The organism is Leptolyngbya sp. FACHB-541, from assembly GCF_014695875.1.
Taxonomy (GTDB): Bacteria; Cyanobacteriota; Cyanobacteriia; order Elainellales; family Elainellaceae; genus JAAUTN01.
Genome location: NZ_JACJPC010000141.1, coordinates 1 through 115,343, shown reverse-complemented (window position 1 = coordinate 115,343; position 115,343 = coordinate 1). Strand labels below are relative to the sequence as shown.

Annotated in this window: 89 protein-coding genes, 1 tRNA gene and 1 pseudogene; 37 read left to right on the top strand and 54 right to left on the bottom strand. The window is 50.1% G+C overall.

Going from position 1 to position 115,343, the window contains the following annotated elements; translation table 11 throughout:
- Positions 1-11: 11 nt before the first annotated feature.
- Positions 12-809 carry an EI24 domain-containing protein gene (locus H6G00_RS31345; RefSeq protein ID WP_190799714.1) on the top strand — a complete coding sequence of 266 codons (798 nt, stop codon included), beginning with the start codon at positions 12-14 and terminating at the stop codon, positions 807-809.
- A gap of 11 nt (positions 810-820) precedes the next feature.
- On the opposite strand, the gene H6G00_RS31340 is transcribed toward H6G00_RS31345, so the two are convergent.
- Positions 821-1,072 carry a hypothetical protein gene (locus tag H6G00_RS31340; RefSeq protein WP_190799713.1) on the bottom strand — a complete coding sequence of 84 codons (252 nt, stop codon included), beginning with the start codon at positions 1,070-1,072 and terminating at the stop codon, positions 821-823.
- A gap of 300 nt (positions 1,073-1,372) precedes the next feature.
- Between H6G00_RS31340 and H6G00_RS31335 the strand changes: the two genes are divergently transcribed.
- Both H6G00_RS31335 and H6G00_RS31330 read left to right on the top strand, forming a co-directional pair.
- On the top strand, positions 1,373-3,028 hold the full coding sequence (locus H6G00_RS31335; protein WP_190799712.1) for an ATP-binding protein: 1,656 nt from the start codon (positions 1,373-1,375) through the stop codon (positions 3,026-3,028).
- Between the two features lie 19 nt (positions 3,029-3,047).
- Entirely contained in the window at positions 3,048-3,656 is a 609-nt protein-coding gene (locus tag H6G00_RS31330; RefSeq protein ID WP_190643888.1) for a hypothetical protein, read from the top strand.
- 46 nt (positions 3,657-3,702) lie between these two features.
- Here H6G00_RS31330 and H6G00_RS31325 read toward each other — a convergent pair whose 3' ends face one another.
- Together H6G00_RS31325 and H6G00_RS31320 are read right to left on the bottom strand one after the other, a co-directional pair.
- Entirely contained in the window at positions 3,703-5,592 is a 1,890-nt protein-coding gene (locus H6G00_RS31325; protein ID WP_190799711.1) for a serine/threonine-protein kinase, read from the bottom strand.
- 139 nt (positions 5,593-5,731) lie between these two features.
- The gene (locus tag H6G00_RS31320; RefSeq protein ID WP_190799710.1) at positions 5,732-6,766 is read right to left on the bottom strand and encodes a 4-Cys prefix domain-containing protein; all 1,035 of its coding nucleotides are present in this window, start codon (positions 6,764-6,766) and stop codon (positions 5,732-5,734) included.
- Positions 6,767-6,796: 30 nt separating this feature from the next.
- Between H6G00_RS31320 and H6G00_RS31315 the strand changes: the two genes are divergently transcribed.
- Positions 6,797-7,897: a tocopherol cyclase family protein gene (locus H6G00_RS31315; protein ID WP_190799709.1), complete on the top strand. Its 1,101-nt coding sequence runs from the start codon at positions 6,797-6,799 to the stop codon at positions 7,895-7,897.
- Positions 7,898-7,919: 22 nt separating this feature from the next.
- Here the strand turns inward: H6G00_RS31315 and H6G00_RS31310 are convergent, their stop codons facing one another.
- Both H6G00_RS31310 and H6G00_RS36380 read right to left on the bottom strand, forming a co-directional pair.
- Positions 7,920-8,462: a transposase gene (locus H6G00_RS31310; protein ID WP_190799708.1), complete on the bottom strand. Its 543-nt coding sequence runs from the start codon at positions 8,460-8,462 to the stop codon at positions 7,920-7,922.
- Positions 8,407-8,538, bottom strand: a complete 132-nt coding sequence (locus tag H6G00_RS36380; protein ID WP_277882013.1) for a hypothetical protein — start codon at positions 8,536-8,538, stop codon at positions 8,407-8,409. Before H6G00_RS36380 ends, H6G00_RS31310 begins: the two co-directional genes overlap by 56 nt.
- A gap of 408 nt (positions 8,539-8,946) precedes the next feature.
- Here H6G00_RS36380 and treZ point away from each other — a divergent pair, with 408 nt between their 5' ends.
- Complete coding sequence (gene treZ / locus H6G00_RS31305; protein WP_190799707.1) at positions 8,947-10,770, top strand: malto-oligosyltrehalose trehalohydrolase; 1,824 nt, start codon at positions 8,947-8,949, stop codon at positions 10,768-10,770.
- A 119-nt stretch (positions 10,771-10,889) separates the two neighbouring features.
- A complete protein-coding gene (treY, locus tag H6G00_RS31300) occupies positions 10,890-13,682 on the top strand; it encodes a malto-oligosyltrehalose synthase (protein WP_190799706.1) in 2,793 nt (930 codons plus the stop codon).
- Between the two features lie 81 nt (positions 13,683-13,763).
- On the opposite strand, the gene H6G00_RS31295 is transcribed toward treY, so the two are convergent.
- The gene (locus H6G00_RS31295) at positions 13,764-16,346 is read right to left on the bottom strand and encodes an AAA-like domain-containing protein (RefSeq protein ID WP_190799705.1); all 2,583 of its coding nucleotides are present in this window, start codon (positions 16,344-16,346) and stop codon (positions 13,764-13,766) included.
- A 234-nt stretch (positions 16,347-16,580) separates the two neighbouring features.
- Here H6G00_RS31295 and H6G00_RS31290 point away from each other — a divergent pair, with 234 nt between their 5' ends.
- Complete coding sequence (locus H6G00_RS31290) at positions 16,581-17,498, top strand: alpha/beta hydrolase (RefSeq protein WP_190799704.1); 918 nt, start codon at positions 16,581-16,583, stop codon at positions 17,496-17,498.
- On the opposite strand, the gene H6G00_RS31285 is transcribed toward H6G00_RS31290, so the two are convergent.
- Positions 17,473-19,041 (bottom strand): AAA-like domain-containing protein, encoded by a 1,569-nt coding sequence (locus tag H6G00_RS31285; protein ID WP_190799703.1) that lies wholly within the window; start codon positions 19,039-19,041, stop codon positions 17,473-17,475. The two genes, H6G00_RS31290 and H6G00_RS31285, sit on opposite strands and share 26 nt — an antisense overlap.
- A 142-nt stretch (positions 19,042-19,183) precedes the next feature.
- Here H6G00_RS31285 and ilvD point away from each other — a divergent pair, with 142 nt between their 5' ends.
- A complete protein-coding gene (gene ilvD / locus H6G00_RS31280) occupies positions 19,184-21,028 on the top strand; it encodes a dihydroxy-acid dehydratase (RefSeq protein WP_190799702.1) in 1,845 nt (614 codons plus the stop codon).
- A gap of 261 nt (positions 21,029-21,289) precedes the next feature.
- A complete protein-coding gene (locus H6G00_RS31275) occupies positions 21,290-21,625 on the top strand; it encodes a hypothetical protein (protein WP_190799701.1) in 336 nt (111 codons plus the stop codon).
- Here H6G00_RS31275 and H6G00_RS31270 read toward each other — a convergent pair whose 3' ends face one another.
- From H6G00_RS31270 to H6G00_RS31255, 4 genes are all read right to left on the bottom strand, one after another.
- Complete coding sequence (locus tag H6G00_RS31270; RefSeq protein ID WP_190799700.1) at positions 21,626-22,408, bottom strand: peroxiredoxin-like family protein; 783 nt, start codon at positions 22,406-22,408, stop codon at positions 21,626-21,628.
- 34 nt (positions 22,409-22,442) lie between these two features.
- On the bottom strand, positions 22,443-23,534 hold the full coding sequence (locus tag H6G00_RS31265) for a phosphatase domain-containing protein (RefSeq protein ID WP_190799699.1): 1,092 nt from the start codon (positions 23,532-23,534) through the stop codon (positions 22,443-22,445).
- 101 nt (positions 23,535-23,635) lie between these two features.
- The gene (locus H6G00_RS31260) at positions 23,636-24,436 is read right to left on the bottom strand and encodes a DUF3891 family protein (RefSeq protein ID WP_199318821.1); all 801 of its coding nucleotides are present in this window, start codon (positions 24,434-24,436) and stop codon (positions 23,636-23,638) included.
- Between the two features lie 411 nt (positions 24,437-24,847).
- A tRNA-Met gene (locus H6G00_RS31255) sits at positions 24,848-24,921 on the bottom strand.
- Between the two features lie 73 nt (positions 24,922-24,994).
- Between H6G00_RS31255 and H6G00_RS31250 the strand changes: the two genes are divergently transcribed.
- Positions 24,995-25,183: a hypothetical protein gene (locus tag H6G00_RS31250; RefSeq protein ID WP_190799697.1), complete on the top strand. Its 189-nt coding sequence runs from the start codon at positions 24,995-24,997 to the stop codon at positions 25,181-25,183.
- Here the strand turns inward: H6G00_RS31250 and H6G00_RS31245 are convergent.
- On the bottom strand, positions 25,113-27,266 hold the full coding sequence (locus tag H6G00_RS31245; protein WP_190644225.1) for a polyribonucleotide nucleotidyltransferase: 2,154 nt from the start codon (positions 27,264-27,266) through the stop codon (positions 25,113-25,115). The genes H6G00_RS31250 and H6G00_RS31245 overlap by 71 nt on opposite strands.
- Before the next feature lie 84 nt (positions 27,267-27,350).
- A complete protein-coding gene (locus tag H6G00_RS31240; RefSeq protein ID WP_190799696.1) occupies positions 27,351-27,518 on the bottom strand; it encodes a hypothetical protein in 168 nt (55 codons plus the stop codon).
- Between the two features lie 518 nt (positions 27,519-28,036).
- On the opposite strand from H6G00_RS31240, the gene H6G00_RS31235 reads away from it, so the two are divergent.
- A complete protein-coding gene (locus H6G00_RS31235) occupies positions 28,037-31,444 on the top strand; it encodes a DEAD/DEAH box helicase (RefSeq protein WP_190799695.1) in 3,408 nt (1,135 codons plus the stop codon).
- 232 nt (positions 31,445-31,676) lie between these two features.
- Here H6G00_RS31235 and H6G00_RS31230 read toward each other — a convergent pair whose 3' ends face one another.
- The 3 genes from H6G00_RS31230 to H6G00_RS31220 all read right to left on the bottom strand — a co-directional run bounded on the left by H6G00_RS31230 (position 31,677) and on the right by H6G00_RS31220 (position 33,811).
- Positions 31,677-32,087 carry a hypothetical protein gene (locus H6G00_RS31230; protein ID WP_190799694.1) on the bottom strand — a complete coding sequence of 137 codons (411 nt, stop codon included), beginning with the start codon at positions 32,085-32,087 and terminating at the stop codon, positions 31,677-31,679.
- An 83-nt stretch (positions 32,088-32,170) separates the two neighbouring features.
- Positions 32,171-33,283, bottom strand: a complete 1,113-nt coding sequence (locus tag H6G00_RS31225) for a low specificity L-threonine aldolase (RefSeq protein ID WP_190799693.1) — start codon at positions 33,281-33,283, stop codon at positions 32,171-32,173.
- Positions 33,284-33,343: 60 nt separating this feature from the next.
- Positions 33,344-33,811: a GNAT family N-acetyltransferase gene (locus H6G00_RS31220; protein WP_190799692.1), complete on the bottom strand. Its 468-nt coding sequence runs from the start codon at positions 33,809-33,811 to the stop codon at positions 33,344-33,346.
- 294 nt (positions 33,812-34,105) lie between these two features.
- On the opposite strand from H6G00_RS31220, the gene H6G00_RS31215 reads away from it, so the two are divergent.
- Positions 34,106-35,050: a DUF4432 family protein gene (locus H6G00_RS31215; RefSeq protein ID WP_190799691.1), complete on the top strand. Its 945-nt coding sequence runs from the start codon at positions 34,106-34,108 to the stop codon at positions 35,048-35,050.
- Between the two features lie 123 nt (positions 35,051-35,173).
- Here the strand turns inward: H6G00_RS31215 and H6G00_RS31210 are convergent, their stop codons facing one another.
- From H6G00_RS31210 to H6G00_RS31185, 6 genes are all read right to left on the bottom strand, one after another.
- Positions 35,174-36,301 (bottom strand): class I SAM-dependent methyltransferase, encoded by a 1,128-nt coding sequence (locus H6G00_RS31210; RefSeq protein ID WP_190799690.1) that lies wholly within the window; start codon positions 36,299-36,301, stop codon positions 35,174-35,176.
- A 158-nt stretch (positions 36,302-36,459) separates the two neighbouring features.
- Positions 36,460-37,284, bottom strand: coding sequence for an alpha/beta hydrolase (locus tag H6G00_RS31205; RefSeq protein ID WP_190799689.1), 825 nt, complete (start codon positions 37,282-37,284; stop codon positions 36,460-36,462).
- A 134-nt stretch (positions 37,285-37,418) separates the two neighbouring features.
- Positions 37,419-38,174, bottom strand: coding sequence for an SDR family oxidoreductase (locus H6G00_RS31200; protein WP_190799688.1), 756 nt, complete (start codon positions 38,172-38,174; stop codon positions 37,419-37,421).
- Positions 38,175-38,212: 38 nt separating this feature from the next.
- Positions 38,213-39,016, bottom strand: coding sequence for an ABC transporter ATP-binding protein (locus tag H6G00_RS31195; RefSeq protein ID WP_190799687.1), 804 nt, complete (start codon positions 39,014-39,016; stop codon positions 38,213-38,215).
- Complete coding sequence (locus H6G00_RS31190; protein WP_190799686.1) at positions 39,009-39,887, bottom strand: ABC transporter permease; 879 nt, start codon at positions 39,885-39,887, stop codon at positions 39,009-39,011. The genes H6G00_RS31195 and H6G00_RS31190 overlap by 8 nt, the downstream gene beginning before the upstream one ends.
- A 3-nt stretch (positions 39,888-39,890) precedes the next feature.
- Positions 39,891-40,967 (bottom strand): ABC transporter substrate-binding protein, encoded by a 1,077-nt coding sequence (locus H6G00_RS31185; protein ID WP_199318820.1) that lies wholly within the window; start codon positions 40,965-40,967, stop codon positions 39,891-39,893.
- Between the two features lie 837 nt (positions 40,968-41,804).
- Between H6G00_RS31185 and H6G00_RS31180 the strand changes: the two genes are divergently transcribed.
- The 3 genes from H6G00_RS31180 to H6G00_RS31170 all read left to right on the top strand — a co-directional run bounded on the left by H6G00_RS31180 (position 41,805) and on the right by H6G00_RS31170 (position 45,010).
- Positions 41,805-42,428, top strand: coding sequence for a TetR/AcrR family transcriptional regulator (locus H6G00_RS31180; protein WP_190799685.1), 624 nt, complete (start codon positions 41,805-41,807; stop codon positions 42,426-42,428).
- Positions 42,429-42,705: 277 nt separating this feature from the next.
- Entirely contained in the window at positions 42,706-43,671 is a 966-nt protein-coding gene (locus H6G00_RS31175) for an acetamidase/formamidase family protein (RefSeq protein ID WP_190799684.1), read from the top strand.
- Between the two features lie 124 nt (positions 43,672-43,795).
- On the top strand, positions 43,796-45,010 hold the full coding sequence (locus H6G00_RS31170; protein ID WP_190799683.1) for an SfnB family sulfur acquisition oxidoreductase: 1,215 nt from the start codon (positions 43,796-43,798) through the stop codon (positions 45,008-45,010).
- Positions 45,011-45,069: 59 nt separating this feature from the next.
- Here the strand turns inward: H6G00_RS31170 and cobM are convergent, their stop codons facing one another.
- From cobM to H6G00_RS31145, 5 genes are all read right to left on the bottom strand, one after another.
- Positions 45,070-45,906 carry a precorrin-4 C(11)-methyltransferase gene (gene cobM, locus H6G00_RS31165; protein ID WP_190799682.1) on the bottom strand — a complete coding sequence of 279 codons (837 nt, stop codon included), beginning with the start codon at positions 45,904-45,906 and terminating at the stop codon, positions 45,070-45,072.
- Between the two features lie 701 nt (positions 45,907-46,607).
- Positions 46,608-47,204 (bottom strand): DUF4231 domain-containing protein, encoded by a 597-nt coding sequence (locus H6G00_RS31160; protein ID WP_190799681.1) that lies wholly within the window; start codon positions 47,202-47,204, stop codon positions 46,608-46,610.
- Positions 47,205-47,207: 3 nt separating this feature from the next.
- The gene (locus H6G00_RS31155; RefSeq protein WP_190799680.1) at positions 47,208-47,951 is read right to left on the bottom strand and encodes a hypothetical protein; all 744 of its coding nucleotides are present in this window, start codon (positions 47,949-47,951) and stop codon (positions 47,208-47,210) included.
- 171 nt (positions 47,952-48,122) lie between these two features.
- Positions 48,123-49,682 carry an NAD(P)H-hydrate dehydratase gene (locus H6G00_RS31150; protein WP_347278249.1) on the bottom strand — a complete coding sequence of 520 codons (1,560 nt, stop codon included), beginning with the start codon at positions 49,680-49,682 and terminating at the stop codon, positions 48,123-48,125.
- Between the two features lie 20 nt (positions 49,683-49,702).
- Positions 49,703-50,635 carry a hypothetical protein gene (locus H6G00_RS31145; protein ID WP_190799679.1) on the bottom strand — a complete coding sequence of 311 codons (933 nt, stop codon included), beginning with the start codon at positions 50,633-50,635 and terminating at the stop codon, positions 49,703-49,705.
- 351 nt (positions 50,636-50,986) lie between these two features.
- Between H6G00_RS31145 and H6G00_RS31140 the strand changes: the two genes are divergently transcribed.
- Positions 50,987-51,409, top strand: coding sequence for a DUF2294 domain-containing protein (locus H6G00_RS31140; RefSeq protein WP_242042611.1), 423 nt, complete (start codon positions 50,987-50,989; stop codon positions 51,407-51,409).
- On the opposite strand, the gene H6G00_RS31135 is transcribed toward H6G00_RS31140, so the two are convergent.
- Positions 51,375-51,797, bottom strand: coding sequence for a response regulator (locus H6G00_RS31135; RefSeq protein ID WP_190799678.1), 423 nt, complete (start codon positions 51,795-51,797; stop codon positions 51,375-51,377). The two genes, H6G00_RS31140 and H6G00_RS31135, sit on opposite strands and share 35 nt — an antisense overlap.
- 465 nt (positions 51,798-52,262) lie before the next feature.
- Between H6G00_RS31135 and mnmA the strand changes: the two genes are divergently transcribed.
- From mnmA to H6G00_RS31115, 4 genes are all read left to right on the top strand, one after another.
- Positions 52,263-53,342, top strand: a complete 1,080-nt coding sequence (gene mnmA / locus H6G00_RS31130; protein ID WP_190799677.1) for a tRNA 2-thiouridine(34) synthase MnmA — start codon at positions 52,263-52,265, stop codon at positions 53,340-53,342.
- Positions 53,343-53,423: 81 nt separating this feature from the next.
- Positions 53,424-54,602 (top strand): sulfate adenylyltransferase, encoded by a 1,179-nt coding sequence (gene sat, locus H6G00_RS31125; RefSeq protein ID WP_190799676.1) that lies wholly within the window; start codon positions 53,424-53,426, stop codon positions 54,600-54,602.
- Positions 54,603-54,650: 48 nt separating this feature from the next.
- Entirely contained in the window at positions 54,651-57,020 is a 2,370-nt protein-coding gene (locus H6G00_RS31120) for a caspase family protein (protein WP_190799675.1), read from the top strand.
- Positions 57,021-57,831: 811 nt separating this feature from the next.
- Positions 57,832-58,023, top strand: a complete 192-nt coding sequence (locus H6G00_RS31115) for a replication restart DNA helicase PriA (RefSeq protein WP_190644203.1) — start codon at positions 57,832-57,834, stop codon at positions 58,021-58,023.
- A gap of 121 nt (positions 58,024-58,144) precedes the next feature.
- Here H6G00_RS31115 and rlmN read toward each other — a convergent pair whose 3' ends face one another.
- Entirely contained in the window at positions 58,145-59,245 is a 1,101-nt protein-coding gene (gene rlmN / locus H6G00_RS31110; RefSeq protein WP_190799766.1) for a 23S rRNA (adenine(2503)-C(2))-methyltransferase RlmN, read from the bottom strand.
- A 152-nt stretch (positions 59,246-59,397) separates the two neighbouring features.
- Here rlmN and lgt point away from each other — a divergent pair, with 152 nt between their 5' ends.
- Positions 59,398-60,282, top strand: a complete 885-nt coding sequence (gene lgt / locus H6G00_RS31105) for a prolipoprotein diacylglyceryl transferase (protein WP_190688805.1) — start codon at positions 59,398-59,400, stop codon at positions 60,280-60,282.
- 257 nt (positions 60,283-60,539) lie between these two features.
- Here lgt and H6G00_RS31100 read toward each other — a convergent pair whose 3' ends face one another.
- Entirely contained in the window at positions 60,540-61,367 is an 828-nt protein-coding gene (locus H6G00_RS31100; protein ID WP_190799674.1) for a PHP domain-containing protein, read from the bottom strand.
- Between the two features lie 267 nt (positions 61,368-61,634).
- Here H6G00_RS31100 and H6G00_RS31095 point away from each other — a divergent pair, with 267 nt between their 5' ends.
- A complete protein-coding gene (locus H6G00_RS31095) occupies positions 61,635-62,420 on the top strand; it encodes an RNA polymerase sigma factor SigF (RefSeq protein ID WP_190799673.1) in 786 nt (261 codons plus the stop codon).
- A gap of 152 nt (positions 62,421-62,572) precedes the next feature.
- Here H6G00_RS31095 and H6G00_RS31090 read toward each other — a convergent pair whose 3' ends face one another.
- Both H6G00_RS31090 and trxA read right to left on the bottom strand, forming a co-directional pair.
- Positions 62,573-63,679, bottom strand: coding sequence for an N-ethylmaleimide reductase (locus tag H6G00_RS31090; RefSeq protein WP_190799672.1), 1,107 nt, complete (start codon positions 63,677-63,679; stop codon positions 62,573-62,575).
- Positions 63,680-63,765: 86 nt separating this feature from the next.
- Positions 63,766-64,161, bottom strand: coding sequence for a thioredoxin (trxA, locus tag H6G00_RS31085; protein ID WP_190644197.1), 396 nt, complete (start codon positions 64,159-64,161; stop codon positions 63,766-63,768).
- Positions 64,162-64,332: 171 nt separating this feature from the next.
- On the opposite strand from trxA, the gene H6G00_RS31080 reads away from it, so the two are divergent.
- Together H6G00_RS31080 and H6G00_RS31075 are read left to right on the top strand one after the other, a co-directional pair.
- Positions 64,333-64,647: a metalloregulator ArsR/SmtB family transcription factor gene (locus H6G00_RS31080; protein WP_190688814.1), complete on the top strand. Its 315-nt coding sequence runs from the start codon at positions 64,333-64,335 to the stop codon at positions 64,645-64,647.
- Between the two features lie 63 nt (positions 64,648-64,710).
- Positions 64,711-66,810: a prolyl oligopeptidase family serine peptidase gene (locus H6G00_RS31075; RefSeq protein ID WP_199318819.1), complete on the top strand. Its 2,100-nt coding sequence runs from the start codon at positions 64,711-64,713 to the stop codon at positions 66,808-66,810.
- A gap of 290 nt (positions 66,811-67,100) precedes the next feature.
- Here H6G00_RS31075 and H6G00_RS31070 read toward each other — a convergent pair whose 3' ends face one another.
- Together H6G00_RS31070 and egtD are read right to left on the bottom strand one after the other, a co-directional pair.
- The gene (locus H6G00_RS31070; protein WP_190799671.1) at positions 67,101-67,592 is read right to left on the bottom strand and encodes a hypothetical protein; all 492 of its coding nucleotides are present in this window, start codon (positions 67,590-67,592) and stop codon (positions 67,101-67,103) included.
- Positions 67,593-68,000: 408 nt separating this feature from the next.
- Positions 68,001-69,074 (bottom strand): L-histidine N(alpha)-methyltransferase, encoded by a 1,074-nt coding sequence (gene egtD, locus H6G00_RS31065; RefSeq protein ID WP_190799670.1) that lies wholly within the window; start codon positions 69,072-69,074, stop codon positions 68,001-68,003.
- Positions 69,075-69,321: 247 nt separating this feature from the next.
- Between egtD and era the strand changes: the two genes are divergently transcribed.
- On the top strand, positions 69,322-70,299 hold the full coding sequence (era, locus tag H6G00_RS31060) for a GTPase Era (RefSeq protein ID WP_190799669.1): 978 nt from the start codon (positions 69,322-69,324) through the stop codon (positions 70,297-70,299).
- A 25-nt stretch (positions 70,300-70,324) separates the two neighbouring features.
- Here era and hisC read toward each other — a convergent pair whose 3' ends face one another.
- A complete protein-coding gene (gene hisC / locus H6G00_RS31055; RefSeq protein ID WP_190799668.1) occupies positions 70,325-71,365 on the bottom strand; it encodes a histidinol-phosphate transaminase in 1,041 nt (346 codons plus the stop codon).
- Positions 71,366-71,420: 55 nt separating this feature from the next.
- The gene (gene aroB, locus H6G00_RS31050) at positions 71,421-72,515 is read right to left on the bottom strand and encodes a 3-dehydroquinate synthase (protein ID WP_190799667.1); all 1,095 of its coding nucleotides are present in this window, start codon (positions 72,513-72,515) and stop codon (positions 71,421-71,423) included.
- An 88-nt stretch (positions 72,516-72,603) separates the two neighbouring features.
- On the opposite strand from aroB, the gene H6G00_RS31045 reads away from it, so the two are divergent.
- Positions 72,604-72,699 carry a cytochrome b6-f complex subunit PetL gene (locus H6G00_RS31045; protein WP_190644190.1) on the top strand — a complete coding sequence of 32 codons (96 nt, stop codon included), beginning with the start codon at positions 72,604-72,606 and terminating at the stop codon, positions 72,697-72,699.
- A gap of 135 nt (positions 72,700-72,834) precedes the next feature.
- Here H6G00_RS31045 and H6G00_RS31040 read toward each other — a convergent pair whose 3' ends face one another.
- The 4 genes from H6G00_RS31040 to gyrB form a co-directional block, all read right to left on the bottom strand.
- Entirely contained in the window at positions 72,835-75,237 is a 2,403-nt protein-coding gene (locus tag H6G00_RS31040; protein WP_190799666.1) for a VIT domain-containing protein, read from the bottom strand.
- 148 nt (positions 75,238-75,385) lie between these two features.
- The gene (locus tag H6G00_RS31035) at positions 75,386-75,949 is read right to left on the bottom strand and encodes a thylakoid membrane photosystem I accumulation factor (protein WP_190799665.1); all 564 of its coding nucleotides are present in this window, start codon (positions 75,947-75,949) and stop codon (positions 75,386-75,388) included.
- A gap of 175 nt (positions 75,950-76,124) precedes the next feature.
- Positions 76,125-76,772 (bottom strand): hypothetical protein, encoded by a 648-nt coding sequence (locus H6G00_RS31030; protein ID WP_190799664.1) that lies wholly within the window; start codon positions 76,770-76,772, stop codon positions 76,125-76,127.
- 281 nt (positions 76,773-77,053) lie between these two features.
- The gene (gene gyrB, locus H6G00_RS31025; RefSeq protein ID WP_190799663.1) at positions 77,054-78,994 is read right to left on the bottom strand and encodes a DNA topoisomerase (ATP-hydrolyzing) subunit B; all 1,941 of its coding nucleotides are present in this window, start codon (positions 78,992-78,994) and stop codon (positions 77,054-77,056) included.
- A 229-nt stretch (positions 78,995-79,223) separates the two neighbouring features.
- On the opposite strand from gyrB, the gene miaA reads away from it, so the two are divergent.
- The gene (gene miaA, locus H6G00_RS31020) at positions 79,224-80,153 is read left to right on the top strand and encodes a tRNA (adenosine(37)-N6)-dimethylallyltransferase MiaA (protein ID WP_347278251.1); all 930 of its coding nucleotides are present in this window, start codon (positions 79,224-79,226) and stop codon (positions 80,151-80,153) included.
- Positions 80,154-80,196: 43 nt separating this feature from the next.
- Positions 80,197-80,772: a Uma2 family endonuclease gene (locus H6G00_RS31015; protein WP_190688843.1), complete on the top strand. Its 576-nt coding sequence runs from the start codon at positions 80,197-80,199 to the stop codon at positions 80,770-80,772.
- Between the two features lie 191 nt (positions 80,773-80,963).
- Here H6G00_RS31015 and H6G00_RS31010 read toward each other — a convergent pair whose 3' ends face one another.
- Positions 80,964-81,632, bottom strand: coding sequence for a hypothetical protein (locus H6G00_RS31010; protein ID WP_190799661.1), 669 nt, complete (start codon positions 81,630-81,632; stop codon positions 80,964-80,966).
- 149 nt (positions 81,633-81,781) lie between these two features.
- On the opposite strand from H6G00_RS31010, the gene H6G00_RS31005 reads away from it, so the two are divergent.
- The gene (locus tag H6G00_RS31005) at positions 81,782-83,329 is read left to right on the top strand and encodes a SagB/ThcOx family dehydrogenase (protein ID WP_190799660.1); all 1,548 of its coding nucleotides are present in this window, start codon (positions 81,782-81,784) and stop codon (positions 83,327-83,329) included.
- A gap of 42 nt (positions 83,330-83,371) precedes the next feature.
- On the top strand, positions 83,372-83,731 hold the full coding sequence (locus H6G00_RS31000) for a gamma-glutamyl-gamma-aminobutyrate hydrolase family protein (protein ID WP_190799659.1): 360 nt from the start codon (positions 83,372-83,374) through the stop codon (positions 83,729-83,731).
- On the opposite strand, the gene H6G00_RS30995 is transcribed toward H6G00_RS31000, so the two are convergent.
- From H6G00_RS30995 to psaA, 4 genes are all read right to left on the bottom strand, one after another.
- The gene (locus H6G00_RS30995) at positions 83,703-85,211 is read right to left on the bottom strand and encodes an alpha-amylase family protein (protein WP_190799658.1); all 1,509 of its coding nucleotides are present in this window, start codon (positions 85,209-85,211) and stop codon (positions 83,703-83,705) included. The two genes, H6G00_RS31000 and H6G00_RS30995, sit on opposite strands and share 29 nt — an antisense overlap.
- A gap of 112 nt (positions 85,212-85,323) precedes the next feature.
- Positions 85,324-85,947, bottom strand: coding sequence for a hypothetical protein (locus H6G00_RS30990; RefSeq protein WP_190799657.1), 624 nt, complete (start codon positions 85,945-85,947; stop codon positions 85,324-85,326).
- 122 nt (positions 85,948-86,069) lie between these two features.
- Complete coding sequence (gene psaB / locus H6G00_RS30985; protein WP_190799656.1) at positions 86,070-88,295, bottom strand: photosystem I core protein PsaB; 2,226 nt, start codon at positions 88,293-88,295, stop codon at positions 86,070-86,072.
- Positions 88,296-88,317: 22 nt separating this feature from the next.
- The gene (gene psaA, locus H6G00_RS30980) at positions 88,318-90,576 is read right to left on the bottom strand and encodes a photosystem I core protein PsaA (RefSeq protein ID WP_190641094.1); all 2,259 of its coding nucleotides are present in this window, start codon (positions 90,574-90,576) and stop codon (positions 88,318-88,320) included.
- A gap of 574 nt (positions 90,577-91,150) precedes the next feature.
- Between psaA and H6G00_RS30975 the strand changes: the two genes are divergently transcribed.
- Complete coding sequence (locus tag H6G00_RS30975) at positions 91,151-93,178, top strand: hypothetical protein (RefSeq protein ID WP_190799655.1); 2,028 nt, start codon at positions 91,151-91,153, stop codon at positions 93,176-93,178.
- Positions 93,179-93,415: 237 nt separating this feature from the next.
- Positions 93,416-96,175 (top strand): TIR domain-containing protein, encoded by a 2,760-nt coding sequence (locus H6G00_RS30970; protein ID WP_190799654.1) that lies wholly within the window; start codon positions 93,416-93,418, stop codon positions 96,173-96,175.
- A gap of 15 nt (positions 96,176-96,190) precedes the next feature.
- Here the strand turns inward: H6G00_RS30970 and H6G00_RS30965 are convergent, their stop codons facing one another.
- The 4 genes and pseudogenes from H6G00_RS30965 to H6G00_RS30950 form a co-directional block, all read right to left on the bottom strand.
- Positions 96,191-98,158: an ABC-F family ATP-binding cassette domain-containing protein gene (locus H6G00_RS30965; RefSeq protein WP_190799653.1), complete on the bottom strand. Its 1,968-nt coding sequence runs from the start codon at positions 98,156-98,158 to the stop codon at positions 96,191-96,193.
- A 222-nt stretch (positions 98,159-98,380) separates the two neighbouring features.
- Positions 98,381-98,968 (bottom strand): hypothetical protein, encoded by a 588-nt coding sequence (locus H6G00_RS30960; protein WP_190799652.1) that lies wholly within the window; start codon positions 98,966-98,968, stop codon positions 98,381-98,383.
- A 413-nt stretch (positions 98,969-99,381) separates the two neighbouring features.
- Positions 99,382-99,710 (bottom strand): annotated as a pseudogene (locus H6G00_RS30955) (DUF5615 family PIN-like protein).
- Positions 99,694-99,918 carry a DUF433 domain-containing protein gene (locus H6G00_RS30950; protein ID WP_190682862.1) on the bottom strand — a complete coding sequence of 75 codons (225 nt, stop codon included), beginning with the start codon at positions 99,916-99,918 and terminating at the stop codon, positions 99,694-99,696. Before H6G00_RS30950 ends, H6G00_RS30955 begins: the two are co-directional and overlap by 17 nt.
- A gap of 154 nt (positions 99,919-100,072) precedes the next feature.
- Between H6G00_RS30950 and H6G00_RS30945 the strand changes: the two genes are divergently transcribed.
- Positions 100,073-100,270 carry a hypothetical protein gene (locus H6G00_RS30945; RefSeq protein ID WP_190799651.1) on the top strand — a complete coding sequence of 66 codons (198 nt, stop codon included), beginning with the start codon at positions 100,073-100,075 and terminating at the stop codon, positions 100,268-100,270.
- Positions 100,271-100,446: 176 nt separating this feature from the next.
- Here the strand turns inward: H6G00_RS30945 and H6G00_RS30940 are convergent, their stop codons facing one another.
- Entirely contained in the window at positions 100,447-104,466 is a 4,020-nt protein-coding gene (locus tag H6G00_RS30940; protein ID WP_190799650.1) for a TIR domain-containing protein, read from the bottom strand.
- Between the two features lie 284 nt (positions 104,467-104,750).
- Here H6G00_RS30940 and H6G00_RS30935 point away from each other — a divergent pair, with 284 nt between their 5' ends.
- The 3 genes from H6G00_RS30935 (at position 104,751) to H6G00_RS30925 (ending at position 106,832) form a co-directional block, all read left to right on the top strand.
- Complete coding sequence (locus H6G00_RS30935; protein ID WP_190799649.1) at positions 104,751-105,443, top strand: MotA/TolQ/ExbB proton channel family protein; 693 nt, start codon at positions 104,751-104,753, stop codon at positions 105,441-105,443.
- Positions 105,444-105,607: 164 nt separating this feature from the next.
- The gene (locus H6G00_RS30930) at positions 105,608-106,225 is read left to right on the top strand and encodes a biopolymer transporter ExbD (RefSeq protein WP_190682851.1); all 618 of its coding nucleotides are present in this window, start codon (positions 105,608-105,610) and stop codon (positions 106,223-106,225) included.
- A gap of 229 nt (positions 106,226-106,454) precedes the next feature.
- Positions 106,455-106,832, top strand: a complete 378-nt coding sequence (locus H6G00_RS30925; RefSeq protein WP_190645851.1) for a phage holin family protein — start codon at positions 106,455-106,457, stop codon at positions 106,830-106,832.
- Between the two features lie 154 nt (positions 106,833-106,986).
- On the opposite strand, the gene H6G00_RS30920 is transcribed toward H6G00_RS30925, so the two are convergent.
- A complete protein-coding gene (locus tag H6G00_RS30920; RefSeq protein ID WP_190799648.1) occupies positions 106,987-108,804 on the bottom strand; it encodes an aspartate kinase in 1,818 nt (605 codons plus the stop codon).
- A gap of 141 nt (positions 108,805-108,945) precedes the next feature.
- The gene (locus H6G00_RS30915; protein ID WP_190799647.1) at positions 108,946-111,492 is read right to left on the bottom strand and encodes an endonuclease MutS2; all 2,547 of its coding nucleotides are present in this window, start codon (positions 111,490-111,492) and stop codon (positions 108,946-108,948) included.
- A gap of 124 nt (positions 111,493-111,616) precedes the next feature.
- On the opposite strand from H6G00_RS30915, the gene H6G00_RS30910 reads away from it, so the two are divergent.
- On the top strand, positions 111,617-112,744 hold the full coding sequence (locus tag H6G00_RS30910; protein ID WP_190799646.1) for a trypsin-like serine protease: 1,128 nt from the start codon (positions 111,617-111,619) through the stop codon (positions 112,742-112,744).
- Between the two features lie 332 nt (positions 112,745-113,076).
- Here H6G00_RS30910 and H6G00_RS30905 read toward each other — a convergent pair whose 3' ends face one another.
- Together H6G00_RS30905 and H6G00_RS30900 are read right to left on the bottom strand one after the other, a co-directional pair.
- A complete protein-coding gene (locus H6G00_RS30905; RefSeq protein ID WP_190799645.1) occupies positions 113,077-113,292 on the bottom strand; it encodes a hypothetical protein in 216 nt (71 codons plus the stop codon).
- A gap of 111 nt (positions 113,293-113,403) precedes the next feature.
- Positions 113,404-115,002, bottom strand: coding sequence for an adenylate/guanylate cyclase domain-containing protein (locus H6G00_RS30900; protein WP_242042607.1), 1,599 nt, complete (start codon positions 115,000-115,002; stop codon positions 113,404-113,406).
- Positions 115,003-115,343 lie beyond the last annotated feature (341 nt).

The window sequence follows — 115,343 nt, the reverse complement described above, 5'->3', positions numbered from 1 at the left end:
TCAAGCTAGTGATGGCAGCAAAATCTAAGCCAGGGTCAGATTCGCCGATTGTCCGAACTCCAGGTGGGCTGTTTGCAGGCGCAACTTATCCTTTTCGCGCCCTCTCACTCCTGGGAAAAACGCCAAAGCTGCGGGGCTATGTGTTGGTGCCAATTCTGGTAAACCTGATTGTAGGCGGCACTCTTTACGCCGGGCTGCTGTTTGCTGGCTTCCAGGGAATTGATGCTGCAATTCAGAATTTACCTGCGTGGGCCGCTTTCCTGGATGTCGTTTTACGGGTGTTGCTAACGATTCTGCTGTTTTTGCTCACCGGATTTGTGCTGCTTCAGTTTGGTGTGCTGCTGGGGTCGCCGTGGTACGGCAAATTGTCTGAAGAGCTAGAGCAGCTACGCACTGGGAAAACGGCAATTCCGCCGGGGGGCGTTGGAGGAATTTTTGTAGAGATTTGGCGGGCGATCGCCTTTGAAATCAAAAAACTGGCTCTAACAGCAGCGATCGCTCTACCGCTCCTGCTACTCAACTTTGCGCCCGGAGTGGGAACTGTAGTCGCTACCATTGGCGGCATTGCCCTAGCAGCCACAATTGTCTGTCTCGACTTTTTAGACCCAGCTTTGGAACGTCGACGATTTCGGTTTCGTACCAAGTTGGGCATTGTAGCCCGAAATCTTCCTGCCAGTGCCAGCTTTGGGCTGGTTTGCTTAGGACTAGTTAGCATTCCCCTCATTAACCTGCTGGCAATCCCGCTTTGTGTCACGGCTGGAACGCTATTTTTTTGCGATCGCGTTCTGCCTGGTCTGGGGGAGAAATAAGGGACTGGGGGTTATGAGTTGGATGCTAGGGACTTGCTATGAAAGCGAAACTTGAGCGAGGTGGGTTTTAGGAAGAGCCAGCTAATGAATAATGCAATGGCAGTAAATAGCTGTACCGAATCTAAAGGAGACAAATAGCCATCTGCAAAAGAGGCGATGCTGCGGTCAACGACCCCAAACAGCCAGCATGAAACGCCAAATAGCCAGAGTCCACTTCTGAGAGTTCCCAGGAAAAGGGTCGGTTCTGAAGAGTGGTTTTCCATACATTTAGATCCTCTATAACAGTGAAGGCTTAGTTCAATCCCTTCGAGTTGAGGTGAAGGCGATCGCGCTTATTTGCTCTGTATTGTCTCAAGGTTAAGAAATATTTACCTTGCTTGACATTGTACCAAAGACGTAGGGCAAACCTATTCACGATGTCTGAAGAGGGAATTGCGTAAAGGGCAGAGCGTGTTCCCAATGATCAGTGATGCCGAACGCCTTTTAGAGACTCGATCTTAGACGTGTGATCGCCATCTTCCGGGGAACTGGTCACAATAGAAGAGCGAACTGCGGGTATTTCCATGCCAATACAGGCAGAACGATTTGTTGACAATTGGGCTTACCTCAAGACCGAACTCCAGTGGCTCGACCGAGTGCTGATGCTAGCGGTAGCACGGCAACGGCAAGAAACAAAGGAGGTCGATCGCTTTTCTCAGTCTCGTGCCGACCGGGCAACAAGCCACTGGTGGAAGGGGATCATGTCCTTCAAGGAGAACATTGCCTATGACGAACATCGCCCACCAGCCCAGTCCACAGGCAAAACGTCTAGCCTGGGCTATCAGCAGCAGCTCGAACACCGGATTCAGGTCAGTCGAGAGCAGGGAATTTTTCTAGGCTTGCCGTCGTTGCGCGATCGCCTCAATCTCACCTTGTTTGAGAAAAACCTGGTTTTGCTGGGGCTAGCTCCCGAAATCAATCGCCGCTACGCCAAAATTTATCGTTACTTACAAGGGGACGATATCGCCTCAAAAACTGACTTGCCGACGGTTGACTTGGTGCTGCGACTGCTTTGCCGCAACGATGTGGAATGGCGGGTTGCCCGGATTCACCTCACCACTGCTTCGCCACTATTGCAGCACAATTTGCTGAAACTACTGGCTGCTCCTAACGATACGGTACTCAACTATCCGGTAAAGCTGGCTGATCCGCTGGTGGACTATTTGCTGGCAGAGCAGCCAACGACGCAAGCGCTGGATTGCCTGCTCAGTCAATTCATTACGCCTCCTCTGCCTGCCTTACTCTCTAGTCGTGAGGTCAACACGACTTGGACAGATTTGATTTTGCCGGAGCCGCTACACAACACGCTTCAGCTTCTGGGTCAGCAGGTGCAATATGCCAGGAATTCAAACCTGATCAAACCTGCTGATCGCGATCGCACTGGCACTCTGGCACTGTTGGTAGGAGCAACGGGAACAGGCAAAACCACAGCAGCAGAGGCGATCGCCCATTCCCTAGATTCGTCGCTATGGGAGGTAGACCTGTCGCGAATCGATCCAACTAACTCCCGCCAACTATTTGAGGAAATTGAGACGGAGACTCCGGAGGTGCTGCTGATTCGCTCGGCTCACCTCTGGCTGGGGCGTTCGTCATCCTTACCGCAGGCTGAAATTCACCGTTTCCTGGATCAGCGGCAACAGACTCCAGCAATCACTTTATTGACAGCACCTTTCCAGCAATCTGTGCGGTTGTCTTGGCAGCGACGTTTAGATCGGGTGCTGAAATTTTCGCTACCCAGTCAGGGCGATCGCCTTAAACTTTGGCAGCAGTTCCTCTCCACTCAAATTCCCCTGGATCGTCAGATCGACTGGGAACATCTGGCACAGTTGAAGCTAACCGGTGGGGAGATTGAGGCGATCGCCTACGCTGCAGCGCTTACCTTTGCTGCCTCGGATGACTCAACGCTGAGCATGAGTCATCTCATTCAAGCATTGAAGCAGTCCGGCAAATCGCTCACTCCTAAATCAACGAAGCGTCAACAGAACGCGAAACAGGTTCTCAAAAATGTTCCGAGGATTGCTGACCCGGTGAAGGATGAGCCAGTTATTCAGGATGAACCAATAACTCAGAGTCAGCCTGCTAAGCGCAAGTCGCCGCGCAAATCGTCTACTCGCGAATCAACTAATTCAGCTAATTCAACTAGGAAAAATTCCAAGCAAACGAAGGACAATATTGCTTAATCATGGTGCTGGAGCAAATATGCCTACCAAGCTGAAAAAAGTGGGTTACGGCTTTTGGTTTCAATGGGTGCTGGTGACAATGCTTGGTTTTATGGTTAGTTTGCACTGGATTGAGATTGGTACTCGACCGGAACTAGGCGCTTTAGAAGGCGCAGTCGGTGGGGCGATCGTCGGCGTCGCGCAATGTTTGGTGTTGCGTCAGCGAATTTCCTATTTTTGGGGCTGGAGCATTGCCTGTGTGCTGGGTTGGAGCCTGATTGGTGCTTTGGGAATTGGCGCTTTAGGTTGGGTTGCGCCCAGAAACATGGTTGATATCTTCCTCAGAGCAGTCTGGGGATTGATCGAGGGAATGAAGGTCGGAATCGTGATTGGGAGCTTGCAGTGGCTAGTGCTGCGAGGGCAAGTTCCTAATGCGTGGCGGTGGATTGTTGCCAGTATGCTGGGCTGGTCAGTCGGTCTGGGGGCTGGCTGGACGGTTGGGGCAATCTTGCGAATGAGGACAGGGCTGTTTTTGGGAGAAGTTTTGGGTCTGACTGTCACCTGGGTTGTGATGGCTGCGGTGACTGGAGTCTGCCTGATTGAATTGCTGCAGCGGGATGACCGAAAGACGTTGTTTCGGTTGCGGTAGAGGCTACTTTAAAGGTTAATTTTTCGTGCGTTTAGCGCACGAAAAATTAACCTTCATCAACTTTAGAATTAGGGGGCTTTTGGTCGATCGGTTTTTGGCGCTGCCAGATTTTGAGGGTGCGATCGCTGCTTCCACTAATCAACAGATGGCTGTCGGGGCTGAAGGCGATCGCGTTCACATCTCGCGTATGTCCGACGAGGGTGCGCTTTAGCCGACCCGTTTCCGTTTCCCAAATCTTTACGGTGTGATCGCCGCCGCCGCTGGCGATTAGCTCTCCGTCAGGGCTAATGGCGACTGCACGAATCCAGTCGAGGTGTCCGGTAAGGGTGTTGAGCAGTTGCCCCGTTCGCATTTCCCAGAGCCTTACTGTGTTGTCGCAGCCGCCGCTAATCAGGATGTTGCCGTTGGGGGCGATCGCAATCGAATTCACGTCTCGCGTATGCCCGACCAGCGTATGCAGCAGTTCTCCCGTGCCAAAATTCCACAGACGAATCGTGTTGTCGTTGCTGCTGCTAGCAAGAATCTGACCATCGGGACTGATCGCCACACTCGTCACCGCTCTGGGATGGGGCAGCGTGCGAAAGAGTCTACCTGTGGTCAACTGCCAGATTTTCACCGTGCAGTCATCGCTGCCGCTGACCAGTGCTTGCCCATCGGGACTGACCGCGACTGAGAGCGACAGCACCGAGTCCGCATGTTCGGTCAGGGTAGACAGCAGTTCTCCGTCCAGATTCCACAGCTTGATCGTGTCGTCTACACTGCCGCTGACCAGGGTTTCTCCGTCGGGGCTAAAGGCGACCGACAAAACAGGGGCAATGTGTCCCTTTAAGTTTTGCCTGAGTTCACCGTTCCAGTCCCACAGTTTTAGGGTTTTGTCAAAGGAGCCGGTGGCAATCAGTTGCCCGTCAGGACTGACCGCAACAGTTGCAACCGAGTTGACGTGCCCGTGCAGCGTGTGCAGGCATTTCCAGGTGGGTACTGGAGGTGCCGTTGCGGTGCGTGGGGTTGTCTGAAACGGGCTGAGGGTGAGCGGTACGGTCAAGCGAGCTAGAGAAATCGGTTGAGGGCTGAGGGCATGAAGGGCGATCGCCGCTGAAGCATAGCGCCGACTGATAGCTGGGTCGAGCATTCTATCCAGCACGTAGCCTAATGAGTCGCTCACCGGGCTCAGCAAATAGTCACGCCAGATCCAGACTCCATCACTGAAGGAATACAGGTCAAAGGGCGGCACGTCGGTCAGCAGGTGAATGCAGGTCACGCCCAGGCTGTAGAGGTCGCTGGCAAACACAGCCCTTCCTACAATCTGTTCGGGTGCCGCATAGCCCGCACTGCCAATCGACGTGCCCGTGCGATTGAGTGCCGTTCCCGTTGCCACCTTTGCTGCGCCAAAGTCTACCAGCACCAACTGCTCATCGTTTCGTCGTCGAATGACGTTGGCAGGTTTGATGTCGCGATGGATGACATGGCGATCGTGGATAAATTGCAGCACGGGCAATAGGTCATTCAACACTCCCCGAATCTGCTCTTCGCTAAAGGCTCCTGACAGGTCTAGCTCTTGCTCCAGGTTGGGCCCATCCACATAGGTTTGAATCAAGTATTGGTAAGGCGACTGGTCAAAGTGAGCCAGCAGTTTAGGAATTTGCGGATGCTGGTCAAGCTGCTCCATTCGCACAGCTTCCTGGTGAAATAGCTCCGTCGCCTTTTCTAGCTCCAGCACTCCCAGGTCCTTGGGAAAGAATTGCTTGATGACGCAGGTAGGTTTGGAGGGAATGTGTTCATCGACTGCTAGAAACGTTCTGCCGAAACCGCCTCGCCCAATCGGTCGCAGTGCTCGATAGCGATCGCACAACAGCAATCCTAAGCCGCAATTTTGGCAAAACCGTGCCTGCCCCAAGTTTTGGGGCTTTTCACAGACCGGATTGAGGCAGTAGCTCATACGAATGCAACCCAGCTTAATCGAGCATCATGATCATCTACACGATGTGGAACTCCCGCTTCGAGAAAGTTACACATTGCGACATTGAAGAACGGAGAAGAACGGAATTTGGATCAGAATTACCCCCAATCTAATGAAATCAGGAGGACAACTGCCAGATCTTGACTGCCTGATCCCAACCGCCGCTAACCAAGGTTTGCCCCTCTGCACTAAAGGCAAGGGAAAACACCCAGCCTTTGTGTCCTGATAGGGTATGAAGCAATTCTCCCGATTTTGTATCCCACAACCGGATAGTTTTATCTTTGCTGCTGCTCGCCAGAACATTGCTCTGAGGTTGAAAGGCAACCGCATCAACGCCATCCGTGTGGCCGCTGAGGGTATAAATCAGTTTGCCGTTAGACACCTGCCACAGTTTCACGGTCTGATCTTGACTGCCACTGGCTAGCAGTTGACCATCAGGGCTGAGGGCGATCGCCTCCACTGATTCTGCATGTCCCGTTAGCGTTGCGACCAGGTTTCCTTTGGGCAGACTCCACAGTTTCACCGTCGTATCCTGACTGCCGCTGGCTAACACCTGCCGTTCTCCGTGGTAAGCCACTGAAGTAACCCAGTGTTCATGCCCTGCTAGCGATCGCACGTCTGCCTGTCCCCCAATTCGCCAGAGCCGAATCGTCTGGTCGTGTCCGCCGCTGACCAGCACCTTGCCGCTGATAAACTGCACCGCCCGAATCCAGTCAGAATGTCCGGTGAGCGTTTCGATCAATTCGCCTTTGGCAGCATCCCAGAGTTTAATCGTCTTGTCGTTGCTGGCACTGGCAACAATGCGGCTGTCTGGGCTGATGGCGACCGCCCGCAACCAGGCAATATGTCCGCTTAACGTATGTAGCAGCTTGCCGCTTTCCAAGTGCCAGAGCTTCACTGTTTTGTCGCCGCTGCCGCTGGCTATGAACTGGGCATTAGGGGCAATCGCCACCGATCGCACCCAAGACTCATGACCCATAATCGTCTTCACACATCGCCAACTGGGTAGTGAGTTTGAGGACTGGGGCGACTGATTTGCGCCCAAGCCGTCAATTCCTTCTTCAGCCAGTAGCCGCGTTCCACAATTTTGGCAGAACCTGTTTTCATCAGGATTTGCCGGATTGGGGCAGTCAGGATTAGAGCAATATTTCATACTGGGGGCAGTATCGTTAGCTTGGATTCAATGGTAAGTCTTCTTCGCGGTTTTCCCTACGCTTTGCAAACGCCTCACAGCGGCTACCACTGGGATGGGAGCGATCGCCGCTTCTTTGAGGGATGGTATTACCGCGTCACCCTGCCCGAATGCGGTCAAACCTTCGCTTTCATGTATTCCATCGAAGACCCCACTGGTGGGAAGCCTCACAGCGGCGGCGCAGCTCAAATTCTAGGGCCAGACGACCAGTATCTTTGCCGCACTTTCCCAGATGTTGAGCGATTTTGGGCGTGGAAAGATGCCCTCGGTCTAGGACACTGGGGCACCACAGATTTAACCCAATCTCCTACCGAGCTTCACCCTGACCTGTTTGATCAACACATTCAGCAAGGCTACCAGGGAACTGCCACCTGGCACCAGGGTAAGCTGTCTGATCCGGGTTCCGGTCAAACGGCGCAGTGGCAGTACGAAATTCAGCCCGTCTATGGTTGGGGCGACACCGATCGTCCCCAGCAGTCCACCGCAGGCTGGCTCTCGCAGTTTCAAATCTTTGAACCGGGCTGGCAAATCCTTATGGCGCACGGTCTAGCTACGGGGTGGATCGAGTGGAATGGCGATCGCTACTCCTTTACCCAGGCACCCGCCTACAGCGAAAAAAACTGGGGCGGAGCCTTCCCGCAGCGCTGGTTTTGGCTCAACTGCAACGCCTTTGACAACCAGCCCGACCTGGCGCTGACCGCTGGTGGAGGACGACGGGGTGTCCTTTGGTGGATGGAATCTGTCGCGATGGTTGGCATTCACTACCAGGGCAAGTTTTACGAATTTGTCCCCTGGAACTCTGAGGTTCACTGGGAAATTCATCCCTGGGGCTACTGGCAAATGCAGGCGCAAAACGCCCAGTTTGAAGTTGAGCTAATCGGCACCACCACCCACCCTGGCACTCCCCTTCGCGCCCCCACTGAGCAAGGTTTAATCTTCGCCTGCCGAGACACCATGAAAGGCGAACTCACGCTGCGGCTCTGGGAGAATCGGCTGAGCGGCAAACAACTTCTTTTGGAAGCAACCAGTCATCTTTGTGGGTTGGAAGTGGGTGGACCGTGGGAGGGAGTGTGGCGATCGCAAGTGGAATAGTGAGGAGTGGAGGGCGATCGCCTTACCACCTAGAAGAATTGTCAGGATGCAACTGGTCTTGCTGCCAGGAAATAGGATTGTGGTGAATGTATTGGCGAATGTCATGCAAGGATTTTTCGTTGCGGATGATGTGTTCGTAATAGTTGCGTTGCCAAACCAGGGAACCAGATGTGGACTGAATCAAGTTAATCCGTTTCGTAGAAACAGTCTTAAATGCCCCAATCAAACGCCCCAAAGATTTACGTTTTGTAGCGTCTTCAGTAGGGGCGTTTCGCGAAACGCCCCTACGGGGATCACCGGTTAACACCAAAATACCGTGAAGGTGATTGGGCATGACAATCCATGCATCTAAATGAACGTAAGAATATTGCGTTGCTAACCAAAGATACACATCTGCCACAACTTGCCCCAATTCATTCAACCGCATTTCACCATCAACAATTTCGCCAAACAAACATTCTCGTTGGTGTGTACAAATGGTGATGAAATATGCACCAGTCAATGAATAGTCATACCCCTTCAACCGAAGCGATCGCCGATGATGTTTGTCCAGGTTGTATTGCACAAAATTCTGCCCCTAAAATCGATTGGTAGCAGAATTCCCAAATGCAGAAGGGCGATCGCGTTTGATAGTCAGACATTCACCAGCCAACCTCAACCCATCTCGTTTGATGCTGCAAGATTCAACGCTGAACCGCTACACATCACCTCTTGAACCTCAGACGTCCATGAATCTCAGAACATCACGGGTGAACTTTAGAGCATCACTGATGAACCTCAAAGCATCAAGCTTAATTCTCAGAACATTGCTGATGAACCTCAGAACATCAAGCCTGATTCCCAAAACATCGTTGATGAACTTCAGAACACCAAGCTTAATGTGTTGGGTTCCGCTCTGCTTCACCCAACCTACTAGAGCTTTCTAAATAGCAATGAGTAACTCAGCCTAACCCCTAGTCCCCTACTAAGAGATACATCCTACGACAGTTTTACCTTCGCTCAAAAGCATCTATTTTCAGGAGGACGCGTTCAGACAAGGGGGATCTGCGGTGAAGATTGGCGCTCGTTACCTGGATGGAAATCGTTGTGAATTCACACTTTGGGCACCTTTGCTAGACCAGGTAGCGGTAAAGCTGGTCGCCCCCACAGAAAAACTGTTGCCAATGCAGCCCGGTGAGCATGGCTATTGGCAGGTCACGGCTGAAGACGTTCAGCCCGGAACTCGTTACTTTTACGATTTAGGGGAATTCGATCGCCCCGATCCGGCTTCTCAGTTTCAGCCGGAAGGTGTACATGGCCCGACAGAAGTGGTTGACCATCAAGCGTTTAGCTGGACAGATCAAGATTGGTCAGGGATTCCGCTGGATGAAATGGTGATTTATGAACTGCACGTTGGCACGTTCACACCAGAGGGTACTTTTGAGGCGATCGCTTCTCGTCTTGGCGAACTGCGAGAGTTAGGCATCAATGCGATCGAGATTATGCCCGTTGCTCAGTTTCCCGGTAGCCGCAACTGGGGTTATGACGGCGTGTATCCCTTTGCAGTGCAAGACTCCTATGGTGGTCCAGACGGTCTAAAGCAGTTAATTAACACGTGTCACCAAGAAGGATTTGCCGTCATCTTGGACGTGGTTTACAACCACTTTGGCCCCGAAGGAAACTACACCAGTAGCTTTGCGCCATTCTTCACTGAAACCTACAAAACTCCCTGGGGCAGCGCGATTAACTTCGATGATGCGCGTAGCGAAGGGGTGAGAAATTACTTCATTGAGAATGCGCTTTACTGGTTTGAGCAATTTCATTTTGATGCGCTGCGGCTGGATGCGATTCACGCAATCTATGACTTAGGTGCAAAACATTTCCTCAAGGAATTAGCCGATGATGTAGCTGCTCTATCCAAACAAGTGGGGCGCAAGTTTTACCTGATTGCCGAAAGTGATTTGAATGATGTGCGCGTGATTCGCGAACCTGAAGTTGGTGGTCACGGCATGGATGCTCAGTGGAGCGATGACTTTCATCACTGTTTGCATACCTTGTTAACAGGAGAGCAAATCGGCTACTACCAGGACTTTGGCACTTGTGAACAGTTGGCAAAGGCATATAAAAACAGCTTTGTTTATGACTGGCAATATGCCGCTGAACGCAAGCGTTATCACGGCAGCGATGCAAGCGATCGCCCTGGCTGTCAGTTTGTAATTTGCACCCAAAATCATGACCAGGTTGGGAATCGGATGTTGGGCGATCGCCTCTCTACCCTGGTTTCCTTTGAAGCGTTAAAACTGGCGGCAGGTGCCCTATTGCTGTCCCCTAACATTCCGATGCTGTTTATGGGTGAAGAGTATGGCGAGGAATCTCCTTTTCTGTATTTTGTGAGTCACACTGATCCAGACCTGGTTGAGGCCGTCAGAGAAGGCAGAAAACGGGAATTCTCGGCATTTCATTTAGAAGGGGAATACTCCGATCCTCAAAGTCCTGAAACCTTTAAGCAATCTCAGTTGAAATGGGAGCAGCAAAAGGAAGGAAAGCACAAAGCATTACGGGATCTTTATCAACATCTAATTCATCTACGCCGCACTATTCCTGCGCTAAAGAACCTCGACAAGCAAAACTTAGAAGCTACGGTGCAAGAGGAAAACAAGCTACTGTTTTTACATCGCTGGCAGGATAGCAGCAAGCTATTTTGCATTCTGAACTTCAACAATGAAACGGTAGGTTTTAATACAGATTTACCCAATGGCAATTGGCAAAAAATCTTAGACTCTGCTGATCAAAAGTGGATGGGTTCGGGTGCGGCTTTGCCAGATAGTTTGGCATCTAAATCTGATTCATCGTTAAAGATTCCAGCTCAAAGTTTTGCCGTTTATCAGGCTTAAACAGATTGGGGTGAAGTGTCAGATCTGCGACTTTTTGAAGGAGTCGCAGATCTAAAATCCTAAGTCTATTGATGTTCAACCTAGCGTTAAGTTCAAACTTATCTCTTCCTAACCTAAAAATGAGAATTCCAGCCTCTACTTACCGAATTCAATTTCATGCAGGATTTCCCTTTGAGGCAGCAAAACAGATTGTTGCTTATCTAGCAGATCTTGGAATTTCTGACCTCTATGCTTCGCCTATTTTCAAAGCTAGAGCAGGCAGTACTCACGGTTACGATATTGTTGACCCAACGCAAATTAACCCCGAATTGGGTACACAGGAAGAATTTGAGACGCTAGTTGACGAACTTCAAAAGCATGAGATAGGTTGGCTTCAGGACATTGTGCCCAATCACATGGCCTACGACACTCAAAACAAGCTTTTGATGGATGTCCTGGAGAATGGTCCTGACTCTGAATCCTTTGATTTCTTTGATATCGAATGGAACCATTCCTACGAAGACATTCGAGGACGGGTACTTGCACCGCTTCTAGGAAACTTTTACGGGCGATGCTTGGAAAACGGTGAGATTCAGCTTGGCTATGATGAAACAGGTTTGACCGTTAATTATTACAGCTTAAAATTACCCGTTCGAGTTGAATCTTACGCTCGATTTATTACGCAAAATTTAGGTGGATTGGCGCGATCGCTGGGTAGACATCATCCTGATTTTGTCAAACTGCTTGGCATTCTCTACATTGTCAAAAATATTCCAACTGAAGCAAAAGGCAAAGAGCGTTACGACCAGGTTGAATTTGTCAAACGCTTACTCTGGGAACTCTACAATCAAAATCAGGACGTTAAAGAATTTGTAAATAGCAACGTAGAATTCTTTAATGGGCAAAAAGGAAATTCCGAAAGCTTCAATCCGCTCGATCATTTACTGTCTGAACAGTTTTATCGTCTTGCTTTTTGGAAAGTGGGCGCAGAAGAAATTAACTACCGCAGATTCTTTACCGTCAACGAGTTGATTTCTCTAAAAGTTGAAGAGCCCAAAGTGTTTCACAAGACCCATTCCCTGATTGGTCAATTAGTCGAAGAGGGAAAGATTACCGGACTCCGAATCGACCACATTGATGGACTGTACGATCCAGGTCAATATCTGGAGCGGCTCAGGGAAAAGATGGGTGATGTTTACATCACGGTCGAAAAAATTCTTGAACTTGAAGAAGATTTGTCTGACATCTGGCCGATTGAGGGAACCAGCGGTTATGACTTCATGAACTACGTCAATGGCGTGTTTTGTCGGTGTGAAACAGAGCAGCGATTGCAGAAAATCTATACTCGATTCACTGAATCCAATCAGCCCTACAAGCAACTCGTCGTCGACAAAAAGAAACTAATTATCGAGAGAAACTTGGCTGGAGATTTGGAGAATCTAGCGCTGAGTTTAAAGCGAGTTGCAGGTCAAACTCGGCAAGGCAGCGACTTTACCCTAAACGGATTGCAAAGGGCATTGGTAGAAGTGTTGGCACTGTTCCCGGTGTATCGAACTTATATTAATCCTCAAGGACTCACGGAGTCAGATCGAAAGCAGGTCAATCAGGTGATTGAAGCAGCCAAAGAAAATGTTCCTTTGTTGCCCAACGAACTGGACTTTATTAGAAAACTGTTGCTGTTGGAGTATGACGAATTTCTTACTCAAGCTCAGCAAGAAGAGTGGCTACATTTTGTCATGAGATTTCAGCAGTTAACTGGCCCACTCATGGCAAAAGGAGTTGAAGATACGCTGCTATATGTTTACAGCCGTTTGTTGTCCCTGAATGAAGTGGGCGGAAATCCGGGGCAGTTTGGTATTTCGCTACCTGCATTTCATGAGTTTAATCAACGCAGAAATGAGTACTGGAAGCATTCCATGAGTGCTACAGCGACTCATGATACAAAGCGGGGTGAAGATATGCGATCGCGCCTCAACATCATTTCTGAGATCCCCGAAGAGTGGGAACGACAGGCGATGCGCTGGAGTGAGATCAACCAGTCGAAGAAGCTGCAAACTGACGAGAGAGTGATTCCTAGTGCGAATGATGAGTACTTTCTCTATCAAACGCTGTTAGGAGCTTTTCCGTTTGATCAGAATAGCGATCGCTCTACCTTCGCAACTCGTATCAAAGATTATGTGATCAAAGCCGTGAGAGAAGCGAAAGTTCACACTGCCTGGTTGCGTCCTGACTCTGAGTACGAGGAAGGCTATCTAAAGTTTGTGGAACAAGTTTTAGATCCGGCTCAAGGAAATGACTTTTTGCAGGAATTTTTACCTTTCCAAAAGCGGATTGCAGATTACGGCATTTTCAATTCTCTTTCCCAAGTTTTGCTCAAAAACACGGCTCCTGGTGTGCCCGATCTATATCAGGGAACTGAATTTTGGGATTTGAGTTTAGTTGACCCAGACAACCGCCGTCCGGTTGACTATGACCAGCGAATTTCTTGCTTGCACGAGCTGAAAACTGGAATTGAAAAAGACATTGTGTCCCTCATCGGCAATTTGCTTGAGACGAGAGCAGACGGTCGGATCAAACTATTCCTAACCTTCAAGGTTTTGCAAGCCAGAAAGGTACATCGGACACTGTTTGAGCAAGGAGATTATCAGCCGCTAACCGTCACTGGTAAGTTCAAAGACCACGTCATCGCCTTTGCCCGCAGCTTTGAAGGGAAGACAGCGATCGCCATTGCCCCCCGTTTCCTCACTGGCTTGCTCGAAGCAGGTCAGTTGCCATTAGGCGAACAAATCTGGGCTGATACCGCAGTCGAGTTGCCTGCTGGACTAGCTTCCAGTTGGAAAGACGCAATCTCTGATCAGTCTCTCCAAACTCACGCAAGCTTACCGCTTGGGGAAGCCCTCAAACACTTCCCTGCGGCACTGATGATAGGCTAAACCTTTTTGGCACAGGTTCAAAGGATGAAGCAGGAATGGAGGCATTGGGGGAACTGGCGATCGCCCCCTCCCCTTCATCCCTCATCCCTCCTCACACACTTCCAACCGCTCCTCTGGATTTGCTCTAAAATATCCTTCCAGCCGCTCACACCCCTGCGTCAGCAAATCATTCAGACCGTTATCAATTGTCCAGAGGCGAATATAGCCATCACCGGAAACCGTCATCAGTCGCTGCCCATCCGGGCTGAAGCCAAGCGACAGGTTTCTATAGAGGTTTTGATCGAAGGTAGAACCTGTAAACTCAGCTAACAGCTTGCCTGACAGGTCGTAAACCTGACTGATATCCTCATTTTGCAAAGAAGTGACCAGGCGTTGCCCATCGTCGCTGAAGCCCTGGAAATATCCCTGGAAGCTGGCAAGCTCATTACCCGACAGGTCGTAGAGGCGAGAGATGCTGTCTTCATCGGAGTAGCTCACCAGGCGTTGCCCATCGTCGCTGAAGCCAAGGAACACTCCCTGGAAGCTGGCAAGCTCTGTGCCCGACAGGTCGTAGAGGCGAGAGGTGCTGTCTTCATTGGAGTAGCTCACCAGGCGTTGCCCATCGTCGCTGAAGCCACGGAACTCCCCCTGGAAGCTCCACTCCTCCAAGATACTATTGACAGCAGTTCTGAGTGCCAGCATGGGGCTAATGGCGGGGTAGCCCTCCAATAACAGCGCATTGGTAGCAACTGGGTTAGGGCTTGCCTGAATCAGATTCTTTAACTCCTGCCCCAGTTTCATCGCCTCCAGCAACGTCTCAACTTCAACAAACCTGACGGGCTGATATCGCAGCAGGGCAGTACCGCGTCGCTCTAGCTGTCCGGCAACGAGTGCTTGCTCTCGCTCTTGTTCGGCAGCGGCTTGCTCTGTAGCTTGCCGCTGTTCTGCTCTAGCGGCGGCTTCAGCAGTCTGGGCGGCTTCTTGCTGCTGTCTGGCGCTGGCTGCGGCGGCTTGGGCAGCGGTCTGCTCGGCTTCGGCTTGCTGAGCGGCTGTCTGGGCTAACCTCGTCAGTTGGTTGGCTAGGCGGGTGTTGCGTCTTGCCTCGGCGCTTTCTGCCCTAGCAGTTTGCTCTTCTTGGTTTGCCTGCTGCATTTCTTTGGCGGCAGCTTCAGCGGTAGCTTCGGCTTCTTGCTGCTGTCGTTTTGCCTGTTCAATTTCCACCCGTGCGGCTTGTGCCTCGGCGCTGGCGTTTCGCAGCGACACCCCTGCCCACACGACGATCGCCAGTGCCACTGCCGAGATCCCCGCCAGCCCAATCACCCCGCTTCGAATCGTTCGCTTTGCCCGTTGCTCTGCCTCTTTGAGAATCTGGTTGGCTTGCCGCTCTGCCACTAGCGCTCCCTCAACCTCCCGCATATCCCGTTCGCGGCTGGCGGTGAGAAAGAGGAAGTCTTGCTGGCTGAGGTTTTTGTCGGCGGCCCAGCGTTGGGCATCGACGAGCGCCTGTCCGCGCAGCAGGCGCGACTCGTCTTGCTGGCTGCTGGCGAGCCAAGCGGCGATCGCCTCCCCATAGGGTCGCAGATGCCCCAGTTCCTTTTCCGTCCAGCGCAAGTCAAACACGGTGGCGTAGATGCGGTTATAGACCTTGAGCTTGCCCTGGTGTTCATAGGCGATTCCAGTCAGGCGTAGCTCTAGCTGGTCGGGGCTGTCGTCTGCATCCAGTTCGCCCTGCTGCAGCAAAATTTGCTGGTGCAAACCCAACAGCCGACTAGCACGGCGTCGATCACGGAGAATGCGATCGCGAATCGTTCTTAAATGCTCCGGTTCGTCCTGCGATTCCCAGTTTTCCAGGACGTGCGATCGCACCAGCGCTTCTACCCAGGCAGACTCATTGCCAGGGGCGATCGGGTCAGGGCGATTCAGGGCAAACTTACACAGCTTTTGGGTGAGAAACGGCTGTCCGCCCGTCCAGTCGAGCATTGCACTGAGCAACGCTTCGGGATTGCTGGTCTTCTGCTCTAGCCCCCGAATCAGCGGCATTGCTTCTTTAAGCTGAAAACCGCAGAGGGCGATCGCCCGCCCAATGTTAAACGGTGTGCGGCTCTTGTCGCGAATCAGGTCAGAGGGAGTCGCCACACCCATCAGCGCAAACACTAGTCGTTTGTAAATTGGCTGATCGACCCGACGGTTATAGCAAGAGCGGATGAAGGCAAAGAAATCGTCAATCGGAAAATTCAGGCTAAGGACGCTATCAATCTCATCCACAAAAATCACAATCTGCTGCGGCACCTCCACCAGCAGCACTTCTTCTACAAATTCGCCCAACCGCTGCACAGGCGTAAGAAATTCGCGATCGCGCAGCCAGCTTCGCAAGTCCAGCTTTTCTGCCAAGTCAAAGCTTCTTACCAAGTTGCGAATTACGCCCGCATACCACTGATGCGGAGTCACCTGCTGCCCACCGATCGCCGTAATGTCAATCGCCGCACACGCTAGTCCATCCGTCTGGAGCCGCTTCATCGTCTGCACCCGCAGGCTCGACTTACCCATCTGTCGCGAGTTCAACACATAGCAAAACTCGCCAGCCTTTAAGCCGTCACACAAGTCTCGGTCTGCCTGTCGGGTGACATAGGTAGGTGCATCTGCGGGGAGACTGCCGCCAACTTGGTATTCGTAGGAGGGGAGCATAGGAATGAGGGATGAAGGATATAGAACGGTGAACGATCAAATCCTACAAGTTTGAGTTTGTACCATCATTTTCACGCCTCTTTCCTAAATTGAAACCGGCAACGGGTGTTTATTGCCGTTCTACGCGAACTGATTGACTCAATCTTCTGATGGGAGCGATCGCCCCTGGAGAAGTCGCTGTATTGCCCTTATGCTAGGGTTGAGCAGACTATGCTCAGTATGGGGTGTCGTGATATGGGACTCTTCCCACAAGCCTTTGATACTGTCAAAGTGCAAACGACTGGAGCGGAAATCAATCTAGTTCATGGTGGAACAGGCACTCCGCTGTTGCTGTTACATGGCTATCCTCAAACACACGTCATGTGGCACAACGTTGTACCTCATTTAGCCGAGCACTTCCACGTCATTTGCCCTGACTTACGTGGCTATGGAGACAGCTCCAAACCAACCACTACAGCCGATCACTTTCCCTATTCAAAGCGAGCAATGGCGCGCGACTTGGTCGAAGTAATGGCTTATTTTGACCATCCAACCTTTTTTGTCGCAGGTCACGATCGTGGAGCCAGAGTCACACATCGCTTGGCACTCGACTATCCTGAGAAGGTTTTAAGAGCTTGCGTGATGGACATTGTCCCGACATATCACATGTACGCGACTACAGACCAGCACTTTGCAAGCGGATACTATCATTGGTTTTTCCTAATTCAGCCCGATGGTTTGCCAGAGCGCTTGATCGGTGCTGACCCGGTTTACTACCTCACCGAAAAGTTAAAGCGGTGGAGTGCGCCAGGCACCGTGTTCGCCGATGAAGCAATGGCTGAGTATGTGCGCTGCTTTAGTCAACCCGATGCCATTCATGCCTCGTGTGAAGATTATCGTGCGGCTGCCAGCATTGACCTTGAGCATGACCGACAAGACTTGACCCAGCAGATCCAGTGTCCACTGCTGGTGTTGTGGGGCGCGAAGGGGTTTGTGCATCGCACTTATGATGTTCCTGAGGTATGGCGCAAGTACGCTCAACAGGTCGAGAGCAAGACATTGGACTGCGGACATTTCTTACCAGAAGAGGCTCCTGATGCAGTGACCGAGGAGCTACTCCGGTTTTTTGGCACCTCCCACCTCCCGCCTACTTCCTCCGCAGGCGATCGCTAAAGTACCGTCGATACAAATCACAGCGGGGCTGTACATCGTTCCCTTTAAGGTGAACTAAGCCCATGCTGTGTAGCTGGAAAGCTTGCACCGATTCTAGGCGAACGGGATCAGGAGAGGCGATCGCCACTTTCACCGCTTTAGCCAACTCCGGGTGCTGCTCCAGGTTCCACAGGTGTCGGCGCAGGTGATCGCCATAGAGTCCGGCTCCAGTGGGGGCAGACTGGAGTAGTTCGGTGAGGGAGGTTTCTCCGCGCGTGATTTGGTAGAGCGCAACGCGAACCAGGTAAGGGTGTCCGCCAACCATATTCATCAGTTGCTCAACCTGATCGAGGCTCCAGTTCAGTCCGTGTCGCTTTGCCAGATCAAGCACCTGCGCGGGCGTGAATTCGGGTAGCTCAATCGGTAAGCCAACGTTAAAGGGCGACTGGTTGATGTTGAGCGGAATGTAGACCTCGGTGGAATGCACCACTACCAGCCGCAGTTTCTTCCACAGGTCGCGGCTTTTGGAGTCTTCGTGCCAGGCTCGCAGCAGCCCAAAAAAGTCAGCGGCAATTTCAGGATGCTGAAACACGCAGTCCACTTCGTCTAACCCCAATGCTAGCGGACTGTTGATTTCAGTTAGCAGGTATTCCTCAAAGTAGGCGGTGCAGTTGTCTTTGCTGCCAAAGATCTCATCCCAGTAGTCGTTCAGTCGGTTAGGAAGTCGTAGTCTGCGTCCGATGCTGGCGCAAAACCAGCGCAAAAACTTATCCAAATCGGCAAAGACAGCGGTATCGGCAAGCTGAAAGCTGAGCGGCACGGTGAGGTAGTCCAGTTCTTTTGCCTGCTGCAAAATTCGTGACAGCAGGGAGGTCTTACCCATCTGGCGCGGTGCTTTGATCCGAATCAGGGCACCAGAGCGGGCGATCGCCTCGTAGCAGTCTGCCTCAATCGGCTCCCGTTCTACATAAAACACCGAAGCAAGATCAACCTGTCCACCAGGGAGTTCAGGTTCAGCAATGGGGAGGGGTGGAGAGTTAGGAGGGGGTAAGGGACAGGGGGTAAGGGGTTGGGAATCAGGTTCTTCAGGTTCAGCAAAGGCGGGAGATGGGGAAGAACCTGCTGCCAGGAGGGTGAGAATTTCTTGGAGAATTTTGGGGGTATCAGCTTCGGTTTTCCATTCACGCTGCTGGACGCGGTTGAGGTAGCCGCGCAGGTCGTAATTAAGCGGTGAGTCCCAGGGAAAGTTGACCCGGATGGGGAGAATTGCAGGTTTGTGTTGAGGATGGCGATCGCGCAATTCCTTTGCCCGTCTTACCTCTTCTATCACCATTTCACTCGTGGCGGACTTGGGCGACAGCAACAGCAAAAAGTAATCTGCCCGCTCCAGTTCTTCATCTACTCGCTGTGCCCAGTTTTCTCCGAGCCGAATACTTTCTCCTGCCATAAATGACTCATATCCCGCCGCATCCAGTGCTTCATAAAAGCGCTGGGCCAGGCTCATATCCGGGTCTTGGCTGCGATAGCTGATAAACAGCCGAATCGGTTTAGCAGTTGATGGCATGGGGGGCTGCTGTCTACTCGTAGTTGCACTGGAAATACAGCTAACTTTAGTACTAGTCCGCAGGAGTGCTTCTGTTTTTGCAAAAAGATTTAGGACTTAACCGTCTAGACTGTTTAAAAACCCTAGCTATATAGAATGCGCCATGCCGACCTATCGCTCCAAAACCACCACTCAGGGACGCAATATGGCCGGTGCCCGCGCGCTTTGGCGCGCCACCGGAATGCAAACTGAGGACTTCGAGAAGCCTATCATTGCAGTTGCCAATTCTTTTACCCAATTTGTGCCCGGACACGTTCACCTGAAGGATCTGGGTCAACTGGTGTGCCGTGAGATTGAAGCCGCTGGTGGTGTCGCCAAAGAATTCAACACGATCGCGGTGGATGATGGGATTGCGATGGGGCATGACGGAATGCTCTATAGTTTACCCTCACGCGAGATCATCGCTGATTCGGTCGAGTACATGGCCAATGCCCATTGTGCCGATGCTCTGGTTTGCATTTCCAACTGTGACAAGATCACTCCCGGTATGTTGATGGCAGCTTTGCGGCTCAACATTCCCGCTGTATTCGTCTCCGGTGGCCCAATGGAAGCGGGCAAAACCAAACTCTCGGAAAACAAGTTGGACTTGGTAGACGCGATGGTGATTGCCGCAAATGACAGCGTCAGTGACGAAGTGGTCGAGGAATACGAGCGTTCTGCCTGCCCAACCTGTGGCTCTTGTTCTGGAATGTTCACTGCCAACTCGATGAACTGTCTCACTGAGGCGATTGGGCTTTCCCTACCCGGCAATGGCACCACGTTGGCGACCCATTTTGACCGCAAGGATCTGTTTATTAATGCTGCCCGCACCATCGTTAGCATTACTCGTCGCTACTACGAGCAGAATGACGAATCGGTGCTGCCTCGCTCGATCGCTAGTCGCAAAGCCTTTGAAAACGCTGTGGCGTTAGATGTCGCAATGGGCGGATCGACCAACACGATTCTGCACCTGCTGGCTGCTGTCCACGAAGCAGGGGTCGATTTCACGATGGCAGATATCGATCGCCTCTCGCGCAAGATTCCTCAGCTTTGCAAGGTTGCTCCCAACACGCAAAAGTATCACATTGAGGATGTTCACCGGGCTGGTGGCATTCCTGGTATTCTCGGTGAGCTAGATCGGGCTGGGTTGCTCCACACAGATGTACCCACCGTTCACAGTCAGACGATGAAGGAAGCGCTCGATCGCTGGGATATCATGCGTACCGATGACGAAGCTATCCACACCTTCTTTAAGGCTGGTCCGGCAGGCATTCCCACGCAGCAAGCATTTAGCCAATCGACCCGCTGGCCCTCCCTCGACCCAGATCGGGAAAATGGCTGTATTCGCAGCATCGAGAACGCCTACAGCGCCGAGGGCGGACTCGCGGTGCTACACGGTAACTTGGCTGAGCGCGGCTGCATCGTCAAGACAGCAGGCGTAGACGAAAGCATTTTGGTCTTTGAAGGCAAGGCACGTATTTATGAAAGCCAGGATGCCGCCGTCAACGGAATTCTCCGGGATGAGGTGCAACCAGGCGATGTCGTGATTATTCGCTATGAAGGTCCGCGTGGTGGTCCGGGGATGCAGGAAATGCTCTATCCAACCAGCTACCTCAAATCGAAGGGGCTAGGCAAAGCTTGTGCCTTGTTGACCGATGGACGCTTTTCTGGGGGTACATCCGGACTCTCGATTGGTCATGCTTCTCCAGAAGCGGCAGCAGGCGGCAATATTGCGCTAGTGCAGGATGGCGATCGCATCCTCATCGACATTCCCAATCGCAGCATCAATGTAGATCTACCAGCGGAGGAATTAGCCAACCGTCGAGCGGCAATGGAAGCCAAAGGTAAGGATGCCTGGAAGCCTGAACAGCCCCGCAAACGGCGGGTCACAGCAGCGCTCAAAGCATATGCATTGCTGGCAACTAGCGCCGATCAAGGTGCGGTACGAAACCTGGAAATGCTTGAGTAAAGGGGATTGCCAGATCTGAGTCTGTTTTCAAGCGCGAAACCGAGAGCTCTCACGCTTGAAAACAGACCTCTTACAGCCATTTTCGGATAGGCGAACCATAACGTAGGGGCAGTTCGCGAACTGCCCCTACAGGGATTTGTAGTTTATCCAAGTGGAAATTGCTGTGAAAACATGCCTATTGAGCAGAGCGCTAAAATTGAGACAGAGATAATAAACTCACTATTATCCCCGATGGTTCTCTTTCGCTTCAGGAGTCGGGATATGTTTAACCTAACGATTCAACACAACTGGTTGGGAATGGCGATCGCCACTATCCTGATTCCTACGGCTCTGACGCAACCCAGTTTCGCCTCTCCAGACTTGACTCAAATTAATGCTGCACTCAACTACCCAACCGCAGCAGAACGGTTTTTCAATGAGGGACAGCAGCAGTTTGAGCAAGAAGTTCAGAGACTCAGTGAGCCTTCAAACACGACTGAAGCACTTCAGATTGATGAAAACTTGCCTGTCACTTCTGAACAACAGCGCTTACAGCTTGAACAACCTGAGGGGCGATCGCAAGATAGGAAGCCTTCCTCACCATTAGACGGTTTGTAACTACTTTGAATTTATCTCAGTCAAGAGAAACGACAGCGGATCACTCATGTTGGCAGCAAAACCTAGAATGCCTCGATCTCGATGTTCATAGAGCAAACTTCCATCGCGATCGAACAGAAACGTTCCTCCCCGTTGGGTCATATGAGCAGCATCGGGCACATAGGTTTTCCAATTTCCCAGAACCTCCGTCATGTTTCGCAATCGCAGAGTTGCCAACTCAAAAGGACGCTGAAACCCGGTTCCTCCAGCCAGTTTAAAAAATGAGCCTTTAAAGGTAGGTAACGGAGCCGCTTTCACCACTTCATCATCGTGAATCAGTTGGGGAGCGTTGCGATCGCCCCGATAACCCCGAAACACCTCTGCAAGTGTTCCAGGGCTGCCCACCCCGGCACACATCAGCATCAGGTTCAACCAGGCATTTTGGCTTGAGGAGAGCACAGGCAGTTTGAGCGATAGCCCGGAGTACAGACCGAGTTGACGATGCAGTTCGGCTGTGGGGTCAACAAACAGCCAGTCGGGAGAAAACCCGGTATAGGCACAGAACTTTTCCCCAGAGGGGCGATCGCCAATTCCAACCGCACGAATCGTTAGCTTTGCCTCCCGTAGCCTTTCTACATCACGCTGCAACCACCAGGCATACTCAAGGCTATCAAAATCGCCCAGTTGGGGCAGCGCTAAAAACAGCAGTCGATTAGCTGCATCACAACCATCCAGGATAGAGACTTTCTGACCATCACTGACCCGTTGCCGTTGAGTTTGCTTGAGAAGAGGATAAGGATTCATAACGGTAGAATGATACTGCCTATAGCGCTACATATTAATTGCAGCTAATCCAATGATGTGTGATGGCATGTTCCATCGCTACCTGGGTTTCAGGAAACACTACGAATTCACATCCTGTCTCTTTAACCTGATTGGCGATCGCCTCTAATTCACCTTGACGCTGGGAATCATTGGGGGTGACATCCCGAATATAGATAGCAAAGATGCGATCGGGGTGGTGTTTGACAAGTTGCTGATAGATCTCTGGATCTTTCTGTCCGCTATCGCCAATCAAAATAAAGGGTAAATGGGAGAAACAGTTTAGAATCGGCGTGATTTGCTCTATCTTGTGGCTCTCATGCTTAAACGACAGCAGGTTAGCAGGAGATAGTTCAATATCTCTCAACAAAATAGGTCCACGGGGAATGTGGTTAAAATCCATAAACTTCTCAAACAAGTCATACATATTCCAAGCACTGCTGGATACATAGAAAATAGGATTTCTGTGATCGTCGTTTTGTCCCTGTTGGAGAGCATGATAAAACTCCGCTACACCAGAAAACGGACGGCGGGTGTTTTCGTTACCGAGATAGGCAATACGGATCATTTTGAGCAGGTCGGTGGCTGCCGTTCGCATAATGGTGTCGTCGATGTCACTGATCACACCGAACCGGGCGCGTTCTGACACCACCATCACTTCACTGTCTACCTTGATTGGCGCTGAGTGCCGCGGGAGAGGTTCGAGCAGTTCTAGTGTGATAGGTTGCCAGAAGCGATCGGATTCAACCGGTTGATCGGATAACGCAAACGTGACTTGAAAGAAGCCTTCAGCATTAGTTAAAACGTCCTGTTGGGCTGCGCCAAAATAGGCTCGCACTCGCGCCTCCGCAACTTCGTCTGACTCAAATCGACGATACATATTGCGGAGATTTCTCCAGACTGATGCATTTTCTTCTCTCAGCTTAATGCCCTGATCTTGCAACACTCGTCCTCTTAGATGCAGGTTGTCGGGTGTGCCATATCCTCGATAAGGCATGATACATATTGGATCTTCTAACCCCAATGTGCCAGCAATCAGTCGCTTGGCTGCATTCATGAGTTTATCAAGACGACTCATTGCAGCGGAGATCAGGCGGATACCATGCATCACTGCCCTCTTCTAACAACCGTCACCCTAGCAGTATGGCATGAAAGCTCCTCTTTACTGATACCATTCCCTCTGGAGCTGCGTATTTAAAGCTCTATCCTTTATTCATCTGTATCACTACTTGGATAAAGGGTAGCGATAAGGGTAATCCAGGGAGCAGTTGTGAGGCGATCGCGCATCACTCGTTCATCCTGAAACTTTTCTTTGAGAATCCGTCCCTCAAATACAACAGTGACTTCCTCAGTCTGAAAACACCAGGGCTTAAGGCTCAAGCGAGTTGGATCGTTTTGGATGGGAGTCAACACCAGTGTGACTTCTCCAGTAGCAGAAGGAACTTGTTCAAACTGTTTTTCTTTCGTCACACCCATACAGATTCCGAGGGACAATGCATCCCACGTTGCTACCAGTTTTTGATTGCGGGTAATGACTTCTGGCGTAACATACGCTTGGTAAGCTGAGTCTTGTTTCAACCGATCAATCAGATGTTGCTGAAATTCCTTCTCATTTTGCAAAAACGCTTCGACAATTTGGGTGGATGTGGGTGACTGTTTCCAATGAGTAAAGCGTTCGTATAATCCAGTGCCATGTAGAGAGACCAAAAGTGCCGCGTAACGTCCCATCGGCAGGGCAAGTTGTTTTGCCCCTGCCCATAATTTTGTATGTACTTCTGGAGCAACTTCCATGAAACTATGGGGATATCCTGTTTCAGGATTCAGAGTAGGAGTTGACTCCCAGGGAATCCAGCCAATGTCGTGCTGTTCTGCCCCCAAACAGACCGCTGCGTGAGGGGCAAAGGAACCGATCGCTGCATTTCCCCATGCCTGAGCCAGTTGTCCCGCCACCCATGCATGAGTGGGCTGAGTAATGCAAATCCGGTTTGCGTTGATAGTACGATACAGCACGGCTGATCCTGCTTGAACAAGCTCTACTATCAACACCATAAAGCGGAGCAAGGGAAGATGCCTTCCTGCTCTAGATTGACATTCGATCTGATAAACAGTTCATGGCACCGCGCAGATGAAATAGTGATACCCATTTGATTTAAAGATGTTGCAGATATGGGTAAGGCGCAGTGCGCCCTTACAGAAATCGATGTGTCACGAAATTTGTTTAAATCGGTATTAAAAATTTCTGAATCGTTCTCAGTTTGTGCAATTCCCCATTGGCTTGAGCAAGTTTTCCTTCAATCCTTTTCCCTTGACTAAAATCTCGCCTAAAAATGGTGGTGTATTAGGGATGGTTTACAGAACGCAAAATCCCCGCATCCCTGTGAATTTTCTGGGATACGGGGATTAAGTTTTCATTGATAAAAATGGCTCAGGCGGGATTTGAACCTGCGACCTTGGGCTTATGAGTCCCCTGCTCTAACCTACTGAGCTACTGAGCCTGATGCTGAACGATCGCTACCTCAGTCTTAAAACTGGGCTGCAAACTCAGCTTTATAAAATTAACATATCGGCGTGACCGATCGCTACAGTCAGCGGCAAACATTTTTGGGCGATAAAAAATTTGGGGCGATCGCCACCCACTCAAAAGAAGGAAGCGATCGCCCCGAAATTAGCCCAGACAAACTAGGACTTAATCGGCGGCTGCGGTTTCACGAGCAGCAGCAGCTTCGTCTGGATGGATGCCCAGACGGGTCAGGTTGATCCGTCCGCGCCCGTCAATCTCGCGCACCTTAACAATCACCTCGTCGCCTAGAGCAACTTCATCTTCGACCTTGCCAACGCGGTAGTCAGCAAGCTGGGAGATGTGGATCATGCCTTCCTTGCCGGGAAGGAATTCGACAAATGCACCAATGGGGATGATGCGGGTGACGCGACCGACATACACATCGCCAGCACTGAGTTTGCGGGTCATGCCTTCGATGATGCTGCGAGCGTGTTTGGCCTTTTCGCCTGCGACTGCCGAGATGGTAATTGTGCCATCGTCTTCGATATCGATTTTGGCTCCAGTTTGCTCGGTGATGCCCTTGATGGTTTTGCCGCCGGGTCCAATGACCATGCCGATCATGTCGGGGTCGATCTTAATCGTCAGGAGTCTTGGTGCGTAAGGCGACAACTCAGGACGAGGTTGGTCGATGGTGGTCAGCATTTTTTCCAGGATATGCATTCGGGCAGGTTTTGCCTGGCGGATTGCATCTGCTATCACAGAAATGGGCAAACCGTTGATTTTCATATCCATTTGCAGGGCTGTGATGCCGCTGTCGGTTCCGGCGACTTTGAAGTCCATGTCGCCAAGGAAATCCTCAATGCCCTGGATGTCGGTAAGAATGCGAACTTCATCGCCTTCTTTAATCAGCCCCATTGCCGCTCCACTGACGGGTTTGGTAATGGGTACTCCGGCATCCATTAGCGCCAGGGTGGAACCGCAGACTGAACCCATTGAGGTGGAGCCGTTGGAGGAAAGCACCTCTGACACCACCCGGATGACGTAGGGAAACTTGTCTTTGTCCGGCAGGATGGGGACGATTGCCCGTTCTGCCAGTGCGCCATGCCCGACTTCACGCCGACCAGGCGACCGCATCGGCTTTGTCTCACCCACTGAATAAGGCGGGAAGTTGTAGTGATGCAAATAGCGCTTTTGCTCGTCAGGGTGCAGGTCGTCTAGCTCCTGAGCATCTCCAGGCGTGCCCAAGGTCGCAACTGACAACACTTGAGTCAGTCCACGCTGGAACAGTCCGCTGCCGTGAACCCGCGTTGGCAAAATACCCGTCCGGCAAGAGATCGGACGAACTTCGTCTAGCTTACGACCGTCTACCCGAACGCCGTCCTCAACAATTTGGCGACGCATAAACTTTTTGGTCAAACCCTTGAAGGTATTGCCCAAAGCTTTAGCGTCTGCCTGAGCTGCAACTCGGATGGGGTCTTCTTCGGGCATTTCAGCGATCGCCGCTGCTACTTCTTCTTTGACCTTGTCTAGCGCTGCGTCTCGCTCACTCTTGCTGTATTCAAAGTGAGTCAGGATTTCTTTGATAGAAGCTTCGGTGCGATCGCGAATAAAGTCTTCTAAGGTCGAATCCACTTCGGGAGGCTGTTCGGTCACGATCTCAATGCCCAGTTCTGCCATCAGGTCACGCTGTGCCTGAATCAGATCGCGAACGGCCTCGTAGCCAAAGTCAATTGCCTCAATCATGTCTTGCTCAGGCAACTGATTTGCCCCAGCTTCGACCATGATCACGCCTTCAGGTGAACCAGCAACCACCAAATCCAGGTCGCCTGCTTCAATCTCGCTGTAAGTCGGATTAATAATGAAATCATCCCCAATCAGCCCGACTCGCACGGCAGCCATAGGTCCATTAAAGGGAATGCCTGCTAGTAGCGTTGCAATTGATGCACCTGTTACGGCCAGCACATCGGGTGGGACTCGCTCATCCAGCGCCATTGTCGTTGCCACGATCTGAATATCATCCCGCAGCCAACTGGGAAACAGCGGACGCATCGGGCGGTCAATCAAACGGCTAATCAGAGTTGCTTTTTCGGGGGGGCGACCTTCTCGGCGCAGAAACCCACCGGGAATCCGTCCGGCGGCATACAATCTTTCTTCGTAATCAACGAGCAGCGGCAAAAAGTCGATTCCTTCTCTGCCAGCGGCGCGGGTTGCCGCTACAAAAACTGCCGTTTCTTCTGATTGAACCAACACGGAACCGCCTGCTTGCGGTGCAAGCAGACCTACCTTAAGCCGAATATCCCGTCCGTCGAAGGATATTGACTTATCTATTTCCTCTACCATGCGGCACTCTGTCCTTTTAGCCTTATTTTTTCTTCTGTGGCAATCGTAGCACTGATGCCCTTAGTCTGCTGTTGCAATGAGTTATTAGAAGAAACTGCCTGAATCAATTCTCAATCTATCTTCAAGATTGAGGTCGGTCGGTGAGATATCAGGCGATCGCTTCACCTTGACCGCGAGGGCTAAACCATCTCCCCAACTGGTTTCGCAATCAAAAAATGATGAACTTCGGAGTTGTTCGTAAGTTTGATTCAATCGTAGCGCACCACAATAATTTTTACGTTTCTTCAGGTAATCTATCGGGTTTCCGCTTATCAGCGATGCTAGACAATTTGCACGAGCTAAGTGCAAAAGACCGCTCCCAAAGTTGAACTCTAGTCAGGGAATTTCAACTTGAAACCACTTTCATACTGCCACTTGAGAGAAGCTCTGGCTAATTTTGAAAGATTGCCTCTAATAAGAGAAAGCTGGCAAGAATTGAACTGCAAACCTCCCGCAAACCACCTTAAGAATATGGTTGTACAATGAACCCAACATTGCAGATATAACTGCTCCATCCAGGGAAATTAGCTCTACACCAGGAAACTTCAAGCTTCTGGCGGCTGCTCTGGGTGTTGATGGCGGTGTGATGTTTTGCGATTACCCCAGAAGGGGAACTCTTCGCATCGCCTCCTCGATTAACCGCCAACGCTTTAGGAGGGTTTAAACCTCTCACGTAGATTCAGCAATGTTCAGTTCCGCGACGTTCATTGATCGCTAGTGACGCTTAGTGCATGGCAATTCTTCACGGTAGCTGGCTTCTCCAGCCTCAAACGTCTTCTTCTCAGTCTTCTGGGCTTCAGGCAAGTTGTTTCTTGATTTGGGGCGAAACCTGGCGCAGAGTTGAGTCACAGGCAGAAGAAGCGCAGCCTAATGCTGTGTTACCCCATCCGTTTGTGATGACTGCTGCGGAACTAGTTGATTGGCTGCGATCGCTGCATCAGTCCCGCCAAATCAACTGGGCTGTCTCAGATGTGCCACTAGTTGAAGCCGGACGCACTGCCCAGACAAAAGCGAAATCATCCCGGTCAAAATTGCAATCTGCGACTCAAGTGGAGGCGACAGCTTTATTGGAGTCCGCAGTGGCTCGCTTGCAGTCGGTGGCGTTTGCCCTGCCGACCTATCAAGTCAGGCTAGATGAGACGGAGGAGGCGATGCGAAGCAGTTCCCCCGTTGGGGTAATCGCTATCCCGCAGCACTCCGCTGCTCAATCCACTTCGCCCGACGAAAATGCAGTCCCTACGTCGCAGTTCTGGCAGGTACAGGGAATTTGCCTGAAGCCACTGGAAGCGATTCAATTCCTCCAATCCTTACCCCTCAGTTCTGTAAGTGAAGAATCCTGGCTGAGCGGAGATTTGCGCTTTTGGTCACACGTTGCCCGTTGGCACCTGGATTTGTTAGCCCGTTCCAAATTTCTGCCGATTCTAGAGCGCTCAGATGAAGTTGCCGTTGCCCGCTGGCAAGCCTTGTTAGACAGTGCTGCTGACCAGTCCCGGTTAGAGCATTTTTCACGACAAATGCCTGCTGCCTGTCGGGGTTACCAGCCGCTTGACTCCACCGAGTCCGTAGAAGCAGCCGTCTTCCCCGCAGCACAAACTCTGCTGCTTAATTTTCTGCACCAAACCATTGATGCTCAAATTCGGCTTGCTCTAACTAGCCATCCTTTGCCCACCGTGCCCCTGCCCAAAGATACGCCCGTGCGAGAGTGGCTCCAGGCACTAGGAGCGATCGCAGCCGACTCGCCTCATCCAGGAATGGTTTCCACAGAAGCCGAGAAGCTAGAGCGGCTAGAAGCAGTCCTGAACAACTGGATCGCCCCTATTCAGCAGCAGTTGACCCAGCAGGCGGCTTCCTTCCGCACTTGCTTTTATTTGCGAACGCCTGCCCCTGGCAAGACGGACTGGGCGCTAGAGTTTTATCTTCAGGCGGCTCACGATGCCGATTTTCTAGTCAGCGCCAAAACGATTTGGAACAACCCCGTAGAGCGGCTGGACTATTTGGGGCGTACCATTCACCATCCCCAGGAAACGCTCTTAGCTGGGTTGGGCTTTGCTTCCAGGCTTTATCCGGTGCTGGAGCCGAGCCTGCAAGTGCAGCAGCCACAAGCCTGTCCGCTCGGTCCGATGCAGGTTTACGACTTCATCAAGTCGTCAGCGTGGCAGCTCCAAGACAGTGGTTTTGGTGTGGTGTTGCCACCCAGTTTGGCCAACCACCAAGGCTTGGCTAATCGGTTGGGGCTGCAAGTCAGGGCAGAAGCCCCTTCGAAACGCAACAAACAGCGGCTAGGGTTGCAAAGCCTGCTCAACTTTAAGTGGGAACTGTCAATTGGCGGACAGCGGCTTTCTAAGGAAGAATTCGATCGGCTGGTGGCGCTGAATACGCCACTGGTTGAGATTAACGGGGAATGGGTGGAATTGCGTCCTCAAGATGTGCGGGCTGCGCAAAGCTTTTTTGAGAGCCGCAAAGACCAGATGGCGCTGTCGCTGGAAGATGCGCTGCGAATCAGCACGGGCGACACACAGATGATCGAAAAGCTGCCTGTAGTCAACTTTGAGGCATCGGGTTCGCTGCAAGAGCTAATCAACACGCTCACGACTGGCAATCAGAGTGTAGAGGCGATCGCCATCCCTGCGAGTTTTCAAGGCGAACTGCGTCCCTATCAGGTACGGGGAACCTCATGGCTAGCCTTTTTGGAACGCTGGGGTTTAGGGGCTTGCTTAGCTGATGATATGGGTCTGGGTAAGACGATTCAACTGATTGCCCTGCTGCTGCACCTAAAAGAACAGGATGCACTGGAAGCCCCAACGCTGCTGGTGTGTCCCACCTCAGTGCTGGGCAACTGGGAACGCGAGGTGAAGAAGTTTGGCCCAGATCTAAAAGTGCTGGTGCATCACGGTGATAAGCGATCGCAAGGCAAAGCATTTGCCAAAGCGGTCAAGGGCTATGACCTGGTGATCACTAGCTATGCACTGGTCTACCGAGATGCCAAAGATCTGCAAAGCGTTTCTTGGCAAGGTGTAGTGCTAGACGAGGCGCAGAACATCAAAAACCCAGAAGCAAAACAGTCTCAGGCAGTCCGCCAGCTTGAAACCCAGTTTCGCATTGCCCTCACCGGAACGCCCATCGAAAACCGCTTGTCGGAACTTTGGTCAATTCTGGATTTCCTCAACCCCGGTTATCTGGGACCGCGCAACTTCTTCCAGCGACGGTTTGCTGTGCCGATTGAGCGCTATGGCGATACGGCTTCATTGCAAACATTGCGATCGCTGGTTCAACCTTTCATCCTGCGGCGACTCAAGACCGACCGAACCATCATTCAAGACTTACCCGACAAGCAGGAGATGAGTGTGTTTTGTGGGCTGTCAGCCGAGCAAGCCGCCCTGTATCAAAAGCTGGTCGATCAGTCGCTAGTTGAAATTGAATCGGCTGAGGGCATTCAGCGGCACGGCATGATTTTGGCACTGCTGGTCAAGCTAAAACAGGTTTGCAACCATCCTGTACTGTTTAAGGAAGCAGCAGCCGCAAAAGATACCAAGAATACGAAAAACACCTCATCCCTCATCCCTTATCCTTCATCCTTCCGTTCCCTTTCCGGCAAACTTCAGCGGTTAGAGGAAATGCTGGATGAACTGTTGGCAGAGGGCGATCGCGCACTCATCTTCACTCAGTTTGCTGAGTGGGGCAAATTCCTTAAAGCTTACCTGGAGCAACAGTTCAACCGGGAAACGCTGTTTTTATATGGCGGCACGTCTAAGAAGCAACGAGAGGAAATGGTCGATCGCTTCCAGAACGACCCGCAGGGCCCACGAGTATTTATCCTTTCGCTCAAAGCAGGCGGCGTAGGACTCAACTTAACCAGAGCCAATCATGTGTTTCACTTCGATCGCTGGTGGAATCCTGCGGTGGAAAATCAGGCAACCGATCGCGTCTTTCGTATCGGGCAAACCCGCAACGTGCAGGTTCACAAGTTTGTCTGCACTGGCACCTTAGAAGAGCGCATTCATGAACTAATTGAAAGCAAAAAAACACTGTCTGAACAGGTGGTAGGCACAGGTGAAAACTGGTTAACCGAGTTTGACACCGACCAGCTTCGTAACCTGCTATTGCTCGATCGCACCGCCGTCATTGATGAGGGAAGCTGATATACCCCCATTCGCTTACTTTGCTCCAAAGAGCATAGGTAATACCGCTGATTAAAGCAAAATATCGCGCTGCCATAACCTAACTCCTTAACCCTTAAAGATACGGTTCCTCTCACCTTTTATACGCAAACCAGCGGAGAACCTCCTATCACAGGAAAGACCTTATGTTAAGTCAGCTTGTGCAGAACAACACAATCAGTACGATTGAGGTGGGCACCAGACAAAAAGACTACTAGATTTGCCGCTCATACAATGATTGAAGCCCAATTAGCTCAAGAATCATGAAACCCAACACAGCTACTGCACTTGAAATGATAAAAGCTATACCTATCCAGGAAAGTGTATTTCCAATCCAGGCTAACAATAATACGCTGCCAACTGTCCAAGCAATTTCGATTCCAATCACCAACCAAACTGCAATAGGTCTGATAGGTTTGGCGCAACCAACAACACAAACATACAGCCCAACTCCCAATACACTCCATCCTAGAATCCTCAGAGCGTCTGGTAAGGAATAGCCGAGTAAAGAGATAGGGTTGGTTGTAAATAGAGTAGAGAGTGAGTCTGCTGCAATCGTCAGCACTGCTCCATAAACAAAACAAACAATACTATCGACGAGAAGAGTAGTTCGTAGAGAGGGCATAAACAAACTCCTTTTGGCTTCTACTTGCTTGAACAAAGCAGTCCAATGGTTAGGATAAGTAGTAGTGCTCTTAAACTCAAAATTTAGGTTTTTGTTGCGTCTCCATCTGGGCTGTTGGATGGCGATCGCAATTTGAGGGAAGAACTTTGAAGGAGGGAACAAAAGTCACGAACGTGACTATCTTTGGTTGCAAAGGAAGTGACCAATCGAATCAGTATTTCATTTTTGTCAATCACAACATTTCGCGGCAAAGACTCACGATACCACTCATAAAACTCTGCCCCAGAAGATTGCAGATAATTTGCCACCTGCTTTGGCATCACTGCGAAGATCTCATTGGCTTGAGTCGGCCAAACAATACGGACACTAGGAATAGCAGACAATGCATTTGCAAGTTGGGCTGCTTGTCCGTTTGCATGATGGGCAAGTTCTAGCCAATGCTCATCCTTTAGCCAACCTATGATTTGGGCACTTAAAAACCGACCCTTTGACAACAAATGACCTGCTCGTTTTCGACGATGTACAAATTGTTCAGCAAGACCAGATTTGAAGATGATTACTGTTTCGGCTGCCAAACAACCATTCTTGGTAGCTCCCAAACACAGAATATCAACTCCTGACTTCCAGGTGAGATCTGCCGGTGTGCAACCTAATGCCGCTACCGCATTTGAAAAGCGCGCTCCATCCATGTGTACTGACAAGTGGTGTTGCCGAGCTACAGAGGTCACAGATGCAATTTCATCTGGCGTGTAAACCAGTCCTGATTCTGTTGCTTGGGTAAGGCTCAAGGCTCGAACTAGTGGATTGTGGGGAATATCAACGCCTGCGCCTTCAAAATAATCTAAAAGATGTTGGGCAGTGAGTTTTCCCTCTCCACGAGCAAGTCCGATCAGGCGAGCGCCATTCGTAAAAAACTCTGGTGCAGTTGATTCGTCCGTTATGATGTGCGCCTGAGCGTGGCAAAGGATAGCTTCCCAAGGTTGCACCAGACATGAGAGTGCCAAACTGTTGGCAGCAGTTCCGGTGGACACAAAAAACGCATTCAAATCGCATTGAAAGGTTTCTCTTAAAGCCTCTACTGCTCTTTTAGTCCAGATGTCATCTCCATATCCGTGGGTATATCCTGCATTAGCAGTCACTATCATCTCCAATACCTGAGGAGATGCCCCTGTTTGGTTATCGCTGCCGAATTGCATTGTTACTCCTGTAGATGTGCTTCCCTGGTTATGCCCTGAGAATACTCGTTAAAGCTCCTTTTAGTCAGCCAACATCTTGCGATAAACGATCTTGTCATCACCTGTCGTGTAGAAGTCACGGATACGTGCCTCTTCCTCATAACCACACTTTGCGTAAAAGGTTCGCGTACGCTCAAAGTCTGGCAATCCTGATGTTTCCACCACCAACATTCGCCCACCACGCGACGCTAGCATTTGTTCAACATAGCTTAATAGTGTCGCACCGCGTCCTTGTCCCTGGCGGTCAGGTCGGATAGCAATTAATTGCAGGTTCCACGTTTGATCGGTCATCCGTTCCGGTTCACAATAGGCAACCCCAACTGGTCCATTATCATCGTCGGTGATCCAGAAACAATCTGTATCGCGATCGCCTCCAAAGTAATCGGACAGCATTTCGTTCAGCGCCTCAAGCTCATTGGGCTGGAAGCCGATCGTTTTGGCTATATCAATTAACGCAATTGTGTCGTCGGGTAGGCTCGGTCGAATCATGGTGACTCCAATATGCAGATCTCGATATGATGCCGTGCGTATTACATTATGTAGTATACGACAGGCAGTTTGATTTAGTGCTGAATTCAAGATGAAAAGCTAATTAGAAAAAGCTGAGAAAAATTTAAGTGAGTTTTATCAAGAGAATATCCAAAAAGCGAGAAAGCTCTTGAAGCGAATAATCCCATAACAAGCTGTTTTTGAACCACAGGATATCCCTTTGGGCATAGTGAAGAATTCGAGGCTGCACTGTATCCTTTAATCACAGAAAAGAGAGTGAGGATCAGTGCAGGAATGACGCTGGAGACAGTAAAGCAAGCTCAAGTTTTGACGCTGGAGAATTCTGAAATTAGGCTTACTATTCGTCCTGATTTGGGCGGACGTATCGACCAATTAGAAGATTGTAAAACTGGGCATTCCTGGCTCTGGCATCCATCACACTACACTCCTGAAACAACGCGATCGCTTCCTGTTGGCGCTTCCTTTGACGAGCAGTGGACGGGAGGTTGGGATGAAGTTTTTCCCAATGATGCAGCCGGATTGTTTCAGGGAAGGACCTTGGCAGACCACGGAGAGTTATGGTCACAGCAATGGGAAATCCTGGAACGTTCACCCCTTAGCATCACATTAGGATACCAGTGTCAGACCGTCCCGATACGAGTAGAAAAGACTATTCAACTTGATCCAGACCGCCCAGAGGCTCGGCTAACTTACTGGTTCCAGAATCAGTCTGAGGCGCAAATTCCATTCCTGTTTAAGCATCATGCAGCGATCGCAATTGAAGCGGGAGACGAAATTCTGCTCCCCGACTGTTGGGTAGAACCTGCATTTTTGGAGTTCAGCAAAATTATTGGTCAACCTGGAAAAACCCGCTTTCCTGAGGCGATCGCCGTTAATGGGGAGTCTGTTGATCTGCGTATTATTCCACCACCCTCCTCTCAACTTCAAGAGTTTTATTACAGTTCTGATTTATCCAGTGGCTACTGTGGCATTCGTCATCAACGCACCCAGTCTGCTTTGCTCATGACGTTTGATACTGCTGATTTTCCTTATGTCTGGATGTTCCAAAGTTATGGCGGGTGGCGTGATCATTATGTGGTTGTAGTAGAACCCTGCACCAATATGCCCTCTGATTTGGAGGAAGCGCATCGTCTGAACACGGCTGCATTTCTGAATCCTCAGGAGAAACAACGTCGAACACTCACTTTGCAGTTACAGCGCGATCGCTCTTCCTATTAAACCGGCAATCATTGATCTTGCATTTTCTAGGCTGTAACCGTCGAAAACGCTAGATTCCCTTTTGGAACTTACATTGCCGGGTTAATAACTTCTTAAGAGCCAGCACAAACAGAATCAAATTAACTAGCGTTTGACTCCACAAAATGCCACCCAACTTGGATTAGCATTTCCCTTTTGAGACGCATAGTATCCCGGTGTGTAATGCACATGAAATGCCTCAGGTGCAAACCCTGCTTCTAAGGCGTAAGTGGGGAAATCGGCAAACTTTGACGAGGCAAGGTAGGGTTCTGAATTTGCCCAAACTTCAGTATCACGGAAATACCGAGCAGCTAGTGTGGGAGGCTGAAGAAATAATTTGCTCTCCAAATGCACCATCATTCCCCCTGGTTTTAGCAAGCGATAGCTTTCCGCAAACACTCGCTTTCTCGCCACCCCAGGAATTTCGTGCAGAAGGATATGACTTACCACTAAATCAAAAGACTGATCGGGAAATTCAGTATTTTCAGCATTCTGTTGAGAGAAATGCACCGTTTGGTTTAAGACTCTTGCACGAGCGATCGCATATCTCAACAGTGACGACCCCAAATCAATTCCCCAAACTTGGGCTTGAGGATAGGTCGATGCATAGGGTAATGTACTGTGACCCACAGAACACCCCAAATCCAAAATCATGTGAGGCTGAAAATCTGGGTAGTGCTGTGCCAAGACCTGATGAATCAAGGTTTGACCCAGTTCATCATTGAGAGGTCCAAACCACCCACGCCCATACAGAAAAACGCCGTGATCGTACAGCACTCCTGAACCAAAACTGTCCTCGGGCTCGTGGAGATAGCCCCCTGGCATTCGGTGGATGTTGGTTTTACGCTGGTGGATGGGAATGTCCAGATCTGGATTTAGTTCCAGTTCTCCTTTCCCTTCCAAATGACCTTGATAGACTGCTTCAAGGCGGTGTCGATCTTCGTCGATCGCTGTCAATACATTAGTCCACAAACGATCTTGGAATACACCGCGACGATAGTTAGTTTCTTTTACCTCAGGACACTCGTCTAAGATCTGGCGAACTCTAAAGTAGAGTTTATCCTGATCTTCTTCGTTAGGATAAGCAGAGGTAATTTCAGCTATCTTGCGCTGAAACAATTGAAACATAGAGTTCCAAAAGTCTTTAATTTCACTAGCAAGCTTCAATTCACCTTCAGGAGAATGAGCTTGGGGAATCAAGTCGTGCTGGTGTTGGGGACAAAGAAAAACCATAATGTTAATCAGAACTGCACTCATATTCAACGTAACCCATGTACCTTAAGCAAGAGCCAAAAAGTATAAAGTCGTAATAGTGGAGTGCTTCATTTAAAACTAATGAATAGCCTCTCGACAGTTAGTTTATTTAAGACTGTTATGCACTGCTGGTACACCTAAATCCTTCTCACTTCTGACATTGATGTCACCCTTTCTAAAAACCGCATTACAGCTTGGTTGAATGGTTCAGGAAACTCCATCCAACAGTTATGTCCGCCATGCTCTAATATCACTAACTCAGCTTTTGGAATCCCGGCAGCAAGTTCTTCTGAAAACTCCATAGGGATGAAGATCTCATCTCTGCCAATTAATACCAGAGTCGAAACTGAGATTTCGCTGATTTGCGATCGCGTGTCATGCTGCATTAGCGCAGCAACTTGCCCAGCGAAACCGTGAGTAGCTAGTGGGTAAGGATGATTGAGTGCCCGCTCGACCGAAGCCGCTACAGTTTCGTCATGTTCAAAAAACTCATTGGTATAAACCCACAAAAAACTATCCCTAATAGAGGTTTCTAAAGACACATTTTCGTTGAGCATCCTGAGCCAGATCTGCACTAAATGTTTTGCTCGGGCAGGAAATCGGGCAGCTGTTGCAGCTAGCAGCAGGCTTCTCACTAACTCAGGATATTTCAGCGCCATAGTCTGAGCAATCATACCCCCCATTGAAAAGCCCAAAATATGAGCGTTATCCACATTCAAAAACTTCATTAAGGCAGCAGCGTCATCTGCCATCATCTCGGTTGAGTAAGCCTCATTAGGAGCATCAGTTTGCCCAACACCACGATTATCGAACACGATGACTTGATATTTCTGCGAGAGAACAGGAATTTGGTTGAACCATGTGCTGCTATCCATGCTCAAGCCGTGAATCAAAACTACAGGTTCACCGCTGCCGTGAATCTCGTAATACATCTCGATATCACCAATCCTGGTTCTAGGCATTCTGCATTCCCATTGCGGCAACAATGTTCCTATTTTGCCTCAGCCTCTCTCGATTGAGAATGAATGATTTTGCTCAGGATTGCTGGCGATCGCCTCTCACCGTTCCTCTTCAAACTATGCCCTAACTAACTCTATCAAGTGAGATTCAGCCCCCCATCTGAAACTAAAATCTCTCCTGTCAGATAGTGACTTGAAACTAACATCGAAGCCACTTGCGCGATTTCCTCTGGTTGTGCGCCACGACCCATCGGAGATCGCTCCTCCCAAAGTCTTCGTGCTGCTGTCCAATCTTTGCTCATTGGGGTGTCAACTAAACCTGGCGCGATCGCATTCACACGAATCTGTGGTGCTAGACTCACCGCGAGCAACTTTGTCATGTGGTTCAGAGCAGCTTTACTAGCAGAATATGGAATTGAAGCTCCTTTGGGGCGAATACCCGCATGAGAGCTAATGTTGAGAATGCAGCTAGGACAGGCAGAACTTGATGACTGACGTAGGGCAGTTTCAGCCTCAGCAATGAGTGTCCAAGGTGCAATAACATTAACCTCATATAGATTGCGCCAGATCTCCGGTGAGGCTTCCTTGAGGGATTGATGTGGAATCGTCGCACTCACCCCTGCATTATTAACCAATACATCCAGCCGACCATGATGCGACAGAACCTCAGTAATCAAATTACGAGACTGGTTTTGGTCAGATAGATCTGCCTGAAAATAAGATGAACCAGGATGCGCTTCTGCTAAGGATTGTCCAACCTGCACCGAAGACTTGGAGTGAAAAGAAATAGCAAACCCATCTTTGATAAGGCGTTTGGCGATCGCTAGCCCTATCCCAGATGTCGAACCCGTGACAAGGGCAACTCTTTGTAATGAATACTTCTTTCTCACCATTGATTCACATGTTGCAAAAGTGAGTGAGACGTTGAGGGTTACAAGTCTGCGGTCATGCCTTCGCGACGCAGGGCTTCAAGTTCGGCGGTAGTGAATTCGCCCAAAGCAACTTCTTTTTCTAAATGGTGGCGTAGGTGAGTGCGAATTTCTTGAAGGCGGCTGTCTTCAGGTTGGCGAGGACGCTCGAGCGGAATGTGAATGGTTTCAACAATGCGTCCGGGGCTGCCAGAGAACAGCACAATTTGATCTGCCAGGGCGATCGCCTCATCCAGATCGTGAGTCACCATCACAACGGTTGCCTGGGCATGGTGCCACATTGCCAACAGATAGCGCTGCATTACCCGACGAGTTTGATAGTCGAGGGAAGAAAAAGGTTCGTCCATCAGGAGAACCTGTGGATTGAGCACCAAGGCACGGGCGATCGCTACTCGCTGACGCATTCCGCCGCTGAGTTCACGCGGTAGTTTGTGGGCATGGTCAATGAGCCCCACATCCGCGAGCAGCCTTCCGGCTCTGAGGCGGCGTTCGTGTCGAGAAATTCCTTGAGTGCGTAGCCCAAAGGCGACATTGTCCTGCACCGTCATCCACTCAAACAAGTTGTGGTGCTGAAACACAATTGCTGTTTCGGGTCCGGGTCGGGTGATCGGTCTGCCGCCCAGCAGTACGCGCCCGGTCGTCGCTGGAATCAGGGCAGCGGCAATTTCTAATAGCGTTGTTTTGCCACAGCCAGAGGGACCAATCAGCGCAGTGAATGAGCCTGAAGGTACAGTGAGATCGACATCCACCACAGCAGGATGCCCTGCATACACTTTGGAAACTTGCTCAAAGCAAAGTTCAGCCATTTGTCCTGCCTTTGCTCCGGGCTTCCCACCAGAGCAGCCGCCGCTGAATCAGCAAAATCAGGCGATCGATCGCAAACCCCAACACGCCAATCGTAATGATGCCCGTCATTACCAGTCGCATGTTGAACTGCTGCTGCCCCAAAATGATCAGCGCTCCCAGTCCAGAGTTGATTCCGGCCATTTCACCCGCCAAAACGGCCATCCAGGCTGCAAAAAAGTTGACTCTTACAATCGTTAGCAAACTGGGAGCTGTTGCAGGCAATACAACCCAGAGCCAGAGCTGATGCCCTCTCGCGCCGAGGCTTCTGGCGGTTTTAATCAGTTCTTGCGGCACGTTTTCGATCGCCGCTGCGGTTGCTAGCGTCATGACTGCAAACACGCCCATAAACACGACAAAAATAGCGGACTGGTCGCCAATTCCTAAAAGCGCGATCGCCACGGGCACCCAGGCAACTGGAGCGATCGGGGCGATCGTTTGAATCATTGGCAGAATCAGTTGTCGCACGGGGTTGACAACTGCTAGCACCGTTCCTAAGGGGATGGCCGCAATCAGTCCCAGAATCAGCCCAATCAAAACTCTAGCTAGAGTTTTGACGATCGCCTCCCCATACGTCACCTGCTGCGGCCCGATTCCTGCTGCGCCGGGTCCTTGCAGAATGTAAGGAATCACCACGCTGGGCGGCGGCAAAATTCGAGGATTGAGCACCTCGGTTGCTGCCCCAATTTCCCAACCTAGTGCCAAAATAATCCAGGCCAGCACAAAAGATAGCCCAGGCATCAAACGGCGCAACCGCCCTCGCGCAAAAGGAGCGATCGCCGGAGATGCCCAGGCAGGTAGACCAGAGGTGGATGGGGAGTCAGCGGGAGGCATGAATTAAGCTGTTTGCAGTGAAGTTTCCTGAACTGAGCCGTCAAAGATCTCGTCAATCAGGTTGGTCTGGTCAGGCTCTAAGTAACCCAAATCTGCCAGGAAGCCAATGCCACTGCGAAGACTCTCAACTCCGGCTTCATCCATAGTCGGTTGAGGCACCTGACGCTTCAGGGCGGGAGCTAGAATAGACGCTTCTGAGCCGTAGAGAGGTGCTAATTCGGCGATCGCCTCTTCGTAGTTTGCATTCAGGTCTTCTGCCGACTGCCGCAGCACCGCTAGATAGTCAGCCAACATATTTGGCTCTTTAGAAATGAAGCTATCAGTGGAGTTGATCACACAGTCTGAAGCCTCCGGACCCCAGGCTCCGTTAGAGTCGCCCAGATAAGTTCCATCTGCTTGAGACACCACCGTTTCGGCGTAGGGTTGCGCTAGCGAACACACATCCACACTTTCTTCAATCAGTGCCTCACCCATGCCTACCATGCTGGGGAAGAAAGTCATTTCATAACCAGAATAGTCTACGCCCAGCTTCTTCAAATGCCCATAGACCACTAATTCTAAAGTATCTAGTTGTAGTGTTCCAATTCTCAAACCCTGCCCCGATGCTTGCTTCAGCTCATCCAGGTTTTTTACAGAACCGTTGCGACCCACTAGCTCAATTCCGCCCTTACCCGAACCGCAGATAATCTTGAGGCTATCGGTTCCCTGGGCATAAGCGGCTACTGTATTCGTCCAAGGGTTGTGGATCACATCTTGAGAACCTGCGACCAGTGCCTGCAAATTTTCGCCCGGCCCGTTGAACTGGGTCAGTTGAACATTTAGCCCCGCGTCAGCAAACATGCCCCGCTGATTAGCTAGCAGCAAATGAGACACACAGCCCGCAGGCAAATGGCCAACTCGCAATACGGTACCGCTACCACTGCCTTCACTCGCTGCTGGAGATTCGGTCCCCCCTTCTGAAGCTCCGTTTCGTTGGGAGGCACAATTTGCAGTGATGAATGCCATAGACGCCAGACAGCAACTCCGAATAAATCCTCGTCGGTTGAGAGAACCAATGGGATGAAATAGATCGTTGCTCACTGCTGATCTCAAACCCTTTTTACCCAATCTCTTGCCCATTCCCATACCAGACCTCTCTTAATGACTAACTGTTCTGGCTGCTTGAGCCAATATTTGAAACTCTGAGAACTTGAGCTTTCTCCTACCAATTCAACTAATAAATTTAATTCGTTGAAGCATTCAGATCTGCCTCTCAGAGTTGAATGTACATGGGGAAACTCCTCAAAAAGCTGAAGTTTTAGCTAACAGGAAAATCTAAATTAAAAGACCTTAAAGGACGGAATTCCCTGTCATAGTTTTACGTACTCACTTCTACAAGTCCATTATTTTAAGCTTGTCTTAAGCGATCGCCCCAACCTCATTTCTCCTTATTTTCCAGATTGGAATGCAGTACTACTGAGTTACATTGAGAACTGAACCGTGCAGAGATTGGTAGCTACGCCCTGTAGAGAATCAAAGACATTCTAAGCATCTCACTTAGAACGCTGTGGACAGGAAAGGATTTGGCTCTGGCACTCAATATTCACCCGACTGTGTGAGTTGCTTTTGTACAAATAATGCTACAGCAAATAGTCTCTTTCAGTTGGCAAACGATGGAATTGTTACATGGAATACATCCGGTGCCATCTCAACAATTCGTTAATATTATGAATGAATTGTATGATCACCGTGAAAGTAGAGCAACTTAGCAGAGAATGTTTGTCTTGATTGGCATAAAGCCATTAGAATCTTGTCAACAAGATATGGTGACCAGTCTATAGCTTGGAATCTATAGCTTGAAACAATTCTTTCAATGTACACAGGGCTACAAACCAATTAATAGACCAGTCGTTATAGTATTATTTTCTTGTTCTCACCGTGAACCAACCCACTAACACCAAAACCCGAATGATTACCGCGACGGCTGAACTGCTTCAAGTTCAGGGCTATCATGCCACTGGGCTGAACCAGATCACCCAAGAGAGCAACACGCCAAAAGGCTCTCTCTACTTCCACTTTCCAGGAGGTAAGGAGGAATTGGCGATCGCTGCTATTGAGGCGGCAGGCGCAGAAGAAAGCCAGAAGATTGAAGCTGTGCTGAATTCACAGGAAGATATTGGAGACGCTGTTCAAGCCTTTACTCAGCTTTTGGCTGAGGGAATGCTCAATTCTGACTTCCGCAAGGGTTGCCCCGTTGCAACCGTGGCGATCGAAACTTCATCAACCCATGAATCTTTGCGCCGCGTTTGCGAACAGATCTACCTGCATTGGTTTGAGCTAATCGAGCAGCGGCTTTTGATGGCTGGCTTCAATCCGGCTGAAACCCGAACTTGGTCAACCTTGATTTTGGCATCGGTGGAAGGAGCACTGCTGCTGAGCCGCAATCAAAAAAGCGTTCAGCCACTAGAGATTATTGGTGAACACATCAAAACCTTGATCAACCAAGCAAAACCTCAGCATCAGCCCCAACAAAATTTTAGTCAGTTGAATTCAGTGAGTTGAGTTCGATTGTGAGTTTACTCCAATTGAGTTTCAATGGTGAGCTAAATTCACTCTGATTTTAACGATTCGGTCGTGTTTCCCTGTTGTAGTTTTTACGTTCTATGTATTGCCGTTAGCTTATAGTGAATAGCTCACAGCAAATGACAATTGACAAAGCTCAAACAAAGCTTAAAAGGTTGCCTTTGGGTTAATTAAGAACAGACAAAACCGCTTAACTCAGCAATAGAATCAGGCTGTCGCATCTTCATTTACCTCTTCGTTCCTTTGCCGCAAAGTTATGGTTCACCACGTCTTAAAGGCAACTTGTGACACTGTTCATTTAGGGGGTTTTTCTCCCAAGCTTAAGCCCGCTCTGGTCATTGATTCGGGTGATAGCATCGATGTTGAAACCTATACGGGCTATTACGTGTATGAGCAAGCCCCTGAAGAGTTTGTCAACGCCGAATTTTTAGAAATTTGTCATAACTTGCCTGCGGAACGCAAGATTGATGTCGGACCGCACTTAATGACTGGCCCTATTTTTGTTAATGATGCAGAGCCAGGAGACGTGCTGGAGGTGAGGCTCAATGCGATTAGCCCTCGGCTGCCTGTCGGGTTCAATGCGATTCGTCCGGGCTGGGGTGCTCTAGCAGAGCGGTTTACCGAAGCCAATCTCAAGTTTATTCGACTTGATCTAGAGAAGGGTGTAGCAGAGTATCCAGAAGGCAGTGGTATTCAGATCCCAATTCGGCCAATGTTTGGCATCTTGGGGGTGGCAACTCCAGAAGACTATAGCTCGATTCCACCAGGAGCTTATGGCGGCAATATCGATAATCCTGAACTGCAAGCAGGTTCTCGGCTGTTTCTGCCTACTTTTTTGCCTGGTGCGCTGTTTTCGATTGGGGATGGTCATTCGGCTCAAGGCGATGGGGAAGTTTGCGGCACTGCGATCGAAACATCGATGAATGGCAGCATCGAGCTAATCGTCCGCAAAGATCTGAAGCTAACCACACCGATGGCAGAAACCCCAACCGACATTATGACGACGGGCTTTGCTGAGACGCTAGATGCCGCCTTTGAGATGGCGCTAGAGAGCATGGTCAACTTTATTGCCGCATTTGCTAACATCTCAGCGCAGGAAGCCTATTGCCTGTGCAGCCTTGCCGCCAATTTTAGGGTGACTCAGGTGGTGAATAGTCCCCAGCGTGGCGTACACGGGCTACTGCCCAAGTCAATTTTTGCTAACCGTAGAATAAGTTTGTAAGTTTTAGCCTTAACTGATTAGTGCAGATCTAAATATCAGCCTGAATATCAGTTTTGAGTAATAGTTTCCCTGGGGCGATCGCTCTATTCCTGATCGCTCACTCTATCCTAAAGGTGGTTTATCCATGTCACTTGTCACTAATGGTTCTCAGCAGACCCGTGTGATTAAAAGCGATGAAGAAGCGATCGCTGTTGCTCAAGAGCTTGCCGACGAATTTGCGATCGGTGCTTCCAAGCGTGATCAGGAGCGAATTCTCCCCTACAACGAAGTTGAAAAGCTTTCCCAGAGTGGCTTGTTAGCAATCACCGTCCCCAAGGAGTATGGGGGGGCGTTCGTCTCTAATGTGACGCTCATGGAAGTGTTGACCATTCTCACGGCTGGAGATTCCAGCCTTGGTCAGCTACCGCAAAACCATCTTTACTCCGTTGAGGCTCTGCGGCTCGATGGCACCGAAACCCAAAAACAGTTTTTCTTTAGCCAGATTCTTAACGGAATGCGCTTTGGCAACGCCTTTTCAGAGCGAGGCACCAAGAATGTAGCTGACCTGAAAACTAAGCTAACCCGCTCTGGTGATGATTACCTCCTTAATGGTCAGAAGTTCTACTCTACCGGAGCGCTGTTTGCTCACTGGATTCCGGTACTGTGTGTGGACGAAGAAGCAGGCGAAGGCAGAACCTCGATCGCCCACATTCCCAAAGAGACCAAAGGAGTCACTGTCATTGATGACTGGTCTTGCTTTGGGCAAAAAGGGACAGGCAGCGGCACCACTATTTTTGAAAACGTCCCCGTCAAAGCAGAACATGTTTTACCCCACTATCTCGCTTTTGAGCGCCCGACCTGCATGGGCTCGTTTGCTCAAATTATGCACGCAGCAGTCGATGTGGGGATTGCCCGTGATGCCATGCGTGAGACGATTCAGTTTGTTCGCAAAAACCCACGTCCCTGGATTGACAGCGGCGTAGACTACAGCTACCAAGACCCGCTGCTAATTCACAAAATCGGTGAAATGGAGCTGAAACTTCACGCAGCCGAGGCGATCTTGCGACGAGCCGCAGAATTCATGGATCGCACCTTTGCTGATATGAATGAAGAAACAACGGCTGCAACTTCGATCGCTGTTGCTGAATCGAAAGCAATGGCTGAGGAAGCCGTCATCTTTATCACCAACGCCTTCTTTGAAGTCAGCGGCACCAAATCGACACTCCAGCAACTCAATCTCGATCGCCACTGGCGTAACGGCCGCGCCCACACGCTGCACGACCCTTCTCGCTGGAAATATCACGCGGTCGGCAACTACTATTTGAATGATGCAAAGCCACCTCGTCACGGCTGGATCTAAGTCCCCGTAGGGGCGTTTCGCGAAACGCCCTTACCCAACTGTTGCCCTACTTTAGGGGATTAAGGACGAAACAGGTGAGAATGCTCTGGGTTATAGAGGCGCGATCGCGCTTCTACACCTTCCCCCTGTCCATCTACCCCTCTTAATGCCGGACTGATTAAATACATCGTCGTCCGGATCAGCTTCTCCTGCTCGGTCACAGCTGCCATCTGGTCGAGCGGCACAATCCAAATTTTCTCGTCTGGCCAACCTATGCGAAAACATACCGCAACTGGAGTATCTGCTGGATAGTGCTGCAACAACTTTGCTTCAGCTGCTTGAATGTGTCGCGCACTGAGATACAGACACAGGCTTGCTTGATGAGTGGCTAAGGATGCCAATTCCTCTGCCTCTGGCACCTGAGTGCGTCCGCTAATCCGGGTCAGGATGATCGTTTGCACCAGTCCGGGCACAGTCAACTCAACCTTGAGCTTTGCCGCCGCTGCCTGAAATGCGCTGATGCCCGGAATCACCTCAAACGGAATTTCTGCCGCTGCTAGCGCCTGCATTTGCTCGTGAACGGCACCGTATAGCGTCGGGTCACCAGAGTGGAGACGAATGACGGATTTGTGCGATCGCACCCGTTCCACCATCAGCGGCAAAATCTCCTCCAGCGTCTTATCTGCCGTCCGCACGACCTCCGCATCAGGACGCACGATTTGCAGAATTTGCCTGGGCACCAGTGAATCCGCAAACACAACTACATCTGCCCGAGCCAGCAGCTTTTGAGCTTTCACCGTCAGCAGATCTGGATCACCCGGCCCAGCACCGACAATGTACACGCCTGGTATGAGAGGCACATGAGCATTCGGTGCATTTAGTTCATCGACATCTACAACAGCTTTAGCAACAGTCATTAAACCTACAGTCCTCAAATCCAGGTCGTTCAGCAATTCTACTTTAAAGCCAACGTGAACTTCTTCTAAGGAACCATAAACTGCATAAATGCTTCCGGATCAGAGTCGCCCAGTCGGTATAGAGGAATGGTAGATGCACCCTGATTAAAGCCCCGAAGTTAACTCTTCGGGGTTTTTCTTTTTAAAGAAACGTTATTACAAAGACCAGATAAATCTGTATAGAGCCTCCGGATTTGTCCCCTTCAATCGGTATAGAGGAATGGTAGATGCACCCTGATTAAAACCCCGAAGTTAACTCTTCGGGGTTTTTCTTTTTTGATGACAAAAACTTACTTTGATATCCCTCAAGATGGGGGAATACTGAGTACAGATCGGGAAATAAGATGCTTCCTAGATAATTTTATAAAGACCAGATAAATCTCATGGAGTCTCCGGATTTATCCTCTTCAATTCGTATAGAGGAATGGTAGATGCACCCTGATTAAAACCCCGAAGTTAACTCTTCGGGGTTTTTCTTTACTACTGCAAAACTGAAGTTTTTACTGCGATCGCTCAGTTGATTTTGGTTGTCCAGTTAACCCATACTCAATAATGGCGATCGCAATCGTGATGAGCGCCGCTACAACATTGGGAGAAATCGAGATTTCACCGAACGTAAGGGAAGCAATGCCATCTCCGTTAGTATCTGCTGTCGAGTTAACTTACGATGCTTCTTCTTCGTCTTTTAGCCCTTTCGGTTGAGTAATTTGTGTGGCGTAAATTTCTACATCTTGCTGAATAATTTGCTCGACCTGGCTGGCGAAGATGTTAAAAGCCTCTTCGTGGGTTTTGTAAGGTAGGTAGGGACCACTCAATTCAAAAAATTGCCAGCCTTGTGTTTTGAGGGATTCTACGCTACGTCTGTAGTTGCGCCAGCGATCGCCATAGTTAAAAAATTGTTCAGTTGCAGCACTGATCGCTACGACCTGACTCAGCACAAAAGCAGACCAGCTAATCGCATCTCGAATATAGATCGCTGAATTAGTTTCATTCGCTTCTGAGTTGCCAAGGTTGAGAATGCCCGCGCTGACGCTGCTTAAGCTAATTAACGCTGGAATGATGACACCGCCTACAATAGTGGTCAAGCGCAGTCTGTAATATAGGTCACGCGCTCGTCCAGCACGTCCTTCCATCCAGAGGATCTGGTCAAGCCAGCGCGATCGCAAATAGTGTTTTTGCCGATCCTTTAGCTCCAGATTTTGAAATAATTCACCAAAGTCTTTTTCTAAAAATTCTCGATAAGGATCTTTTTTAGCCACAGTTTACTCCTTAGCAAGAAAGGCTTGTTTAATCTTTTTGAATAATGTCCTAAAGTCTGTTGTCAAGTCTATCGCTTGCACTAGCCCAGATGATATCAGGTCTTCGGCTCGTTGATCGGTTGCTTTACCCCGTAAAACGGCAGCCAGTACGTCTGCTGTACGTCCACTACCCGCAATCACAACTACAGGTCGCCCTTCTTGAATATTTTGAGACGCGTCTTTCCAGGTCACCTCTCCCCCATTGATCAAGATGACTATTGAAGGTTGAGAGTCAGCTAAGGTTGAGGCAATTTTGGCAATCCAGGGAGATTCATCTCCCCAACTAGAGCCCGGAACTAAAGCAAAATGCGTATGGTTTGGCTCTAGCAGAGAGGCCTCATCGGATGCATTCGAAGCGTTAGGCAACGTCGCCAACCCAATCGGGGCAACACCAATCAAGGGAAACGAGGCGTTAATTTGGGTGCGGGCTTCTCCCATCAGTTTCATAATGCCTGCGTCGGTGCCACCATCAACCACAAAGGTTTTCATGTCCTTTGCTAGAGGAGCCAACACTTTCACAAACAATGCCTGCACTCGCCTGCGGTCTGCATCACTCAACTTACTCGCACCGCCGACTACCACCAAAACGGGACCTGGACCTTGCAAGCCGAGTTGGTTGAGCGCATCTGGTAAATCAGCATCTCGTTGGAGGTGAATTGCTTGTGCCGTTCGACCGTTTTCAAACGTTAGTTGAAAGCTTTGTTCCATGTAGAGGTGAAAAATAAAATACCCATTAGCTTATCGCTTTATCGCATTCTGATTGAATTTTTACATCCTGATTTTTGAAGTATGCCCTAAAGCAGATTGAAATAGTTAATTTTTGTGCGAACGGGGCACGAAAACTCAACGTTGACCAAGCAAATGTTGACCAAGCAGACTCTAGAGCCTCTCTAAGTGCGATCGCAAAGTCGGGATCAAAAATTGCGTTAACGTATGCGCGTCAACGCCGAATTCAGTTCGTTCTTGGGCAGCTTGAATGCCTGCTTGAGCGTGCCACCAAGTCGCAGTTTGAACGATCGCTTCTGCTGAGGTGGAATGAGCGATCGCCTGTGCTAGTAGACCACCCAGCAAGCCAGTCAAAACATCGCCACTGCCGCCACGGGCCAGGGCCGGAGTGCTTTCAGGGTTTACCCAGACGATGCCTTGAGAATTGGCGATCGCGACTCGTGCGCCTTTGAGCAGCACAACTGCCTTGCTTTGCTGGGCGGCTGAACGAACGGCCGTAATGCGATCGCCCAGTTGCTCACCCAGATTGGGAAAAAGCCGCTTAAATTCGCCGGGGTGAGGCGTGAGAATTGTAGGTGCCTGCCGCTGAGCAATTTGGGGCATCCGGGCTTGGTTTGCCAGAATGTTTAATCCATCTGCGTCTAAAACGAGTGGGCGATCGCTAGCGAGAACTTGCTCTACAACGGAGTCAGCATTTTGGGTCAGACCCGGACCACAGGCGATCACACTATATTTGCTCAGGTCGGTTTCGTCGGGCAGTTGGGCGATCGCACCCGATTCGTCTTCGACACAGCCCAGCGTCAAGGCATCGGGGAGTTGGGAAATCAAAATAGATTTGAGCGATTCGGGCACGGCAATGGAGAGCATCCCGACGCCACTGGCTCTTGCTGCCAGAGAAGTTAGAACGGCAGCACCCATATACTGACGGGAACCGCAGATCAGCAACAAATGCCCCTGCTTGTACTTGTGGGTAGTGGGCGATCGCGCAATCGAGAGGGGTGCGATCGCCGTTTTTGCCGTAATTCGATGTACCTCAGGGGTGCCCAGTATCGCTTGAATATCGGCAAGCGGCAGGTCAATGTCGATTAACTCAGCCGTTCCTATATATTTCAATGCTTGATCTTGCAGAAATGCAAGTTTCCACAAACCCAAGCAAAAGGTGCGATCGGCACGAACCGCAGTGCCTAAAGCCTCCCCGGTGTCGGTATGAATGCCAGAAGGTAGGTCAATGCTGAGAACGGGCTGAGTCCACTGATTGATATGGTTGATGGCGTCGGCGATCGCCCCTTCTAATGCTCGGGTTAGCCCATACCCAAACAGTCCATCGATCAACAAATCACAGGTTTCTAAAGCGGTGAACTGATCAGAGCAGGGAATGCCCAAACTAGCAGCATATTGGGCATGGTGGTCAGTCAATTGCTTGAGCTTGGTTAGCGGTTGGTAGAGCGTAACTTTATAGCCCCGAAAGTGAAGCTCACGGGCAATTACCAGCGCATCGCCGCCATTGTGTCCTGGGCCAACCAGAATGCCAATGTGAAGAGCTTGCGATCGCGGATAGAGCGCCTGAATCCGTTGGGCAAGGAGTCCGCCTACCTTTTCCATCAGCGCTGCCACGGGCATCCCCGCCGCAAACACCCGCGCCTCGATTTCTGCCATCTGGTTGGCGGTGACTGCAAAGTGCTGGATTTGCTCTAGCCGTAGGACGTTCAGCACGATTCAAAGCTCAAAACTTCCTAACGCCTATAGTAAACTCTGGCATCCATACCAAAGTCTCTAAAGTAGCGATTCCAGCGAGTGGCTGCACTGCGGTTGGCAAAGGGACCGACCAAGACGTGAGGTCCAAAAGGCTCTCGCCTACTTTCTGCAACTTGAGCCAGCCTTAAATTTCCACCCAGCCGCACCACTTGAGCATAAATAGCGGATATGTCGTCCGCATCTCCCGGAATGGCAACATAGTAGGAGTCATCCGGAATCGGCGTATTGGCTTGAGCAACTTCAGTGTCGCTAAAGTTAGACTGCTGTCCAGAAGCCTCTGGGTTAAACGTTGCTGCTGGCAGCAGTTCAGGGGAGGGCAGGCTAGATCCCCTTGAGGCGACTGTCTGGGTGTTTGAATTGGCTAACACCACACCTGGAACCCGGACCACCTCAGCCCCAATGCCTTGAGCAGCAAGCTCTGCAACCCGCCGTTCTGCGCTATCGGTTTGGTTAAACACGCCTGCCTGGATTACCTGCCGTCCATCATAGTTTTGGAAGAATGCGCCTGATTCCACCCGTCTCACCTGGTTTAGCAGAAGCGGGCTGTCTCCATTGACGTAAACCAGAAAGCGTTCTGAAGCATCAGTCGAGCCAGATTGCTCTAGATCAGCAGAGTCCGGAGCCGGATCATTGTACTGTTGTGGATACTGCTGGGGTTGAGTCGGTGCGACCGGAATTTCTTCCCCAAAAGTCACAGACGGCGGCGGTGGCAGACCATCCACAATCTGCTGTGCCATCAACACGTTTCTGGGTAACGGCTCTGCCCAAGCCGGAGCAATCATCCAACCGCTTCCTAGTAGCACGGAAATTGAGATGAAGCTGAGTAGCCCCGACTGTTGCAACCTAAAAGGATGACAAGATGTAGGCGATTTGTGGTGGAGGTTGCTCATGATGCGATCGCCCCTTTTCATAAGGCTATTGAGTCGTGTTTTTGGAATTCGGACTTACCAAACGATCTAACTTGTGGTAGCAAAATTTGCAGCAAGTTTAACACGACAGTGACCCGTAAAGCGCTCATTAGAGGTTTTTAGGTTAATTCCACAACGGCTGTATCTGCTGATAGACGACTTAAGGCTCATATAACCGCTAATCTGACGTAACCATTACATAGCACCCGTAGTCTCACCTACTTTTCTTTACCAGGTATTCAGCAAGAGCCGTTTGGACAACTCTGACACCTCTGGTGCTGTTTTTGCTTTAAGTCACCGTCTTTTGGTGGCATTTTAGACACCTCAAAGGCTCTGATGGAGGATAGCTCGCTCATGATGACATCCAGTAGTCCCACACGGGGGCAGATAGAACGTGCCTTGGCACAGCGTATCCAGGCCCTCTATCGAGAAAAATTGGGACATCGACTAGAAAAAGTTACCTGTCAATTTTTTGATGAAAAACTGGCAATCATTCTGGAAAAGTCTACGACCCACGCCGAGCAACTTTTGCTAGCCACAGAGCAAAAAGAACTTGCCGTTAAGCTGCGTTGGCAGATAGACATGGCCATCAAGCCTCAAATCAAGACCATGATTGAGGAGATCGCTGGAATTTCTGTGATTGCCTTGCTTAGCGATACGGCTTTAGAAAGTGGATTTTCTGGGCTACTCGCTGTTCTCAGCAGCCCTCCGCCGGTGCGCGACCCTGCATCAATTCCTAAAATCAGAAGAGAAAAGACACTTGAGGTAGATGAGTAGCCGCAACCGCCACTAACTCTTCAACTTCGTAAGGTTTTTTGATCAGTCCATTGCAGCCTGCCCTCACTGCTAGTTCCCCGTAAGGAGATTGACAAAGAGTTGTCACCGCAATGATGGGAGTGGCGATCGCTGTTTGCCGCAGCTGCTTTATCAGTTCAATGCCATCGATGTCGGTCAGCATGAGCTCACTCAAAATGAGATTAGGTTGCTTTTGCTGAACGACTTCTAATGCCTCTAACCCTTTTGTAGTTGATATTGACGAACAACCACATAAGCCCAAAATTTGACTAGCCAGCCATAAGCTATCTGCATTACTGTCAATCACGAGTACCAGGGATTTTTTCTCGGTTTCAGGCAAACCGCTACGAGCAAAGTGCTCCAAGTCCATCAAAAACTACTCTCAGCAGGCGTAGGGTTGAGCCACCGACTACAGGGCTCAATTAAAGTTGTGGTGACGTTGTGGACGGGGCACTTCTGAGATAGGTGCAGAGAATTGGCTCGTTGGAGGTTATCCAGTTTATTCCCTGGTGCTGGCTAGACCAAGGGACATCAGTAGACAATCCCTATATTCCTGCAAATGAGATAGTTAGAGGATAAATAATTCTTCTAAAAATGAAGAAATCTAAAGATTTTTATAGGATTTGAGAAATATTTAAGGACCTCCAGACCTGCTATGGGAAAGCTTTGTAACGATCATTTCCTTGCCCCAAGGAGTTCATTTAACCCATTGCCAAACGGTTTTGTCGCTAAATGTTAGCCTAAGTAAGGGAAAGTATGCTCAGTGTTAAACAGACCTAACCCAGCAAAAACCCAGAAAATAGGATTTTTAAAGTTAAAGTCGCCTCATCAGTTCATGGACAAAGTTGTAGTTGGGCTATCGGGTGGAGTTGACAGTTCAGTTGCGGCCGCAGCACTTCATCGTCAAGGCTATGAAGTCATTGGGCTGACCCTTTGGCTCATGAAAGGGAAAGGGCAGTGCTGCTCTGAAGGCATGGTGGATGCGGCTCAGCTTTGTGAGCAGTTAGAAATTCCGCACCACATTGTGGACAGTCGGGATGTTTTCCAGTCTAATATCGTAGATTATCTGGTCAGCGGTTACGGTGCTGGAATTACGCCGTTGCCCTGCTCTCAGTGCAACAAGGCGGTGAAGTTCGGGCCAATGTTGCGCTATGCCCAGGATGAATTGGGGATCGACCGGATCGCGACGGGACATTATGCTCGGATTAGCTATGATTCCCTGAGCGATCGCCACCAGCTTCGCCGCGCTGTCGATCGCAGTAAAGATCAGTCCTACTTCCTCTACGATTTGACGCAGGATCTACTGGCTCATTCCCAGTTTCCTCTAGGAGAGCAGACGAAGGTAGAAACCCGCAGACTAGCGGCTGAGTTTGGGCTACACACAGCAGACAAGCCCGAAAGCCAGGATCTTTGCCTGATCGAGGCTCACGGCTCAATGCAAACTTTTCTCGATAAGTACCTGGCACCCCAAAAGGGAGACATCGTTGACCAGTCAGGACGGGTGCTGGGGCAGCACGATGGTATTCATCACTACACGATCGGGCAGCGCAAGGGGCTGGGGATCGCAGCAGCACAACCTCTTTATGTCATCGGTATTGATGCAGGACGCAATCAGGTGATTGTGGGCGATCGCGACAGCACTCACCAAACTGAATGCACCGTTCAACAGGTGAATTGGGTCTCCATTGCAGCGCCAGACACACCGATCCAGGCTGAAGTTCAGGTACGCTACCGATCAGCAGCCGTTCCTGCCACCATCATTCCTCTGGAATCGTCGGAGAACGGCGCTACTCGCGTCAAGGTGATTTTTGACGAACCTCAGTTCAGCATTACCCCCGGACAGGCAGCCGTTTGGTATCGCGGCGATCTGTTGCTTGGCGGTGGGTTAATCGAACCCCACAGCACAGTACGATAGGGGTTGGTTTTGAACTGAACCGGGATCAGTGCTGCTTGCTCAGCCTGATCACATGCTGCTAACCTCTTTACCTCGACTTCAATGACTCAGCACGTAGACAACATCGCCCCGCACGGCGGGCATCTGATTAATCGGGTGGCGACTCCAGAGCAACGCCAGCAATTTTTAGTAGAGGCAGATGCTTTACCTAGAGTGCAGCTAGACGAACGCACCACGTCTGACCTGGTGATGATTGCGATCGGTGGGTTTAGCCCTTTGACCGGCTTTATGAACTCGTCGGACTATGAAGCCGTCGTCACGACAATGCACCTGGCTAATGGTTTGCCCTGGTCAATTCCGGTTACGCTCTCGGTGACGGAGGCGATCGCAGAACCCCTCAAAGAAGGCAGCAAAATTCGCCTGGATGATCCGAATGGTGAGTTTGTCGGCATCCTGGAATTAGAGCAAAAATATCGTTACGACAAGGTCAAAGAAGCCGTCAACGTTTATAAAACAGACGACGAAGCACATCCGGGTGTGAAAGTGGTCTATGAGCAAGGCCCAATCAATTTAGCGGGTGCAGTTTGGCTGTTGCAGCGTGATCCCCATCCTTTCTTTCCTGCCTATCAGATCGATCCGGTGGACTCGCGATCGCTATTTCGTGAAAAAGGCTGGAAAACTATTGTCGGGTTTCAAACGCGCAACCCGATTCACCGCGCCCATGAGTACATTCAAAAATGCGCTCTAGAAACTGTGGATGGGCTGTTTCTCCACCCGTTAGTTGGAGCCACCAAGAGTGACGACATTCCGGCTGACGTGCGAATGCGTTGCTATGAAATTATGCTGAAATACTATTTCCCCCAGGATCGCGTAACTCTGGCAATTAACCCAGCCGCAATGCGGTACGCTGGCCCCAGAGAAGCAATTTTTCACGCTCTAGTGCGGAAAAACTATGGCTGCACTCACTTTATCGTCGGCCGAGATCACGCTGGAGTAGGTGATTATTACGGCACTTACGATGCTCAATACATCTTCGACGAATTTGATCCCAAGGCGTTAGGGATCAGTCCGATGAAGTTTGAACACGCTTTTTACTGCACTCGCACCCAGTCGATGGCGACGACAAAAACTAGTCCCAGTACGCCTGACGAGCGAATTCACTTGTCTGGAACAAAGGTTCGTCAACTGCTGCGTCAAGGTGAGCTACCACCCCCTGAGTTTTCTCGCCCTGAAGTTGCAGCAGAGCTGGCACGGGCAATGAAGGTTGCGGCAGAAGTTTAGTCATTTGTCGGGTTAGCAACGCAGAAGTTTAGCAGCGTAGAGGATTCAGTGGGACTAAAGCGTCGAGCTTTCTTACAGCAAGCTGGTTTAACACTGTTTGCCCTGGGGAGCAGTGAGGCGGGATTGTCTCTAGTGGCAGACCGATACCAGCAAGCACTCGCTCAGCCAACGAATCGCAAGTTGGCCCTGTTGGTTGGCATTAACCAATATCCTGAGCAAGTTTCCGATCGCTCCACGTATGCCCTAAACGGTTGCATCACGGATGTTCAGCTTCAGCAAGAACTGCTGATTCACCGCTTTGGCTTTCAGCCCAGTGACATTCTGACACTGACCGATCAGCAAGCAACCCGTGAAGCGATCGAAGCCGCTTTTCTCGCGCATTTGACCGAGCAAGCTCGACCTGGCGATGTGGTGCTTTTTCACTTCAGCGGGTTTGGTAGTCAGGTCAAGTTGGGAGATAATGGCGAACTGATTCAGAATAGCCTGGTGCCAGTTGATGGCGTTTTGCCCACCGAGGAAAGTCCATATATTAATGATTTGCCGGAGGAGACACTAGGGTTACTACTGCGATCGCTCTCCACTGAGCAAGTCACTGCGGTGCTAGACACTAGCTATGCTGACCCCAATCGAGCTATCCAGGGCAACCTGCGGGTTCGCTCTCGTCCCACTACGCCTAATGGTTGGCTTGCCTCAGCGGAACTGGAATTTCAGGCACAGTTGCGCGGTCGGGTGAGAATTTCCCAAGAACAAAGCCAGTCCCAATGGCGAACGGGTCAGTTGCCCGGCATTGTCTTAATGGCAACGGGACCAAACCAAGTTGCAGCAGAAGGACAATGGAATGGGTTTAGCGCCGGATTGTTTACCTATGCACTGACGCAGCACCTCTGGGGTGCAACGCCTGCCAGTACGGTCCAGCTCACTCTGGGACTCACCGCTGGATCTGTCGAGCAACTGGTCGGCAAAGAACAACAGCCGTATGTCTTGGGGCAAAAGAGCCAGAATCCATCACTATCGCCTTACTACCTTAAGCCCGCTGCTACAACGACCGCTGATGGTGTGGTTACGGCAATCGAGGAAGACGGTAAAACAGTACGGCTGTGGCTGGCTGGACTTCCCGCAGCGGTACTAGAAAATTACGGACAAAATTCACTCTTGTCACTAGTTCCGTCGAATGCTCAGCCCGGTGAAAAGATTCAGCTGCTTGAGTCTGTTGTTGCGGACGTTGAAACGACCTCATCGGCAGACAAGCAACTACTTCAGATTCGCAGCCGTGAAGGTATATCAGTTAGAGCAAGAATTTCTGCTGCTTCTAGCACCATGCCACTGCAAGTGGGGCAGCTAGTCCAGGAATCGGTGCGAGTTTTGCCACGCAATATCAATTTGACTGTGGCGCTAGATTCTAGCCTGGAGCGAATTGAGCGGGTAGATGCGACAAGCGCTTTTGCGACAATCCCCAGGGTGACGGCGATCGCCGCTGGTGAGCAATCTGCAGATTATGTTTTTGGCAAAACTCAATTAGGTGCTCCAACCCTGGCTGCATCGTTGACCGCATCCTCGCTTGAAGCAGGAGACTTGGAGCCAAGACAGCCAGTGAATGGTGATTTACCTGCTCCTAAAAGCAGTTATGGCTTATTTCACCTGGGGCGGTCTGCTCTCCTAAACACGCTGTCCAAGGAAGAAGAAGCCGTCAAAACTGCGGTAAACCGAATTACCCCCCAACTTCACACTCTTTTGGCGGCAAAGCTACTTCGCCTGACCAGTAACGCAGAATCATCTCGTCTGGGTGTGCGCGCAACGCTGGAAATGACTGCCCCTCAAGAACGGATTGTGATGCAGCAGGAAACGCCTCGCGCTCCCTGGGCTGCCCCTGCCAGTCGATTAGCCGGGCTGTTCGTAGGCGATGGCAAATTGCCTACCTTACCGATTAATAGCCGCCTTCAGTATCGGCTGTGTAACTATAGCGATCGCCCTGTCTATTTCATTCTTTTAGGTTTAGATAGCAGTGGGAATGCGATCGCCCTCTTTCCTACACCCACATCTGAAAATAGTCTTGATTTCGAGGCTGCTCCCGCCGATAGTCTGCTCTCACCGGGAGAAATCTTGCTCATTCCCCAATCCACGCCGTCTGACTGGACACTACAAGGACCACCTGGCGTAGTCGAAAATTACGTGATCTTCAGTCATACCCCACTCACCCACACCTACTCTGCCTTGGAAATTTCTATGCGCTCTAAGGGAGATGCCAGACGGGTCAGCACCCTGGCAAATCCGCTAGAAGTTGCCCAAGCAACCTTGCGAGACTTGAATCAAGCTAGCCTGGTCGCCAACAGTAGGACAGACGTACCGCCTGACACCTACACCTTGAATTGCAACAACTGGGCAACCCTAAACTTTGTCTATCAGGTAGCAAAAGCCTAAGTCTTGGTGGAATACAAAGCACGTCATACAGCAGTGGCACGGTGCGCCACTGCTGTATGACGTGCAATTGAGAATTGCTATAGACGCAGTGGAGAACATCTGGGAAAAGCTCAGTAGTGCGCCTATACAGAACTCGTGGCACTTTCAACTTTTTGCCCCGAGGTCATGCCCTACAAGAGCATTTGCTCCTTTCAAAACTTCTCTTCTGAGGGGAAATATCTTTCTAGGACATTGTTTTAAGTACTCAAAGCTACCTTCCAAGAATGAATGTAGCCGAATTTTGCCTACTCTTTTTGCTGCCATCTAACCGAAGAAATAATTAATCAAATCTTAAGAAATAAAGATGAGGAGTATACCGAAATTAGATAGAAGCCTCACAAATTTCTCTCCAAACAGTGGAAATTTGGAGACTTGGTTAAAGATCTTTGAAGAAACTGTAAAGCTATGAAAAATATTGCAGTCTCATACCCAGGAAATAGTCATTCTGGCTCCATTGTTTTTCTGCTTTGCTCTCAGTTTAGTGGCTGGAAAAAGTCAACCATAACCGAGTTTCAATTCCTGGATGTAGCGGGGATCACGCTTTAGGCTTATGATCCCAGGTTAGATTTACGTTGCAACTTTTATTAAATGCTGACATAATAAAATTAAATGTTGGAAATTTTTTCTGCTTATTAACTATCTTTAAGTTAGTTAATCTAGATACATTTTTCGATCGAAGGAGTAAGAGAAACCTTACTTTTTACTCTAAAGCTCTAGGTTTGTTCAAGATTTACTTTTTTTCGAAAATTAGCTGAGTCGAGAGGGTTTTAAGATGCAAACGATACAGAAAATACCTACAATTCAAGCCGTTCGCTGCCCGAATTGTGGTAGCCCAGCCGAGCGACATCACCTCACCGCTAACCAGCTCACTCGGACACAGTGTCCTGCTTGCGATTACCTGATGGTCATGTGTTCGGAAACGGGTAATGTGATTGAGGCTTATGCTCCGGGCATTCCAGCCTGATTGGCTTTGAAGATTTTAAGCGTCCACTGTGAGGGCTAGAAGTTCAACTTCTAGCCCTCATGTTTTTTATGCCGAAGCATCTGTCCCAGACAAAAATCAAATTGGTACAGTATCCCGGTTGTTAGGCGATCGCCCCCACCTTAGAAGCCCGTAGCTGACCACAAGCCGCATCAGCTGCCAAACCCCTAGACTGGCGGACGCTGACCGCAATATGTCTAGCTTTTAGCGCTTCCACAAAAGTTTGAATACGCCTCGCGTCAGGACGCTGATAATCGACTTCTTGAATCGGGTTATAGGGAATCAGGTTGACGTGGCTCTGGAATCCACGTAGATGTTCAGCCAATTCAGTGGCATGTTCGGGGCGATCATTCAATCCACCCAGCAGGATGTATTCAAAAGAGACGCGACGACCCGTAATCTGTACATATTCGCGGCATTCTTCCAAAAGCGCTGTCAAGGGGTAGTGATGAGCGCTGGGAATTAACTGTTCTCGTAAAGCCTGATTAGAGGCGTGCAGACTCACCGCTAGCGTTACCTGAAGCTGATGCTGCGCCAGACGGCGAATGTGACCGGGAATGCCAACTGTAGAAATGGTAATCGATCGCTGCCCAACTCCCACATCTTCGTTGAGCGATCGCACGCTCGCCAGCACGCTGTCTGTATTTAACAGCGGCTCTCCCATGCCCATAAACACAATATTGCTAACCCGCCGCTGAAAATCTTCTTGCACAGTCAACACCTGATCAACAATTTCGTGCCGCCCCAAGTTGCGCGTAAAGCCGCCTTTACCCGTCGCACAAAAATCGCAAGCCATTGGACAACCCACCTGCGAGGAGACACACACCGTCAGTCGCTTGTCGGTAGGAATCCCCACAGTCTCAATAATTTGTCCATCAGCTAAACGCAGCAGAAACTTGACCGTGCCGTCTGGCGCTTCTGACCGATAATGCAGCGTCGATCGCCCCACAGGAACGTCCGCCAAATTTGCCCGCCACTGCTTTGGAAACACCGAAATATCTGCCAGCGATCGCCCCCCCTGTTGATATAGCCACTGGTGCAACTGCTTTCCTCGATAGGCGGGCTGCTGCTGCTGTTGTACCCAATCAGTTAGCTCCGCTAAAGAAGCCCCCAACAGAGGAGGGATAGGACTCACCGCTTGAGCAGGATTGAGGCGATCGCCCTCAGCAGATTGAACGGGGTCAATAGAATCGACAGCAGACATAAACAGCCCTGGAATGAGGAGGATCTCCATCTTAACGTGGAGGCGATCGCGCCATTTTCGACCGCATCCACCCAACTCAGGCATTATGGTTAGTGGTATTGTCCAACCTGACCAGAATTACAATCCAGTTTTTATTCAGTCCCACAATACACATGTTGTTGCACACGCTACCCCTAATTGCCAAATTTGCCTCGCCCGGCCCAATTCTCCTGGAGTGGGGCCCGCTCACTATCCGCTGGTATGGCTTGCTCATTGCATCCGCTGTCCTGATTGGCGTTAGCCTATCAACCTATCTGGCAAAACGTCGAAATGTGAATCCCGACCTGTTAGGAGATTTAGCAATTTGGCTGGTACTGGCTGCGATTCCCTGTGCGCGGCTGTATTACGTGCTGTTTCAATGGCAGGAATATGCTCAAAACCCAGCAGACATCATCGCTATCTGGAAAGGCGGTATCGCTATTCACGGCGCAGTTTTGGGCGGTATTGTCGCGTCTCTAATTTTTGCTCGTCTGAATAAAGTATCTTTCTGGCAATTGGCTGATCTGGTGTCACCCTCACTAATTTTGGGACAGGCGATCGGTCGCTGGGGAAACTTCTTCAACTCAGAAGCCTTTGGTCGTCCCACAGATGTACCCTGGAAGCTCTACATTCCCCCGGCTCAACGTCCTCCCGGCTACACTACAGCAGAATACTTCCACCCCACGTTCCTTTACGAGTCACTGTGGAATCTGGGAGTGTTTGCAATTCTGATTTTCCTCTTCTTTAGGGGGCTACAGAACCCAACAAAACTCAAAACTGGGACGCTATTTTTGGTGTACTGGGTTTGCTACAGCCTGGGGCGCTTTTGGATCGAAGGACTGCGAATGGATAGCCTCATGCTTGGGCCGTTAAGAATTGCCCAAATTGTCAGCCTGGTTGGAATCACAGTAGGACTAGCAGGCTTGATCTGGCTTTACGGTTTGAAGCGATCGCTCCCCGACGTGGTTTCAGAAGACGCATCTTCAGTACCAGCAAACACCAAGTCTAAGAATCATTAAACGGCATCCATTGGAAAAAGAAAAACCCCGGAGGGTTAACTCCAGGGTTTTAATCAGGGTGCATCTACCATACCCTTCTACTAATTAGATGGGATCGATCCGGAAACTCTGAGAAATTCTCCTTTTCCCACCGCAAGACATAGCGGTACGGTAGGGATGAAGCATTCGGCAGAAGGATTGTGATTAAGTTGCAGAGTTTGTGCCCGAATGCTTCGGCCCCACCCAAGGTATTGTCCTTTTACGAAACAGATTCTGGCTCAAGCCCTTAACCTTTCAGCTGCTTGCTTCACGGGTTCAAGCAGGTTGAGCGGCAAGTTCAGCAAGTTTAACGTAGTGATGTGTTTGTCTTTCGTACCAGGAATCGGACCGTGGTAATCGCTCCCCCCTGTCATCAGCAGTCCATACTGAGCGCAAAATGTTTCCAATTTTCTTGTCTCGGAAGGGGTATGACTGGGGTGATAAACTTCAACTCCCATCAACCCCGCAGCAACAAGTTCTTGCAACACCACTTCCACATCACCGCCGCGAAACAGATAGGGATGTGCCCAAACGGGTACTGCCCCTGATGAGCGCAGCAGCTCAATTCCTTCTACAATCGAAAACTTTTCGTAGTGAACGTAGGCAGGACAGCCATCTCCCAAAAAGCGATCAAAAGCTTCCCTTGCGGAGTGTACATAGCCAGCCCTGACCAATGCAGTCGCCAGGTGAGGACGACCCGGAGCCATGCCCTCCCCCAGGTTTGGTAGCTCAATTGGATAGTCCATCTCGGCCAAGTTTGCTGCCATTTGTTTGGCACGCCTTTTGCGTCCCTCCAGCCGAAGGGACAGCGGCTCACTCAATTTAGCGGCATCTGGGTAAAACCCCAGAATGTGTAGCGATCGCCCATTATGGACCGTACTTAATTCCACACCGGGGACAATTTCTAAACGCTGCTCTGCCGCTACAAAAGCCTCATTCCACCCGGAGACCGTGTCGTGGTCAGTGATGGCAAGTGCTTTGACTCCAGTGGCGATCGCTGCTTCAACCAATTCGCCCGGAGTTAGTGTGCCATCAGAATACGTCGTGTGACAGTGAAGTTCTAACATGTCCTGATTATAGTGATACCCACTCAAAAAATTGGGGTACGAAAATTGGGGTACAGAGAGGCAACCCCGTCGGGATTGCCTCTCTGTACCTTGTTTGGTCGAAACAGAGTAAGGCTGAACCTGAGCGATTTGAAGCAAACCGTTTCAGCAATCCGTAGTTTTGCTGAGACCTCTCAGGAGCGCTGTTCAAACACCCGTAAATTAACGATGGTTTGCTAAGGGTTCCACCGAGAGAATAAGCCTAAGTCTGACGTGAGGTCTTATCCGATGGTGGCTACTGAATCTTCTCTCCGCTCCGATAATGTGGAATTGCTGATGTCCTACCAGCACAATCCCACCGTCGCCCTTCGCAACAAACTTGTGCGTCTTAACGCAGGACTAGTCCGCAAAATCGCCCATCGAATTAGCCGCCAGTGCTGTGAACCTTACGAAGATTTGGAACAAATTGGTTATCTCGGATTAATTCGCGCCGTTGAGCGGTTTAACCCCAGCCAAGGATATGCCTTTAGCTCCTTTGCCGTTCCTTACATTCGGGGTGAAATGCTGCACTTTTTGCGCGATCGCAGCAGTTCCATCAAGATTCCCCGTCGTTGGCAAGATTTGCAAAAAGAAGGACAGCGGATTCGCGCCCAGCTTACCCAATCGCTCGGACATCAACCCTCTGATGCAGCGGTTGCTGAGCAACTAGGAATTTCCTTGAACGAATGGCGTGAAGTTAAGCTAGCCACTCAAAACCGTTCACCCCTCAGCCTCGACGCAACGGTGTCTCAACAAACCGATTCCTCAATGACATTGGGCGATTCTTTGACAGATCCTCAATATCAAAACCTTCAGGTTTTAGAAGAAGACCGCCAACAGCTTCAACTTGCCTTGAGCCAGCTAGAAGACAAAACTAGAGCCGCAATTGAGTTTGTCTTTTTCGGTGGACTTTCACGCAAGGAAGTAGCTGAAAGAATTGGAATCAGCCCTATGACTGTGACTCGCCGCATCCAGCGTGGTTTGGAGCAAATGACGACACTCATGCAAGCTCAAACGCTACGCACTGACCCATAAATCCTTACAGCAGTCCCAAAAAGCCGAGAGCGTTGCATCCTTGGATGTAACGCTCTCAGTTTTTTAGAGCATTTATTCTCGTCTCCAGTCTCACCTGGAGATCAGAATAAGAGGTATTTGAACTAACCTCTAGCTCCTACTCCTCAAACAACCTAAGCACTTTGTAGCTCAAGCGTAGGATAGTCAATATATCCCTGCTCAGTGCCACCATAGAAAGTTGAGCGATCGGGCGTATTCAGCGAAGCGTTAGCAGCAAATCGCTCTGGCAGATCTGGATTGGCGATGTAGAGTCTGCCGTAGGCAATCAGGTCGGCTGACCCTTCTGCCAACAGAGCATTACCTGAGTCGCGGTCATGCCCCCCCGCTGAGATAATCGTGCCATTAAAAATTGAGCGGAAATGGCTAGAGGGTAAGTCCGGGCGGTTCGGTTCCTCTAGACTCATGCCCGGAACCCGTGGCTCCACAAGGTGCAGATAGGCAAGCCCAAAGCGGTTTAACGCTCCGATCACGTAATCAAACAGCGTCTGTGGATCAGAATCTTGCATATCGTTGAAGGTGCCGCTGGGAGAAAGCCGAACACCGACGCGATCGCCTCCCCACACGCTTGTTACAGCCTCCGTCACCTCCAACAGAAAGCGGCTGCGATTCTCAACTGAACCGCCATACTCATCTGTGCGCTGATTTGCTCCATTCTGTAGAAACTGATCGAGCAGATAGCCATTGGCACCGTGAATTTCCACACCGTCAAACCCAGCTTCTAACGCATTTTGGGCAGCCCGACGGTAATCTTCAACAATGCCAGGAATTTCTGTGATTTCTAGAGCGCGTGGGGTGACAAACGGCTTTTGTCCTTCATAGGTTGAAGCTTCGCCAGCAGGGGCGATCGGCGAAGGTGCAACTGGGAGCGCTCCATCAGGCTGTAACGACGGGTGAGAGATCCGTCCGACATGCCAAAGCTGGAGAAAAATTTTGCCGCCCCGCTCATGTACCGCATCCGTCACCAGCTTCCAGCCTTCAACCTGCTCTTGAGAGTGAATGCCTGGAGTCGCCGGATAGCCTACACCTTGAGGAGAAATCTGCGTTGCCTCACTGATGATTAGCCCTGCCGATGAACGTTGTGCATAGTAAGTTGCGTTCAAAGATTGAGGCACATTCCCTGCACTAGCACGGTTGCGAGTCAGCGGAGCCATTACAATCCGGTTGGGCAGTTCATACGCGCCAACTTTAACTGGCGAAAGCAAATGAACATTAGAACTCACAAATTTATCTCCTTTAAAAACAAGAATGGGGATCGGAACTTAGGCATTCACTCTTTTGCCGTTGTTTGCCGTTGGTCTCAGCTAGCTCAAGCTGCCTGCTCTGAGTGAGCTGCTTCTATCAAAGCTTCTAGCTTTGCAGCAAAGACTCGCTTGGGAGCTACACCCACCACCTGATCAACGACTTTCCCCGATTGAAACAGCAGTAGCGTCGGGACAGCACTAATCTGATAGCGACTCGCAATGTGACTATAGTCATCAATGTTGAGCTTGGCAATCTTGGCTTGACCTGCAAAATCAGCAGCTAACTCTTCGACGATGGGGGTGATCATACGACAGGGACCACACCAGGCAGCCCAAAAATCAACTAGCACCGGTAACGAACTGTCGAGGACTTCTGCCTGGAAGTTGTCTTCCGTTAGCGTAATGTATCGAGATGAACTGGAAGCCTCTGAAGAAGTCTTTGTCTGAGATGTACTGGACATAATGCTAATCTCCTTTAGTCCATGAAGCGGACTAGTTAAGTGGTTAAACAACCGCTTAACTACGATAATATTGAAAAGTAACTCAATAGTCAAGTGGTTGTTTAAGTGCTTCAATAAGCCTGTTCGAGTTTTATTTGAAAACCCAATTTATTCTGCTGCCTGTATCTAAACATGGACAATCAACCGTCACCTGTGTCACCGTTGCTTGAGAAAACTGAAAATGACTGTCGCGCCAAAATTTTTGCGGCGTTGTCTGACCCCACCCGTTTGCGTATCGTAGAGCTACTGGTTCGCGAGAATGAGCTAAGCGGCTCTGAAATTGCTCAGAAACTTAACATCAGCCTCGCTCTGTTTTGTCACCACTCTAGGACACTGGCAGAAGCTGGGTTGATCACAACCCGTCGGGACGGGCAAACCAAGTACAATGCCCTGAATCGCGATGTTTTAACTGCCTGTCTCAAAAGCTTTTCTGGGTTGATGGATTAACCATCATCTTCCAAAAAATTAGGGTTCCGATACATTGAAAGAAGTCGTTCAAAGTTCTTCGCAATGTCTCAAGCCGATATGCAAGCTGATGTCAATCAAGCCAACAAGTCCCTGGTTTATCCCCCCAGTCCTAAAGTCGATCAGGTGGATAATTATCATGGTGTGCAGGTCTCTGACCCTTACCGTTGGTTAGAAGATCCCGATTCAGACGAGAGCCGTCAGTGGATCGAAGCGCAAAACCAGGTGACGTTTACCTACCTGAATGATATTCCTGCCCGTGAAAGCCTGAAACAGCGGTTGACCCAGCTTTGGAACTACGAGAAATACGGCATTCCGTTTAAGCGGGAAAACCGTTATTTCTACTTTAAGAATGATGGTTTGCAGAATCAGAGCGTTCTCTACACACTGCCCGAACTAGATGCAGAACCGAGAGTTTTGCTTGACCCTAATACGCTTTCTGAAGATGGCACGGTGGCACTCTCGGGATTGGCAATTAGCGAAGATGCCAAACTGATGGCGTATGGGCTATCTACATCTGGTTCCGATTGGCAGGAGTGGAAAGTACGAGATGTAGAAACGGGTGAGGACTTGCCTGACCATCTAAAGTGGATTAAGTTTTCGGGCGCAGACTGGACACTTGATGGCAAGGGCTTTTTCTACTCGCGCTATGATGAACCAAATGAAGCAACAAAATTAGAAGACATTAACTATTATCAGAAGCTTTACTTTCACCAACTCGGTACGTCTCAAGCCGAAGATGTCCTGATTTATGAGCGCCCTGACGAAAAGAATTGGATGTTTGGTGGCGAAGTCACTGAAGATGGCAATTATCTAGTAATTTTGGTGAGTCAAGGAACAGACCCTAGGAATCTAGTGTTTTGGAAGGATTTGAGAAATCCAGAAACCCCTGTAGTTGAGTTAATTAACTCCTTTGAGGCAAAGTTTAGCCTGATTGACAGTGAGGGCACGGTGTTCTGGTTTGAGACTGATCTGGATGCGCCACGCAGTCGAGTAATTGCGATTGATATTGCCAATCCAGCGCGAGAAAATTGGCAAGAGGTGATTCCCCAAGCGGATGAGACACTGATGGGTGCGAATATCCTAAATCACCAGTTTGTCGCTTTCTACCTCAAAGATGCCTACACCCAGGTAAAAGTATTTGACTTGAACGGAACGTTTATACGAGAGGTTGAGCTGCCGGGAATCGGCTCGGCAGGAGGTTTTGGCGGTAAGCGCCATGATACAGAAACATTCTACAGTTTCACCAGTTTCACTACGCCAACAACTATTTATCGTTATGACATGGTGAGTGGAGAAAGTAGTGTGTTTCGGCAACCAACGGTAGATTTCAATCCTGATGAGTATGAGACAAAGCAGGTGTTTTATGCCAGTAAGGACGGTACTCGCGTTCCGATGTTCATCACTCACAAAAAGGGATTAGAACTGAATGGGAATAACCCTACTTACCTGTATGGATACGGAGGGTTCAACATCTCACTCACGCCGTCCTTTTCACCCAGCAATATTGTCTGGTTAGAGCTGGGTGGTGTGTTTGCGGTACCAAATTTACGCGGCGGTGGTGAGTATGGTGAGGAGTGGCATCAGACGGGTACAAAGCTAAATAAGCAAAATGTATTTGATGATTTTATTGCAGCAGCAGAGTGGCTGATTGAGCATCAATATACATCACCAAAGAAGCTGGCGATCGCCGGAGGCAGCAACGGCGGCTTACTGGTCGGAGCCTGCATGACCCAGCGACCCGATTTATTTGGAGCGGCTTTACCCGCGGTGGGTGTAATGGATATGCTGCGTTTCCACAAGTTCACTATCGGTTGGGCCTGGTGCTCTGACTACGGTTCACCAGAAAACTTAGAAGAATTTCAGGCACTCTACGCCTATTCTCCATTGCACAATCTGAAACCTGAAACGGGTTATCCTGCAACTCTGATCACAACGGCTGATCATGACGATCGGGTAGTGCCTGCCCACAGCTTTAAGTTTGCGGCCGCATTGCAGGAAGCTCATGTAGGAAATAATCCGGTGTTGATCCGGATTGAGACTAAAGCAGGGCACGGAGCCGGAAAGCCGACGGCTAAAGTGATTGAGGAGCTCTCCGATCGCTGGGCATTTTTGGTGCGATCGCTAGATATACAGTCCCCTTGAACCCACATTTTTGCCGAAAAGGTAGAAGGTTTTTTGGGGTTCTCCAGAATTTGAGAACTGTGTATGACACGGAATCCGTCTCGTAAAGAAGCACTATTTGGTGTACGGGCGAAGCATTCAGCAAAAGAATTGTGCTTTAGTTGCAAGGATTGTAACCGGATGCTTCACCCCTACCGCTACCGCTACTCTACAGATGGATTTGGTATGAAAAGCTCCGGCTTCCTACAAGTGGAAGCTGGAGCTTTTAAACTGGTATTTATTAATTTGGTAGAGCCAACTCAATGAGGTAATTAGCCGAGCACTTCAAGCTCGATGACATCAAAAGAACTGCCGCGCAGAACCGATTCCACCTGCTTACCCCGCAACCGCCGTCCTGTGACTTGCTCCATCACACCCTGAATCGCTCCTAATGTGAAAGTTAGCTTGCGGTCAGAGCCTTGAAGTTCACCCGCAGAGCAAATTGTTTCCCGACAGTAAACCAGGATTTTTTCTCCATCTGCGACAACGTTATCAATAATGCAGAGCCGCGTGCCGTCCTTGCCCAATGCTGCCTGGAGCAGCGAAACAATCTTCTCAGAGTTAATTCCTGCTCCTGTCAAACCAAGCTGTTCTGCAAGTTGCTTGCCTCGCTGACGACCCGCAGCAATCAGAGCGATCGCTGCTGCCTTTTCACCGAGCGCATCTTCAGTCCCAGTCACGATTGCTCTAAAACAAATAATGCTGCTAAAGTCACCTAACTCGGTACGCAGTTGATTGACAGCAGGAATTGCAACACTAGACATAACAAACACCTCAAAGATTTTCAGGACGGACTGTTGAAAGCAACTATTTTTTGCTTTCATCTGTGTTGCTTGAATTGCATCAAGCAACATACTTGTACTGTTAAAGTACCCATATTGAAAGCAATTATTCTGCTTTCATCTGTGTTGCTTGAATTGCATCAAACAACATACTTGCACCGTTAGAGTATCGCTACAGTCCTTATGGGAATTAGCTTTTGTCACCTTTATCAAAGCTATATATACCAACCCTAAATCGTCTGTAGATGAGTAGGTTGCACAATCAGCAACTTACCCTAATGAATGCCTTTCAAGGCTTATTTAGGATTGCTATACAAGGGAAAATGCAACTCCGTAACCTATTGATGTCAACTAACTAGATAAATGTCAAACAATCCGGACTGGAGATAATTAAGAATTACATCGCTGGCAAAGCAACAGTCCAAACCATTGATTTGGATCAGTCCAAGTTTGGATAGGCTGAAGTCCTTTGGACTCAAGCTCTTGCTGAATTTGAGCTAAGTTAAACTTACGCGAAATTTCACTGAGGATAGTTTCTCCTGATTGAAAGGCGATCGCCACTCCTAAATCTCGCAATTCAACAGTTTGCGCCTTCAGGCTGCGTAAGTGCATTTCGATTTGTTGCAGCGATTCGTTATAAAAAGACCAGTGTTCAAATTGAGTCAGGTCAAAGTTTCCGTCAAATCGCTGGTTTAAATGGCTGAGCATATTCAAATTAAAGGCAGCGGTGACACCTTGGCTGTCGTTATAAGCCGCTTCTAGCAGTTCCTTTGGCTTTTGTAGGTCGATGCCTAACAGAAAATATTCACCAGTCTGCAATGCCTGCGTCACCTGTGAGAAGAATACGTCACATTCTTGCGGATTCAGGTTGCCCAGAGTGCTGCCAATGAAGCAAATCATCCGGGTGGGCAATGGGGCTGGGCTGAGCCGTTCTAGCGCTAGCTCATAGGTGCTAACCAACCCGTGAATTTTGAGGCTGGAATAGTCCGTTAACAAGGTGCGAGCGCTGCTTTCGAGAATGCCTGCACTAACGTCAATTGGTAGGTAGCGTAAGGGATATCCCTGCTGCTGGTAGGCATCTAGCAAGAGGCGAGTTTTGCTGCTGCTGCCGCTGCCCAGTTCGACAATTTCACAGGCTCCAGTCAGTTGGGCGATCGCCCCTGCGTATGCCTGAAAAATGGCGGCTTCTGTGCGAGTCAGGTAATATTCTGGCAAATCGCAAATTTGCTCGAACAATTGAGAGCCGTAATCGTCATAAAAGTAGCGCGGCGGCAAAGATTTTGGCGTTTTGCTCAAGCCATCAATCACATCCTGCGCTGACTCCAGATCGGTCTGAGCATTGACTGGATCAATCAAATACTCAATCTGTAGACGATCCTCTAAGGCATATTGAGAAGAAGAGAGGCGATCGCCAATTTTGCTTTGAGAAAAACCCGTTGAGCCAGAAGATTTAGGAAATTGCATGAAGCTTTCATAGAATCCATCAGCGGGTAGACCAAGAGCCACACCCGCCCTGCATTTTCCCATCCAATAATGAGAATTGGCTTAGCCTTTAGGATCATTTGTTGCCAAAACCTTCTACATTAGCTCAACCGATCTGCGCTATAAATTTGACCTGCAGGATACGATAGCGATAGTAAGAGCTTAGGCTACGGCAGTTCCCTGGAGTCTTGTTAAGCTGCTGAGTCAAAGAATTAAGCAAACAGTAACGATGACCGATGTAGATTTTGAACTCGATAATCAGGCTGATGCGCTGCCACTTTTGTCGGACGTGGCTTTGATCCCACAGGCTCCCGAAGGCTTTAAGTCGGGCTTTGTGGGCATCGTGGGACGGCCGAATGTGGGCAAATCTACCCTGATGAACGAATTGGTGGGGCAAAAGATTGCGATTACGTCGCCAGTGGCACAGACGACGCGCAATCGCCTCAGAGGAATTTTGACGACCCCTGAGGTGCAAATTATTTTTGTTGATACGCCAGGGATTCACAAGCCCCATCATCAGCTTGGGGAAGTGCTGGTGAGAAATGCCCGAATTGCGATCGATTCAGTAGATGTACTGCTATTTGTGGTAGACGGAACGGTGGAGGCGGGGGGAGGCGATCGCTTTGTCGTAGATTTGCTCAGCCAATCTAAAACGCCTGTGATCTTGGGGATCAACAAGGCAGACCAGCAGTCTGCTGATGCTGAATCAATCGACCATAGCTACATTCAATTAGCAGAAGCAAACGGTTGGGCAGTGGCAAAATTTTCTGCCCTCACAGGAGACGGGTTGGAAGCTTTGCAAAGTTTGTTGAATGAGCGACTGGAGTTGGGCCCGTACTACTATCCCCCCGATTTAGTCACTGACCAGCCAGAGCGTTTCATCATGGCTGAATTGATTCGGGAGCAAATTCTGCTGCTGACTCGTGAAGAAGTGCCGCATTCAGTGGCGATCGCCATCGACCGCGTAGACGAAGAGCCCGAAATCACCCACATTCTCGCCACGATCAACGTTGAGCGGCAGTCGCAAAAGGGGATTGTGATCGGCAAGGGTGCCAGTATGTTGAAGGCGATTGGGACGGCGGCCCGTCAGCAAATTCAAAAGCTGGTAATGGGAAAGGTCTACCTGGAGCTATTTGTGCGGGTGCAACCAAAATGGCGACAGTCCCGCACACGACTTGCAGAATTTGGCTATCGGGTTGAAGAGTAATATCCTCAAGAGCCAGAAGGACTGCCTACTGGCTGAGTAACTGCACCAATTTCTGATTTTGCACGTCAGTGCCAACCGTGATCCGCAGCTTGTCCTGGAGTTGGGGTTGGTTAAAGTAGCGGACCAGGATGCCCTGCTCTTTTAACTTCAGATAAATTTCCTCGGCATTGCCGTGAGGTGGACGCACTAGCAGGAAGTTGGCTTGGGAAGGTCCGATCTGGAAGCCTAGCTGTTTCAAGTCTTCTGCCAATTTTGCGCGGGATGCTTTAACTTTTTCAGCATTGGCGATTTTGTGAGGCTGGTCGGCGATCGCCGCTGCACCCACTGCACAGGCGATCGCGTCAACGTTATAGCTATCCTTAACCTTCATCAGCCCATTTAGTAGAGCGGGGTTGCCAATCCCAAAACCCAATCGCAGACCTGCGAGGGAATATCCCTTGGAAAGGGTTCTGAGAACAATGACGTTATCGTATTTTTCAACCAGTTCCAGTGCGTCTGACTCAGCAAAATCGACGTAGGCTTCATCAATCACCAGTAAGCCAGAAAGCCCTGCTGCTAACTTTTCCAACAGTGCATTAGGAACCAGCGTTCCAGAAGGGCTGTTGGGGGACGCGATGAAGGTAACGGCTCCGTTGGCAGCAATCAACTCCTCAACGGGCAGATCGTACTCCTCGCCATAGGGCAATTCGACAAACTCGGCATCTTGAATTTGAGTCAGGGTGCGGTACAAAACGTAGGTAGGGGCAGGATAAACGACGCGCCGTCCTGGTTCCGCGCAAGCCCGCAAAATCATCGTTAGCAGGTCATCACTACCATTGCCAACCAAGATCCAGTCGGCAGGAATGCCCAATGCTTTACTCGCTGCTTCCCGAAATGGTTTCGCAGTCGGATCAGGGTAGCGGCGCAGCAACTCGCCACTCAGATCTTGCAACACCTGAAGTGCCGCAGGTGAAGGCGGGTAGGGATTCTCATTCGTGTTGAGCTTGATGATGTTTGATCCCGGTGGCGGCTGTTCTCCCGGTTTGTAGCCCTGCATCGCGTTGATGCGATCGCGGAAAAATTGCATGAGATCTCCCTTGATTGAATGAATTGATTGAATGAATTGAATGATTGAAATTGAATTATTGGAGTTGGCGTAATACCTGTCGAACGGTTTCTGACGGTACTTGATCAGTGACTTTGACGGTTCCAATTTGAGTGGGGAGGACAAAGCGAACCCGTCCGGCTTCAACCTTTTTGTCGGTTTGCAGGGTATCTACGATCGCTTCAACATCTAGCTCAGCCGGGATTTGAGTAGGCAGTCCAGTTTTTTGGATTAGGGCGTGTTGGCGATCGCTCTCTGCTTGCGTCCACAGCCCCAATTCCACAGCAATCTGTCCGGCTGCGACCATGCCGATCGCAACAGCTTCTCCGTGATTCACTAGACGATATCCAGTCAAGCTTTCGACCGCATGTCCGATCGTGTGACCATAATTCAAAATCGCTCGTAGTCCTGCTTCTTTCTCGTCTTTGCTGACAACGTGTGCCTTTGCCTCACAGGAACGGGTCAAAATCATTTGCAAGAGTTCTAGATCGAGATAGCGCTGTTGATCTAGTCGGGAAGCTTGCTCTAGCTGTTCAAACAACTGAGCGTCCCAAATGATGCCATATTTGATTACCTCTGCCATGCCTGCCCGAAATTCTCTTGCAGGTAGCGTATTCAGCACTTGCGGGTCGATGAGTACCAGGCGCGGCTGATAAAATGCGCCGATCAGGTTTTTGCCCTGGGGATGATTTACACCCGTCTTGCCGCCGATTGAGGCATCAATCATTGCTAGCAAAGAAGTTGGAACCTGGACAAAGTTAATCCCCCTCAGCCAGGTTGCTGCTGCAAAGCCTGCCATATCCCCAACCACTCCACCACTCAACGCCACGATAGTCGAGGAGCGCTCTAGGCGATTTGCTAGAGCCGTGTCATAAATTTTTTGAATTGAGGCGAGAGTTTTGTAGCGTTCGCCTGCTGGAATCGTATGCTGGACGACCTCAAAACCCGCCTGTTCTAAAGAGGCGATCGCCCGTTCTCCATAGCTACGAAAAATGCCGGGATTAGAAATCAGCAGCACCTTTTTTCCTAGCTTCAGCGGCTGCATCCAACTGCCCAAATGGTCTAGCCCACCTGAAACGACGGCAACTTCATACGACCGCTGCGGTAACTCAACTGTGACAACAGATTTCATTGGCTTACCAACCCATAACCCTCGTGCGCTGTATTCTACTCCAGGAAGTGGTTCAATAGTTTTATGAAGCTTTTAAAGGAAAGGTTAAATGTCTGGAGTACTTGCTTACATTCTGCTTTACGGGGCTGCCTTTGGGGCGGCGATCGCGCTGTATTTCGGGCTGCGTGCGGTTAAGTTGATTTAGGTTGAATGGATCCGCTCAACAGCCTGGAGATTTAACAGCCTTGAGCTGAAATTCAGCTCAAAGCCCAAACCCCAGGTTAATTTCGCCTGTAGGGGCGGTTCACGAACCGCCCCTACGCAATTTATGCTAATTGCTCTAAACCCGCAGCGTTAGCCGAACGGTTCCAGTTTGTTGAGTGGGAGATGTCCAGGTTTGTAGCGATCGCCTCACGGGATCAACGACCTCAGCCGCTTCTATCGTCGATTCCTGCTCATTCAGCAGCACTCGCTCGACACGACCATTCCGCAGGCGCAGCTCTAAAACCAGATCTCCGGTAAAACCAGAAGGCAAATTGACAGACTGCAAGTGCTGCTCCAGTGAAGCTAGCTCTGCCTCATCTAATCCTTCTGTATCAACGATTTGAATTTGGGAGGCTGTTGGTGTAGGAATAGGAGACATTGGGCGGAGCGTGAGTGGAGCGGGTGCCATTTCATAAGCATCTTGCTGTCCAACTGAAGCCATTGAGCGACTGGGAGCCATTGCACCACCCGGAGCAGAATTGCTCATGGCTGCATCAGCACCGCCAAAAATTCCTTCGTAGCTTACTCCTTCCGGTAGCTCGACGGGAACCTGTACTCGACGGCGTGTGCCGTCTGGGTCTACTCGCACCTCTTCACTAATGGCGACAAAGGCAGTGTATTGCGACAGCAGCCGATACTCTAGGGCTGTATTGGTGACCGCTTCAACGCCTGTTGTGGTTTCGCCGCCAAACATTTGGTTCATCAGATCTTTGATGCGGAATCTGCCCCAGAGTTGGGCGATCGCCTCATTCCCTTCCTCCTCAAAGTTGACCGGGATTGTCTGCTCATAGCGCCGCCCACCTGCTGCCGTTCCAGTAATTTGCAGAGTGCCGCTGATGCCATCAGGCTTACGTCCAAATAGCACTAGCGGCTGCTCGGCAAATAGGTCAGGTGCCGCTAAGGGATAGATTTCTGGCGCTTCGCCGTCTCCCTGCCAGCGCACCTCAACGTTGGTCAACACCGGGTTGTTGATTTGTTGAAAAAACTGCTCTGCGACGGCTTCGGTTGGTTCATCCTGACGCACGACCTGCACCGTACCGCGACCAACCTCTGCCAATCGATTCAGCAGAAAACGGTTCACCGAACTGCCAACCCCAAAGCTATACAAGCGGTTGCCAGGACTGAGCCGCCGCTGCACTTCTGCAATCACCTCGTTTTCGTTGCCGATGTAGCCATCGGTCAGGAGTACAACGCTCCGTAACCGTCCTTCCTGGGCTGGGGGAAAGTTCATCACAGCTTGAATTCCGTTGAGCAATTCGGTGCCGCCGTTTGCGTCTAGCTGATTGATGTAAGCGATCGCCCTTGCCCGGTTCGCAGCAGTATTCGGTAAAGGGGTAGCGGAGAGTTGCGTAGTGGTATTCGCAAAGTCAATGATCGTAAACGTATCGTCTGGATTCAGTCCGTTGATCATGCGGCGCATTAGCTCTTGCGACTTTGCCAGAGGATCACCCTCCTGCGACCCAGAGGTATCCATCAAAAACACCACATCTTTGGGGACAATCTCATCTGCGTCATACTCCACTGCTGGGATCAAGTAAGCCGCAAAGTGTCCGCCCCGTTCATCTACTTGATTCAAGACAGTTGCTTGAGTGCGATCGCCCGCAACTCGATATCGCAAAACCAAATCTTTGTTCAGAATCGTATCTTCGCCATCAAGCGTCACCCGCACTGCCTGCCGATTGCGGCTGGTGCGAATTTGGTGAGACGTAGAATGTACGTCTTGAATTGGCACTCCTGCATCAATGTCTACTGTGACTCCGATGTCATGCCCGGAACGCACTTCGGGTGGCAGCACAGGTGGCGTAATCTGAGAAGCATCGGGCACCTGGTCAGTGTCACCGCTGGGAGCAATCGGCGTACCGGGAATGTAGCGCGGCCCAACCACCATCGGAAAGACAAATTCGTAATCGCCACCCTCAAACTTGAGGCTCTCAGTGTAGCGAATCGTTACATCAATCTGTTCACCAGGGCGAATGTTTGCCAATGACTGAGTGAAGATATTGTCTCGCTCTTGCTCCAGCAAGCCTGCTGTTTGTCCCTGCTCGATCGCCTGCTGATAAAGTTCCTGGGCTTCCTCCCGCCGCTTAATGTCGCTGCGAATGGTGCGATCGCCAATCTGAATCTCCATATCATCCACTGCCGCCTCGTCCGGCAGCGGAAACACGTACACCGCCTCCAGTGGCTCCTCAAACGGATTCTCAAACGTCTGCGTCATCTCAACCCGCGACACATTGCCGCTGACTTGAGCCTTCACCTCAGTGTGGCGCAACGGAAAAACCCGCTCCTGCCCATCCATCTGGACATACAATCCTCCTGTTACACCATCGGATGCAGCAGGGGACTCTCCTGTCCCTGAGCCGGAACTTGAGTTAGCCAGAGAGGGCGATCGCGCGGGCAATTGGGCGATCGCAAAGTGAACTAAACTACCCGCTACGCCAACCAGCAGAACCGTCAACGGCAAAACAAAGGAGAGTTTCATAGGAGGAGCTTAGGTGAACGAAGATAGCTCTCACCATGACATCCGTTGAATTGCCTTCCTTCAGGGTTGCGAAAACTGCAACAGAGGAGTGAGGGATAGGGAATGAAGAAATACCTTCTTGCCCTATCCCCTAAAACCCCTCTCATCCTTACTCTCTGACTAACTCCGTATTAATCTCGTTCACCTGTCGGCGCTTTAGCTCAACCGACTCAGAGCGGGGCAGCAGGTTAAATACTTCACGAAACTTGTCGTCGATCCGCTCAAAGGGAATCGTACCTGTCTCGTTCAGCACAACCTCACCCGCCTGATTAAATAACACCGTTTGGGGTACAAGTCCCTTGTAGTAGTAGCCCAAATCTGTTGGCTCGTAGTGTTCTTGAGGGGCGATCGCGTCCACAGTCATGGCAATAAAATCAGCCGCCCGACCGTAAAATGAATCAAGCTGGTTGACGACTGCAACAAACTCTTTGCAATCACTGCTGTCATCTACATAGAACACAACCAGCGTTGGCTTATCTCTTTTAAAAGACTCTGCCAGCGTCACTTTGGGCGGAACTAGAGAACCGTTGCCTGCATAGAGCGGAAAAATATTGCCATCAAAGCGATCATCCGTCAGACCTGCCCAGGCAGGATTACCTAGCAGTCCTAATAGTCCAAGCAGCAGAACCAGACTCAGCAACAGCCTGGAAAGCTTTCGACAAAAAGAATTCATCACAAAACGTCTTTGCAAAAAACCGTCCCAAACCAAAAACTTATCCCCTCAATGTTAAACCTTAGGGTGTGCTTTAAAACTGCTTTAGAAGTTCATTCGCTAGATGCTTCATGCCCAGTTAACCAACTTCTAAGACAGACGTGCCTTTGGCAGTTAGCCTTGCCAAGCCTTATTGCTACTGAGCAGGCGACGGAGCAGGCGATTCGGCAGGCGACTCAGTCGCAGCGGGTGCTTCAACTTCTTTAAAGCCTTGAATGACCTGCTGAAGTTCAGGTTTGTTACGCTCAAAGCTAGAGGGCAACGTCCAGGCCAAAATCTGGTGATACTTCGTTGGAGTTTCAACCGTGGTGTGTAAATATGCTACGTTAATTCCCTCGATGGTTCCCTGGATCTCGTACTGTACGGCTGGGTTACTTCCTACGGTCGTTACATCAGTCGGTCCAGTAATTTCAGGATCGGTTAAGCTCTCAACGAGTAACCCACGTGTAATTTCTGAATGCTGCTCAATGGTTAAATTCTCAAAATCTGCCTTGTTTTCGGATAAAACGATCACGTATTCTTCACTGCCTCGCTTAGAAGCTTGAATCTCGGCTGACTCATGAAGTTCCCGATCTTCTACCCAACCGTTGAGCAGGGTAAGTTGGCTCTGACCATCCAAACCAACAAGAACGTTACCCGCATCCTCAGGACTAGCAGCTTCAGTAGGTTCCGTCGGAACTGTAGCTCCCTCTGGATTAGCAGAATCGGTATTTGCGTTGGGAGTGCAGCCTCCCAAAACCAGGGCAGTAAGGAGTAAAACTGGGGTAAAGGTTTTAATAAACATAGGCACGTTAACCTTCTCGTGTCGAAGTCGATACTAAATGGCTTGCATTTCGCAACCGTTAAATCCGGATTGCATGGAAATAATGTTTGTGGATGAGATGTTTTCTAAACAGCCTAGTCATCCCTCACAAGCTTAGCCGCAGATAGGTTAAGTGGCACGAGAAATATGGCTATTCTCAATAGCTTAAAAAGCAGTTTTGAATCTTTTAGCTATCAGTCATTAGTCATTGGGGGATGATGACTCCCAATAACTAATGACTGATAACCAATTTAGGTATTTAATTAGATATCCAGATCAGTTAGGTTCAGCTTTGAGCCGTAGGTTTCGATGAATTCACGTCGGGGCGCAACGCGATCGCCCATCAGCACCGTGAAGATCCGATCTGCCTCAGCTGCATCCTCAATTTCGACTCGCTTTAACGTCCGGGTTTCAGGATTCATTGTGGTGTCCCAAAGCTGCTGGGGCATCATTTCTCCCAAACCTTTAAATCGCTGAATCGTGTAGTTAGCGTTAGCGGGAAACTGTGATGTGATCTGGTTGAGTTCGCGCTCGCTATAGCAGTACTGATGCTGCCGTCCCCGTTCTACTTTGTAAAGAGGAGGGCAGGCGATGTACACATAGCCCTGATCGACCATCGATCGCTGATAGCGGTAGAAGAAGGTCAATAGCAGCGTCCGAATGTGAGCGCCATCTACGTCAGCGTCAGTCATAACAACAATACGGTGATAGCGTAACTGTGATGGGTCAAACTCCTCACCTTTGATACCCAGACCTAATGCGGTAATCAGCGCCTGAATCTCGGTGTTTTTGTAGATCTTAGCATCGTCAGTTTTCTCGATGTTGAGGATTTTGCCTCGCAGCGGCAGGATTGCTTGGAAGCGGCGATCGCGTCCTTGCTTAGCGCTACCTCCCGCAGAGTCTCCCTCCACAATGAAGATTTCTGACTCTGCTGGGTCACGAGAGCTACAGTCTGCCAGCTTACCGGGCAGCGTTGACGACTCCAGTACAGATTTGCGGCGCACTAGTTCTCGCGCCCGTCGGGCAGCTTCTGCCGCGTTAAAGGCTTGAATCGCCTTTTCAAGGATCGCATCAGCAACGCTAGGACGAAACTCTAGATATTCGGTTAGTGCCTCACCCACTAGGGAATCTACGATTCCTCGAACTTCGGTGTTGCCGAGTTTAGTCTTGGTTTGTCCTTCAAATTCGGGATCAGGTACTTTAACCGAAATGACGCCCGTCAGCCCCTCACGGATGTTCTCCCCTGCCAGGTTAGAGTCGCTTTCCTTGAGCTTGTTACGCTTGCGGGCGATGGAGTTCATCGTCCGGGTTAGCACTGCCTTCAGTCCTTCCAGGTGAGTACCACCATCAATGGTGCGAATGTTGTTGGCAAAGCCCAGCAGGTTATCAGTGTAAGCATCTACACACCACTGAAGTGCCACCTCAACCTGCACGTTGTTGCGCTCACCCTGAACAAACACCACTTCATCATGCAAGGGCTGTTTGTCTTTGTTGATGTAGCTAATGTATTCACGAATACCACCAGCGTAGTGATATTTGTCAACACGCGGCTGGTCGCTCTTGAGCAGTGCCAGGCGATAGTCAGTAAAAGTAATCTCAACCCCAGCGTTTAAGTAAGCCAGCTCCCGCAGGCGACTTGCCAGCGTAGCGTAGTCAAACTCAATGCCCGTCGTTGTAAAGATCTGAGTATCTGGCTTGAAGGAAATCGAAGTTCCTGTCCGCTTCTCAGAGTTTGGCTGGATGGAGAGTTCGCCAATGGGTACACCCCGCTCAAACCGCTGGACATGTACCTTATTGTCTCGCCAAACGGTTGCTTCTACCCACTCTGACAGGGCATTGACGACTGAGATACCAACCCCGTGCAAACCACCCGAAACCTTGTAGCCGCCGCCACCAAACTTTCCACCTGCGTGTAGCACCGTCATGACGGTTTCTAAGGCAGACTTGCCCGTTCGGGGATGCACATCTGTAGGAATTCCTCGTCCGTCATCTGTAACTGTGACGGAGCCGTCTTCATTCAGGCTGACCTGAATGTAATTACAATAACCTGCTAAAGCTTCATCGACCGAGTTGTCAACAACTTCGTAAACTAGGTGATGGAGTCCACGCGGTCCTGTGCTGCCGATGTACATGCCTGGACGTTTACGGACAGGCTCCAACCCTTCAAGGACTTGGATTTGGTCAGCACCATAATTGGTTGTCATGTATGAAGCGCTCCCATAATTCGGTTTGAAGCCATCTATGCTTCAGAACACCAAAACCTATCAAAATTATAACACAAAAGGGTTTGAAGCGATTTTAGAGCGGTTTGAAGTGAAAAATAAGGCAGGGATCGATCGAGCCCAATTCCGACAGAATTTTGATGACATTCAGCAACCTGCAGATGTTGATAGTTTAGCCTGCAGAAATAGTAATTTTGTACTATCACCGGCTATTCCTATTCTAATTGTTATTTGTGGAGCAACGGCAACTGGAAAGTCGGGATTAGCGATCGCCCTCTCCCAACGGCTCCAGTCAGCGATTCTCAGCGCTGACTCGCGTCAGGTTTACCGTGAGTTTGACATTGGCACCGCAAAACCAACCTCCGCTGAGCAACAGCAAGCCCCCCATTATCTTATAAATATCTGCGACCCCACCGAAACGCTAACGCTAGCAGACTATCAGCAGCAGGCGCAGCAGATCATAGGTAAGTTTCACCAATTGGGCGATCGTTTCTCTATTCCACTGTTAGTTGGCGGAACCGGACTTTATATTCGTGCAATTACGCAAGGTTTGCAGATTCCTAGAGTACCCCCACAAGCGAAATTGCGATCGCAGCTTCAAGCACTAGGACAACCTCAGTGCTACGCCTTTCTAAAACAAATTGATCCCGTCTCTGCCCAAAAAATTCACTTAAATGATGCCGTCCGAACGCTGCGTGCTCTGGAAGTGTACTACACCACCGGAAAACCCATTTCTCAGCAGCAGGGAGAACATCCACCGAGTTACCCAATTCTGCAAATCGGGTTGGATTGTGTCACGTTGGATCGACTAGCTCAACGCATTGAGCAACGCACGCAGCAAATGCTTGACGCTGGCTTGATTGCTGAAGTCACACAGCTTTGTCAGAAGTATGGATATGACCTGCCTCTGCTCAACACATTGGGCTACCAAGAAGTAAAGCAGTATTTAACCGGAGACATTTCTCTACAAGCTGCAAAAGAGCAAATCGTTCTGCATACCCGCCAGTTTGCCAAACGCCAGCGCACCTGGTTTCATGGCGATCGCCAAATTGAATGGTTTGATGCTGACTCTCCCCACCTAGTTGATCAAGTGTGGGAAAGGATTCAGGCATTCCTCCAAACCTGCGAGGCAAGAACCTGAGCTTAATATACGCTTGAGTAAAAGGTGAGCTAATCCCAAAATTATGACTGCCTTAACTTTAAAGCTTGATTCTGTTGTGAGGCTTACTGATGAGCAGTTCTACCAACTCTGTCAGGACAACCCTGAACTGAGATTGGAACGCGCCGCAACCGGAGAACTGATCGTTACGTCCCCAACGGGAGGAGAAACAGGGAAACAAAACTTTGATCTTGTGATTGCGCTTGGAGTTTGGAATCGGCAAACCGGGCTTGGAGTTGGATTTGATTCATCAACGGGGTTTAGGCTGCCGAATGGAAGCGATCGCTCCCCCGATGTTGCCTGGATTCCCCAAGCCAAATGGGATGCTCTAACCTCAGCACAGCGAAAACGATTCCTGCCGCTCTGTCCAGACTTTTTGGTTGAGCTACTTTCTCCGTCAGATAGTTGGGAAGCCGGTGAAGCAAAGATGCAGGAATATCAGGACAACGGCAATCGGTTAGGCTGGTTGATTGACCCAGAATCACGCAAGGTTGCAATTTACCGTTTAGGGCAAGCCGTTGAAATCTTAGAGTCTCCAGATGCTTTATCAGGTGAAGATGTGCTGCCAGGATTTGTGCTAAATCTTCAAACCATCTGGTAGTTCCGTCCAAAAGCTTGTCCTTAAGTCTGCAAACCCATTCATTGAATTTCTTAACCCGTTTGTTGAATTCACATACTCGTTCATTGAATTTGCAAACCTGCTCATCGAATTCGTATACTTGCTTTCTGAATTTGCAAACGCGTTTGTTGAATTTGCACCCGCATTCAGAAAGTTTTGATGATAAATATCAACTACTCCTGAGAATTAACAGCATCAATCATCAGGCGAAGCGTCTCTACTCTCACTGAATCGCTTTGTTGCTCAAACAGTTCAGCAGCCTGCTCATAGTCTCTGCAAGACGCTTGACGGTCGCCCATGAGTCTAAAAATATTGCCACGTATAGCCCATGAGTCAGCCATGTCAGGGTATAGGTCGGTTGCTCTGGTAGCTTCAGCGATCGCCTCTGAATAACGTTTCTCCTGTGCGAAGGCAGCACTCCTTAGCAGAATCTGTTGAACTTCTGGCATATCTTCAAATGCAACCTCATCCTCATCAGGAGCCTGCTCTTGTAGATTTTTCTCAGCCAACGACTGCCTTTGCAGTCCTAAATAGAGTTTCTGCCGCTCATAAACTCCAGCCTGAACGGAATCACCTTGTGCTTGAAACGCTTCTTGAGCTTTTCCAGCACTTTCAATTGCTCCTTCCAAATCACCTAGCTGATCTTGAATATCTGCGCGAAGGGCATACGCTTCTGCATAGTGAGGAGCAAGTTGAATTGCCCGATTTAATTCAGCGAGAGCCGTTGTTAATCTATCTGGATGAGCAAGCCCTCTAACAACAGAGGATACTTTTGCACGTGCATCTAGATACAAATAGATCGCTTCGGCATTCCCTAAATTTTTTGATTCTGCTGATTCCATAGAACCTTGGAAATTTTAAGTTCTAGTCTAAAGCTAAGTACACAGCGCTCACCCTAAACTTAGCAACAAGCCTAACCCTGCAAAAGTTGGTCAATCTGAGTTGGGAGTGTCAAGATCAAAGAAGGACTTAGGATTGCTCTGAAACTTCTATGCCAGACCTTCAGGTTTCGATTGCTCAGCACTACCACGAGCGCACCAAGTACGACCCAGCGACGATTCAAGAGAAATCTCAAGGGTTGGACTGGGACAAACAGCCGATTCCGTTCAAGGAATATAAGATTGGGGCAACCTACGACCTCAAGCCTTACCTGACGGAAGTGGAAGCATCTCCTAGCGATTTTGCGGATAGCTGGGAGCGATTGTCTCGGCTGCTATTTTGCAGCTATGGGCTGACGCTAAAGATGATGACCCGCTATGGCGATCCGGTCTATCTCAGGGCTGCACCATCTGCCGGAGGGCTATATCCGGCTGAGGTCTATCTGATTTCACGCGGGACACCACTGCTGCCTGCGGGGCTTTACAGCTATCAGCCACAGTCTCATTCGCTGACTCGCTTTTGGGACAGTGAGGTTTGGGAAGATTTGCAGAAAGCCTGTTTCTGGCATCCGACTTTAGAAAATACGCAACTGGCACTGGTCGTCTCGGCGGTGTTTTTTCGTTCGGCATGGCGCTATCAGGATCGAGCCTATCGCCGAATTTTTCTCGATACTGGACACCTATTAGGCAATGTGGAATTGGCGGGAGCAATCAATGATTACCGTCCTCACCTGATTGGTGGCTTTGCCGATGAAGCAATCAATGAACTGCTTTACCTTGATCCAGAGCAGGAGGGGGCGATCGCCATCATTGCTTTAGCAGACCTGCTCGACGTACAGCAAAATCTACCGCTGGCGCAAGCTGCTCTACCCTCTGCAACGCAGATCAAATATCCCAAAATTCCAGATGGAGAACTGCTGAACTACTTCCATCGTGCTACCCAGATTGGTGTTGCTCAAAGTTCTCCTTTTCCCACTGGCACTAGACCTGAAGCGGAGTCCGTCCTAGTCGCTGAGCCTGCGGAAGACAAGTACAATTTTCCGTTTTGCCTGAAAGTTTCTACCGTTGCCCCTTCGATCTTTTGGGGCGAAAACTTGTCGGCACTGGAAAGCACCATTCTCAAGCGCCGTTCAACTCGCGCCTACAGCGGCGAACCACTGACTCTGGATGAACTCAAGGCGCTGCTCGACTTTACCTACCAGCCGCACCACTATATTGACCAAAGTTTAGATCGATCGCCTGACTACTTTGATCTGAATTTAATTGAAACCTTCATTGCCGTCTCCGGTGTTGAAGGGTTGGAGGAAGGCTGCTATTACTATGCTCCCAAGGCTCAAGAACTCAGGCAAATCCGCTTTAAGAATTTCCGACGAGAGCTACACTTCCTCTGTCTAGGTCAGAACCTGGGACGCGATGCCGGAGCAGTGCTGTTTCACACGGCTGATCTGAAGCAGGCTGTAGCAGCGTATGGCGATCGCGCCTACCGTTATCTGCACATGGATGCCGGACATCTGGGACAGCGGCTCAATTTGGCTGCCATTCACCTCAACCTGGGCGTGAGCGGCATTGGCGGTTTCTTTGATAACGAAGTAAACGAAGTTTTGGGCATCCCCACTGATGAAGCAGTTCTCTACATTACAACTTTGGGACGACCAGCATGAGAGGAGTAAGGGACATGAGTCCTTTCTAAATGCAACGGTGCCATGGAATTACTGCTAATTGGGGGCGATCGCATCACTCACCGTCTCGATCATCCTCGCCGTCCTTTCCAGCACGACGTTCACATCAAACCTAAAACTCACTTAGCAGATATCATCAAAGACCCTACCATTACTGTTGTTTCTTGGCATCATCAGGCAGTAAAAAACATTTCTCCAGCATGGCGAGTTTCAGCCCAAGCAGACGATGGACTGATCGAAGCAATAGAACACCAGGAACATCCCTGGATGTTAGGTGTGCAGTGGCACCCGGAAATGTCGCCGCAATGGGCACCCCATCCCCGACTGTTTCAAGCATTAGTGGATGCTGGACAGGCTAGGAAACCTTTGTACCAGCGTGTATAGCGATCGCCCCCATCCCATCTACAGAGAGAGTAATTTGCTTGTGACGATCAACAGTAACAGTTGCGTTTGCTCCTGTTGCAGTACAACCTGTTCCCTCTGCATTTAACTCACCTTCTATCACATTGCAATAGGTACCTGGAGCCATGTCAGTTTGAAAGGTATGATTTAACGGAGTGGACTCCCGATTAATTACAACAAATCCTTTATTTCCACGACTAAAAGCAATCTGATTTGCCCCATTGCTCCACCAGTGAGTGAGTGGCTCGGCTGAGGTGTGATTGCGGAAGCTCACCATGTTGGCGATCGCCTGCCAGCGATGTTCACACTGCCACTCCTCAAAACAACTCACTTCACCATTGTGATAAACACTGTGTGTATTGCCATCTGCATCAGCAGGCGGTCCCTGCTCGGAATTTGAGAACTTATAGCTCGACATCAAATCTGGGTAGCCATAGGGATGCGCCAGCATAAACACATTCGCTAGTTCATAAAGCTTGCCGTTCTTGTAAGTCAGGTAGGTGCCGCCGCCGCCATGTCCCCGCTGCTTGTCATGGTTATCAATAAATACGATCGCCTTATCGCTCGGTGCTAATCCCCACTCCTCACTCAAAGTGTCTAGTTGCGATAGGCTTTGTCCTTCCAATCCCAAAAACTTTGCGCCTACTAGACGACCATATTCAAACTCATACACATCGCCGTGACTATAATATTCAGACTTGCGAACTGCTTCAGTTCCCGGATCGATTACCTCTTGCAGAATGTAGGGTTGAGCAGTCACAGACTGTTGCACCAAGCTTAAAATTGCTCCTAACTCTTTGGTGTTGATGTGTTTGGCAGCATCAATCCGAAATCCAGCCACACCAAGATTCACCAAGTCAATCAGGTACTCAGCAATGCGGCTGCGAACATAGCTTGAGCTAGTCTTGAGATCTGGCAACCCAGAGAGTTCGCAGCTTGTCACCTGCTCGTGATTACGATAATCCTGAATGTTTTGCCGGCAAGAGTGGAAATCGCGAGATTCATACAGCCCTGGATAATGATATTTGGTAAAGATTGAACCTGCACTTCCCTTGCCGCTGAGTTCACCAGACATGTGATTGATCACCGCATCGGCGTATACATCCACTCCTGCGGCTCGGCAGCGTTCAACCATATTGGTGAATTGAGTGCGATCGCCACTGCGACTTTTAATCTGGTAACTGACAGGTTGATAGCGTTGCCACCAAGGATAGCTCTGCTTAGCAATCACTGCATGTTCATTGGGTGGTGAAATCTGAACGGCTGCGAACCCCTTTGGTCCTAAAAAACTCTCACATTCTTGCGCTACATCTTCCCATTTCCATTCAAACAGATGCACAAAGGCAGTTCGGGGTACTATAGCTTCCTCCACTGAATCTGTATCAATCCGCCAAACCGAGCCGATCAGTGGTATCACCAAAAAAATTAGAAACAGCAAGCCATAGACAAACTTCCGCAACATGATATGCACCCACGACCCTAGATAAGTCTCGTTCAAACTAAATTAACTTGTTCTGAGAATGCCCTTCACTCAAACAAAATGAACAAAGCCGCAGTTCTACTGAGGCGATCGCTTAGCATCCCTGCACACCAACTACAGGAATTTCAATTTCTTGTCCAGCCTGCTCAATGCGAACAATGCCATCTTCAATGGCGATCGCTTCCACATCTGCCCGTTGTTCTGCAAATCTGCCTTCTAACCCAACCTGAATCTCACCCTCCAGGCTCTCAAATGTTTGGTAAAACTGCGTGCCGGGTTGCTCCTGCGGATAAGCAGACAGTCCCTCAAACCGAACAATCTCCCCGTCAATCTTCATCCACATCGAAACAGGCTCCCCCAAAGTAGCCACCAGGATGAAGTTGGGTCGTTCGGGGCTGTCCGGCTTCCACACTGCTAGTCCACACCCATATATGTCATCGCTCTCCACTTCCTCCAAGGTGAATTCTTCAACTTTGGGGGTGATCGCTGCTGGAGATTCTGCCAGTGTTGTCTCAGGAGGATTGGTTGGAGAATCTGTAACCTGTGGCGCAGTACTACTCTCCGATTCAATTGAGGATTGAGAGTTACATGCTGTAGCTAGACCGAGCAGTAACAAGACATGAAGAAAATAAAGCACATTTTTCATAGCAAGAATTTGGGCGATCGCCTTTTCAACTATAAGCGGGCGATCGCTTCTCTTTTGATACTCATCATTCATTAGGCGGCGTTGCGTCGCCCTGTCTAATTGAGCAGTTCATAACACCCTCTATCTTCTCAACTCACAACGAAAAATCCCCTGCCACGGGCAGGGGATTTAGTTTATTCGCCTACAAGGAGTGGTTAACCAAACCTACTCGCGGTTGAGGCTATCAGGAAGGCAGCGTAGGTAAGTACGTAGCCGACCGTGAAGTGAGCCAGACCGACCAGACGACCTTGGACGATGGACATTGCAACGGGCTTGTCCTTCCAGCGAACCAGGTTAGCTAGAGGAGTGCGCTCGTGCGCCCAGACCAGGGTTTCGATCAGTTCTTGCCAGTAGCCTCTCCAGGAGATCAAGAACATGAAGCCGGTTGCCCAAACCAGGTGTCCAAAGAGGAACATCCAGGACCAGACCGCCAGGTTATTCATGCCGTAGGGGTTGTACCCGTTGATCAACTGAGCAGAGTTGAGCCAGAGGTAGTCGCGCAGCCAGCCCATGATCGTCACAGACGTATCGTTGAACTGAGCTACGTTGCCCTGCCAAACTGCGAGGTGCTTCCAGTGCCAGTAGAAGGTAACCCAACCAATGGTGTTGAGCATCCAGAACATGGCGAGGTAGAAAGAGTCCCAAGCAGAGATATCGCAGGTGCCGCCCCGACCAGGACCATCGCAAGGGAAGCTGTAGCCGAAGTCTTTCTTATCGGGCATCAGCTTCGAGCCGCGTGCATCCAACGCACCTTTGACCAAGATCAAGGTGGTGGTGTGCAGACCAAGGGCAATCGCATGGTGAACCAGGAAGTCGCCAGGTCCAATGGTCAAGAACAACGAGTTTGTACCTGAGTTGATTGCATCCAACCAGCCGGGTAGCCACACGTTGCCGTGATTGGGCCAAGCAGTGGTTGCAAGGCTGTCAGGGTTAGACAGAAGGGTATCGAAGCCATACAGCACCTTACCGTGAGAAGCCTGGATGAACTGTGCGAACACAGGCTCAATCAAGATTTGCTTCTCAGGAGTAGCGAAGGCTTGCATTACGTCGTTGTGAACGTAAATGCCAAGGGTATGGAAGCCCAGGAACAGAGACACCCAGCTTAGGTGAGAGATGATTGCCTCTTTGTGCTCCAGGACGCGAGCTAACACGTTGCCTTGGTTCTGAACTGGGTCATAGTCGCGCACCCAGAAGATCGCACCATGAGCAAACGCACCAACCATCAAGAAACCAGCAATGTACTGGTGATGGGTGTAGAGCGCTGCCTGAGTGGTGAAGTCCTTACCCATGAAAGCGTAAGGCGGCAACGAATACATGTGTTGCGCTACCAGAGAAGTGACAACACCTAAAGCTGCTAGGTGAATACCCAACTGGAAGTGCAGAGAGTTGTTGTAGGTATCGTACAAACCCTGGTGAGGCAGGTTAAACTGCCCTTCGGTCTTGGCGCCAAAGAAGCTCTTAGCATTCAACATCTCTTTGATGTTGTGACCAATCCCAAAGTTGGTGCGGTACATGTGACCCGCAATGATGAACAGCACAGCGATCGCCAAGTGGTGATGCGCCATGTCCGTCAACCACAGAGACTGAGTCTGAGGATGGAAACCGCCCAAGAAGGTCAGAATTGCATCTCCAGCGCCCTGAGAGGTGCTGAAAATGTGATCAGCCGTATCAGGGTTTTCTGCATACACACCCCAATTGCCCGTGAAAAATGGCTTTAGACCAGCGGGGTGGGGAGGAGTAGACAGGAAGTTGTCCCAGCCCACATGCTGTCCGCGAGACTCAGGGATGGCAACGTGGATCAAGTGACCTGCCCAAGCCAAGGAGCTAACCCCAAACAAACCAGCCAAGTGGTGGTTGAGCCGAGACTCAGCATTCTTAAACCAGGACAAGCTAGGACGGAACTTGGGCTGAAGGTGAAGCCAGCCTGCAAACAAGAAAACAGCAGCTAGCAACAACAGGAAGACGGCCCCGTTGTAAAGTTCGCCGTTAGTTCTCATGCCGATGGTGTACCACCAGTGGTAAACACCCGAGTAGGCAATGTTAACCGGGCCAGAAGCGCCACCTTGTGTGAACGCATCGACAGCAGGTTGACCAAAGTGAGGGTCCCAAATCGCATGGGCGATTGGTTTTACATTTAGCGGATCTTTGATCCACTGTTCGAAGTTGCCTTGCCAGGCGACGTGGAAGAGGCTGCCAGATGTCCAGAGGAAGATGATTGCCACGTGACCGAAGTGCGAGGCAAAAATCTTTTGGTAAAGATTCTCCTCGGTCATTCCGTCATGGCTTTCAAAGTCATGGGCGGTGGCAATCCCGTACCAGATCCGACGTGTAGTCGGATCTTGAGCCAAGTCCTGGCTAAATTTTGGGAATTTAGTTGCCATGTTTAACGAGTTCTCCTCGTGCTCATCCGCTTACTGCAATGATTCGAGCCAGGAAGAACGCCCACGTAGTGACGATTCCTCCCAGGAGGTAGTGAGCCACACCAACAGCACGACCCTGAATGATGCTCAGAGCGCGAGGCTGAATGGAGGGAGCTACTCTTAGCTTGTTGTGCGCCCAAACAATGGACTCGATCAATTCCTGCCAGTAGCCGCGACCGCTGAACAAGAACATGAGGCTGAACGCCCAAACAAAGTGAGCACCCAGGAACAGCAGACCGTAAGCCGAGAGCGCTGAACCGTAGGAACCGATTACCTGAGTAGCTTGTGCCCACAAGAAGTCACGCAGCCAACCATTAATGGTAATCGCACTTTGGGCAAAGTTACCGCCCGTGATGTGAGACACCGAGCCGTCGCCATTGACCGTTCCCCATACATCAGATTGCATCTTCCAACTGAAGTGGAATATTGCAATTGATAGGGAGTTGTACATCCAGAACAGACCGAGGAAGACATGATCCCAACCAGAAACCTGGCAGGTGCCGCCCCGACCAGGACCGTCGCAAGGGAAGCGGAAGCCCAGGTTTGCTTTGTCTGGAATCAGACGAGAGCTACGGGCAAACAGCACACCCTTGAGCAGAATCAGTACCGTCACGTGAATCGTGAAGGCGTGAATGTGGTGAACCATGAAGTCTGCCGTACCCAGAGCGATCGGCATCATGGCAACCTTGCCGCCCACTGCTACGATGCCACCACCAAACGCATAGCTAGCCGGAGCTAGAGCATTGGGAGCAGTCGCACCCGGAGCGAGGGTGTGGATATTTTGAATCCACTGAGCAAACACGGGCTGAAGCTGAATCGCCGTGTCAGAGAACATGTCTTGGGGACGACCCAAAGCACGCATCGTGTCGTTGTGAATGTACAGTCCAAAGCTGTGGAAGCCAAGGAAAATACAAACCCAGTTGAGGTGAGAGATGATGGCATCTCTGTGGCGAATTACCCGATCCAGCAGGTTGTTTTGATTCACTACTGGGTCGTAGTCACGCACCATAAAGATAGCTGCGTGTGCTCCGGCACCCACAATCAGGAAGCCACCGATCCACATGTGATGTGTGAAGATCGAAAGCTGCGTGGGATAGTCTGTCGCCAAGTAGGGATAAGGCGGCATGGAGTACATGTGCTGAGCCACGATGATGGTCAGCGAACCTAGCATTGCCAGGTTGACAGCCAACTGAGCGTGCCAGGAAGTGGTGAGGTTCTCATAGAGACCCTTGTGTCCTTCGCCAGTGAAGGGACCTTTGTGGTTCTCTAGGATTTCCTTGATGCTGTGACCGATGCCCCAGTTGGTGCGGTACATGTGACCGGCAATGATGAACAACACTGCGATCGCCAAGTGGTGATGCGCTGTGTCAGACAACCACAGACCGCCAGTAACAGGGTTTAGACCGCCCTTAAAGGTAAGGAAATCAGCGTATTCACCCCAGTTGAGGGTAAAGAAGGGAGTTAAGCCCTTAGCAAAACTGGGATATAGCTCAGCCATCAAGCCAGAATTCAAAATGAACTCTTGAGGCAAGGGGATGTCCGCAGGCGGAACCCCAGCATCTAACAGCTTATTAATGGGCAGCGCAACGTGAATTTGGTGTCCAGCCCAAGATAGGGAACCTAGACCGAGCAAACCAGCCAAGTGGTGGTTTAGCATCGACTCCACGTTCTGAAACCACTCCAGTTTGGGAGCGCGCTTGTGGTAATGGAACCAGCCTGCAAACAGCATCAGGGCAGCCATAACCAAGCCACCAATTGCTGTGCAGTAGAGCTGAAACTCACTGGTAATACCTGCGGCCCGCCATATCTGGAAGAAACCAGAGGTGATTTGAATCCCCTGGAAACCGCCGCCTACATCTGCATTCAAAATTTCTTGACCGACAATCGGCCAGACGACCTGAGCACTGGGCTTGATGCCAGTGGGGTCGGTCAGCCAAGCTTCATAATTTGAAAAGCGAGCGCCATGAAAATACATACCGCTCAGCCAGATAAACACAATGGCTAAGTGACCAAAGTGAGCGCTGAAGATCTTACGCGATATATCTTCTAAGTCGCTGGTATGACTATCAAAATCGTGAGCGTCAGCATGAAGGTTCCAAATCCAGGTGGTCGTCTTAGGACCTCTGGAAAGGGTGCGGTCGAAGTGACCGGGTTTGCCCCACTTCTCGAATGAAGTAGGAACCGGGTCTTTGTCAACCACAACCTTGACCTTTGCGTCTCGCTCCCGTGGGGTAGTTGTCATTAGAGACTCTCCTCTCTCTAGACAAGGAACGAGTAATCCCTAACCCCAAGCTTTTGTTAAATTCCCTTCTCATCAATCAGCGGCTAGCAGATGGATTGTATGACTAGGTTTATGAGACCCAGACTAAAGCGTCGTAACCGTTTCAAAGGTCGCGCTACTTAACTTTCAAGAGAAGAGAATGGTCGCGATCGCCGTTCTAAACTTTAAGCCAAGACAGCCAGTAAGCCAGAACAGCAATTTAGACGACTTGGGGGTGGGTTCTCTCGTGCATTATAGAGCGGCATTTGGCACGACTTTGAACGTGGTTAACAATAATTCAAAATGAGCAAATCAGGAGGGGGTGAGGCTTGCGACGAGTCATAACAGCAAAAGATGTGCTAAGGGTTGTCAATCGTTTACGAATTGAAACAACTTATATGGATCATAGAAAAACCAAAAAACATAAAGAACTTATTAAAGCTTAAAAAACTTAAATAAAATTCAATTTTCTCTTATTTATGTAGAGATAGATATTCTGCACAGGAAATCTGAGGTTCTATTCAATTCGTGATCCGATATAGTTCCCTATGGGCCAGTGTTGAACCTTGGGGCGACGATCGCCCAGGAGTGTGGTTGCGTGTTTGGGATTAATCGGCTGAGTAACATTAAAAGACTACTGACATCCTTATTATTGGTAGCAATTTTGAGCTGGGGCTTAGGGGGATGTGGCGATCGCTCCCGCACCGTCGAGCTGTCGCCTGATTCTGACAAACCCACTCGTCTAGCAGGCAGAGTTGCCGAAGTTTCTCCACCCGAAACGCTGCAAGAGCTACGTCAGTCACTTGAGCGTTACCAGCCGCAGGTAAAAATCCTCAGTCCACGTCCCGATCAGGTATTGCAAGACGATCGCGTCTCCGTTCGCCTTCAGGTTCAAGACCTGCCCATCTTTCAGAACGAAGAATTTAAACTGGGACCACACCTACACGTCATTCTCGATAACCAGCCCTATCAAGCGGTTTACGATACCCGTGAACCTTTAGTTTTAGAAGATCTAGCGCCCGGAACTCACACCCTACGCGTTTTTGCGTCTCGCCCCTGGCATGAGAGCTTTAAGAATGAGGGAGCCTACGCCCAGACAACGTTTCATCTATTTACTAAAACACCAGAGAATAACCCTGACCCAACTCAGCCGCTACTCACTTACAGCCGTCCAAAAGGCAGCTATGGGGCAGAGCCAATCATGCTCGACTTTTACCTCACCAATGCGCCGCTACATCTGATTGCCCAGGAAAATCCTGAAGATGAGATTTTAGATTGGCGAATTCGCTGCACGATTAATGGTGAGAGCTTCATTTTCGATCGCTGGCAACCAATCTACTTAAAGGGGTTGAAACCAGGCAAGAACTGGGTGCAGCTAGAGCTTTTGGATGAGAAAGGCGATCCTTTCCCGAACCCGTTTAACAACACGGTACGGCTGATCAATTACGAGCCAAACGGAAAAGACACCCTGTCTAAACTGGTGCGAGGTGAGCTCTCTGCCGATGCGGTTCGCAGCATTGTCGATCCAAGCTACGTTCCCGCACCTCCCGCGCCAGAGCCACTTCCAGAAACCACTCCGGCTCCAGAAACACCTCCAGCGCTTTCCATTCCTTCTAAAGTCGAAGAAGCACCTGAGCCTGAAGAAATTCCTGTAATAGAGGAAGTGCCCGCAGTTGAGGAAACTTCTCAAACAGAGGAGATCCCCGCTGTGAAGGAGCAACCCAGTAAACCTGAACCAACTATAGAGCGGGGTTTTGAAGACCTAGAAACTCCGGCACCCTCTGAGGTAGAACCCGAAGTTGAGCAGGCTCCAGTACCGATCCCTAGTGAGCCGCTGCAATCGCAACCTGCTTCCCCCAAAGGCTTCTTCGAGCGCTTCCGTCGTCGTGCCCCTGAGCCAGTTCCCGCCCCGATTACTCCACCCTCTCCGCCTTCTATCCCAGAGGCGCAAGAGGAACCCAGTACAGTTGATATCGCTCCTGAGGTTCTTGAGGTTCCTGAAGTGCCTGAAGAGGAGCCGCTGCCACAGTTGGAGGAACCCCCTCAGTTAGAAGAACCTACTGAGGTACGAGAGCCAGCGCGATCGCAACCTGCTTCACCCAAAAACTTTTTCGATCGCTTCCGTCGCGCCCCTGAGCCGATTCCAGCACCCGTTGTACCTTCTATTCCAGAGGTGCTGGAGGAACCGGATGCAGCCAATATTGTTCCGGAAGTAACAGAGCCACTGCCTCAGTTAGAAGCACCCGTTGAAGCACCAGCACTGATCGAACCAACGGTGGAACCGCTGCCCGAAGAAACTGGAGATATCCCAGAGGCGATCGCTCCTGCTTCCCCTGAACTCATTCAACCCGAACCAACTCAGCCCAAATCTAGCCCGCTAGGAGACTTTTTCGAGCGCTTCCGTCGTCGTTCAAGTCTCTCACCTACACCGCTGGAACCGGAAGAGACTTTACCTGAAATTATTGAAGCTCCTAAACCAAAAACCTCTGAATTAGAAGTAAGTGAGCCAGATTTGCCAGATATCATTCCAGAGGTTTCTCAACCCGCATCTCCATTAGAGGAGCAAACTCCGGCAGTTAATTGATAAAGCGTTGTGGAATTTGTTGGAAGTTGTTAGCGATCGCCTCAAATTGTTTGAGAAGGCGTGAATATGCCCTGTAAGGGTGTGGCATTTGGCAGACAGACATTGAATGAGATCGAGCATTCTGGTCTGAATGCCACGCTCTACAAATATTCTTTAAACAAACTCCGTATTTCTCCGTAATTCTCCTGTTAGGTTTTGATCCCTTAAACAGTAGGGTGGGCAATGCCCGGAGGCGAAATGTTTGTTGTTATCGCTCCTCATCTTGACTCTTCAACTGACCAAACTGACCAGGATGTTTTTATCTCCTATTCGCGGGTAGACAAAACCTTTGTCAAATCACTCTACGAAAAACTCAGCGCGACTGGACGCGGCGCTTGGGTTGACTGGGAAGACATTCCCGTTACTGCCGAATGGTGGAGAGAAATTGAAGCTGGCATTGAATCAACGAACACATTTGTCTTTATCATTAGTCCCGATTCGGTTCAATCGAAAGTTTGTCGGCAGGAGATTGATCACGCCGTTTTTAATCACAAACGATTATTACCAATTGTGTGGCGAGAGGGTTTTGAACAGGAGCAAGTTCATCCAGCACTGAGAAGACATAATTGGCTGTTCTTTCGGGAAAGTGATGATTTTGATCAAGCATTTCAATCTCTGGTTAAAGCCCTCGACACAGACTTAGAGCATGTTAAAACGCACACTCGCTTGTTGGTGAGAGCGAATGAATGGGTTTACAAAAGGCGTAACGAAAGCTTCTTGTTGCGAGGTAGTGATCTAGAAGAAGCAGAGCAATGGTTGACCAAAGGAACAGACAAAGAACCCTTTCCAGCTCAAGTGCAACGCGAATATATTATTCAAAGCCGTAGGGCTGAAACGGAGCGGCAAAAAACAGAAAATCGACGGCAAAAAATTGCACTGGTTAGTGTCAGTTTTGCTCTCTGTATTGCAGGCATACTTGGTCTAGTTGCTTTTTCTCAATGGCAGAAGGCAGAACGGCGGCAACTGACTGCGATCGCCACCACTTCAGAAGCTCTGTTTTCATCCAATCAAGTTTTTGATGCATTGATCGAAAGCTTGCGCGCTGGAACCACCCTGAATCCTTCGGCTTGGACTCGTGATGATCAGATTCATTCTGATATCATCACCTTGCTTCAGCAGTCAGTCTACTGGGTGAGAGAGCGCAACACCTTAGAAGGACATAGTGAGACGGTTTGGGGAGTGAGTTTTAGCCCCGATGGACAAACCCTTGGCACAGCAAGCTGGGATGGTACTGCCAGAATTTGGAGTGTCGATGGGCGAGAATCAGTTACCTTGCGGGGACATAGCGATCGCATCAACAACATCAGCTTTAGCCCCGATGGACAAAGAATTGCCACAGGTAGTTTTGACCAAACGATGAAACTTTGGTCACGCGACGGGCACTTACTGCACACCTTTCAGGGACATAGTCAGGGAGTTTGGGACGTTAGCTTTAGCCCCGATGGCAACATGTTAGCTACTACAAGCCGAGATGGTACTGCAAAACTTTGGCGCTCGGATGGCAAACTGTTGACCACACTCGAAGGACATACAGACGAGGTTCACAGCGTCAGTTTCAGCCCGGATGGACAAACCCTTGCAACGGCAAGTCGCGATAAAACGGTCAAAATTTGGACTTTGAAAGGGCAACTGATACGCACCATCTCCCACAACGCTGCCGTTTGGGATGTTAGCTTCAGTCCGGATGGTCGAACCCTTGTGACAGCTAGCCAGGACAAAACTGTCAAACTGTGGACGTTAGATGGCAGGCTGCTCAACACTTTTAATGGCGAAGATGCATTTTTGAGCGCCAGCTTTAGCCCAGATGGGCAAAGCGTTGCCGCTGTTGGCTATGAAAAAGTGGTGAGACGTTGGAATCTGAATGGCGACCTGATTGGCACATACACTCATGATGGCGATGGCGGTGGTGGAGTAGCCTTTAGCCCTGACGGTAAAACCCTTGCTGCGGCTAGTTTCGATCGCACCGTCAGGCTATGGCAAATTGAAGATACAGGGCTAAGAAGACTGATAGGGCACCAAAACTGGGTATTTGGGCTAAATTTTAGCCCTGATGGAGAGGCGATCGCCACCGCCAGCCGAGACGGCACTGTCAAAATCTGGAATCGTCAAGATGGAAAACTCCTCCACACCCTAACGGAACACGATGGCGCGGTCTGGAGTGTTAGTTTCAGTCCGGATGGCAACCTCATCGGCACAGCCAGTAATGACGCGACTGCAAAACTTTGGACACGCGACGGGAGATTGCTGACCACGCTCACCGGACACGACGGCGGCGTGTTGAGCGTTACTTTCAGCCCAGACAGCCAAGTGATTGCAACCGCCAGTGCTGATCAAACGGTGAAACTGTGGAACCGCGAGGGCAAACTGTTGCGAACTCTGCTCGGACACGACGGAGAAGTATCAGGCGTTGCGTTTAGCCCCGATGGCACCACGATCGCCACCGCTGGCAATGACCACACGGTAAAACTGTGGACGGTAGAGGGTGAATTACTTGACACCCTCACTGGACACACAGGAATTGTCTACGACGTGCGCTTTAGCCCAGACGGCACCATGCTTGCCACAGCTAGTCAAGACAAAACAGCACGCCTGTGGACGCGAGACGGCAAACTGTTGCGAATTCTCAAAGGGCACGACGGCATTGTCTACAATGCCAGCTTCAGCCCCAATAGCACCACGATCGCCACGGCTAGCCATGACCAAACCATCAAGCTCTGGAGCGCAACAGGAGAACTGTTACATACTCTGACGGGCACCAAAAACGTCAATCAGGATGTCAGCTTTAGCCCAGACGGTCGTACCCTAGCAACAGCAGGAAACGACAACGCCTTGACTCTGTGGAATCTGGACTACGTTGGAGATTTGCAGGAGCTAGTCACTCGCGGTTGCGATTGGGTACAGGACTATTTGGAAACGAACCCCAGCGTGGAAAAGGGCGATCGCCAAATCTGTTCCTAAAATTCCTAAAGTTTGTCAATCCACTAGTTCTGCCAGTTCCAGCCAGCGCTCGGTAGCGGAATCGATCGTCTGGGTTAACTCTGCCAATCGTTCTGATAACTGCTGCACCTGCGTAAAGCCTGCTGGAGGATTGTGGTAAAGCGTCTTTTCGACCTCTATTTTTTCCGCTTCCAGTTTGGGAATTTCAGCTTCTAGCTGCTCAAATTCGCGCTTCTCCTTGTAGGAAAGTTTGCGAGGTTTGGTAGAGTTTTGAGTTTTGGGTTTTGAGCTTTCAGTTGAATCGGCGGGAGAATCTGCAATCTGCTCCGGAACACGAGTGGATTTGGAAGACTTAGAATTGCTAGCTTCGGTTTGTGCGGCGGATTCCTCTTCTGCTTTTTTGAAGTCAAGGTAGACCGAGTAGTTGCCAGGATATTGGCGAATGTTGCCGCCTGGTTCCAGGGCAAAGATCGTGTCTACGGTGCGATCGAGGAAATAGCGATCGTGAGAAACGACAATAACGCAGCCGTTAAAGTCTTCCAGGTAGTCTTCCAGGACTGCCAGCGTTTGTACATCCAGATCATTCGTCGGCTCGTCCAGAATCAGCACATTAGGCGCACTCATCAGTACCCGCATCAGGAACAGCCGCCGCTTTTCGCCACCCGATAATTTGTGAATGGGTGCGTACTGCTGATTTCCAGGAAACAGGAATCGCTCCAGCATTTGAGAGGCGCTAATCTGAGTCCCATCAGCAGTTTGGATGAATTCACCCACTTCTTTAATGTAGTCAATCACCCGCTGGTTTTCATTGAGAGCGGTGAGAAGCGCTTCGGAGTGCTGGTCAAAGTAGCCAATGTGAATCGTGGAGCCGATTTCTACCGTGCCGGAGTCGGGCTTCACCCGTCCAGTAATGATATCCATCAGGGTTGATTTGCCTGCGCCGTTGCCGCCAATGATGCCAATGCGGTCTTCAGGATTGAAGTAATAGGTGAAATTGTGGATCAGGGTGCGATCGCCATACGCCTTGCTAACCTGCTCTAGCTCAATCACCTTCTTCCCAATTCGCCGACCGGGAGTGGCAATATCCACCTTGCCCTGCACTTGTTTGAATTCCTGCGCCTGCATGTCGCGAATTCGCTCAATTCGGGCTTTTTGCTTGGTGCTACGGGCTTTGGGTCCGCGCTTTAGCCATTCCAACTCGCGCCGCAATACGCCCTGGTGTTTGCGCTGAGAACTGACGGCAGATTCCTCAGACAGCGACTTTTTCTCCAAGTAGTAGGAATAGTTGCCGGAATAGCCGTAGAGGTCGCCCCGGTCAATTTCAATAATGCGGTTGGTGACGCGATCGAGAAAGTAGCGATCGTGGGTAATCAGCAGCAGTGCGCCCCGATAGCGGTTGAGGTAATCTTGCAGCCACTCGACCGACAGCGCATCCAGATGGTTGGTTGGCTCATCCATGAGCAGCACATCAGGATCAGCCAGTAGCGCGGTTGCCAGGGCAATTCGCTTGCGGTAGCCGCCCGACAAATTGCTGATTCGCTCATCAAAATCTTCAATTCCCAGCTTGGTCAGAATAATCTTGGCATTGGTTTCCAGTTCCCAGGCTCCAGTAGACTCCATCTGGTGAGTCAGGTGAGAGAGCTGTGACATTAGCCGATCGGCATCACCCTGTCCGTGTGCCAGCTTATGAGAAACCTCCTCATACTGCCGCACCATAGCCATCTGTTCGCCGCTGTCGGCAAAGACTTGCTCTAACACAGTGCGATTCTCGTCCAGGTCAGGCTGTTGAGGCAGGTAAACGATATTGACTCCAGAGTTAACCAACAATTGACCGCCATCAATGGGTTCTAATCCCGCGATCATCTTCAGCAGCGTGGATTTGCCAGAGCCATTGGTGCCAATCAGCCCTACCTTGTCGGTGGCATCCAGACTAAAGCTGCCATCTTTGAGGATTTCCTTAATGCCAAAGTCTTTTTGGACAGACTGTAGGGTGAAGATACTCATGGGGGAGGGATGAGGGCGAAAGAGTAAAGGCGGAGGCAGTTTGTAGTATGGGTTACGCTACGCTAACCCATGCGGGCAGAGAGTTGAGGCACAAACCACAACCTAGCTCTGAGTGAAGGACTCGTCAGTTACCTAGTTTAACGTCGCAGTTGGATTGGCGATCGCATTTTGGATGGCTGTAAAGGCTAACTACAAGGTCAGGTGAAAGGACTTGCTAAACGTTTACAAACCCGGCAACCTCTGGGCATATACAACCTTCTTGGTTCCCTTTAACTTTGCTAGTACAGGCTCTCCAAACTCTAATTCCTTAATTTGGCAGGGTGGATAAACACAACATTGTTGCTTCTGCGGATCAAATTTGACGAAGCACACCCAGGCATCGGGTTTGTCTAAAATTGGATCTCTTCTTTGCCGACTTGCTTGAAATGTCCAGGAAAGCCCAAATTTATTTGCTGATTCTCTTGTTTGGGTTTTTACGGCTAGATCAACTCCATCAACCCACAAATCAGGATCCCATGACTTCTGTTTACCCTGATAAATTTCGTAGTCTGGACCTTCTATCGTCCTACCAAGCTGTTGAAGAATTTGTTTGACCGCCTCTTCTCCTACCTTACTCACATAGTGGTCATGCCGGATTTTTCTTAAATCGCTTTGATTTGTGTCCATGTACACGCCGCGAGTGCCAACTGTAGGAGCAACTTTTTCTGAAAAGCTTTTGGCTCTCTCAAGAACATCATGACCTACTGAAACTTCAATAGGCTGTTTGAAGAAACGCATTGATTTTTTCCTCTCTTCTATGTTCTTGTTCAAAGAACATCTGCTTTTGCTGTGTGTCCTCAACGTTTAGCGCTCGCACCTCTGGACGCAGCCAAATTAGCATTGCAAAGCAGCACACCTTGAATCTATGCATTAAAGAGTGCCCAGTTCAAAGCTACTTCTAATGCTTGTTTAACCAGAATTTCTAAATTTGCAGCCAAAGGTTAATTAGCGATCGCCTGTCTAATGAAGCCTTTCGTGGCGATCGTACTAACTGCATAACGGTGAAAGGCAGCAAACAATCTGGAAATGCCACCGACCATTTATCACGAGACTTTCATACACTGTGTACACGTCTCTTTTGACCGCGGTAGCTACGTTTAGTCCGGATGCTGCCCACTCAAACAATACAAACTTTCCTGCCAATCCCAAAAGCTACGCTATGTTATGCTACCCCGCTTACTTAACTATCGAGAACCTCCAACTTCGCTTACTTCTCCTGGCGTAATAGTATTCAGTACAGTACGAACATCAGGTATCAGAGGTACTAAATCTGGCAACCTATTACTGCGTGCTATAAGAACAACGATAGCCACTCCAGCTTGTTGTAAGTTTTTTGATAGCGCAAATTTTGATCTGTAGTAAGCAAAATTGTGAAGCTCTCTTGACTCATGAGCTGCAACAATTCGCTGTTCTTCTTGCCTGACCATCCCATCTCGACAACTGTGCATATCTCGCAATCAGCAAGTTCACGCTTTAGGGGTCGTGGTACACATTCATCAAGCAGGATTCGCATAGGCTGTCAGCATTTCCTTGGCGAGTTCAAGGGCTGCGATCGCCTGCTCACGTCTAACACTTGGAAAATGATCTAAGAATTCATCGAGTGGATCGCCCGCTTCGAGATAATCGAGCAACGTTTTCATCGGCACACGAGTTCCGACAAAAACAGGAGTTCCTCCCAAAATGTCAGGGTCACTATGAATAACACGCGCTGTGGTTGTCATATCAGTGTATCTGATAGCAGGAATCTCTTTGATCCTAGCCCACAACTAACTGCTAAAAATGCCCTTGAGAGGCGATCGCTCCAACACTAACCTTGGGGATGTCTTTTGACCGATTGCACTCTACGGGATCGGCGATCGCCCTTTTGGGAGAAGGTTGGTTAGCGATTGCCTAATCCAGCACAGCCTACGAGATTGGCGATCGCCCCTCTCTCCCCAAAAACAATCACCCTCCATTCTCTCCGTTCTCGTCTACACCACAAACACTTATGCTGACTTGATAAACGTAAGTTTTGATCTGGTAAACGTAAGTTTTGATCTGGTTACTGCTTATGCTGACTTAAAGTCCGCTTAAGTGGATCTTATGAATGAAACTTCTGACGTGGTAACAGAAACTTCTGACTTGGTAACTGTAAGTCTTGACATGGAGATCGCTTATGCTGACTTGAAGTCCACTTAAGTGGATCTTATGAATGCAAGCCTCGACCGACTAGAGGTAGTTCTGAAATTCGGTGAATCGTTTATTTAAGCCTATGAGCAGGTTTGGCGATCGCTCTCTTCTACATCGGGATTGTATTGCAAATAGTCTCTTAGCCAGTCGCAGCCTCGCGTTAGCAGTTGATCCAGAGTTTCTATGGGTTCAACGCGCCAGAGTTTAGTGATGCCATTTTCGCCACTGGCTGCCAAAGTTTTTCCATCGGGGCTAAAGCTGACGCTCCAGATCGCTCCCTGGTTGCCTTTAAATTCACCCATTTGATTGCCTGTTAAATCCCAAATGCGAGCAGTGCCGTCTTCTGCGCCCGTTGCTAAGAGTTTTCCATCGGGGCTAAAGCTGACGCTGTTGATCTGTCCCCGATGTCCGCTAAATTGGGCAATTTGGTTTCCTTCTAAGTCCCACAGCCGCACGCGGTAATCTGCCCCAGCGGAGGCAACAGTTTTTCCATCGGGGCTAAAGCTGACGCTTAAGACTCGACTTTGATGGTCAAGTTTAGCCAGTGAGTTTCCTTGAAAGTCCCATAAGGCTGCCAATTCATCGCCACCCGTTGCCAGGGTTTGTCCGTCGGGGCTAATGCTGATGCTGTGGATCTCGCTGGCATCGGCTTGAAATTCGTGTAGCAGTTCGCCTGCACGGTTCCACTGATACACTTTGCCATCTGCGCCAGCGGCAACGATTTGCTGTCCGTCTGGGCTAAAGCTGACAGCGCGAATCCAATCCTGGCTCTTCTCCAGGATGGCTAACTGGTTTCCCTGAAAATCCCACAGTCGGGTCGTAAAGTCGATGCCGCTAGTTGCCAAGATTGGCTCTGTTGGACTAAACGCTAGGCTCAAGCTGCGGTTTTGGCTTGTGGGAAATTGACGAATTGATTCGCCTGCGGCATTCCACAATCGCACCATACCGTCGTCTCCTGTGGTGCCGATTTGTCCATCGGGGCTGAAGCGAACGCTGGTCGCCCGTTTCACATGCCTGCTCAATGCCAAAGGCTGATTGCCAAGCTCCCATAGCCGCACGATACCGTCTTCGCCGCTGCTGATCAGGCGATTTCCATCGAGGCTAAAGCGAACGTCATAGACGCGACCCTGATGCCCACTCAGTTCAGCAAGCTGTCTGCGATCGCCCAAACTCCACAGACGAATGGTGCTGTCTTGTCCACTGGTGACAAGTTGCCGTCCATCCGGGCTAAAGTCTGTGCTGTAAACCCAGCCGTTGTGTCCTCGCAGTTCACCCAGCAGATTGCCGTCCAGATTCCATAGACGAGCGGTGCCGTCCTGGGCACTGGTGGCAATTTGCTCACCGTCGGGACTAAAGCTGATGCTATAAACCAGGTCTTCGTGCCCGGTGAGGCGAACTCTGCGTGAGGGGGAAGTGCCGCTTAAATCCCAAAGGAAGGCAGTACCACCTAATCCACTGACTGCGAGAAGCTGACCGTCGGGGCTAAAGCTGATGTCTTCGATCCAGCTTCCGTCAATCGCCTTGAATTGAGTGATGAACGTGATGCGATCGCCTTCTAGCCTCCACAGTTTGACCGTCCCGTCTTCTCCACCCGTTGCCAGTTGGTCTCCGTTGGGGTTAAAGCTGAGGCTCCAAATTTTGGTTTGATTGGTTGGCACTTTAGCGACTTGATTGCCTTTGAGATCCCACAGGCGCAGCGTGCTGGACTGATCGCCTGTAGCAATTCGCCATCCGTTGGGGCTAAAGCTGAGGCTTCTAATTAATCCCTCGTGCCCTCCAAGCTGCACTAATGGTTCACCTGTAGCACGCCACAGGTTAGCAATTCCAGAACCGCTGGTGAGCAACTGTTGGCCATTGGGGCTGAAGCTGATGCTGTAAACCCTGCTGACTCGTCCTACTAGTCGATTGTGTTCGCGAATGCCAGAGACGATGCGCTGTAAGCTGCCCCTGACTTGATCATGAAGTTGGGCATCGGGTGAGTCGAGTTGCTGGAGCTTTCGAGCGGCTTGCAAACTAGCAATTAGCGCTTCCAGACTTTGGTTCGAGCTAAATAAAAGCTGAGAAGAGGCACTCAGCGTATGGATTTGAGCAACCTGAGCCGCATTTTCGGCATTCCAGGCTTCTATCTGATTCAATACCGCAGCAATGCTGACTCCCAGCAGGGCAACTCCGCCAATTAGCGCTCCGACAGTGGTTCTCTGTGCCGTTTTGCGAAGTGCCCGCTCTTGCTCCAGTTCTCGCTTTTGCCGTTCCTGCTCTTGTTGAATCAGGCGATCGCTTGACTCAGCACTGGCAATAATAAATTCCTCCTGTAATGCAGTAGGGGCTGGCTGCTTTTGCTGATGTTGGGCTTGCTGGAGCCATCCTTTTGCCAGCATCAGCTCACTGCCACGCAGCAACAAATCAGGGTTTTTGTGGTCGTGCTGCCATTCCAATGCTTGCAGTGACCATTTAGTATGGCTCTGAACGTAAATGCGATCGGTATCCAGCACTCTCACCAACTCACTAAAGTTGGCATAAAAGTCGCCAACATAGCGATTAAAGTCAATCCACTGAATGCTAGCTAGGGCGGGATGCAGGTCTTGAACGGTAACTGGGCGATGCAGCACCGTGACAATTCGCTTATTGAGCTTCTGGGCGTATTCCACCTCATCTTTGCAGTAGGGCGAATAGATCGAACTGGGGGAAATGATGAACAGGAAATTGTCAGAACTTTCGATGCCGCGATAGATTTCCTGCTGAAATTCTGTTCCAGAAGCAATGCTTTCCTGGTCAAACCAGGTGGTTTTGCCCTGGACTTGCAGCGCATCATTCAACTTACGCGCCAAGTCAGAATCGGCTCGTGAGTAAGAAACAAACACCTCCAAGGCAGCTTCGGGCGGTTGATTCAGGCTTTCGGCAATGAATTCTGCTTGCAGTGGTATTGGCGTGTGGTGCGATCGCTGCTTTGCTAGCTTCAACCAGGTTTCGTAGTGTTGCAGGTTATAGCCGCGCAACAGAATGCTGGAATTGCGGTTTTGTCGCTGCCACTTCAGGGCTTTGACCAGTAAAATTTTGTGCTGCTCATAATAGTGAGCATCTTGATGCAAGATATTGAGGAGTTTGGCGATCGCCGTTTCATACAGCGCTGCATCTTGATAAGCCCTGAAGTCAATACAAGTAAAGCGCTGAAGTGCCGCCAATGCTTTTGGCTGAGTCGGTGGCTGAACCAGCAGGGCAATAATTCGCTTTTGATCAGCAAAAGCTTGTTTCACTGCCTGCTGACAAGCCTTAGACATCAGTGAGCTTGGCGACACTAAGTAGATTAAATTATTCGCCTGTTCAACTCCTTGTTGAATGTTCGCCTCAACCGCAGCACTCACTTCACCTTCAACAGAATGAGTCCGAATGGTAATGCCCTGTCGCATCAAAGTTTTGCTGATTTGGGTCATCGCGTCTTGATCAGCCGCCGCATAGCTGATAAAAACTTGAGTCATCAAATTGTCAGCATTTTTAGTGCTTTCACAGATGAATTCACAGTGTAAATCGGACGGTTCACACGGAGCCTGCTGTCCTTGAAACTGTTCCCTCAACCAGTTTTCTGCCTGAATCCGCTCCTGCCCGATTAACAAACAGCGAGTTTGTTTCTGATGCTTTTCCCACTCCAGCGCTTGGCTCAAAATCCAGGTGTGTTGTTTCACATAGTCTGCATGGCTTTGCAGCACATTCAGCAGCCCAGCAAATGAAGTCTCAAAGTTATCAATTCCTTCCTGAAACCAGATCCAGTTGAGCTTACGAATGATCGGATGGGTCAGATGCAGGAAGTCATCCGCTTTGACGTGCAGCAGTGGAATGATTCGTTTGCGATACTGCACCGCATGTTGAATTTCACGCAAACAATAAGGCGATTGAACAGAATGCGGAGCAATGATGAAAATGAAGTTGTGTGCTTTTTCAATACCGTCGTTGATTTGATTTTGAAAATCTACGCTCAGCGGAATGTCGTGCTTATCCAGCCAAACTTCTAAGCCACACTCAACTAATTGGTCATGGAGCTTCGTAGCAAATAGTGTGCTGTCAGCCCGCCCATAAGAAATAAATGCATCCTGAAAATCTTTCATAGGGCAGTCGGTGAGAGCGATTCATCATGATATCAGGAGCGCATGGGGCGATCGCCAAATGACAAAAATTTTTACTGGTTTCTCAACCCAAACGCGGAATCGACGAGAAACCCAGGTCCAACCCAGGTCAAATTCCTTTAGCTGAACCTTTTCGCCGAAATTAGGGTCTAAACTTTTCGGAGGTCAAACTTTTATTGCGTATGAAGGTTAAGTCTCTAGAATTGAGATGCCCTGCTTTCTGGCAAAATTGGGCTGGGAACGAGAAACGGAGGTAGAACGAGGCTGTGAATATTCCTGAGCTATTTGCTAGGGGCGGTCCCGCAATGTGGCCCCTGCTGCTGCTATCAGTTTTGGCACTGAGCACCATCATTGAGCGGATTTGGTTCTGGTCAAAGACTTTGAGCCGTGAGCGTGAAATCGCAGGACGGGTGATGGAAGCGGCACGGCGCGAGTGGGGAGACGCAACCGAAATCGCCAGAAAGTCGAACGATAAACCGATTGGACGGTTTCTCTACGCAGCCCTGGAGCTAAACAACCCAGATCCAGAAGTGTTTCAGCTTGCTCTGGAATCTAGTGCCGATGAAGAATTAGCAGCGATGCGCCGAGGCGACAAGATTTTAGAAGCCGTAATTGCCATTTCGCCGCTATTAGGACTATTGGGAACGGTGCTGGGTCTAATCAATTCGCTAGGTTCCATTCGTCTAGGCGATCTGGGTACGGCTTCAACGGCAGGAGTGACGCTGGGGATCGCAGAAGCATTGATTACCACTGCGGTGGGGCTAATTATTGCGATCGCGAGTCTTGCCTTTTATCGTGTCTTTCAGGGATTGGTGTTTGGACAGGCAAAACTGTTCCGGCAGTCTGGCAATGAGCTAGAGCTGATCTATCGAAAGAACTGGGCACTGCGACATAATCCTCTGCCAAGACCCATCAATCCTGATGTCCCACCTGATCTAAGAGGCGGCAGTGGGCTTTAATCAAGAACCACGTTTTAATCAAGAACCAATGTAGGGTGTATTAGCGCTAGCGTAATGCATCGTTGCTATAAGTGATGCGTTACGACTGGTCGTCTAACGCATCCTACGGTTCCTTTAAGAAGTGCAGATCTAGGCGTTTGATTTTTAGTTGTTTAGCGATCGCCATGAAGATTAATTTAGATTCCCCAGCAGAAGAAGTGCGGATTGAGATTATTCCGCTGATTGACGTAATTTTCTGCATTCTGACGTTTTTTATTCTGGCAGCGGTGGGGTTAACCCGGCAGGCTGCCATTGGCGTGGATTTGCCGTCTGCCTCAACGGGTACGCCGCAGATGCGCGAAATGCTGATCGTTAGTATTGACCCGATTGGACAGGTCTATGTCGAGCAACAGCCCGTCACGCAAGACCAGCTTTTGGGGGTGATTTTGAACTATCAGCAAACTAGTCCAGACGGGTTGATGGTGCTCTATGCATCGCGAGAAGCCCGTTATAACGATGTGGTTGGTGTGATTGATCTGCTGCGCTCGGTCGGGGGCGATCGCGTAGCCCTGGCAACCCTGCCAGAATCTGCAGCCGATACCGCAGTTCCCGGATTGGTTCCCGACCCGGGAGCTATTCCCAATGACCCCTTTGGACAGCCTGGATTGGGCGCACCGGGTACGACCGATCCGCTTGCTCCAAATCAAGACCTATTCCCAGGGTTGGAACCTTTTCCCAGCGCTCCTGATGGTTCGGGTTCCCTGGAACCTGCTCCCTCTACCCCGCAGCCTGCTACTCCATAAACAGGTAGTCTTCTGAATTCCCACGCTCCTGCTTAGCAGCGAGGAGTCGAACCGCTTTGTAAGGTATGGGTAGAATCCTTTGTTTGAAGAAATTCCTGCAAATAGCATGTCTATTTACTGAATCAGGGATAATGAGGGCGGATTTGGGGTCAATCAATTGACTTTGACTCAAAAATTCGCGTTTTTTTATCAGCTTCAGGCAAATCAAGTTAGATGAGGAGTCCTTACCATGCCTTGGATTGTTGGAGTTTTAATTATTTGGTTAGTTACTGCGGCTAGTTTGTACATTATTTCTAAACTACCTTTTGTGGGAGTAGAAATTTCTAGCCCTCAAAAAGCTCTTACTTCAGCAGCGGTTTTTGGTGTATTGAATGCTTTTTTGGGGCCAATTCTAAGGTTTCTAGCTTTTCCAATTACGTTTCTAACGCTAGGACTGTTTGCGATTATCGTTAACGCAATTATTTTTGGATTAGCAGCTTATCTTGTCCGAGGTTTTCGACTGGAAAAAGGATTTTTGAGTGCTATTCTAGGCGCAATTTTGTTAGGTCTGATTAATTCTTTGATCATTCAGATCTTGGCTAGAGCAGGCTTACAACTCGTAGCTTAAATCCTTGTGAGGGCGTAGCATTCGGGCAAAATTATTTCGGTCTATCCAAAGTCTACCTGCCGAATGCTGCGCCTCTACAGTCCCTAGATCAGTAATGTAGGTTGGGTGAAACGCAGCGGAACCCAACGCTTTAGGATTGCTGCGCTACTGCAAATCAGGCGGGAATTTGGATCTTTTCTTGACCCGAAAGTCCAAAGGCAGCGTGAACTGCCTGGAGCGCTTTCACACCATCGGTTTCAGCTACGACGCAGCTAATCTTGATTTCCGAGGTGGCAATCATCTGAATATTGATTTGCTGATGGGCGATCGCTTCAAACATGCGGGCAGCAATGCCGGGTCGTCCCACCATGCCAATGCCAACAATACTGACTTTGGCGATCGCCCAGTCCACAGTGACTTCTCCACAGCCTAATTCTGGGGCGGCTTCTTGGAGCACTTTTTGGGCGGCGGTCGCATCCATTTGCGCCACTGTGAAGGCAATGTCTCGGGTGGTCATACCGTTGATCAAACGACAACGCTGAGACTGAATGATCATGTCAACGCTGACATTGTGGTTTGCCAGCAGTTGGAAAATTTTCGCCGCCATACCAGGGCGATCGGGCACATGGCGAATTGCTAATCTGGCTTGATTCACATCGAGTGCGGCCCCCCGAACCGGCAATTCGCTGCTGTCGCTTACTTGAGGCGAAACGGAATCTAACCGCACCGGAGAACTGGCAATACTAAATACCTTGCACAGCGCAGCGATCGCCCGGTCACAATCTTCGGCAGCGATCGCACAGCTTACTTTCACCTCAGAAGTGGAGATCATTTGAATATTGATCCCCGCTGCGGCTAGGGTGGAAAACATTTGAGCCGCAACTCCCGGTCGTCCGATCATGCCTGCCCCTGCAATGCTCACCTTGGCGATTTGGCGTTCGACCATGACCTCGGCTTCATCCAGGGCAGTGGCTTCTCCTCGCAGGGCAGGGGCGATCGCCGCTGCAACGGCTTCAGCTCGATTGAGCGAATGTTTGGTGACGGTGAAGGCAATGTCGTTGCTGTTGCCCTCATGGATGGATTGAATAATCAGGTCAACGTCGAGATCCTGCACCGCGATTTCGCCAAACAGCCGGGCAGCAACACCGGGGCGATCGGGAATTCGCAGCAGCGCCACCTTTGCCTGGTCTGTGTCGAATTCAACTGCATCAACGGGATGGGCAATTTCTAAACCTTCGAGCGATCGCAGTTGAGGAATGGGCGAAACCACACGAGTACCGGGATCATCCGTCCAGCTAGAGCGCACCACCAGCATTACGCCATAGTTTTTCGCAATCTCTACGGCACGGGGATGCAGCACCTTAGCACCGAGGCTGGCCAACTCCAGCATTTCGTCCGAGGTGATGTCAGTCATCAACTGCGCATCGGGCACAATTCGGGGATCAGCCGTCAAAATTCCCGGTACATCGGTGTAAATTTCGCAGGCATCTGCTTTCAGTGCTGCTGCTAAAGCAACAGCTGAAGTGTCGGAACCGCCCCGTCCTAACGTCGTGATCTCCAGGTCAGCCGTGCTGCTAACTCCCTGAAACCCTGCGACAACAACGACTCTTCCGTCCTTTAGATGTCGCTCAACCCGATCGGTTTGAATATTGAGAATCCGGGCGCGGGTATGTTCTGCTTCGGTGACAATGCCAACCTGTGCTCCCGTAAGGGAGATCGCGGGCTGTCCAAGCTCCTGAAGCGCCATGCTGAGTAAGGCAATCGTCACCTGCTCCCCGGTAGACAGCAGCATGTCCATCTCGCGCCGACTGGGGCTGGTCGAGATTTGGCTAGCCAGCTTGACCAAACCATCGGTCGTTTTTCCCATTGCTGAAACGACGACTACAACCGAGTTTCCTGCCTGTACTGCTTTTGAAACTCGCTGTGCAACCGCCTGAATTCGTTCGACCGAGCCAACAGAAGTGCCGCCGTACTTTTGGACAATCAGTGCCATGACTATATTCTTTTGCCTACTTTTCCCTGACCTGAATGGTTGAAGCGCAACAGCTATTCAGAGTCAGAATCAGCTTTTCACCTAATCCTATAAACTTATACCGCTTTGTGAACCTGTCGCAATACGTAGTCAAAGGACCATTTACTGAATGTAAGCAATCGTCACCCCCGACCCGCCGTCTGTGCGTTCTGCTAATTCGTAGCGAGAAACCTGCGGGTGCTGTTTGAGGAATTCGTGAACCCCCTGGCGCAGTTTCCCGGTGCCGTGACCGTGAATGATCCACAGCGCTCCCGCTTCGGCAGAGGCGATCGCCCGTTCCAATACCACTTCTGCATCCGCAACTCGACTGCCGCGAATATCGACTGTGTTGCGAGAAGTGCGGACAGTTGGAGCGGGATCAGCAGGGGGCGGGGGTGGCGGTTCAGGGGCGGGTTTGGGCTTGGCAGGAAGTTCCGCTTTTTCGCCATTCAGCGATTCCACATCCGCGAGAGAGACGGTCATTTTCATCAACCCAAAGCGGACGCTGAGTTCGCCGTCTTCATCGGGATTGGTTAGCACTTCTGCGGTTTGTCCAAGCCGAGGAATGCGGACGCGATCGCCCACCCGCGGACGAAACCCAGGTTTGGGCTTGGCAGGCTTTCGAGAGGGAAGCTGTTGTTGAGCAATCTGATTGAGCGATTCCGTTGCCTGCTGAGCATCCTGGGCCGTTGCTGGGCCGCGTTGAAGCTGTCGGATCACTTGAGCAATCTCTGCCTTTGCCTGGGCGATCGCACTCTGCACTGCCTGCTCTTGCTGCTGCTGAAGGTCACGTTCTCGCTCTTTAAGCAAGGCTGCTTTGCGCGCCACTTCCCCGTGCAGCCGTTCTGCCTGCTGCAAAAGCTGGGCTGTTTCCTGCGCCTTTTGCTCTTGCTGCCGCCGCTGTGCCTCCAGCCCTGCAATTACCTGATTCACATCTTCCGATGCCTGTAGCCCTACCTGCCCCTGAGCCTGGTCAATAATTTCAGGCTTGAGTCCCAGGCGACGGGCGATCGCCAATGCATTCGAGCGACCGGGAATTCCCCACAGCAGGCGATAGGTGGGTGATAAGGACACATCATCAAACTCAACCGACGCATTCTCAAATCGGTCGTCTTGATATTTCAGCGCCTTCAGTTCACCAAAGTGAGTGGTCGCAATCGTCAACTGAGCATGATCTGCCAGATAGCGAAGCAAGGCGATCGCCAGCGCACTCCCCTCCGAGGGATCGGTTCCGGCTCCGACTTCGTCGAGAAGAACAAGGGAGGAAGGGGATGGGGGTTGGGGGCTAGGGACTAGGGGTTGAGGAGATGAATTGTCTGCTTGTTCTTCAGTGCTCTGTTCTTGAATTTCTTCTGAGCCTTGCGTCTCAGTTGCCAATTCCTCTTCCCCTAGCCCCCAGCCCCCAGCCCCTAGCCCCTTTCCCTCCCCCTGCCCAATCGCCTCCAGAATTCGACTAATTCGCCGAATGTGCCCGGAGAAGGTGGAAAGGCTCTGTTCTAAAGACTGTTCGTCGCCGATGTCGGCGAGGATGTGGTCAAACCAGGGAAGCTCTACGGGTTCACGGGCAGGGACAAACAAGCCCACTTTTGCCATGAGAACGGCAAGTCCCAAGGTCTTGAGGGTGACGGTTTTGCCGCCCGTGTTGGGACCGGTGATGGCGACGACGTGGATTTGCGGCTGAATCAGCAAATCGATTGGGACCACAGGGGTTCCCTGTTCGTGCTGGTTTTGCCAGACGAGCAGGGGATGGCGCAGTTGCCGCAGGGTGATTCTTTCGCCTGCGCTGCGGTCAATGAAGCGGGGCGGGTTTGCACCTAGCCAGAGAGAATAGCGAGCGCGGGCGGTCGCCAGGTCGAGGATGGTGGCGATCGCCAGCAATCTTTCCAAATCAGGCTTCACGGCTGCGACCTGTTCCGTGAGAACTCGGCGCACTGCCTCTTCTTCCACCTGTTCTTGACGGGTTAATTGCCGTAGCTGGTTGCCCAGATTGACCACAGAATGGGGTTCAACGTAAAGCGTCAAACCGCTGGAAGACGTATCGTGAACAATGCCGGGGATCGCATCTTTTTGAGGAGCTTTCACCGGGATCACAAAGCGATCGCCCCGTTGCGTAATCACTGGCTCTTGCACAGCATTGGACTGCCGCTGAAGAATTCGCTGCAGCATCTGATAGATGCGATCGCGCACCTGCCGCAGCTGTTCTCGAATGCCACCCAGTTTGGGACTAGCTCGATCAGCAACTTTCCCCCGATCGTCAATGCAGCGATGAATTTCTTGCTCTAGCTCTGGGTAAGTCCGCAGTTCTGACACGAGTTCCGTCAAAACGGGCAGGTCGGGTTGGCTGTCGATGGTTCGGCGAAGCTGTCTTGCACCCGCCAGAGTCGTGGCGATCGCCAGCAATTCATCTCCTGACAAAATGCCCTGAAGCTGCGATCGCTCCAGGGCTTCACCAATGTCTTGAATGCCGTCAAACTTTAAGCCTGACGGTAAATTTTGCTCAATCTGGTAGGCTTCCTGGGTTTGCGCGAGTAACCCTAAAGTTTCTGATAACGCTGCTGGAATTTGTAAGTGACGTGCTGCGGTTGCCCCTAGCTTAGTCGCTGCAAAAGTTGCCAGATGTTGACAGAGTCGCGACCATTCCAGTAATTCTAAAGTTTCAGCTTGAATCAAACCCCCGATCCCCGATTTCGTTTATCTTAAATTTTGCTTACAAAATTCGCCTATCTTTCCTGATTCTAGTCAAACCGACGGATGACTACAATATTGGGTAAGGGGACTAAAAATGCTGGTAAAAATGAACCTAAGAAACTCAGCGATCGCACTGACTGCGGCTACTCTCTCCACACTAGCAAGCGCAGAAGCAAGCAGGGCGATTGTCACAGCAACCAACAATCCCGACGCCCGTCTGGTGGAAGCGGGAGCTTACAGCGGCGTTGCGCGACTGTCTCTAACCAACGTTTCGGGAAATACAACCTCCTGTACAGGCTCTTTGCTGCGAGATGGGCTCCACCTTCTCACCGCCGCTCACTGCGTTACAGACGGCCGGGGCGATCGCGATATCGTCAGCGCTACTGCTAGCTTTACGGAACTGACTAGCTCATTCAGCGTTGCCACTAATGGCTTCTTTATCCTTCCAGGCTGGCAGGGCGACCTTTTGAGCGGCAATGATCTGGCCATTCTTAAATTAAATCGACGGGTAGTCGGCGTAGATCGATACGGCATCTATCGCGACACTGACGAAGTCGGACAAATTTTTACCAAAGTTGGATACGGCAGGATTGGCACGGGCAATTTGGGCGAGAGGGCTGATTTGTTTGGCAGGGGCAAACTGTTCGGACAAAACCGATTTGATGCACGCGCCGAAGATTTTCCTAACCTGATTCCGAATTCAACGCCCGGAAGCCAGCTTCTATTTGATTTTGATAACGGTAGACCAGCGAACAACTTCTTCGCGGATAGTGACTTGGGCTTGGGCAGTCGTGAGGTAAATACAGCTCCGGGCGACTCAGGCAGTCCTGCTTTTATCGGCAAGTTGATTGCTGGAATCACGACCTACGGTGAGAGAGGAACTGGCAGCACAGACCTTGATGACACAGTCAACTCTAGCTTTGGTGAATATTCTAGTGAGACAAGGGTGTCTTCCTATCGGGGTTACATCGCTCGCGTCCTGGATGGAACCATTAATCCTTCTTACATTCCCGCATCTGTTTTGGCATCTGCTGCGACAGGTAGAGACGCTTCGGGAATCTCGCCGGTGGCTTTAGCAGACTCGCTAGATACGAACAGGGAAACGGATGAATCTAGCGCATCCGCTACCGTTCCAGAACCATCGTCCTTAATGAGCTTGCTTGCTGCTACCGTTTGGGGTGCCGTTTGTGTTTGGAAACGCAAACCCAAAGCCGGAAAGCAGTTGTCATCGTGAGGGATGAGAGCGATCGCCTCTTCGTTCTTAAAAGTTTTTTTGGCGCATGTCCAGAAGCAGCGAATGTTCCTGAAGGGGTGTAGTATTCGGGCAAAAATGGTTAGTGTATTCCAAGATTTATTTGCCGAATGCTGCGCCTCTAAATCTGCTGGCTAACTTTAGGATTATGGATTAAATGACTTGCATAGTAGCGCAGCAAATCTAAAGCGTTGGGTTTCGCGCTGCTCCACCCAACCTACAGATAGCAGAACCGTAGGTTGGGTGAAGCGCAGCGGAACCCAACATTTGCAGCCTTTTGTGGAATATGAATTCAAGCGTTGAGTGCTATCACACTAAAATTCATATTCCATCGCGCCTGAATCAGGTCCTGCCCCAACAGAATCAGGTTTTGTCCCGATGGAAATCGAGTTTTGGTATGACAAAACAAGGTTCCCTCGCGACAAAATAGGGGTTTGTCGTGCTGGAATTAGGTTTTGCCGTGCTGAAACAAGATTTTGTCGCGTCAGAAGCAGGTTTCGTCCCGATGGAATCAGGGATTGTCGCGCCAAAGGCGACAATCCCTTCCAAAAGCAGCTTAGGTCTGCCCTAAAACAAAATTGGGGGAGCTTTAGAAGGCTTCAAAATGCACCTTAGCTTTCAACCGCCCGCCCCCTAACCCCTCAATTCGCCTGCACTGTCGGCAACGGCACAGGCGCAGCCTTTCTGCCCGCCAGAATGTAGGTATACATCTGTCCTTTGCCCTTGATGTGGACTTTGCCGCGTGATTTAAAGTGGTAGCGATCGCACAAGCATTCGTAAGTTGCTTCGGTGACTTGAATCTGTCCGGCAATGCCGTGAGACTCCATTCGACTGGCAACGTTGACAGTGTCACCCCAGAGGTCATAGATAAACTTTTTGGTGCCGATTACGCCTGCAATGACGGGACCCGTGTTGATGCCAATCCGCATACTAAAGGGCTTGTGGTGGCGCTTGCTAAATTGACGCATCTCGGACTGCATTGCTAGAGCCATATCGGCGATCGCCTCAGCGTGATTTTCCTGGGGAAACGGCAGTCCGCCCACCACCATGTAAGCATCGCCAATCGTCTTAATTTTTTCTAGCCCGTACTGCTCTGCAAGCTGATCAAACGCCGAAAAGATTTCGTTGAGCAACGCGACTAGCTCCTGGGGCGATAGCGTTGCCGAGAGTTTGGTGAAATTCACAATGTCGGCAAACAAGACCGTCGCTTCGGCAAAATTATCTGCAATGTTGCGATGGTTTTGCTTGAGCTGGTTGGCGATCGGCAGCGGCAAAATGTTGAGCAATAGCTGCTCTGACTTTTCTTTTTCTGCCTGCAACCACACCTTCATTTGTTCTCGCTCTGCCATCACCGCTGCTAGCGTCAGTGCTGTTAGTGCTGTTACACAAATGAACGCTTGCAGCGACTCAACAGGCTGCACTGCGGCATTCTCTCTCGCCGCGATGATAAACGGCCCCTTATTTTGAATCACTCCCCAAGTTGCGACGTTGGTGAGGATGGCAGTCGATAACGCTGCGCCCATTTGCCCAAAGCGCAACGCTCCCCAGATAATCAATGGAAATGATAAGGAAGCCATTGAGTAGGGTGCTAAGGGCGTTTCACTGGTGGGGCAAAAGATTAGCCAACTGGCTGTCGTGAGCAAACAGAGCCAGATGAAAGCTTCAGCACAGCGGCGAGGATTTTTGGCGATCGCCGTCCACTGCCGACAGGTTAACAGCACAGGCATTAGCGTCAGGATGCCTGTGACATTGCCAATCCACCACTGAAACCAATTTCTGCCAAAGTTGGCCCAGTCCATCAGCCCCGCCAGATCGATCGTCAGCATTCCCAGGGTGGCGCTGAGTGCAGACGGCAGAATGGTCGCCAGGGCAAACAAGGCGATTACGTCCTGCTGGCGCTGAAGGTCGTTGCGAAAGTCAACTCGCTTTAGCAGCGTTGCCCCAACCAGGGGTTGCACGGTGTTGTTGAGGGCGATCGCTGCTGCCAACAGCCAAGAGATTTCCTGGGATTGAAACAGCGAAAACAGGAACGAGCCAATTGCCACGCCTGGGTACAGTCTGCGTCCAAACAGCAACAGGGCGGCTTGAGCCAAACCCGCAGGCAACCACAGCGGCCAAACCCGCATACCCTGTTGCTCAATTGGCACCATGAAAATCAGTTTAGTGATGCCAAACTGACACAGAGCCAGCACAGCCACCATGATCAGATAACGCCAAGTTCGATTTCGAATCAGAGGCATAGGGTGAGGTAAATGACGTTGGCTAATTCTGATAATTCTGATTGCTGATGCTTAAAGCTAAATTGACTGAAGCTAGAATTTTTGCCTGAAAAGAATTTCATCTGCCCAAAAATCAGGTTGATCTGCCAACGCAATCTATTCTTCTTTGAATATTTGGCTCTATCAGGCTAGCATCCAGTATGTTTTCAAAATGATTTCAGTCCATGCCGTTCAAACGCCATAACTTTTCTAGTGGCTTTTGTTGTGAATGACGACCTGACCACTAAGATAGATAGTTAACTCAAGTAGGTAGCCACAATCAATATAAAAGCCGGGGGAGTGCCCCGAAGGGGCACTCCCCC

Excerpts from the sequence above, each read along its gene's own strand:
- H6G00_RS31140 (WP_242042611.1), top strand. The coding sequence starts at position 50,987 with ATGATGACATCCAGTAGTCCCACACGGGGGCAGATAGAACGTGCCTTG.
- H6G00_RS31205 (WP_190799689.1), bottom strand. The coding sequence starts at position 37,284 with ATGCCTAGAACCAGGATTGGTGATATCGAGATGTATTACGAGATTCAC.
- H6G00_RS31340 (WP_190799713.1), bottom strand. The coding sequence starts at position 1,072 with ATGGAAAACCACTCTTCAGAACCGACCCTTTTCCTGGGAACTCTCAGA.
- H6G00_RS31145 (WP_190799679.1), bottom strand. The coding sequence starts at position 50,635 with ATGAAAAGGGGCGATCGCATCATGAGCAACCTCCACCACAAATCGCCT.
- ilvD (WP_190799702.1), top strand. The coding sequence starts at position 19,184 with ATGCCGACCTATCGCTCCAAAACCACCACTCAGGGACGCAATATGGCC.
- H6G00_RS31245 (WP_190644225.1), bottom strand. The coding sequence starts at position 27,266 with ATGGTAGAGGAAATAGATAAGTCAATATCCTTCGACGGACGGGATATT.
- psaB (WP_190799656.1), bottom strand. The coding sequence starts at position 88,295 with ATGGCAACTAAATTCCCAAAATTTAGCCAGGACTTGGCTCAAGATCCG.
- H6G00_RS31220 (WP_190799692.1), bottom strand. The coding sequence starts at position 33,811 with ATGATTCGACCGAGCCTACCCGACGACACAATTGCGTTAATTGATATA.
- H6G00_RS31170 (WP_190799683.1), top strand. The coding sequence starts at position 43,796 with ATGTCACTTGTCACTAATGGTTCTCAGCAGACCCGTGTGATTAAAAGC.
- H6G00_RS31000 (WP_190799659.1), top strand. The coding sequence starts at position 83,372 with ATGGAATTACTGCTAATTGGGGGCGATCGCATCACTCACCGTCTCGAT.
- H6G00_RS31175 (WP_190799684.1), top strand. The coding sequence starts at position 42,706 with ATGGTTCACCACGTCTTAAAGGCAACTTGTGACACTGTTCATTTAGGG.
- H6G00_RS31155 (WP_190799680.1), bottom strand. The coding sequence starts at position 47,951 with ATGGAACAAAGCTTTCAACTAACGTTTGAAAACGGTCGAACGGCACAA.
- H6G00_RS31265 (WP_190799699.1), bottom strand. The coding sequence starts at position 23,534 with ATGCATGGTATCCGCCTGATCTCCGCTGCAATGAGTCGTCTTGATAAA.
- H6G00_RS31135 (WP_190799678.1), bottom strand. The coding sequence starts at position 51,797 with ATGGACTTGGAGCACTTTGCTCGTAGCGGTTTGCCTGAAACCGAGAAA.
- H6G00_RS30940 (WP_190799650.1), bottom strand. The coding sequence starts at position 104,466 with ATGAAAGATTTTCAGGATGCATTTATTTCTTATGGGCGGGCTGACAGC.
- H6G00_RS31235 (WP_190799695.1), top strand. The coding sequence starts at position 28,037 with ATGGCAATTCTTCACGGTAGCTGGCTTCTCCAGCCTCAAACGTCTTCT.
- H6G00_RS31275 (WP_190799701.1), top strand. The coding sequence starts at position 21,290 with ATGTTTAACCTAACGATTCAACACAACTGGTTGGGAATGGCGATCGCC.
- H6G00_RS31190 (WP_190799686.1), bottom strand. The coding sequence starts at position 39,887 with ATGCCTCCCGCTGACTCCCCATCCACCTCTGGTCTACCTGCCTGGGCA.
- H6G00_RS31195 (WP_190799687.1), bottom strand. The coding sequence starts at position 39,016 with ATGGCTGAACTTTGCTTTGAGCAAGTTTCCAAAGTGTATGCAGGGCAT.
- H6G00_RS31030 (WP_190799664.1), bottom strand. The coding sequence starts at position 76,772 with ATGTTTATTAAAACCTTTACCCCAGTTTTACTCCTTACTGCCCTGGTT.
- H6G00_RS31015 (WP_190688843.1), top strand. The coding sequence starts at position 80,197 with ATGACTGCCTTAACTTTAAAGCTTGATTCTGTTGTGAGGCTTACTGAT.
- H6G00_RS31045 (WP_190644190.1), top strand. The coding sequence starts at position 72,604 with ATGTCTGGAGTACTTGCTTACATTCTGCTTTACGGGGCTGCCTTTGGG.
- H6G00_RS31115 (WP_190644203.1), top strand. The coding sequence starts at position 57,832 with ATGCAAACGATACAGAAAATACCTACAATTCAAGCCGTTCGCTGCCCG.
- H6G00_RS30950 (WP_190682862.1), bottom strand. The coding sequence starts at position 99,918 with ATGACAACCACAGCGCGTGTTATTCATAGTGACCCTGACATTTTGGGA.
- treY (WP_190799706.1), top strand. The coding sequence starts at position 10,890 with ATGAGAATTCCAGCCTCTACTTACCGAATTCAATTTCATGCAGGATTT.
- cobM (WP_190799682.1), bottom strand. The coding sequence starts at position 45,906 with ATGACTGTTGCTAAAGCTGTTGTAGATGTCGATGAACTAAATGCACCG.
- psaA (WP_190641094.1), bottom strand. The coding sequence starts at position 90,576 with ATGACAACTACCCCACGGGAGCGAGACGCAAAGGTCAAGGTTGTGGTT.
- H6G00_RS31080 (WP_190688814.1), top strand. The coding sequence starts at position 64,333 with ATGGACAATCAACCGTCACCTGTGTCACCGTTGCTTGAGAAAACTGAA.
- H6G00_RS31225 (WP_190799693.1), bottom strand. The coding sequence starts at position 33,283 with ATGCAATTCGGCAGCGATAACCAAACAGGGGCATCTCCTCAGGTATTG.
- H6G00_RS31210 (WP_190799690.1), bottom strand. The coding sequence starts at position 36,301 with ATGGTTTTTCTTTGTCCCCAACACCAGCACGACTTGATTCCCCAAGCT.
- H6G00_RS30995 (WP_190799658.1), bottom strand. The coding sequence starts at position 85,211 with ATGTTGCGGAAGTTTGTCTATGGCTTGCTGTTTCTAATTTTTTTGGTG.
- era (WP_190799669.1), top strand. The coding sequence starts at position 69,322 with ATGACCGATGTAGATTTTGAACTCGATAATCAGGCTGATGCGCTGCCA.
- H6G00_RS31290 (WP_190799704.1), top strand. The coding sequence starts at position 16,581 with ATGGGACTCTTCCCACAAGCCTTTGATACTGTCAAAGTGCAAACGACT.
- H6G00_RS31345 (WP_190799714.1), top strand. The coding sequence starts at position 12 with ATGGCAGCAAAATCTAAGCCAGGGTCAGATTCGCCGATTGTCCGAACT.
- H6G00_RS31295 (WP_190799705.1), bottom strand. The coding sequence starts at position 16,346 with ATGCTCCCCTCCTACGAATACCAAGTTGGCGGCAGTCTCCCCGCAGAT.
- H6G00_RS31010 (WP_190799661.1), bottom strand. The coding sequence starts at position 81,632 with ATGGAATCAGCAGAATCAAAAAATTTAGGGAATGCCGAAGCGATCTAT.
- H6G00_RS30970 (WP_190799654.1), top strand. The coding sequence starts at position 93,416 with ATGTTTGTTGTTATCGCTCCTCATCTTGACTCTTCAACTGACCAAACT.
- H6G00_RS31270 (WP_190799700.1), bottom strand. The coding sequence starts at position 22,408 with ATGAATCCTTATCCTCTTCTCAAGCAAACTCAACGGCAACGGGTCAGT.
- H6G00_RS31075 (WP_199318819.1), top strand. The coding sequence starts at position 64,711 with ATGTCTCAAGCCGATATGCAAGCTGATGTCAATCAAGCCAACAAGTCC.
- H6G00_RS36380 (WP_277882013.1), bottom strand. The coding sequence starts at position 8,538 with ATGTCTGACTATCAAACGCGATCGCCCTTCTGCATTTGGGAATTCTGC.
- H6G00_RS31315 (WP_190799709.1), top strand. The coding sequence starts at position 6,797 with ATGGTAAGTCTTCTTCGCGGTTTTCCCTACGCTTTGCAAACGCCTCAC.
- H6G00_RS30920 (WP_190799648.1), bottom strand. The coding sequence starts at position 108,804 with ATGGCACTGATTGTCCAAAAGTACGGCGGCACTTCTGTTGGCTCGGTC.
- H6G00_RS30900 (WP_242042607.1), bottom strand. The coding sequence starts at position 115,002 with ATGCCTCTGATTCGAAATCGAACTTGGCGTTATCTGATCATGGTGGCT.
- H6G00_RS31200 (WP_190799688.1), bottom strand. The coding sequence starts at position 38,174 with ATGGTGAGAAAGAAGTATTCATTACAAAGAGTTGCCCTTGTCACGGGT.
- hisC (WP_190799668.1), bottom strand. The coding sequence starts at position 71,365 with ATGCAATTTTTCCGCGATCGCATCAACGCGATGCAGGGCTACAAACCG.
- sat (WP_190799676.1), top strand. The coding sequence starts at position 53,424 with ATGACTCAGCACGTAGACAACATCGCCCCGCACGGCGGGCATCTGATT.
- H6G00_RS30910 (WP_190799646.1), top strand. The coding sequence starts at position 111,617 with ATGAACCTAAGAAACTCAGCGATCGCACTGACTGCGGCTACTCTCTCC.
- H6G00_RS31330 (WP_190643888.1), top strand. The coding sequence starts at position 3,048 with ATGCCTACCAAGCTGAAAAAAGTGGGTTACGGCTTTTGGTTTCAATGG.
- gyrB (WP_190799663.1), bottom strand. The coding sequence starts at position 78,994 with ATGACAACCAATTATGGTGCTGACCAAATCCAAGTCCTTGAAGGGTTG.
- lgt (WP_190688805.1), top strand. The coding sequence starts at position 59,398 with ATGTTGTTGCACACGCTACCCCTAATTGCCAAATTTGCCTCGCCCGGC.
- trxA (WP_190644197.1), bottom strand. The coding sequence starts at position 64,161 with ATGTCCAGTACATCTCAGACAAAGACTTCTTCAGAGGCTTCCAGTTCA.
- H6G00_RS31070 (WP_190799671.1), bottom strand. The coding sequence starts at position 67,592 with ATGTCTAGTGTTGCAATTCCTGCTGTCAATCAACTGCGTACCGAGTTA.
- aroB (WP_190799667.1), bottom strand. The coding sequence starts at position 72,515 with ATGAAATCTGTTGTCACAGTTGAGTTACCGCAGCGGTCGTATGAAGTT.
- mnmA (WP_190799677.1), top strand. The coding sequence starts at position 52,263 with ATGGACAAAGTTGTAGTTGGGCTATCGGGTGGAGTTGACAGTTCAGTT.
- H6G00_RS31005 (WP_190799660.1), top strand. The coding sequence starts at position 81,782 with ATGCCAGACCTTCAGGTTTCGATTGCTCAGCACTACCACGAGCGCACC.
- H6G00_RS31325 (WP_190799711.1), bottom strand. The coding sequence starts at position 5,592 with ATGAGCTACTGCCTCAATCCGGTCTGTGAAAAGCCCCAAAACTTGGGG.
- H6G00_RS31285 (WP_190799703.1), bottom strand. The coding sequence starts at position 19,041 with ATGCCATCAACTGCTAAACCGATTCGGCTGTTTATCAGCTATCGCAGC.
- rlmN (WP_190799766.1), bottom strand. The coding sequence starts at position 59,245 with ATGTCTGCTGTCGATTCTATTGACCCCGTTCAATCTGCTGAGGGCGAT.
- egtD (WP_190799670.1), bottom strand. The coding sequence starts at position 69,074 with ATGCAATTTCCTAAATCTTCTGGCTCAACGGGTTTTTCTCAAAGCAAA.
- H6G00_RS31035 (WP_190799665.1), bottom strand. The coding sequence starts at position 75,949 with ATGAATTCTTTTTGTCGAAAGCTTTCCAGGCTGTTGCTGAGTCTGGTT.
- H6G00_RS30925 (WP_190645851.1), top strand. The coding sequence starts at position 106,455 with ATGCCTTGGATTGTTGGAGTTTTAATTATTTGGTTAGTTACTGCGGCT.
- H6G00_RS31100 (WP_190799674.1), bottom strand. The coding sequence starts at position 61,367 with ATGTTAGAACTTCACTGTCACACGACGTATTCTGATGGCACACTAACT.
- H6G00_RS30930 (WP_190682851.1), top strand. The coding sequence starts at position 105,608 with ATGAAGATTAATTTAGATTCCCCAGCAGAAGAAGTGCGGATTGAGATT.
- H6G00_RS31215 (WP_190799691.1), top strand. The coding sequence starts at position 34,106 with ATGACGCTGGAGACAGTAAAGCAAGCTCAAGTTTTGACGCTGGAGAAT.
- H6G00_RS31230 (WP_190799694.1), bottom strand. The coding sequence starts at position 32,087 with ATGCCCTCTCTACGAACTACTCTTCTCGTCGATAGTATTGTTTGTTTT.
- H6G00_RS31335 (WP_190799712.1), top strand. The coding sequence starts at position 1,373 with ATGCCAATACAGGCAGAACGATTTGTTGACAATTGGGCTTACCTCAAG.
- H6G00_RS31320 (WP_190799710.1), bottom strand. The coding sequence starts at position 6,766 with ATGAAATATTGCTCTAATCCTGACTGCCCCAATCCGGCAAATCCTGAT.
- H6G00_RS31040 (WP_190799666.1), bottom strand. The coding sequence starts at position 75,237 with ATGAAACTCTCCTTTGTTTTGCCGTTGACGGTTCTGCTGGTTGGCGTA.
- H6G00_RS30965 (WP_190799653.1), bottom strand. The coding sequence starts at position 98,158 with ATGAGTATCTTCACCCTACAGTCTGTCCAAAAAGACTTTGGCATTAAG.
- H6G00_RS30990 (WP_190799657.1), bottom strand. The coding sequence starts at position 85,947 with ATGAATGATGAGTATCAAAAGAGAAGCGATCGCCCGCTTATAGTTGAA.
- H6G00_RS31095 (WP_190799673.1), top strand. The coding sequence starts at position 61,635 with ATGGTGGCTACTGAATCTTCTCTCCGCTCCGATAATGTGGAATTGCTG.